Annotated in this window: 84 protein-coding genes, 5 tRNA genes and 3 pseudogenes (1 of these 92 only partly in view); 34 read left to right on the plus strand and 58 right to left on the minus strand. The window is 47.3% G+C overall.

What is annotated here, in order from left to right; all coding sequences use genetic code 11:
- Positions 1-842 carry the beginning of an autotransporter assembly complex protein TamA gene (gene tamA, locus ACRC53_RS09215; RefSeq protein ID WP_438643153.1) on the minus strand. Its footprint begins 886 nt before the window's first position, so 842 of the gene's 1728 nt are visible here — the first part of the coding sequence; it begins with the start codon at positions 840-842; its stop codon lies off the left edge, out of view.
- A 124-nt stretch (positions 843-966) separates the two neighbouring features.
- Here tamA and msrA point away from each other — a divergent pair, with 124 nt between their 5' ends.
- Together msrA and ACRC53_RS09225 are read left to right on the plus strand one after the other, a co-directional pair.
- Positions 967-1608, plus strand: a complete 642-nt coding sequence (msrA, locus tag ACRC53_RS09220; RefSeq protein WP_438643154.1) for a peptide-methionine (S)-S-oxide reductase MsrA — start codon at positions 967-969, stop codon at positions 1606-1608.
- A 207-nt stretch (positions 1609-1815) separates the two neighbouring features.
- Positions 1816-3171: a hemolysin family protein gene (locus ACRC53_RS09225; protein WP_438643155.1), complete on the plus strand. Its 1356-nt coding sequence runs from the start codon at positions 1816-1818 to the stop codon at positions 3169-3171.
- Between the two features lie 211 nt (positions 3172-3382).
- Here ACRC53_RS09225 and ACRC53_RS09230 read toward each other — a convergent pair whose 3' ends face one another.
- Complete coding sequence (locus ACRC53_RS09230) at positions 3383-3589, minus strand: DUF1107 domain-containing protein (protein WP_438643229.1); 207 nt, start codon at positions 3587-3589, stop codon at positions 3383-3385.
- A 526-nt stretch (positions 3590-4115) separates the two neighbouring features.
- Between ACRC53_RS09230 and ACRC53_RS09235 the strand changes: the two genes are divergently transcribed.
- On the plus strand, positions 4116-4688 hold the full coding sequence (locus ACRC53_RS09235; RefSeq protein ID WP_438643156.1) for a YtfJ family protein: 573 nt from the start codon (positions 4116-4118) through the stop codon (positions 4686-4688).
- 116 nt (positions 4689-4804) lie between these two features.
- Here the strand turns inward: ACRC53_RS09235 and ACRC53_RS09240 are convergent, their stop codons facing one another.
- Positions 4805-5425, minus strand: a complete 621-nt coding sequence (locus ACRC53_RS09240; RefSeq protein WP_438643157.1) for an FKBP-type peptidyl-prolyl cis-trans isomerase — start codon at positions 5423-5425, stop codon at positions 4805-4807.
- A 171-nt stretch (positions 5426-5596) separates the two neighbouring features.
- Between ACRC53_RS09240 and ACRC53_RS09245 the strand changes: the two genes are divergently transcribed.
- Positions 5597-6634, plus strand: a complete 1038-nt coding sequence (locus tag ACRC53_RS09245) for a LysM-like peptidoglycan-binding domain-containing protein (protein ID WP_438643158.1) — start codon at positions 5597-5599, stop codon at positions 6632-6634.
- A gap of 138 nt (positions 6635-6772) precedes the next feature.
- On the opposite strand, the gene ACRC53_RS09250 is transcribed toward ACRC53_RS09245, so the two are convergent.
- The gene (locus ACRC53_RS09250) at positions 6773-8758 is read right to left on the minus strand and encodes a bifunctional 2',3'-cyclic-nucleotide 2'-phosphodiesterase/3'-nucleotidase (RefSeq protein ID WP_438643159.1); all 1986 of its coding nucleotides are present in this window, start codon (positions 8756-8758) and stop codon (positions 6773-6775) included.
- A gap of 288 nt (positions 8759-9046) precedes the next feature.
- Here ACRC53_RS09250 and cysG point away from each other — a divergent pair, with 288 nt between their 5' ends.
- Genes cysG through cysQ form a run of 5 tightly spaced genes read left to right on the plus strand, consistent with a single transcriptional unit; the run spans position 9047 to position 14369 of the window.
- Entirely contained in the window at positions 9047-10549 is a 1503-nt protein-coding gene (gene cysG / locus ACRC53_RS09255; RefSeq protein WP_438643160.1) for a siroheme synthase CysG, read from the plus strand.
- Between the two features lie 9 nt (positions 10550-10558).
- On the plus strand, positions 10559-11467 hold the full coding sequence (cysD, locus tag ACRC53_RS09260) for a sulfate adenylyltransferase subunit CysD (protein WP_438643161.1): 909 nt from the start codon (positions 10559-10561) through the stop codon (positions 11465-11467).
- An 11-nt stretch (positions 11468-11478) separates the two neighbouring features.
- Positions 11479-12960: a sulfate adenylyltransferase subunit CysN gene (gene cysN / locus ACRC53_RS09265; RefSeq protein ID WP_438643162.1), complete on the plus strand. Its 1482-nt coding sequence runs from the start codon at positions 11479-11481 to the stop codon at positions 12958-12960.
- Positions 12953-13600, plus strand: coding sequence for an adenylyl-sulfate kinase (cysC, locus tag ACRC53_RS09270; RefSeq protein WP_438643163.1), 648 nt, complete (start codon positions 12953-12955; stop codon positions 13598-13600). Before cysN ends, cysC begins: the two co-directional genes overlap by 8 nt.
- A gap of 13 nt (positions 13601-13613) precedes the next feature.
- Complete coding sequence (gene cysQ / locus ACRC53_RS09275; RefSeq protein WP_438643164.1) at positions 13614-14369, plus strand: 3'(2'),5'-bisphosphate nucleotidase CysQ; 756 nt, start codon at positions 13614-13616, stop codon at positions 14367-14369.
- A 131-nt stretch (positions 14370-14500) separates the two neighbouring features.
- On the opposite strand, the gene ACRC53_RS09280 is transcribed toward cysQ, so the two are convergent.
- The 8 genes from ACRC53_RS09280 to dusA all read right to left on the minus strand — a co-directional run bounded on the left by ACRC53_RS09280 (position 14501) and on the right by dusA (position 23370).
- The gene (locus ACRC53_RS09280; RefSeq protein ID WP_438623441.1) at positions 14501-15430 is read right to left on the minus strand and encodes a TIGR03899 family protein; all 930 of its coding nucleotides are present in this window, start codon (positions 15428-15430) and stop codon (positions 14501-14503) included.
- A gap of 604 nt (positions 15431-16034) precedes the next feature.
- Complete coding sequence (locus ACRC53_RS09285) at positions 16035-16778, minus strand: phosphoadenylyl-sulfate reductase (RefSeq protein WP_438643230.1); 744 nt, start codon at positions 16776-16778, stop codon at positions 16035-16037.
- Positions 16779-16891: 113 nt separating this feature from the next.
- Positions 16892-18577 (minus strand): assimilatory sulfite reductase (NADPH) hemoprotein subunit, encoded by a 1686-nt coding sequence (cysI, locus tag ACRC53_RS09290; protein ID WP_438643165.1) that lies wholly within the window; start codon positions 18575-18577, stop codon positions 16892-16894.
- Positions 18577-20424, minus strand: coding sequence for an NADPH-dependent assimilatory sulfite reductase flavoprotein subunit (gene cysJ, locus ACRC53_RS09295; protein WP_438643231.1), 1848 nt, complete (start codon positions 20422-20424; stop codon positions 18577-18579). The genes cysI and cysJ overlap by 1 nt, the downstream gene beginning before the upstream one ends.
- Positions 20425-20575: 151 nt before the next feature.
- Positions 20576-21193 (minus strand): TIGR04219 family outer membrane beta-barrel protein, encoded by a 618-nt coding sequence (locus tag ACRC53_RS09300; protein WP_438643166.1) that lies wholly within the window; start codon positions 21191-21193, stop codon positions 20576-20578.
- Between the two features lie 119 nt (positions 21194-21312).
- A complete protein-coding gene (locus ACRC53_RS09305) occupies positions 21313-21783 on the minus strand; it encodes a copper chaperone PCu(A)C (RefSeq protein ID WP_438643167.1) in 471 nt (156 codons plus the stop codon).
- 181 nt (positions 21784-21964) lie between these two features.
- Complete coding sequence (pspG, locus tag ACRC53_RS09310; RefSeq protein ID WP_438643232.1) at positions 21965-22186, minus strand: envelope stress response protein PspG; 222 nt, start codon at positions 22184-22186, stop codon at positions 21965-21967.
- Between the two features lie 206 nt (positions 22187-22392).
- A complete protein-coding gene (gene dusA, locus ACRC53_RS09315; RefSeq protein WP_438643168.1) occupies positions 22393-23370 on the minus strand; it encodes a tRNA dihydrouridine(20/20a) synthase DusA in 978 nt (325 codons plus the stop codon).
- Positions 23371-23484: 114 nt separating this feature from the next.
- Here dusA and zur point away from each other — a divergent pair, with 114 nt between their 5' ends.
- Positions 23485-23940 carry a zinc uptake transcriptional repressor Zur gene (gene zur / locus ACRC53_RS09320; protein WP_438643169.1) on the plus strand — a complete coding sequence of 152 codons (456 nt, stop codon included), beginning with the start codon at positions 23485-23487 and terminating at the stop codon, positions 23938-23940.
- 80 nt (positions 23941-24020) lie between these two features.
- Here the strand turns inward: zur and pgi are convergent, their stop codons facing one another.
- The gene (pgi, locus tag ACRC53_RS09325) at positions 24021-25670 is read right to left on the minus strand and encodes a glucose-6-phosphate isomerase (protein WP_438643170.1); all 1650 of its coding nucleotides are present in this window, start codon (positions 25668-25670) and stop codon (positions 24021-24023) included.
- A 228-nt stretch (positions 25671-25898) separates the two neighbouring features.
- Here pgi and ACRC53_RS09330 point away from each other — a divergent pair, with 228 nt between their 5' ends.
- Positions 25899-26591, plus strand: coding sequence for an MOSC domain-containing protein (locus ACRC53_RS09330; RefSeq protein WP_438643171.1), 693 nt, complete (start codon positions 25899-25901; stop codon positions 26589-26591).
- Between the two features lie 184 nt (positions 26592-26775).
- Here the strand turns inward: ACRC53_RS09330 and alr are convergent, their stop codons facing one another.
- The 9 genes and pseudogenes from alr to nsrR all read right to left on the minus strand — a co-directional run bounded on the left by alr (position 26776) and on the right by nsrR (position 34819).
- Complete coding sequence (alr, locus tag ACRC53_RS09335) at positions 26776-27858, minus strand: alanine racemase (protein ID WP_438643172.1); 1083 nt, start codon at positions 27856-27858, stop codon at positions 26776-26778.
- 10 nt (positions 27859-27868) lie between these two features.
- Positions 27869-29269 carry a replicative DNA helicase gene (gene dnaB, locus ACRC53_RS09340; RefSeq protein WP_438643173.1) on the minus strand — a complete coding sequence of 467 codons (1401 nt, stop codon included), beginning with the start codon at positions 29267-29269 and terminating at the stop codon, positions 27869-27871.
- Between the two features lie 193 nt (positions 29270-29462).
- Positions 29463-29915 (minus strand): 50S ribosomal protein L9, encoded by a 453-nt coding sequence (gene rplI / locus ACRC53_RS09345; RefSeq protein ID WP_438643174.1) that lies wholly within the window; start codon positions 29913-29915, stop codon positions 29463-29465.
- A gap of 43 nt (positions 29916-29958) precedes the next feature.
- Positions 29959-30186 carry a 30S ribosomal protein S18 gene (gene rpsR / locus ACRC53_RS09350; protein ID WP_438622148.1) on the minus strand — a complete coding sequence of 76 codons (228 nt, stop codon included), beginning with the start codon at positions 30184-30186 and terminating at the stop codon, positions 29959-29961.
- Positions 30161-30508, minus strand: a complete 348-nt coding sequence (priB, locus tag ACRC53_RS09355; protein WP_438643175.1) for a primosomal replication protein N — start codon at positions 30506-30508, stop codon at positions 30161-30163. The genes rpsR and priB overlap by 26 nt, the downstream gene beginning before the upstream one ends.
- Positions 30509-30516: 8 nt before the next feature.
- The gene (gene rpsF / locus ACRC53_RS09360; RefSeq protein ID WP_438643176.1) at positions 30517-30903 is read right to left on the minus strand and encodes a 30S ribosomal protein S6; all 387 of its coding nucleotides are present in this window, start codon (positions 30901-30903) and stop codon (positions 30517-30519) included.
- Positions 30904-31205: 302 nt separating this feature from the next.
- Positions 31206-31940: a 23S rRNA (guanosine(2251)-2'-O)-methyltransferase RlmB gene (gene rlmB / locus ACRC53_RS09365; RefSeq protein WP_438643177.1), complete on the minus strand. Its 735-nt coding sequence runs from the start codon at positions 31938-31940 to the stop codon at positions 31206-31208.
- A gap of 6 nt (positions 31941-31946) precedes the next feature.
- A pseudogene (gene rnr, locus ACRC53_RS09370) lies at positions 31947-34352 on the minus strand (ribonuclease R); the annotation flags it as partial.
- 38 nt (positions 34353-34390) lie between these two features.
- Positions 34391-34819, minus strand: coding sequence for a nitric oxide-sensing transcriptional repressor NsrR (gene nsrR / locus ACRC53_RS09375; RefSeq protein WP_438643178.1), 429 nt, complete (start codon positions 34817-34819; stop codon positions 34391-34393).
- A 223-nt stretch (positions 34820-35042) separates the two neighbouring features.
- On the opposite strand from nsrR, the gene hmpA reads away from it, so the two are divergent.
- A complete protein-coding gene (gene hmpA / locus ACRC53_RS09380) occupies positions 35043-36236 on the plus strand; it encodes an NO-inducible flavohemoprotein (RefSeq protein ID WP_438643179.1) in 1194 nt (397 codons plus the stop codon).
- Positions 36237-36328: 92 nt separating this feature from the next.
- On the opposite strand, the gene ACRC53_RS09385 is transcribed toward hmpA, so the two are convergent.
- The 9 genes and pseudogenes from ACRC53_RS09385 to tsaE all read right to left on the minus strand — a co-directional run bounded on the left by ACRC53_RS09385 (position 36329) and on the right by tsaE (position 46538).
- Complete coding sequence (locus tag ACRC53_RS09385; RefSeq protein WP_438643180.1) at positions 36329-37021, minus strand: tetratricopeptide repeat protein; 693 nt, start codon at positions 37019-37021, stop codon at positions 36329-36331.
- An 81-nt stretch (positions 37022-37102) separates the two neighbouring features.
- A complete protein-coding gene (hflC, locus tag ACRC53_RS09390; protein WP_438643181.1) occupies positions 37103-38008 on the minus strand; it encodes a protease modulator HflC in 906 nt (301 codons plus the stop codon).
- A gap of 2 nt (positions 38009-38010) precedes the next feature.
- Positions 38011-39204 (minus strand): FtsH protease activity modulator HflK, encoded by a 1194-nt coding sequence (gene hflK, locus ACRC53_RS09395; RefSeq protein WP_438643182.1) that lies wholly within the window; start codon positions 39202-39204, stop codon positions 38011-38013.
- 56 nt (positions 39205-39260) lie between these two features.
- Positions 39261-40544, minus strand: coding sequence for a ribosome rescue GTPase HflX (gene hflX / locus ACRC53_RS09400; protein WP_438643183.1), 1284 nt, complete (start codon positions 40542-40544; stop codon positions 39261-39263).
- Between the two features lie 23 nt (positions 40545-40567).
- A complete protein-coding gene (gene hfq, locus ACRC53_RS09405; protein ID WP_438643184.1) occupies positions 40568-40861 on the minus strand; it encodes an RNA chaperone Hfq in 294 nt (97 codons plus the stop codon).
- Between the two features lie 89 nt (positions 40862-40950).
- Positions 40951-41877 carry a tRNA (adenosine(37)-N6)-dimethylallyltransferase MiaA gene (gene miaA / locus ACRC53_RS09410; protein ID WP_438643185.1) on the minus strand — a complete coding sequence of 309 codons (927 nt, stop codon included), beginning with the start codon at positions 41875-41877 and terminating at the stop codon, positions 40951-40953.
- Positions 41870-43945 (minus strand): DNA mismatch repair endonuclease MutL, encoded by a 2076-nt coding sequence (gene mutL, locus ACRC53_RS09415; protein WP_438643186.1) that lies wholly within the window; start codon positions 43943-43945, stop codon positions 41870-41872. Before mutL ends, miaA begins: the two co-directional genes overlap by 8 nt.
- Positions 43946-44945: 1000 nt before the next feature.
- Positions 44946-46071 (minus strand): annotated as a pseudogene (locus ACRC53_RS09420) (N-acetylmuramoyl-L-alanine amidase); the annotation flags it as partial.
- Between the two features lie 2 nt (positions 46072-46073).
- Positions 46074-46538 (minus strand): tRNA (adenosine(37)-N6)-threonylcarbamoyltransferase complex ATPase subunit type 1 TsaE, encoded by a 465-nt coding sequence (gene tsaE / locus ACRC53_RS09425; RefSeq protein ID WP_438643233.1) that lies wholly within the window; start codon positions 46536-46538, stop codon positions 46074-46076.
- A 250-nt stretch (positions 46539-46788) separates the two neighbouring features.
- Between tsaE and queG the strand changes: the two genes are divergently transcribed.
- Complete coding sequence (gene queG, locus ACRC53_RS09430; RefSeq protein ID WP_438643187.1) at positions 46789-48096, plus strand: tRNA epoxyqueuosine(34) reductase QueG; 1308 nt, start codon at positions 46789-46791, stop codon at positions 48094-48096.
- 521 nt (positions 48097-48617) lie between these two features.
- Here the strand turns inward: queG and ACRC53_RS09435 are convergent.
- The 6 genes from ACRC53_RS09435 to orn form a co-directional block, all read right to left on the minus strand.
- Positions 48618-48693, minus strand: a tRNA-Gly gene (locus ACRC53_RS09435).
- A 37-nt stretch (positions 48694-48730) separates the two neighbouring features.
- A tRNA-Gly gene (locus ACRC53_RS09440) sits at positions 48731-48806 on the minus strand.
- Between the two features lie 61 nt (positions 48807-48867).
- Positions 48868-48943: transfer RNA gene (locus tag ACRC53_RS09445), tRNA-Gly, on the minus strand.
- A gap of 44 nt (positions 48944-48987) precedes the next feature.
- Positions 48988-49063, minus strand: a tRNA-Gly gene (locus ACRC53_RS09450).
- Positions 49064-49100: 37 nt separating this feature from the next.
- Positions 49101-49176, minus strand: a tRNA-Gly gene (locus tag ACRC53_RS09455).
- Between the two features lie 182 nt (positions 49177-49358).
- Positions 49359-49904 (minus strand): oligoribonuclease, encoded by a 546-nt coding sequence (gene orn, locus ACRC53_RS09460; protein ID WP_438643188.1) that lies wholly within the window; start codon positions 49902-49904, stop codon positions 49359-49361.
- An 86-nt stretch (positions 49905-49990) separates the two neighbouring features.
- On the opposite strand from orn, the gene rsgA reads away from it, so the two are divergent.
- The 3 genes from rsgA to mscM all read left to right on the plus strand — a co-directional run bounded on the left by rsgA (position 49991) and on the right by mscM (position 55597).
- Complete coding sequence (gene rsgA, locus ACRC53_RS09465) at positions 49991-51034, plus strand: small ribosomal subunit biogenesis GTPase RsgA (RefSeq protein ID WP_438629968.1); 1044 nt, start codon at positions 49991-49993, stop codon at positions 51032-51034.
- 186 nt (positions 51035-51220) lie between these two features.
- Positions 51221-52174 (plus strand): archaetidylserine decarboxylase, encoded by a 954-nt coding sequence (gene asd, locus ACRC53_RS09470; protein WP_438643189.1) that lies wholly within the window; start codon positions 51221-51223, stop codon positions 52172-52174.
- A 105-nt stretch (positions 52175-52279) separates the two neighbouring features.
- Complete coding sequence (gene mscM, locus ACRC53_RS09475; RefSeq protein WP_438643190.1) at positions 52280-55597, plus strand: miniconductance mechanosensitive channel MscM; 3318 nt, start codon at positions 52280-52282, stop codon at positions 55595-55597.
- 417 nt (positions 55598-56014) lie between these two features.
- Here mscM and epmA read toward each other — a convergent pair whose 3' ends face one another.
- Complete coding sequence (epmA, locus tag ACRC53_RS09480; RefSeq protein WP_438643191.1) at positions 56015-56989, minus strand: elongation factor P--(R)-beta-lysine ligase; 975 nt, start codon at positions 56987-56989, stop codon at positions 56015-56017.
- A 387-nt stretch (positions 56990-57376) separates the two neighbouring features.
- On the opposite strand from epmA, the gene frdA reads away from it, so the two are divergent.
- The 5 genes from frdA (at position 57377) to ACRC53_RS09505 (ending at position 61415) form a co-directional block, all read left to right on the plus strand.
- A complete protein-coding gene (gene frdA, locus ACRC53_RS09485; RefSeq protein WP_438622166.1) occupies positions 57377-59170 on the plus strand; it encodes a fumarate reductase (quinol) flavoprotein subunit in 1794 nt (597 codons plus the stop codon).
- Positions 59170-59904, plus strand: coding sequence for a succinate dehydrogenase/fumarate reductase iron-sulfur subunit (locus tag ACRC53_RS09490; RefSeq protein WP_438622167.1), 735 nt, complete (start codon positions 59170-59172; stop codon positions 59902-59904). Before frdA ends, ACRC53_RS09490 begins: the two co-directional genes overlap by 1 nt.
- A gap of 8 nt (positions 59905-59912) precedes the next feature.
- A complete protein-coding gene (gene frdC, locus ACRC53_RS09495) occupies positions 59913-60311 on the plus strand; it encodes a fumarate reductase subunit FrdC (RefSeq protein WP_438622168.1) in 399 nt (132 codons plus the stop codon).
- Between the two features lie 12 nt (positions 60312-60323).
- On the plus strand, positions 60324-60683 hold the full coding sequence (frdD, locus tag ACRC53_RS09500) for a fumarate reductase subunit FrdD (RefSeq protein WP_438622169.1): 360 nt from the start codon (positions 60324-60326) through the stop codon (positions 60681-60683).
- A gap of 183 nt (positions 60684-60866) precedes the next feature.
- Entirely contained in the window at positions 60867-61415 is a 549-nt protein-coding gene (locus tag ACRC53_RS09505; protein ID WP_438643192.1) for a lipocalin family protein, read from the plus strand.
- Between the two features lie 100 nt (positions 61416-61515).
- On the opposite strand, the gene sugE is transcribed toward ACRC53_RS09505, so the two are convergent.
- Entirely contained in the window at positions 61516-61830 is a 315-nt protein-coding gene (sugE, locus tag ACRC53_RS09510) for a quaternary ammonium compound efflux SMR transporter SugE (protein ID WP_438643234.1), read from the minus strand.
- A 217-nt stretch (positions 61831-62047) separates the two neighbouring features.
- On the opposite strand from sugE, the gene ACRC53_RS09515 reads away from it, so the two are divergent.
- On the plus strand, positions 62048-63091 hold the full coding sequence (locus tag ACRC53_RS09515) for a hypothetical protein (protein WP_438643193.1): 1044 nt from the start codon (positions 62048-62050) through the stop codon (positions 63089-63091).
- A gap of 215 nt (positions 63092-63306) precedes the next feature.
- Here ACRC53_RS09515 and ACRC53_RS09520 read toward each other — a convergent pair whose 3' ends face one another.
- The gene (locus ACRC53_RS09520; RefSeq protein WP_438643194.1) at positions 63307-63588 is read right to left on the minus strand and encodes a pyrimidine/purine nucleoside phosphorylase; all 282 of its coding nucleotides are present in this window, start codon (positions 63586-63588) and stop codon (positions 63307-63309) included.
- A gap of 163 nt (positions 63589-63751) precedes the next feature.
- The gene (locus ACRC53_RS09525) at positions 63752-63883 is read right to left on the minus strand and encodes an entericidin A/B family lipoprotein (RefSeq protein WP_438643195.1); all 132 of its coding nucleotides are present in this window, start codon (positions 63881-63883) and stop codon (positions 63752-63754) included.
- 430 nt (positions 63884-64313) lie between these two features.
- On the opposite strand from ACRC53_RS09525, the gene ACRC53_RS09530 reads away from it, so the two are divergent.
- A complete protein-coding gene (locus tag ACRC53_RS09530) occupies positions 64314-64691 on the plus strand; it encodes a hypothetical protein (protein ID WP_438643196.1) in 378 nt (125 codons plus the stop codon).
- A 230-nt stretch (positions 64692-64921) separates the two neighbouring features.
- On the opposite strand, the gene groL is transcribed toward ACRC53_RS09530, so the two are convergent.
- The 3 genes from groL to ACRC53_RS09545 form a co-directional block, all read right to left on the minus strand.
- Positions 64922-66571, minus strand: a complete 1650-nt coding sequence (gene groL, locus ACRC53_RS09535) for a chaperonin GroEL (RefSeq protein WP_438643197.1) — start codon at positions 66569-66571, stop codon at positions 64922-64924.
- 63 nt (positions 66572-66634) lie between these two features.
- A complete protein-coding gene (locus ACRC53_RS09540) occupies positions 66635-66928 on the minus strand; it encodes a co-chaperone GroES (protein ID WP_438622178.1) in 294 nt (97 codons plus the stop codon).
- Between the two features lie 318 nt (positions 66929-67246).
- A complete protein-coding gene (locus ACRC53_RS09545) occupies positions 67247-67885 on the minus strand; it encodes an FxsA family protein (protein ID WP_438643198.1) in 639 nt (212 codons plus the stop codon).
- 289 nt (positions 67886-68174) lie between these two features.
- Here ACRC53_RS09545 and aspA point away from each other — a divergent pair, with 289 nt between their 5' ends.
- Together aspA and ACRC53_RS09555 are read left to right on the plus strand one after the other, a co-directional pair.
- Positions 68175-69608: an aspartate ammonia-lyase gene (gene aspA, locus ACRC53_RS09550; RefSeq protein ID WP_438643199.1), complete on the plus strand. Its 1434-nt coding sequence runs from the start codon at positions 68175-68177 to the stop codon at positions 69606-69608.
- A gap of 111 nt (positions 69609-69719) precedes the next feature.
- A complete protein-coding gene (locus tag ACRC53_RS09555; RefSeq protein WP_438643200.1) occupies positions 69720-71018 on the plus strand; it encodes an anaerobic C4-dicarboxylate transporter in 1299 nt (432 codons plus the stop codon).
- A gap of 75 nt (positions 71019-71093) precedes the next feature.
- On the opposite strand, the gene ACRC53_RS09560 is transcribed toward ACRC53_RS09555, so the two are convergent.
- The gene (locus tag ACRC53_RS09560; RefSeq protein WP_438643201.1) at positions 71094-72539 is read right to left on the minus strand and encodes a hypothetical protein; all 1446 of its coding nucleotides are present in this window, start codon (positions 72537-72539) and stop codon (positions 71094-71096) included.
- A 395-nt stretch (positions 72540-72934) separates the two neighbouring features.
- Here ACRC53_RS09560 and cutA point away from each other — a divergent pair, with 395 nt between their 5' ends.
- The 8 genes from cutA (at position 72935) to phaC (ending at position 82682) form a co-directional block, all read left to right on the plus strand.
- Entirely contained in the window at positions 72935-73279 is a 345-nt protein-coding gene (cutA, locus tag ACRC53_RS09565) for a divalent-cation tolerance protein CutA (protein ID WP_438643202.1), read from the plus strand.
- Positions 73255-75084 (plus strand): protein-disulfide reductase DsbD, encoded by a 1830-nt coding sequence (locus ACRC53_RS09570; protein ID WP_438643203.1) that lies wholly within the window; start codon positions 73255-73257, stop codon positions 75082-75084. The genes cutA and ACRC53_RS09570 overlap by 25 nt, the downstream gene beginning before the upstream one ends.
- 95 nt (positions 75085-75179) lie before the next feature.
- Entirely contained in the window at positions 75180-75848 is a 669-nt protein-coding gene (locus ACRC53_RS09575; RefSeq protein WP_438643204.1) for a response regulator transcription factor, read from the plus strand.
- A gap of 33 nt (positions 75849-75881) precedes the next feature.
- Positions 75882-76499, plus strand: a complete 618-nt coding sequence (locus ACRC53_RS09580; protein WP_438643205.1) for a MarC family protein — start codon at positions 75882-75884, stop codon at positions 76497-76499.
- A gap of 389 nt (positions 76500-76888) precedes the next feature.
- Entirely contained in the window at positions 76889-78496 is a 1608-nt protein-coding gene (purH, locus tag ACRC53_RS09585; protein WP_438643206.1) for a bifunctional phosphoribosylaminoimidazolecarboxamide formyltransferase/IMP cyclohydrolase, read from the plus strand.
- Positions 78497-78646: 150 nt separating this feature from the next.
- Entirely contained in the window at positions 78647-79975 is a 1329-nt protein-coding gene (gene purD, locus ACRC53_RS09590) for a phosphoribosylamine--glycine ligase (RefSeq protein WP_438643207.1), read from the plus strand.
- A gap of 426 nt (positions 79976-80401) precedes the next feature.
- Positions 80402-80758 (plus strand): phasin family protein, encoded by a 357-nt coding sequence (locus ACRC53_RS09595; protein WP_438622188.1) that lies wholly within the window; start codon positions 80402-80404, stop codon positions 80756-80758.
- A 64-nt stretch (positions 80759-80822) separates the two neighbouring features.
- Complete coding sequence (gene phaC, locus ACRC53_RS09600) at positions 80823-82682, plus strand: class I poly(R)-hydroxyalkanoic acid synthase (protein ID WP_438643208.1); 1860 nt, start codon at positions 80823-80825, stop codon at positions 82680-82682.
- Between the two features lie 107 nt (positions 82683-82789).
- Here phaC and hupA read toward each other — a convergent pair whose 3' ends face one another.
- From hupA to nudC, 4 genes are all read right to left on the minus strand, one after another.
- Positions 82790-83062: a nucleoid-associated protein HU-alpha gene (hupA, locus tag ACRC53_RS09605; protein ID WP_438643209.1), complete on the minus strand. Its 273-nt coding sequence runs from the start codon at positions 83060-83062 to the stop codon at positions 82790-82792.
- A 212-nt stretch (positions 83063-83274) separates the two neighbouring features.
- Complete coding sequence (locus ACRC53_RS09610; RefSeq protein WP_438643210.1) at positions 83275-83880, minus strand: YjaG family protein; 606 nt, start codon at positions 83878-83880, stop codon at positions 83275-83277.
- A gap of 181 nt (positions 83881-84061) precedes the next feature.
- Positions 84062-85126, minus strand: coding sequence for a uroporphyrinogen decarboxylase (gene hemE / locus ACRC53_RS09615; protein WP_438643211.1), 1065 nt, complete (start codon positions 85124-85126; stop codon positions 84062-84064).
- An 81-nt stretch (positions 85127-85207) separates the two neighbouring features.
- The gene (gene nudC / locus ACRC53_RS09620) at positions 85208-86020 is read right to left on the minus strand and encodes an NAD(+) diphosphatase (RefSeq protein ID WP_438643212.1); all 813 of its coding nucleotides are present in this window, start codon (positions 86018-86020) and stop codon (positions 85208-85210) included.
- Positions 86021-86143: 123 nt separating this feature from the next.
- On the opposite strand from nudC, the gene rsd reads away from it, so the two are divergent.
- On the plus strand, positions 86144-86626 hold the full coding sequence (gene rsd / locus ACRC53_RS09625; RefSeq protein ID WP_438643213.1) for a sigma D regulator: 483 nt from the start codon (positions 86144-86146) through the stop codon (positions 86624-86626).
- A gap of 311 nt (positions 86627-86937) precedes the next feature.
- Here rsd and rpoC read toward each other — a convergent pair whose 3' ends face one another.
- From rpoC to tuf, 9 genes and pseudogenes are all read right to left on the minus strand, one after another.
- Entirely contained in the window at positions 86938-91155 is a 4218-nt protein-coding gene (rpoC, locus tag ACRC53_RS09630) for a DNA-directed RNA polymerase subunit beta' (RefSeq protein WP_438643214.1), read from the minus strand.
- A gap of 96 nt (positions 91156-91251) precedes the next feature.
- Complete coding sequence (gene rpoB, locus ACRC53_RS09635) at positions 91252-95280, minus strand: DNA-directed RNA polymerase subunit beta (protein ID WP_438643215.1); 4029 nt, start codon at positions 95278-95280, stop codon at positions 91252-91254.
- A gap of 324 nt (positions 95281-95604) precedes the next feature.
- Positions 95605-95970, minus strand: a complete 366-nt coding sequence (gene rplL, locus ACRC53_RS09640) for a 50S ribosomal protein L7/L12 (protein ID WP_438643216.1) — start codon at positions 95968-95970, stop codon at positions 95605-95607.
- A gap of 63 nt (positions 95971-96033) precedes the next feature.
- A complete protein-coding gene (gene rplJ / locus ACRC53_RS09645) occupies positions 96034-96531 on the minus strand; it encodes a 50S ribosomal protein L10 (RefSeq protein WP_438643217.1) in 498 nt (165 codons plus the stop codon).
- Positions 96532-96793: 262 nt separating this feature from the next.
- On the minus strand, positions 96794-97495 hold the full coding sequence (gene rplA, locus ACRC53_RS09650; protein ID WP_438622199.1) for a 50S ribosomal protein L1: 702 nt from the start codon (positions 97493-97495) through the stop codon (positions 96794-96796).
- A gap of 4 nt (positions 97496-97499) precedes the next feature.
- Complete coding sequence (rplK, locus tag ACRC53_RS09655; protein ID WP_438622200.1) at positions 97500-97928, minus strand: 50S ribosomal protein L11; 429 nt, start codon at positions 97926-97928, stop codon at positions 97500-97502.
- 115 nt (positions 97929-98043) lie between these two features.
- On the minus strand, positions 98044-98589 hold the full coding sequence (gene nusG, locus ACRC53_RS09660; RefSeq protein WP_438622201.1) for a transcription termination/antitermination protein NusG: 546 nt from the start codon (positions 98587-98589) through the stop codon (positions 98044-98046).
- A 1-nt stretch (position 98590) separates the two neighbouring features.
- Positions 98591-98974, minus strand: a complete 384-nt coding sequence (gene secE / locus ACRC53_RS09665; RefSeq protein WP_438643218.1) for a preprotein translocase subunit SecE — start codon at positions 98972-98974, stop codon at positions 98591-98593.
- 196 nt (positions 98975-99170) lie between these two features.
- Positions 99171-99370: pseudogene (gene tuf / locus ACRC53_RS09670) on the minus strand (elongation factor Tu); the annotation flags it as partial.

The raw sequence follows: 99370 nt of genomic DNA on the forward strand, positions 1-99370 counted from the left end.
GTTCTTGGCCCAACATCTGTAGCATACCCTAAACTAAACTCCACTTTATTAGGCGCACGTGGAGCAACAGTAACCTGTAGGGGGACTTCAATACTCTCAGATGTTTTACTAAACAGTGGGTCAATAACAACATTACGAAACCAGTTAGTATCAGAGAGGTTTTGGTTCAATTTTGCCAATGTAGCAGCCAGATAATAATCACCTGGTTTAAAAGGAATGAGTGATGTTAGCCGCGACTCTAAAATTTGTGAGCCACTAAATGTAACCTGACCAAACCGATAACGACGACCACTATTCAGGGTAATAACCCAAAAAGCCTCGTGTAATTCAGGCGCAACTTCTAATTTACTGTTGGATACCTGAGCTTTGAAATACCCACGCTCTAATGCTAATGAAGTTAGCTGCTTACGGAAAGAGTCAAAATCACTCTGATTTAAAACAGACCCAATTTTAGGTGTCTTTTTCAATAATGCTTGAAATGCAGGGTCATTCTGCGCATCCCCTAACAACTCAATGGTGATTTTCTTAATTTTAACAGGTTCGCCTGGATTAACTTTCACCACCAACAACGGTTTTGCTGGCGGTTCACGGCGGACTAAATCAAACTGAATTTCAGGATTGAAATAGCCAAGTGCTTTTAATCCATCTTCAATACCGGTCTTAACCCGCCGTTTAAAACGTGGGCTGGCAGAAACTTCATCGTCTGTGATCGTTGAAAGGTGTGCACGCACATTACGTTGCAATTCACCACTTAAGCCATTTATTTGTAGTTTTACCGAGGCTTGTAATGGTAATGATGCAAATAGTAATGTGAGTAATAAATATACAGCTCTTTTTTGCACAAGCACCTCAACGGAGATCGCGTTGATTAAATTCAAGAAACATGTTCTTGTTCTATAATAACAGTGATCATAACTATCCATTTAACAGGAATATACAGCGTTGCACAAAAATACAGAGGATTTTATGATAAATTCAGATAAATCTACTCAAGTTAATATCAGCAATGCATTAAAAGGGCGTGCAACCCCTATTCACCTTAACATACCCCATGCACTATTTGGCATATCAATGCATTCGGCACCCCCACCTCATACACACACTATTATTATGGCCATGGGCTGCTTTTGGGGAGTAGAGCGCCTATTTTGGCAACAAAAAGGGGTGTGTTATACCGCTGTTGGGTATACCGCTGGCTACACGAAAAACCCACATTATGATGAAGTTTGTTCTGGCTTAACGGGCCACACAGAAGCTGTGCTGATCTACTATCAACCTGAACACATCCCGTTTGACCGCTTATTACAGCTTTTTTGGGAACACCACGATCCCGCACAAGGTATGCGACAAGGCCATGATCACGGAACACAATACCGCTCTGGCATCTACACCTTTACCGAAGAACAGACCAAACTTGCAATTTGTAGCCAATATGCTTACCAACATGCTCTGCATCAGAGCGGTGACTTACGCCCAATTACAACCGAGATTTTACCTGCACAGCCATTTTATTTTGCCGAAGAGTACCATCAGCAATATTTGTTTAAAAATCCGCAGGGATACTGCGGGTTAGCAGGAACAGGAGTCTGTTTCCCCACGCAAGGTTAACAACGACACCTAGCTTCTCAATCAACAGGCAGCTATACTGCTTAAGTTATTTAAGTTGGTTACTTAATCTACAACACGCAACTGTTGCGCTGCGATCTTATCGTCAGACATCTTCTTGCCGCTATGATCGTAGCGCGTGTAACTTTAATATCGATAACAAAACGCTCTACAATTTGACACCATAATTACTATTAAGGTCTCGTGATAATGCTGGAAAATATACTGGCCATTGTTCTGCTGATCGCGGGAAGTGCTTTCTTTTCCATTTCAGAAATCTCTCTCGCAGCGTCTCGTAAAATTAAACTTAAGGTGATGGCCGATGAAGGCAATGTTGGGGCAGCGCGTGTTATTGCTCTGCAAGAACAGCCAGGCAACTTTTTTACTGTTGTACAAATTGGGTTAAATGCTGTTGCAATTTTAGGCGGTATTATTGGTGATACGGCGTTTTCACCCTACTTTGAGAGCCTATTAATCCACTGGGTTTCACCAGAAATGGCCAGTAAAATTGGCTTTTTACTCTCATTCTCTATTGTTACAGGTGGTTTTATTTTATTTGCAGACCTGATGCCAAAACGCATTGGTATGGCAGAGCCAGAATCCATCTCAACGCGTATTGTCACACCTATGCAATTTTGCATCACGGTATTCAAACCTTTGGTCTGGTTTTTCAATGGAATCGCAAACACACTGTTTAAACTATTTAATATTCCCACCATTCGGAAAGAAGATATCACCTCTGATGATATCTATACGGTGTTTGAGCAAGGTGCATTAGCGGGGGTTTTGGGCAAACAAGAGCATCATCTGATTGAGAATGTGTTTGAGCTTGAATCACGCACCGTGCCCTCTTCAATGACACCGCGTGAAGATGTGATCTATTTTGACATTCGCGAAAGTGAGCAGAGTATCCGTGAAAAAATATCTGCACACCCACACTCTAAGTTCTTAGTGTGTGATAACAATATTGACAGCGTGGTCGGTTATGTCGATTCAAAAGATATGCTGATGCGAATTTTAAACGGAAAAAGCATTGCACTGCATGAGGGTTTACCCATGCACAACCCGCTGTTTGTACCTGACTCACTCACTTTGTCTGAAACACTAGAGAGTTTTAAAGGTAGCAGCGAAGACTTTGCTGTGATCCTCAATGAATATGCTCTGGTTGTCGGTATTATTACGCTGAATGATGTGATGAGTACACTGATGGGCGATTTGGTTAATCAAAATCAAGAAGAGTTGATTGTCCAGCGTGATGAAAATACGTGGCTGATTGAGGGAAGCACACCTATTGATGATGTTATGCGTGCATTAGATATTGATGAGTTCCCTGATTCAGATAATTATGAAACCATTGGTGGTTTTATGATGTTTATGCTGCGTAAGATCCCCAAACGGACTGATTATACAATCTTTGATAAATATAAGTTTGAAGTTGTCGATATTGATAACTTTAAAATTGATCAATTGCTTATTACACGTATTTCACATGAAAGTGTTAATAAAGGAAAAACGGAATCAACTACACCTGATAATAGTGAAAAAACACCTGAAGAGATGGAATAAAAAGCAGAATACATCAAGCAGTAACCGGTAACTGACGTTGTTATGCGTGCGGTATAAAAATAGATTAAGAAAATAGAGTACGCTGTTTAGCTCTTTTTATTTTTCTCATCACTAAAAAAGCCATCACTGTGTGATGGCTTTTTATATTGGCAATCTCTTTAACTTGCATACATCAGATTAACACCTGATTTCATTTCAACAACGTGAATGTTTAGGCTATCTCAGTATGAAGCTCGCTAATATGGCGATTAATCTCACTCATCACGCTGTAATGCTGTTTATCTTTTGTTTTAGGTAGCAAGATTTTACCTTGATCAAATTCAAAAGCACCGATGCCCTTAATATAGACACGGCCACGAAAAAACCCTTTTACGTAGCGCGCAATCACAGGGGGGTTGTAACGTTGAAAAATACGCATCATTGGTTTGACCTCCATTCAAGTCCACTTGTCTGCTCTCTCGGTGTTTGAATATTCCTTGTCAACCAAGTACAACATAATATTAACACAAGTGAGAAAAATCGTCATCATGACCATGTCATCATAGTCATAATGTCATGTTAGGTCGTTGATGATAGTCGGAAAATATTGCTGAAATTTGTCAGTAAAACGATATTTTGTGACGATTAACCCATTATCCTGCAATAGGATATATCTTCGCATAGACGATATTCCATGATCACTCCAGTGAGGACTCGATTCGCAAATCGCTAACTGTCTCTTTTTAAGCAACCCCTCACACAGAAAAAAACAACGTCTTTGTAACCTTTACCTGACAAATACCATCAGGCCAATTATGATAACAACAGGCCACATTTTCGCCACATCACGCGTTAGTCGCCACACAGCTTATTTCAACAAAATTGCCATCGCCATCAGGGAGATGACAACCATAACCATTGAGAACAATGATCAGTTTTCTCTTATTGATTAAGGATCAATACACATGAAAAAAATAACCTTGATAGTGGTATTAAGCATACTGTTTCCGACTTGGGGATTTGCAGCACTTATCCAGCAAGATAAACCGTTACCCCAAGCTACGGTAATTGATAAAGGTGAGATCGTATTGCAAAAAACTGAAAAATCAGATGACAATATGGTGTATATGCCTTGGAGTACACGGCAATTAAGTGGAAAAGTTCGGGTTATCCACGCTATTGCTGGCCGTTCATCGGCAAAAGAGATGAATGCACCTTTTATTGAAGCAATTAAAGCGGCTAAATTTCCACGAGAACGCTACCAAACTACCACCATTATCAATGCGAATGATGCAATAATCGGTACTCGTACTTTTGTACGTAGCCGCCTTAAAGAGAGTAAGCGTGAATTTCCGTGGTCACAATTTATTTATGACGAAAACGGGGTCGTACAACATGCATGGCAATTAAAACCAGAAAGTTCAGCCATTATTATATTAAATTCAAAAGGCACGGTATTGTTTGCTAAAGAGGGTGCATTAACTGCTCGTGAAATAGAGAAAGCGATCACTTTAATTAAGACAACACTCAGCCAATAAACTTATAACTCAATGCATGCTAACGGGTTTGGATTTATCTCTTCATCAGATCACCATAAGCGATTATCAACCAGAGCTTATGGTGATCATGTCAGAGCGAATGCAGACGCAGATGATTACAGAATGTCTAACAATTCAACATCAAACTGCAACATACTGCAAGGCGGAATAGATTGGCCAGCGCCACGCTCACCATATGCTAATGCATGTGGAATGTATAAGCGCCATTTAGAACCTACTGGCATCATCGTCAGAGCTTCTGTCCAACCGGCAATTACACCGTTGACTGGAAACTCTGCTGGTTGGCCACGCTGTACTGAGCTGTCAAAAACAGTGCCATTTAATAAGCTACCCGTATAGTGTACCTTTACACGGTCAGTACGTGCAGGAATTGGGCCTGTACCTTGTTCGAGGACTTCAAATTGCAAACCTGAGCCTGTGTTATTCACACCTTCACGGCTAGCATTTTGTTGTAAGAAGGCTTCACCTTCAGCAGCAACTTCTTGGAATTGAGCCTGACGCGCTGTTTCCGCGCGGGTGTGCATTTCACGCAGAGCACGGTGAACAACGTCAACCGGAATGGCAGGTGCATGGCCTTCGAGTGCATCACGCAAGCCTGCAGATAAGGCATCAAGTGCTAAGTCGGTCATACCGCTATCAGCGAGTTGTTGACCAATTTGCAAGCCAATACCATAGCTTGCTTGTGCTTCTAACGTTTCAAGAGCTGGAGTTGTCATCTATTTTCCTTACCAATACATCACTTACTAAACCGCGAGCATAGCAGTCTCTGTTCTTTCCGGCAAAAACTGGGAAGAGAAATCCGCGTTTTCAATCTAAATACCGTGACATTTGCCGTCGAAAAGGAAAAAATAAACTTATCGCGGCACGTCTAGATACATGGAGCACAAGTGGACCTGCGAACAGATAATGGGCCTGTGGGAAGAGCAGGCCAAAAACGTCAAACAAAACCGGTTAAAAAAACCCAGAATGGTCGTATACGGCGTTTACAGCGTTGGTTTCGTCGCCTTGAGTTACCTCAGTGGCAATTACCAACGCTTAATGTCTCACTGCCATCGGCAGAACTAGGGCTATCGGGCGTATTACGGGCTGCGTTAGTGGCGTTATGGCATATTCCTGACCGATTTACATGGTTCGGTCCCGTCTCGCCCTTTCATCGCCGTTGGATAACCGTGAGTATCTTGGTTGTATTGCTCGGTGTAATACTGCCATCTGGTGATTCACCTTCTTCGCTTTCATCAACAATACCGGTAGATGAAAATAGGGTGCTCGCTGATGATGCCCAAAGCAACAGCAGTCAACCGATAACGCTTACCCCAGAAGTGCTTTCGGCCCGCGAACCTGATCGCCGTATTCCACAAGAGATGCCTGAAGATCAAGAACAACAAGTTGAAGCCCAGCCGGTTGTTCCAACAACACGCGCTTCTGACAATAATACAGTAGTACGTCATTCACCAAGTACTGAGCGGCCTGCTATTGAACAGCCAAAAAGAGTGAGCACACCACCCGTACATCACACCAGTAACGAAAGACCACTGCCGACACGCCCATCAGCAGAAAGAGCAACTTCTGTAGTAAAATCCCCCGTGAAAGAGACACTGAAAAAAGAAACGGTGAGAGAAGCGGTTACAACTCCGCCACCTTCTACAGTATTAAACAGCACCGCCGGTTGGCGAAGCTACTCTGTTGGTAAAGGTGTGACGTTAGCGCAAGTGTTCCGTTCAGCAAATTTACCCTTACCTGATCTTATGGCGATGACGCGTGCACAAGCAGCAAATAAACCATTGAGTAATGTGAAAGCTGGCCAGACTGTACGTGTCAAAGTCGATGCTCAAGGCAGAGTAGATGCTCTGCATATCGATGCATTTCCAGGCGAAAAACCGGTTGTTTTTGTGCGTACAGCAACAGGGTTTGTACAATCACAATAATGGCTACCGTGTAAACTCTCACGCAAATAAAATAAAAGGCCCTTTGATCTTCAAAGGGCCTTTTATTTTCACTTTTATTGCATCTAAAAATAAAACGAATTGTTTTGTTTTTTAGCTATGCAGTTGTTTTTAATCTCTTTACGGATTTGTTTTTGTTGTTGTGGGCGCAAGATCAACACGGTATACGGCAAAACCATTGTCATCTTTCCCCACTTGCGTCATCGGATATTGCGCATGCTCATTAATAAACTGTGTTGCTTTCGCTGATGGTGAGGTTTCCATCCGAATATCGAGTGGTGTTTTGCTGTTAATCGGGGCTAATCGCCAGTTGTTATCCGCTGTCGGTACAACTTGACCCTGTTTCTTGCTCTGTTGAGTGATGTAAGAGGCCAAGACTTGACGATTTTCATCCGGTGAAGCAAACGCAATAAACTGGCTACCCGTACCGGCAAATTTCTCACCATAAGCACGGTAGTTATTGGTAACAACAATAAAGGCAGCTTTAGGATCAACCGGTTTACCGTTAAAGCTCAGCCCCTGAATACGCTCAGAAGTGGGGTTAATGAGCTGACATTCACCGTCAAAACGTGCCGGTTTTGTCACATCAATCTGATACTTCACACCGTCAATAACATCAAAATTATAGGTACGGAAACCATCCCAGTTAATCAGTGATTGCGGCGCACTGCTGTTCACATCAATCTGGTTAAACTGACCGGCAGAGCACTCCAGCCAATCTTTAAGCTGTGCACCATTGAGTTTTACCGCCACCAGCGTATTGGGGTACAAATACAGATCAGCGGCATTGCGGAAGGTCAACTGACCTTTTTCCACCTCAACATAACTGGTTGGGTCATTTTTCCGGCCCCCCACTTTAAATGGCGCGGCAGCAGAGAGCACCGGAATACCGTCTAAATCCGGATCGCCCTGAATAAAGTGCTCGGCATACGCTTTTTGTGCATTATTGACAATCTGTACTGTCGGATCATCTTGGATCAGCGCCAAAAAGCTGTACATATTGTCTGAAGCTTTACCAATTGGCTGGCTAACAAACTCGCGTGTACCAGCATGATCTGCTTTCAACGCCGCCGTCAGTTTGGGATCAGCCTCAACCAGCGGCTTGTTAGCAGCCTTATCAAAAATGGGGCGCGCATGTGCAGAGGCATCGGCAACCTGCCATTTACCGCTATCATTGTTGAGCACAAAATCCACCACACCCAGATGATCACCCCACTGCCCCGGCATCACGGCTGCCACACCGTTTAGCGTGCCTTTTTCAAGGTTCACTCCAGGCAGTGCTACAAACTCTTTACTTGGGAAAATACCGTGCGAGTGACCAAACATAATCGCATCAATGCCCTTTACCTCAGAGAGGTAATAAACTGAGTTTTCAGCCATCGCTTTATACGGGTCTGACGATACACCTGAATGTGGTATAGCAATGACCAAATCTGCGCCTTCAGCACGCATTTTTGGCACGAGTTCTTCGGCAGTCTGCTTAATGTCTTTTACCGTGACTTTACCGTCGAGATTAGCTTTATCCCAAATTAAAATCTGTGGCGGCACAAAACCGATATAGCCGATTTTCAACGTCTGCTTATTGCCCGCATTATCCACCACCTCTGTCTCTTTAATCAGATACTGCTGCAACAACGGTTTTCCGGTTTTTGCATCAAAAACATTGGCGTTAATGTACGGGAATGCTGCACCTTCTAGCGCATTTTTTAGGTAGTCCAACCCATAATTAAACTCATGATTACCTAGATTTCCTACCTGATAATCAAGCAAATTCATAGCCTTGTAGACAGGATGTACCTCGCCTTTTTTTAGCCCTTTTGCCGCCTGATAATCCCCCATCGGGCTGCCTTGAATCAGATCGCCGTTATCCACCAGCACGCTATTTTTCGCTTCTTTGCGTGCCGCATCAATCAGGGTTGCCGTACGGGTTAAACCAAACTTTTCGGTAGCATGATCTTTGTAATAGTCATAATCCATCATGTTACTGTGCAAATCGGTGGTTTCCAGCACGCGCAGGGAAACGGTTGCGGCACTTGCCACTCCGGAGCAGAGCAAGCTTGCGGCAATCGCCAATGCCAATGGAGTACGGGATAACGACATAACCATTCCTCAAACAAACAATAAGAGTGCGAAATTCCCGATAAGAGTAGCAAATCTGTATGTATGACGAACTTTTTACTCAGTACTCTGTGAACATCATCCCGTTTAATTGACAGGCTCTTCCTCTTTCATCGCTTTGTTATTTAGGGCTCTTATCACTTTTTAAAAGGAGACAGCTAAAAAAGCCGATGGATTAGAACAAAACGGAATTTGAAATGCTAATTCAGCATTTATGCGTCTCTCAATAACGCTCTATAGTGCTTGCCAGAAAGGGAATTACTGCTGAGGGTTGTTATGGAATACTTACCTCTGTTTGCCCAGATTAAAGGGCGTTCGGTTTTGGTTGTCGGTGGCGGCAGCGTAGCTGAACGCAAAATTGCCTTACTACTCAGTGCACACGCTAATATTAAGATTGTCAGTGCCAGCTTAACGGCCACACTACAACAGTGTATTGAACAGCAACAGCTACAATGGCTGAGTACCACCTTTAACCCCGCCCAGCTCGATGGCCAGTTTTTGGTGATTGCCGCAACAGATGACAACAGCCTTAACGCTGAAGTGAGCGCGGCTGCAGAGGCGCGCGGTATTTTTGTGAATGTGGTGGATAACAAAGCCCTGTGCTCATTTATTGTACCCGCCATTATTGACCGTTCACCGATTGTGGTAGCGGTCTCTTCCGGCGGAGCGGCCCCCGTACTGGTTCGGCTCATTCGCGAAAAACTCGAAGCAACCCTGCCAACACACCTTGGTGCAATGGCAACATTGGCTGACAAATGGCGTGGCAAAGTCAAAGCTGCACTGCCCTCGGTAACGGCCCGTCGGCGTTTTTGGGAGGCCCTGTTTGGTGGCCGCTTCTCTAGCTTGGTACAAAATGGGCAACAAGCGCAGGCGGAGATCACCCTTGAGCAGGCTTTGGCTACGGTAATTAATCAAACTACCGCCGAGCCACAAATACCTAAACAATCTGCTCACCAACAGCCCGTGCATCAACACAGTGCAAATGATGACAATGCTACCGTGACCGCAGGCGAGGTTTTTCTGGTCGGTGCCGGCCCCGGTGATCCCGGTTTGCTGACACTGCGGGCATTGCAGGTTTTGCAACAGGCTGATGTTGTGCTGTACGACTATCTTGTTTCAGATGCCATTTTAGAGCTGATTCGGCGGGATGCAGAGCGTCTGTGTGTCGGTAAAAAAGCGGGTTTTCACTCTGTTCCACAAGATGAGATCAATGCCACCTTGCTGGCACTGGCACAGGCCGGAAAACGGGTTGTACGGCTCAAAGGCGGAGACCCGTTTATTTTTGGACGTGGGGCGGAAGAGTTAGAAGCCCTGATCCCCGCCGGTATTCCGTTTCAAGTTGTGCCAGGGATCACTGCCGCTGCAGGCGCAACCGCCTATGCCGGAATTCCGCTGACACACCGAGATTATGCGCAAACGGCTATGTTCATCACCGGACACTGCCGGCCTGATGGCGATCAGCTCGACTGGTCAACACTGGCCCGTGGCCGCCAGACACTGGCGATTTATATGGGCACGGTTAAAGCGGCCGAGATCCAGCAGCAACTGATCGCGCATGGGCGGGCAGCCTCTACTCCGGTGGCCATTATCGCCAAAGGAACACGCCCTGATCAGCAAGTGCTACGCGGTGAACTGCAACAGCTTTCGACACTCGCCCAGCACGCTGACTCTCCGGCACTGATTATTGTCGGGGAAGTTGCTGCACTGGCCGACTCTCTGCACTGGTTTGGTGAACGGCCACACAGCCCACTTTGGCCTTCTGTTGTAAATTTGGTTTAAGGATATCCCATGGACGTAAAACAACTGACCCATTTACAGCAACTTGAAGCCGAAAGTATCCATATTCTTCGGGAAGTTGCCGCTGAATTTACCAATCCGGTGATGATGTACTCGATTGGTAAAGACTCCTCCGTCATGCTGCATCTGGCCCGTAAAGCCTTCTATCCGGGAAAAATTCCCTTCCCGTTGCTGCATGTTGATACCGGTTGGAAATTCCGTGAAATGTATGAGTTTCGTGATCGTACAGCCAAAGAGTATGGCTTTGAGCTGCTGGTTCACCGCAATCCTGACGGGCTGGCGATGAACATCAACCCGTTTGTACACGGCAGTGCTAAACATACCGATATCATGAAAACCGAAGGGCTTAAGCAAGCACTCAACCACTACAAATTTGATGCCGCCTTTGGTGGTGCACGCCGTGATGAAGAGAAATCGCGCGCTAAAGAGCGGATCTACTCATTTCGGGATCAAGCACACCGCTGGGATCCGAAAAATCAGCGTCCTGAGCTGTGGCACAACTATAACGGCCAGATCAACAAAGGTGAGAGTATCCGCGTCTTTCCTCTGTCAAACTGGACCGAGCTGGATATCTGGCAATACATCTTTCTCGAAGGGATCAACATCGTCCCACTGTATCTGGCCAAAGAGCGCCCTGTATTAGAGCGCGATGGCATGCTGCTGATGGTTGATGATGACCGCATCGAACTGCAGCCTAACGAGCGCATTGAGCAGCGTAAAGTTCGTTTTCGTACACTCGGTTGCTGGCCACTGACCGGTGCAATTGAATCTGATGCTGACAGTCTGACTGCCATCATTGAAGAGATGTTGTTATCAAGCAGCAGCGAACGGCAAGGGCGGCTGATCGATAAAGATCAGGCCGGATCAATGGAGATGAAAAAGCGTCAGGGATACTTCTAAGGAGCGGCATCATGAATAACTATATTGCACAACAAATTGCCGAACAGGGCGTGGAAGCCTACCTGCTGGCGCAACAACATAAAGGATTGCTGCGTTTCTTAACCTGTGGAAGTGTTGATGACGGTAAAAGCACCTTAATTGGGCGATTACTGCATGATACCCGCCAGATTTATGAAGATCAGCTCAGTTCACTGCACGCAGACAGCCGCCGGATAGGTACTGCTGGTGAGAAACTCGATCTGGCCCTATTGGTTGACGGGCTGCAAGCCGAGCGTGAGCAAGGCATCACCATTGATGTGGCTTACCGCTATTTTTCAACTGATAAACGTAAATTTATCATTGCCGATACCCCCGGCCATGAGCAGTACACCCGTAATATGGCCACCGGCGCATCTACCTGTGATGTGGCAATTTTACTGATTGATGCCCGCAAAGGCATGCTTAGTCAAACCCGTCGTCACAGCTTTATCGCCAACTTGCTCGGTATCCGCCACTTTGTAGTCGCAGTCAATAAAATGGATCTGGTCGGTTACAGTGCTGAGATTTTTGCGCAAATCAAACAAGATTATCTGGCATTTGCTGACCGTTTAAACCCTGAGTTACAAATCACGATTTTGCCGCTATCAGCCCTTGATGGTGATAACGTGGTACAGCGTACTGAAAACCTCAACTGGTATCAGGGGCCAGCACTGTTGCAGGTGCTCGAAGAGATTGATGTTGTGCAATCGCGTACCGAGCAGGCGTTACGCTTCCCAGTACAATATGTTAGCCGCCCAGATCGTGATTTTCGCGGTTACGCCGGAACACTGGCCTCAGGCACTGTCGCGGTCGGGCAAAAACTCAAAGTACTGCCTTCAGGATTGGAAACTCATGTCAGCCGTATAGTGACCTTTGATGGCGATCTGCCCGTTGCCGTACCAGGGCAGGCGATTACACTGGTTCTGGCCGATGAGATTGATATCAGCCGTGGCGACCTGCTGATTGCCGCAGACGATCCGTTGCAAACCACCTCGCGCATTCTGGCCGATGTGGTGTGGATGACAGAACAGCCCTTACAGGTGGGAAAAACCTACGATATCAAGCTGGCCGGAAAGAAAACACAAGCCCGTATCAGCGCGATACTGCACCAAACCGATGTAAACAGCCACGCGCAGCATGAAACTGACGCACTGCCGCTCAACGGCATCGGGCGTGTCGAGATTGAATTTACCGAACCTCTGGCGCTCGATACCTATCGGCAAAGTGCTGAATGTGGCAGTTTTATCTTTATTGACCGCTTGAGCAATGTCACCGTCGGCGCTGGACTTATCCACCAGCGTTTATCCACGCGCGATACCACCGACGCTGCACAACAAGCAGGTGCAGCACCAAGTCAACCCTACAGCGCCTTTGAACGTGAGCTCAATGCTCTGATCCGCAAACAGTATCCACACTGGGGCGCACGTGATATCAGCACGGATATTTTTGATGATACGAGTCTTTCTTATGAATAGATCAGATATCAATCAAGCAAGCATCTGTCAATCGGGCATTGATAAGCCCGATAACATCGTCTGGCATGCTCACCCAGTTAAACAGGCTGCCCGCGAGCAACTTCATCAGCACCGCGCCGCGGTGCTCTGGTTTACCGGATTATCCGGTGCAGGAAAATCAACACTGGCCGGTGCGCTCGAACACGCCCTGTTCCAACGCGGGATCCACACCTACCTGCTCGATGGGGATAACGTCCGCCATGGCTTATGCCGCGACCTCAGTTTTAGTGCGGCAGACCGTCGCGAAAACATTCGGCGGGTGGGTGAAGTCAGTAAACTGATGGTGGATGCGGGGCTGGTGGTGCTCACCGCATTTATCTCACCGCACCGCGATGAGCGCCGTTTAGTGCGGGAATTAGTCGAGCCAGATCAATTTATTGAGGTGTATGTCGATACGCCGCTCACGGAATGTGAACGCCGCGACGTAAAAGGGCTGTACAAAAAGGCGCGCGCGGGTGAAATTCAAGACTTTACGGGCATCGATGCCGTGTACGAAGCCCCACAACATCCGGAAGTGCATCTTCACAGCGATCAGCACTCTGTCAGTGAACTGGTCGATACATTACTGGAGGCGCTGAAAACACGTGGCATCATTAGGTAAGAGAGGTACACCTATGTTGCAGGCGTTAGAGAAGATCGCACGCGAAGCGGGAGCCGCCATTATGTCGGCCTATCAACGTGAAGTGACTATCGTGCATAAAGCCGATGCGTCGCCGTTGACCGAAGCCGATCTGGCTGCACATCACATTATTGTGAACGGGCTGACATCACTCACCGCAGGGATCCCCGTGCTCTCGGAAGAGGCTACCGTATTACCGTGGGAAACCCGCCGCCACTGGACACGATTCTGGCTGGTTGACCCGCTTGATGGTACCAAAGAGTTTATCAAGCGTAACGGTGAGTTTACCGTCAACATTGCGCTGATTGAGCACGGTGTTCCTATCATGGCAGTGGTATATGCCCCAGCTCAAGATAAGCTCTATTTAGCTGAAGGCGGTAAGGCATGGCGCATTCATAATGGTCAGCGTGATAGCCTGCAAGTGCAGCAAGCAATGCCTCCGGTCGTCATTGCCAGCCGTTCGCATCAAGACCCGCAGCTTAATCGCTATCTCAATGAACTTGGGCCGCACACCTTGATGGCGGTAGGCTCATCACTCAAATTCTGTTTAGTGGCCGAGGGCAGCGCCCAGCTCTACCCGCGCTTTGGCCGTACAATGGCGTGGGATACCGCAGCCGGACACTGTATCGCACAAGCGGCTGGCGCAGTTATTGAAACGCTCGATAACCAACCGCTGCGTTATAACCAGCGCGAAGATCTGGCCAACCCTGCCTTTATGGTTCGCGTACCTTGGCAACGGGGCTGCTGCTAACAACGCAAACGTTGCAAGACACATCAGCAACACAAGCGGCCATGCACATACAAAGGCGCAAATATAGCCTCAATCAAATATAGCCATACAAACTCCGCACCCTGTTGCGGAGTTTTTTTATCGCATTGCCCCTACAATACGCCAGCAGATGCAGTAACCGTGGTCTGACGTACAGATACCGCAACATGCGCACCAAACAACGTACTGAGCAACTGCACATATTCGGGCAACACATTACCGGTAAGCAGTTGCGACAACTCCTCACCCACCGGACTAAATCGGTAGTAGGTTAAACGGTGTCCGGCCTCTGCAGCAGTCAAGCTAAGATCGCTACCGGAAAAATGCAGGTGAAACGGTTTTCCGGCGATTAAACTTCCCGACTCCAGCTCGCCACCCAACAACAAACCCAGCTCTTGCAGTAACAGTAACGCACTGTAAGGCAGTTTGAATGTCCCCAGATTGAGCTGCTCAGGCAACGCCGCCCGAAAGAGTGCCTTCAGCCCACTTTTCGCCGGCCGTAAACCGGTGATGATTCGCTTAGAGGCACTGTCACTGCTAAAACTGCATGACACCGCACACGCACGCTGAAACAGCCGCGCTTCACGCTGCGTCATATCACGCAGGGTACGCAGCGCCTTAATTGAAAAGCTGCCCGGCTGCACAATTTCCTGTGCCAAAATTCGGCCCCATAAACGCTGCATGGCACTGCCACGCGTCTCTTGTGCCAACTGTAAAAAACTGCTGATCCAATCAGGATCAGCCTCCACCGCCAGCGTATCTTGACACAAGCTTGCACCAATTCGCATGATGCTCTCTAAGTTGGCTTGCCGATCACGCTGCTCTTGCTGCAAGCGCTGCTGTAATCGCTGAGTCAGTGTTAGCGTCTGTTGCGGGTAGATTTTCCCGTCAATATGTCGCGCAGTGGCAATATCAATGGCACGTTTACGCGCACTAATCAGGCGCGGGTTGGTACTGTGCATCTCTTCTGTTGTTTTCGCATCAAACGGTATATTTCCGCCATCAGTATCATCACTGTCTGTTTTTCGATCTGCCTGCGGCATTCCCTGCACTCCTTAAAAAAGCAATCGTGGAGAGGATTGCAAAACTGATAAATTAAACATATTGTTAACCTTGCAGCTACATTGCGGAGATTAAAATATGCATACAATCATCAAAAAGCATATATGGGATTTTTTTATCGCCATTGGCTATATATGCTCACTGCTCTTTTTAGCGCAATATCTGGCAAGATAGCGACTAACATCACTGCTCTGCCTGTTTGCTATATCGGCTGCAATCTATTTTTGTAGACTGACAAACATATCTCTACTACTAAACCGTGCAAGACATAAACATCCCTATAAAAAACAAACTCATTAAACGTAAACCAGCCACACACAAAATAAAAATAGAGAATAAAAATAAGAAAGAAAAATAGAGCAGAGCACCAGAATAAAAGGGAAAGGGAAAGAGAAAGAGAAAGAGAAAGAGAAAGAGAAAGAGAAACCTAGTGTATGAATAGAAAAAATCCACAGTAAATAAAAAAATATAAAAAATAGCCACGAGGAAAAAGCACACTCACGGTGCGCTCTTCTCCCTGTGAATGTGGCTATTCAATAGGGCTTAAAACAACGTTTAATCCGCAATTAACCCTCTCTGCATTCATTAAATTCCCGATCCCTGATTCTCAGGCTCTTCATGCAACCCACATTCGCGCTTCAAACCAAAAAAGCGAGTCTGCTCTTCACTCATGCCTGGCTCCCATTTCTGGGTAGTGTGGGTATCGCCCACCGATAAATACCCCTGTTCACGCAGTGGGTGATAAGGCAGTTGATGCTCGGTAAGGTACTGGTAAATCTGGCGATCACTCCAATCAACAATTGGTAAAAACTTAAATGCCCCACGTTGTATCGCCAATATCGGCAGAGCCGCTCGACTGTCTGACTGGCTATGACGTAAACCAGAAAACCACGTTTGCGCGCCTAAACTTTGTAATGCCCGCTGCATCGGTTCAACTTTATTGAGCTGATTATATTGGGTGATCCCCTCTACTCCTTGCTCCCACAACCTGCCATAACGCGCCTCTTGCCACGCCGGTGAGTGCTCGGCACGAAAAATGTGTAGGTTAAGCTGTAAACGCTCGGTCAGCTCATCAATAAAACGGTAAGTTTCTGCAAATAGATAACCGGTATCTGTCAGGATAACGGGGATCTGCGGTTGCTGAACACTGAGTAAATGCAGGCAGACGGCGGCCTGAATACCAAAGCTTGATGAGAGCACATGCTGCGCCGGAAGCTGAGTTAATGCCCACGCGACCCGCTGTTCAGCCGTCAGGGTTAGCAACAACTGGTTAATCGGGGCTAATTGCTGTTGCTGTGCTGCTTTATCCAACAGCAATAGCTCTGCCAGCGCAGGTACGTGCAGCGCTGTGGCTGCCCGTGGCAACGACAAGGAATCCGATGATAGAGAGACCATAATAACCTCAAAGGATACCGCCAACAGGCGATATCCGGTAGTCAGACTCAGTGGTAAAAATCACGTGCCGGATCAGTCACCGCACGAACAATGCCACTACGCAGGGTAAAATCACCAAACGGTTCATTATCAAGGCGTTCAGCTGACCAGCGGCCAATTAGCTGATCCAGCTCATTGAGGATCTCCGCTTCGCTGATGTTTTCACGATATAGCCGCGGAATACGCTCACCCGTCAGGCTACCGCCCAGATGCAGGTTATAACGGCCCAGTGCTTTGCCCACCAGCCCAACCTCTGCCAACATGGCACGGCCACACCCATTCGGACAACCTGTTACACGTAAAATCAGATGCTCATGTGCCAACTGATGCTTTTGTAATAACTGTTCAACATCCGTCACCAAACCGGGCAGATAACGCTCCGCTTCGGCCATGGCCAGCGGGCAGGTTGGCAGTGAAACACACGCCATGGCGTTTTGCCGCAGGGCGCTGACACCCTCGGTCAGCAAACCGTGCTGACGCGCCAGCTTTTCAATCTGGGCTTTTTGCTCTAGCGGGACACCGGCAATGATCAAGTTTTGGTTGGCGGTTAAGCGAAAATCACCGCTGTGCTGTTGGGCGATTTCCCGTAAGCCCGTTTTCAGTGTCTGCTCGGCCGTATCAATGATGCGCCCGTTCTCAATAAATAAGGTGAGATGCCATTTACCGTCAATACCTTCTACCCAGCCAAATCTGTCACCTCGGCCGGTAAAGGCATACGGGCGGATCGGGGCAAACGTAACATCCGAACGGCGCTCGACTTCGGCTTTGAAGGTATCGACCCCGATACGCTCTAAAGTATATTTGGTTTTTGAGGTACGCCGGTTACTCCTGTCACCAAAATCGCGCTGTGTCGTCACCACTGCTTCAGCAATTTTTATGGCATCTTCTTTTGCGATATAACCAAATTCCGTGGCCGTACGCGGGAAGGTGGCCTGATCGCCATGCGTCATGCCCAAACCACCGCCAATCAGTACGTTAAAGCCCACTAACTGGCCTTGCTCTGCTATCGCAACAAAGTTCAGGTCATTAGCATGCAAATCAACATCATTTTGTGGCGGGATCACAACAGTCATTTTGAACTTGCGTGGCAGATAGGTTGCGCCATAAATCGGCTCTTGCTCACCGCCGGCTACTTTTTCTTCATCCAGCCAGATCTCAGCATAGCCTTTGGCGTTGGGCATAAAGTGATCTGAGAGCGTTTTGGCATACTCATACGCCTGTGCATGCAACACCGACTCTGCGGGGTTAGAGGTACACATTACATTGCGGTTAACATCACCGGCAGTAAAAATAGAGTCAATCCCGACTTTATCGAGCCCCTGAAAGACCGATTTCAGGTTAGGTTTGAGAATGCCGTGATACTGAAATGTCTGCCGTGTGGTCAGGCGGATACTGCCATACAGTGTCAGATCACTGGCATACTGATCAATGGCCAACCACTGCGTAGGTGAGACCACACCTCCGGCGATACGGGCGCGAAACAAAAAGTGGTGGCGCGGCTCTAATTTTTGCTCGGCACGCTCGGCACGAATATCACGATCATCTTGCTGATACAGGCCGTGAAATTTAATCAGTTGAATACTGTCGGCAGAAAAGCCCCCCGTTAGGCCGTCGTTAATCTCTTCTGCAATGTTGCCGCGTAAAAAGTTGCTCTGACTTTTGATACGCTCATTATCCGATAATTTCTGGCTCATCAATACACATCCCTTTGATAGCGTTTCGTTTGGCGCAGCTCGCTAAGGTACTCTTCAGCCTGTTCAGCAGAGTAGTGGCCATGCTGGGCAATAACCTCAAGTAGGGCACGTTGTACATCGTGTGCCATGTGATTGGCATCACCACAGACATACAGGTGTGCGCCCTGCTGTAACCACTGCCAGAGCTGTCCGCCCTGCTCACGAATTTTATCCTGCACATACACTTTGTGCGCCTGATCGCGCGACCATGCCAGCGATATCTGCGTCACTAATCCTGATTTCACCCATTTTTGCCACTCCACCTGATACAAAAAGTCATCGGTAAAGTGTGGGTTGCCAAAAAATAACCAGTTTTTCCCTTCCGCACCAGAGGCCTCACGTTGTTGCATAAAAGCACGGAACGGGGCAATGCCGGTTCCCGGACCAATCATCACGACCGGTGTTTGAGGATCATTGGGCAGGCGGAAGTTATCATTGGGCTCGACAAACACCCGCAGCGCATCACCGGTTTGCAACCGATCGGCTAGAAAACCAGATGCTCCGCCGCTACGAATTTGTGCATGCTCTTCATAACGCACCACGCCAACGGTCAGGTGCACTTCATCTCCCACCTCTTCTTGTGCTGAGGCAATGGAGTACAGGCGTGGGGTTAAACGGCGCAACATACCAAGCAGTTGTTCAGCACTTAGCGGGCTTGGGGCCTGTTGTAGCATGGCAATCAGTGAGTGCTGTTGGGCATAGTGACGCAGTGCGGCTTTATCCCCCGTTAAGATCTGTAGGTGCTCTGCACCGCTAAAACCGGCATAAGCGTCAACCACTGAAGGGGCGTTTTGGGTGATCTCATAGTGATGAATCAGTGCTTCACGCAGTGATAAATCTAAATGGGTATCAACACTGACCGTTTCACTGCCCTGTAAACTGACATAACCGAGCAACTCATCCACCAGCAGAGGATCATTGCTAAACCAGACACCGAGCGCATCACCGGCCTGATAAGTTAAGCCACTCTCAGCCAGATCAATTTCAATGTGACGAACGTCTTTTTCAGAGAAACGGCCGGTAATTTTTTGCTGGGCAGCAAGTTGCACAGTGCAGGGTGCATATTTGCTGTAGTGCTGCTGTTTGTTAGGGGATACGGGTACATGCGCGGTTTCAGCCACAGAGGTGGAGATGATTGAAGATGCTACCGCTAACTGCGGGGCTAGTTCAGCCACTAACGCGGCAGACCATGGGCCAACGGCAATTTGATAATCCACATCGGCATCAACCCGTGCCAGTAAACGCCGGGCGCCCAACTCGGCAAGACGAGAGTCAAAATCTTTACCGGTTTGGCAAAACTTTTCGTAGGAGGAGTCTCCTAAGCCAAATACGGCAAACTGAGCGGCAGAGAGATCAGGGGCTTTTTTGCCGTACAGGAATTTATGCAGCTCAACGGCCTCTTCCGGCGGCTCACCTTCACCATAGGTGGCGGCAATGACAATCAGGATTTGAACTTGAGCCAGACTTTTTAATTTTACATCAGCCGCTTTCAGGTAGTTCACCTGCCAGCCTTCGGTTTGCAGCGCATCACGCAGGCCTTCTGCAACCCGTTTGGCATTGCCGGTTTGTGAGGCTGAAATCAGGGTGATGACGGATGTCGGAGTCTGCGTGGCCGTGCTGATAGCGGGTGCCTGGCTGCCAAGAGGGGTGGCCAGTGTTGCTGTACTGGCCTGATGGCTCAGTGCCCAAAAATAGCCGGATAACCATGCCAGTTGTTGTACGGAGGGGTCACCTAGAGTTTGCTGTAAACCGCTTAGCTGCGCGGCACTGATTGGCACGGAGGCTGCCAGTAAATCCTTGGCACTCATCATCACGACATTCCTTATGCTAGAGATGTGGCTAGATTACCTACAGTTCCAAATCAAGCTAAAGAATGGATAGCAATGTTTAATAACCGAAAGAAATAAGAACGGACACCGCAGTGCCCGTTAACGTGTGTGATGAGTTTCACTCACATATTTAGAAGCCGAATGACAAACCGCCATACCAGCCATTGGTATCCATATTGCTTGCATTGCTGTGTTCATCGAAGTCCATTTTCGTCCACTGATAACCGGCTTTGAGGCTCAGTGCGCCAGCATTCCATGCTAACCCTAATTGGCCATCATAACCCCATGTGCTGTCATAGAATGGCATATTCAGTTCCGCGGTCACTGACAGTGGTGTGCTTGGAATCGTTAACTCACCAGCTGAATAAGCTAAAAACATGCCTTTTTCAACGTGGTGGTTACTGACTGTATTGGTCTGCTGCCGCCAGCCGGCCCCGATATCAATGTTAATTAGGCCATTATCCAATAACTGGTAATAACCGATCATATCCCACTTTTCTTGCTCGATAACCTGACCGTTAGAGCTACCATCCAGGTTTTGATAACGGATCATGGCATTGGGGAGCAGTGGAATTGGGTGTTCAAGTTGCAAACCTATACGATAACCGCTGGCACTGCTATCACGATAGCCGCCCCCCGCATCTAGGGTTGTACCTGCTAGAAACTCTGTACTTCCTTTAATGGATAACGCATCGGCCATCGCCGGAGAAGCAGCAAACAATGTTAACAGAGCTAAACTCTTTTTCATTATTAATATCCTTTACACTATTACCAAGTAACGCAATCACCGATCCCACTTTGAAAGAAAAAACACAGCAAATGCTGTGTGGATATGCATATAGCCTAAGTGGGAGTACATCTAAAAAATTAATGTTGATGCTGTTTTATCGAAGGTTTTACCGCTTTTACAACGGCTTCAACCTGAGCCTGCTGGCCATTATCAAATGTTAATATCAACGGCACTGTTGTGCCCTCAGGCAGTGCCTGATGTAAATTCAGTAGCATAATATGCAGGCCACCGGGTTGTAAGATCACCGTACCTTTAGCAGGAAGGGTTATCTGCTCAACAGCCTGCATACTCATCACCCCTTGTGCATTCGTCGTGCTTTGGTGCATTTCTGCTTTCTGTGCAAACGGGGTGCTGATTGCAACCAGTTTTCGCGTATCACTTTCTGGATTAAACAGGGTCAAAAAAACCGCAGAAACATTTGCATTGGCAACCGTTGCCCGTGCGTAAGGCTGTGCAATTGACACATTTGCAAATACAGCTCCGCTAAATAACATGCAGCTTAACCATAAATGACTTAGCCATAACAGGGAGAAACGCCCTTTTTGCATGATGATATCCTTATCAATAACAGCTGCATTTGTGAATTATGTGGTAACAATACCGATAAACCACTTAATCTTCTAGTAAATAAACGGGATAAACACATAACATAAATTGAATAAACTTCACATAAAAGTGCACCTATTACAACCGATAACCGGTACGTTAATCGGTTAAAAGAGGCTATTATTAACGAAGATAACGCCGACCATATTGGGTTTTTGTACGAATAAACCAGACGACAATAACGGCAACAATGAGCCACGGTAGTACGTTAAAAGCAACAGCCAGCATACCGGCCAGCAGCATAACCACAAAACCAGCAACCAGTGCGGCAATTGCGCCAAGGAGTGACAAACCGGTCATCAATAGCACGGCAAAAAAGCCTAAAACAAAAAACAGTTCCAACATCACTGCATTTCCTTTCGTAACAGGCAAATTGCCTGCAAGTTTGGTCAGCATCATCGCTGGCATTGTCCGCAAAAATCGCGGTTACATTACGTAAGCGTTATCATAAGCCAATCACCGTATAGGTTCATGCTGCTTTTTACTGAGTTACCATTATCTAGACTCAATGGCATCAACCCCGCTACCTGAGCCTAGTTACGTAAACTACCTTACCCGCGTTGGACCATCTTCAGTGCAGCTTGTAAGACATCAATGCCCGCACCGGCTTTATGGGCATTTTCACTCAGATGTCTCCGCCATTGGCGTGCACCCGGAATACCCTGAAAAATACCCAGCATGTGTCGGGTAATGTGGCCAAGGTATGTTCCCTGACTGAGTTCGCGCTCGATATACGGGTACATAGCCTCAACAGCCGTAATACCATCAACCACCGGTGCACTTGGATCAAACAGTTGTTGATCGACTTGTGTCAGCAGGGTTGGGTTTTGGTAGGCTTCACGCCCGACCATTACGCCATCAAGATGTGCAAGGTGGATTTTTGCCTCATCGAGCGTTTTAATTCCGCCATTAATGGCAATAGTCAGGTGCGGAAAATCGCGCTTGAGTTGATAGACTCGCTCATAATCAAGCGGTGGGATCTCCCGGTTCTCTTTCGGGCTTAGGCCCGACAACCAAGCTTTACGGGCATGCACAATAAAGGTGTCACACTCGCCTTTTTCAGCCACGGTCTGAATGAAATCGACCAAAAACGGGTAGCTATCTTGATCATCAATCCCAATACGGGTTTTCACGGTGACGGGAATGGAAACGACATCGCGCATCGCTTTGATGCTGTCGGCAACCAGTGCAGCATTCCCCATCAGGCACGCACCAAACATACCGTTTTGTACGCGATCTGACGGGCAACCTACATTGAGGTTGATCTCATCATAACCGCGCTGTTCGGCCAGTTTTGCGCACTGTGCCAAATCAGCCGGGTTACTGCCGCCCAGTTGGAGTGCCAGCGGATGCTCTTCCTCGTTATAGGCCAGATAATCGCCTTTTCCGTGAATGATCGCACCAGTCGTGACCATTTCAGTGTACAGCAGGGTTTGCTGTGTCAGTTGGCGGTGGAAATGGCGACAGTGGCGGTCGGTCCAGTCGAGCATCGGGGCTACAGAAAAACGTTGGCTTGGGTATTGGGTCATGCAGATCTCCTCATCGGGCGCGCATTCTAACAAACCCGCACCACTTTTCGCTATTTTTTGAGCGCCCATGCTAAACTTGCTCTCTAAAAAGCTTTTATCTCATAGAATGTTGGCATGAACCCACAAGCACTCAAGCGGTTACTTCAAAAAGCACAAATGTTATGCGAGCAACGCGGTGTCCGCCTGACAACGCAACGTCAACAGGTGTTATGTTTACTTGCAGAACACACAGGTGCAATTAGCGCCTATGATTTGCTTGATAAATTACGGCAAAGTGAACCTCAAGCAAAACCCCCAACCGTATATCGGGCACTCGATTTTCTGTTAGAGCAGGGTTTTGTACATAAGGTGGAGTCGGTCAATAGTTTTGTTTTGTGCAGCGGTTTTGAAGAGCACGAGCACCATACCCAACTTTTTATTTGTGATCAGTGTGGTTGTATTAATGAGTGCCGCAGTGAGGCCATAGATCACACGTTGACCGCTACAGCAACAGATCTTGGTTTTACAATTAAACACCGTATTGTTGAATTGCATGGCACTTGTGCGTTGTGCTCGGCATCCTCTGAATAGTCGTGTTTCAAAAATCGGGGCATTATCTACGCCCCGAGGTCTGTGTCGAGCGGCTTTAATCTGCTGACGGTAAACAGTTCTTATTTACGCCACTGTTTAAAGCTGTTGATTAAGCCATTCGTTGAACTGTCATGGCTTTGCACTGCGAGACTATCGTGCAGCTCAGGCAAAATGCGGTTAGCCAGTTGTTTACCCAGTTCAACGCCCCATTGGTCAAAACTAAAAATATTCAGTATTGCGCCCTGTGCAAAAATTTTGTGCTCATATAAAGCAATCAGTGCCCCTAAGCTATACGGGGTGATTTCACGCAGCAAGATAGAGTTAGTGGGGCGATTGCCCTCAAACGCTTTGAACGGAACGATATGCTCAACCTCTGCGGCAGTTTTACCGGCCAAAACAAACTCCTCTTCCACTTCAGCGGCAGTTTTACCAAATGCTAAGGCTTCGGTTTGAGCAAAGAAGTTTGACATCAATTTAATATGATGATCACCCAGTGGATTATGGCTGTTCGCCGGGGCAATAAAATCGCACGGGATCAGTTTTGTGCCCTGATGGATTAGCTGATAAAACGCGTGCTGACCGTTGGTGCCTGGCTCACCCCAGATAATCGGGCCAGTCTGGTAATTTACCGGTTTACCGTTGCGATCGACCGATTTACCGTTTGATTCCATATTTCCCTGCTGGAAATAGGCGGCAAAACGGTGCATGTATTGGTCATACGGTAAAATGGCTTCAGTTTCAGCACCAAAGAAATTGTTGTACCACAGGCCAATCAGCGCCAGCAAAACCGGTAGGTTGTGCGACAGTTCGGTTTCAGCAAAATGGCGGTCCATCGCGTGAGCACCAGACAGCAGTTGCTCGAAATTATCAAAGCCAATTGACAGTGCAATTGACAAACCAATGGCTGACCAGAGTGAATAGCGCCCACCAACCCAATCCCAAAACTCAAACATATTGGCTGTATCAATACCAAATGCTGCCACTGCGCTGGCATTGGTTGATAACGCAGCAAAGTGTTTGGCGACATGCGCTTGATCTTCTGCTGCCGCCAAGAACCATGCACGTGCAGAGAGTGCATTGGTCATGGTTTCCTGCGTGGTAAAGGTTTTTGAGGCCACCAAAAAGAGTGTGGTTTCAGGGTTGAGAGTTTTCAGCGTTTCGGCAATGTGTGTGCCATCAACGTTAGAGACAAAGTGCATATTCAGGTGGTTTTTATACGCTTTCAGTGCTTCAGTGACCATATAAGGGCCAAGATCTGAGCCGCCGATCCCAATATTCACCACATCAGTAATGGCTTTACCGGTATAGCCTTTCCACTCACCGCCAATCACGCGATTGCAAAATACCTGCATTTTGGCAAGTACCGCATTAATTTGAGGCATTACATCATAGCCATCGACCATAATCGGGGTGTTACTGCGGTTACGCAGTGCAATATGGAGTACTGCGCGATCTTCGGTGCGGTTAATTTTCTCACCACCAAACATTGATTTAATCGATGCGGGCAAATCAGTTTGCTCTGCTAACGCAAACAGATGCGCCATAGTGGATTGATTAATCAAGTTTTTCGAATAATCTAACAAAATTTGATCTTCAAATTCGGCAGAATACGCGGTAAAACGATCGGCTTGATCGGCAAAAAGATCACGCAAATGAGTATGACGCATTGTTTGATAATGCTGCTCAAGGTGTTGCCATGCTGCCGTTTGAGTCGGATTAATATTTTTCATTCTTCTGTGTTCCTATACATTGATCTGTGTTTAAAACGCAGTATTTAATTGAATCACGTAAATCAAAGAACAGATTAGAGCTTTCAAGTACCCAATGGGTGTTAAGAAATGTTGTTTTACGGAAGTTTACTCCTCTGAGCATAATCAATAACGACTATGCCGCTATAGAGAGATTAAGATCACAGTTTTAATGCGCTCTTCTTTTTAAATCAAGTAGTCGAGAAAACCATGAATAGCAGCGATATGCGCATTTTCCACGGAGTATGTAGTACACAATTGCATGGCATTCACAGTGCCATCTACAAAAATGAGAGTACCAGTGCACTTTTTTTAAGTGAGCTCGGTTTTGAAGGCGATCAGCAAGCGGATACTCGCCATCATGGTGGCGTTGATCGTGCGTTGCATTACTATCCTGCCGAACACTATGAGCATTGGGCTGATGTATATGCTGGAAACCCCAATTTTATCCGCGGGGCATTGGGTGAAAATCTCTCTGGATTTGGGCTAACCGAAGAAAATTGCCATGTAGGGGATGTGTTTCAATTAGGGGAGGCCGTTGTACAAATTAGCCAACCTCGTTCACCTTGTTATAAACTCAATTTACGCTTTGAGGTTGAAAATCTTGCTATGGCAATGCAAAGCAGTGGCCGTACAGGTTGGTTATTGCGCGTATTGCAGCCGGGTATTGTGCAACCTAAAGATACTCTCAAATTGCTCACACAAGGTAGCTCTCCGCTTTCGGTCTACCATATGAACCATATTTTTTACACTGAGCCACTCAACCATGTTGGGCTTGTGGCCATGAATGATTGTGAACAACTTGCTGTGAGTTGGAAAGGTAAAGTTCAAGCACGTTTACAAACAGGGATGGTAGAAGATTGGAATGCGCGTTTATATGGTAAGGCGCTGTGGGCCAAATAACTGCAAAATAACAGTAAGTGCAGTTAAATATCCTGCAAACAGGCAACCATCACCCCAAATGAGGGTGCTGATTGCCTGTTAAGTTTGCAGAAGTGAATATTGTATCGGTAGGTTATTGATACAAAAATAGGTCAAAAGCCGTACGCAACCTTATTGATGCAAAAACGGTTAACGTAACAACCGATTAATCACCAATATACTGCATTTGCACCCTAGGAGTCAGTTTAGTCACCAGTTCATAGGCGATAGTACCCGTGTATTGGGCAACATGTTCGCACGGTAAGCCCTCACCCCATAAGATCACTTCATCGCCCACTTTATCTTGCGTTGCTGGCCCTAAATCTACCGTGACCATATCCATCGAGACTCGCCCCACTAACGGCACAATACGGCCATTTACCCGTACGGGTGTACCAGTTGCAGCATCACGCGGATAACCATCACCATAACCAATTGCCACCACACCTAAATAGGTATCACGTTCACTCACCCAGCAACCACCATAACCTACCGCTTCTCCGGCTTTATGTTCGCGTACCGCAATCAGGCTTGATTTGAGCGTCATCGCAGGGCGCAAGCCATAACAATCGGCAAATGAATCACTCAACGGAGAAATACCGTACAAAATAATCCCTGGGCGTACCCAGTCACGGTGTGATTGTGGCCATAACAAAATTCCCCCTGAAGCCGCAATGGATTGTGCCCCTTGTTTATTAGCAACAATGGCATCAAAACAGGCCAGTTGATCAGCGGTAGTGCTCACTTCAGGCTCATCAGCACGGCTAAAATGGCTAATAAAGCGTACTGGCTGCACGACATTCGTGCAGTGTTGCAAACGCTGATAAAACGCCTCAGCATGCTCTGGACGTACACCCAAACGGTGCATACCGGTATCAAGCTTCATCCAAACGGTAATAGGGCGTTCTAACACTGCATGCTCTAATGCTTCTAATTGCTCAACACTGTGTACGACTGTATCAATATTATTAGCAACCAATACTGGCAGATCTTCGGCAGAGAAAAACCCTTCCAGCATAAGAATCGGTTTTACAATACCACCAGAGCGTAAGGCCAGTGCCTCTTCGATCCGAGCGACCCCAAAGCAATCGGCTTGCTCTTTGAGTGTATGCGCAACATCCATCAAACCATGACCGTAGCCATTAGCTTTAACGACAACAATAATCCGACTATCAGGGGCAAAATCTTTCACCCGTTGCAGATTATGTCGCAATGCGAGGCGATCAATCACGGCAGTTGCTGCTTTCACGTATTTGTCCTTAATACTCATCGTTATACGCAGGGCCAGCATAGTTATCAAACCGAGACCACTGTCCTTGGAACGCTAAGCGTACCGAGCCTATCGGGCCGTTACGCTGTTTACCGATAATGATCTCGGCCACGCCTTTTTGATCACTATTCTCGTGATAGACCTCATCACGATAAATAAACATAATCAAGTCAGCATCTTGCTCGATAGAGCCTGATTCACGCAGATCGGAGTTCACCGGCCGCTTATCGGCACGTTGCTCCAGACTTCGGTTCAACTGTGACAGCGCGACCACCGGTACTTGCAGCTCTTTAGCCAGCGCTTTGAGTGAACGGGAAATTTCAGCAATTTCCAGTGTCCGGTTGTCAGAAAGCGCCGGAACGCGCATCAGTTGCAGATAATCGACCATGATCATGCTCAAACCACCATGCTCACGGAAAATCCGCCGTGCACGAGCACGCAATTCAGTTGGGGTTAGTGCAGATGAGTCATCAATGTACATGTTGCGTTTTTCCAGCAACAAGCCCATGGTACTTGAGATCCGCGCCCAATCCTCGTCGTCGAGCTGACCGGTACGAATGCGAGTTTGATCAACGCGGGAAAGTGAAGCCAGAATACGCATCATGATCTGTTCAGCTGGCATCTCAAGGCTGAAAATCAGTACCGGTTTATCCTGCATCATCGCCGCATTTTCACACAGGTTCATCGCGAACGTGGTTTTACCCATTGAAGGTCGTGCGGCCACGATAATCAGATCAGAAGATTGCAAGCCAGCCGTTTTTTTATCCAAATCACCAAAACCGGTCGAGACACCGGTAACGCCGTCGTGCGGCCGCTGGTACAACTGCTCAATACGCGAAACAGTATCTTCCAAAATGCTCTCGATACTTTTCGGGCCTTCATCTTTGCTGACCCGATTTTCAGCAATCTGGAAGACTTTAGACTCAGCCAGATCGAGCAAATCTTCACTGTTGCGGCCCTGCGGATCGTAACCGGCATCGGCAATTTCATGTGCCACCGAAATCATGTCGCGCACCACCGCACGCTCACGCACTATCTCGGCATAGGCAGAGATATTGGCCGCACTGGGGGTATTTTTCGATAATTCAGCTAAATAGGCAAAGCCACCGACATCATCTAAAATCCCTTTTACTTCAAGGGATTCAGAGAGCGTAATCAGGTCAATGGGCTTACTGCGCTCTAATAAGCGGTGCATCTCTTCAAAAATCAGACGGTGCGGACGGCTGTAAAAATCACGGGCCACTACTTTTTCAGCCACGTTATCCCAGCGTTCGTTATCCAGCATTAAGCCGCCGAGAACAGATTGTTCAGCTTCTAATGAGTGTGGCGGCAGTTTAATGCCGTCAACCTGCGCATCTCTGCGTGTGGGTTTGGTTTGTTTAACCGCCATAGACATTCACTGCACTTGAGAGTATCACCCTAACGGATGATAGAAATGAGACTAAGCCGCTAAGTATACCTTGTGGCTACACGAGAGAGAATGCGTAATATCGGTTGTTTTGGCTGAAGTTGATTGAAGGTTGTGCCGAAACAAAAAACGCCGACAAATGTCGGCGTTCTTCTTAAGCAAGAAAGTGAAGCAATTATGCTTCAGCTTCTACGCTGATAACTACAGTGGCGAAAACTTCGCCGTGCAGTTGGAAGCGAATTTCGTGCTCGCCAGTAGTGCGCAGAGCACCATTGTCCAGACGAACTTCGCTCTTACAAACTTCAACGCCTGCTGCGGTTACGGCATCAGCGATATCGCGAGTACCGATAGAACCGAACAGCTTGCCACCATCACCCGCTTTAGAGGTAATAGTTACGCGCGCCAGTGCAGTCAATGATTCTGCACGTGCTGAGGCTGCAACAAGAGTTTCAGCCAGTTTAGCTTCTAGTTCAGCGCGACGAGCTTCGAAGAACTCGATGTTCTTCTTAGTTGCCATCACTGCTTTAGCCTGAGGCACCAGGTAGTTACGTGCGTAACCAGCCTTTACGTTTACCTTGTCACCAAGGCTGCCCAGGTTTGCAATTTTATCAAGCAGAATAACTTCCATTACCGTGTCCTCTTTAGAGTCTTAAAATACAGACAGCAGCCTATTACTGATGACCATCAGTATACGGCAGCAGAGCTAGGTAACGTGAACGCTTGATAGCGCGTGCCAGCTGGCGCTGGTACTTAGCACGAGTACCTGTGATACGGCTAGGAACAATCTTGCCGCTTTCGGTAATGTAGTTCTTCAGAGTGAAGGTATCTTTGTAGTCGATCTCTTGAACGCCTTCCGCTGTGAAACGGCAGAACTTACGACGACGGAAATAACGTGCCATGTGGCTTGTCTCCTGAATCTATAAATTCGATCTGCTCGGCATGCAACACTAATTGATTTAGTCCGTTGCGGGTCTGATGTTGGGTAATAAAACCGGTAACCATCAGGTTGCTGCCAACCGCTAATCTGTGAGTATTGGCTTGTGACGCTTGCCCACTGACAACCACGACCATACGGCACCAGGCTTGTCTGGAAAAACCGGCTTCCTGTTGTTCTGAGCGATGCTCAAGCACAAACTGGCAGTGCGGTATTCCGGCGGGGCTGACTGACCGCTTGGGTATCTTGCACACTGTGCCCGATAACACCAGACGATTAGCTGTCATAGCGATAATTACTCAGCAGCTTCCTCTGCGCTATCGTCTGCACCAGCGAATTCGTCACGACGATCACGACGTTCTTCACGCGCTTTAGCCATTGGCGACACTTCGGTGACTGCATGCTTAGTACGCATAACCAGGTTACGGATTACAGCGTCGTTGTAGCGGAAGTTAGTTTCCAGCTCGTCAATCACTTCTTGCGTAGCTTCAACGTTCATCAGAACGTAGTGAGCTTTGTGCAGTTTGTTGATTGGGTAAGCCAGTTGACGGCGGCCCCAGTCTTCCAGACGGTGGATTGTGCCACCTACAGCTTGGATTGAGCCAGTGTAACGCTCGATCATGCCTGGAACCTGTTCGCTTTGGTCAGGATGAACCATAAATACGATTTCGTAATGACGCATCAATTGCTCCTTACGGATTATTCAGCCTCCGATCCGGGTCAGTCGTCAGCCCGCGGAAGCAAGGAACGATTTCAAAGTACGACTGAATTTAAGCCGCCGAAGTGTACTTAACCCCAGCAGGGAATACAAGAATATTCGCGTAAATCGCTGAATTAGACGGCGGCTGATCAGGCGTGTGGAGCGGGAAAAGTGTAAAGAAACGGCTAATAGTGGCGGTAATAGTTTACACCAAGAGATTGACACCCACGGTCAGCCGTATTCGGTGTTACCGGCCAGCAAGGGCCGGTAACCATGAAGCTCTGTTACGCTTTACGCTGACGCACGGCTTCAAACAGGCAGATACCGGTTGCAACCGAAACGTTCAGTGAAGAGACGGTACCGGCCATCGGGATGCTAATGAGCTCATCACAATGCTCACGCGTTAGGCGGCGCATACCTTCGCCTTCGGCACCCATCACCAAAGCCATTGGGCCGTTAAGCTTGCTCTGGTACAGGTCATGGGTCGCTTCACCGGCCGTTCCTACCAGCCAGATACCACGATCTTGCAACGCACGCATTGTACGCGCCAGATTAGTGACACTGATCAGCGGCACATGTTCGGCAGCACCACAGGCCACTTTCCGAGCAATCGAGTTTAGCTTGGCAGAACGATCTCTCGGGGCAATCACTGCGTGCACACCCGCAGCATCGGCACTGCGCAAGCATGCACCGAGGTTATGCGGATCAGTAATGCCATCGAGGATCAGTAAAAACGGAGTATCGACTTTATCTAGCAGATCGTTTAAGTCGTGCTCATCGTACTGCTTACCTTCAGTAACGCGTGCCACAATACCTTGATGTACTGCGCCTTCAGATTTTGTATCAAGCACCTGACGATTCGCTAACTGAATGCTCACGCCAAGACGACGCAGCTCATTAAGCAGCGGACGCATGCGTTCATCTTCACGACCTTTGAGGATAAATACATCAATAAATCGCTCTGGATCTGACTCCAGCAACGATTTGACGGCATGAATGCCGAAAATCACATCACTCATGGATTAGGGTTTCTTCTTTCGGTTCGGTTTTTTAGAATCACCTGTTTTAGGTTTGTCAGAACGGGTGACTTTGGCTTTTTTTGGGCCACGGCTCTCTGCCTCTTTCGGCAGATTAAACACGGGTTTCCCTGCATTTGAGTGCCCTGATTTTTTATTACTGCGACGCTTTTCTGTGCCTTTTTTCAGTGCATTACGGGCTGTTTTTCCTGCCCCCCGTGGCTGACGATCGGTAGTCAGTAACTCAAAATCGATTTTACGCTCATCTAAGTGTACAGCACTGACTTTGACTTTTACCCCATCGCCTAAACGATAGATATTGCCCAGGTTCTCACCAATTAGGCGCTGACCGACTGCATCAAACTGGTAGTAATCGTTTGCCAGTGAAGAGACATGCACTAAGCCATCAATGAACAGCTCATCAAGCCGGACAAAGAAGCCAAAGCCGGTCACAGCCGCTATTACACCATGGAACTCTTCACCGACATGGTCTTGCATGTACTCACACTTGAGCCAGTCAGAGACATCACGCGTTGCATCATCGGCGCGGCGCTCACACATCGAACAGTGCTCACCGAGCTGGTCCATATCGCTGTCGAGATAGTGCCAGCCGCCGCTATTTGTCCAACGCTCTTTCGCTTCACCAGCTTGCTTGGCTAACAGATATTTAATGCCACGATGCAGTGACAGATCTGGATAGCGGCGAATCGGTGAAGTAAAGTGTGAGTAAGCTTCTAGCGCCAGACCAAAGTGACCACGGTTTTCCGGATCATAAATAGCTTGCTTCATTGAGCGCAGCAGCATCGTTTGGATCAGCTCGCGATCGGTACGCTCACTGATGTCATCCATCAGTTTAGCGTAATCGGCGGGTTCTGGTTTTAATCCCCCAGTCAGGCTCAAACCTAATTCGCCCAAGAAGCTACGAAAACCGGTTAGACGCTCTTCACCCGGTAGATCGTGCACGCGGTAAAGCGCCGGCTCTTGGTATTTTTCCATGAAACGGGCTGAAGAGATATTCGCTAAGATCATACACTCTTCGATGATCTTGTGCGCATCATTGCGAATAAGCGGCACAATACGCTCAATACGGCGATCAGCATTGAAGATAAATTTGGTTTCTTGAGTTTCAAAATCAATTGCGCCGCGCTGTTCACGGTTTTTACGCAACATTTTGTACAAGCCATACAGCTCTTCAAGATGCGGCACTAGCGGCGCGTAGTGTTCACGCAGCTCTTCATCACCTTCAAGCATACGCCAGACTTTGTTGTAAGTCAGACGGGCATGGGAGTTCATGACCGCTTCATAGAAGGTGTAGGATGAGAGCTTCCCGCGTGGCGAGATGGTCATTTCGCAGACCATGCATAGGCGATCAACTTGTGGATTAAGTGAACACAATCCGTTTGATAGGACTTCCGGTAGCATCGGGATCACTTGTGACGGGAAGTAGACCGATGTACCTCGATTCCGCGCTTCAGTATCTAACGCTGTTTTCGGGCGAACATAGTAACTCACATCAGCGATAGCAACCCACAGTCGCCATCCACCAGAGGCTATTTTTTCACAGTAAACGGCATCGTCAAAATCACGAGCATCTTCGCCGTCAATCGTTACCAGCGGCAGATCACGCAGGTCAATTCGACCACGCTTGGCCTCTTCGGGCACCTCTTCTTTTAACTTGCTGACTTGCTTTTCAACGGCCTCTGGCCAAGTATGCGGAATATCATGGTTACGCAGGGCAATTTGGATCTCCATGCCCGGAGCCATGTTTTCACCCAGTACTTCAACCACACGGCCGACAGCATTGATCCGCTTGCCTGGGCGCTGAGTCAGCTCCACTACCACCACATGGCCCATGCGTGCGCCATTGCTGTCGTCTGGCGGGATCATGATATCTTGGCTAATACGGTTATCATCGGGGACAACAAAGCCAAGCCCCTGATCCATAAAATAGCGGCCAACAATTTGTGCTTTACGCGGTTCAACAACACGCACAATACGCGCTTCACGGCGACCTCGGCGATCGAGCCCCATTGGTTGGGCTAAGATCACATCACCATGTAAAACTTGGCGCATTTGATCGTTGGGCAAAAACAGATCATCTTTTTGCCCTTCAACACGTAAAAAACCGTAACCATCGCGATGCCCGACTACAGTGCCGCGCACCATATCAAGGCGCTCAGGCAGGGCGTAACACTGGCGACGAGTAAAAACCAGTTGACCATCACGCTCCATAGCGCGCAAGCGACGGCGCAAGCCTTCTAGTGATTCATCATCTGTCAAACCCAGTTCGCGGCTTAACTCATCACGATTGGCTGGAGCATGACGCTCGGTAAGGTGAGCGAGTATAAACTCTCGGCTTGGGATCGGATGCTCGTATTTCTCGGCTTCTCTTTCCAGGTAGGGATCCTGCGACATAATAGCGGTCCGGTTAGGAGGGTTATATCGAGTATACCCTATTCCGGCAAGTGTAACAGCTGACGTAACGGCAAGTTTTGGCTGATTAAATCGGCCAGTGTGTACTTATCTAACTCAGCCAAAAATGCAGAAACTGCATCTGCTAAAATCTGTTTTAATCGGCAAGCGGGGGTAATATGGCAAAATTCATGGCTACAATTCACCAATTGCATAGGCTCTAGGCCACGTACCACATCTCCTACACAGATTTGTGCAGCAGGCCTGCCAAGCCGAATGCCACCCTTTTTACCCCGTACGGCCTCAACCACGCCCATGTGACTCAGTTGATTAATTATTTTTACCATGTGATTGCGTGAGACACCGTATACTTGGGTAACTTCACTGATGTTTGTCAGTTGTCCCTCTGGAAGTAAAGCCATATAAATCAGTGCTCTGAGGCCATAATCAGTAAAACTTGTTAATTGCACTCAAGGTTCTCCTCCACAAAAGATACGGGGTGATATCGATAATCAGGTAATGCATTACGTTATGCTTGATAACTGAGCACTGTATTCATTTTGTACTGTGACACAAATAAGATTGTCGGGTCACACTTATTTTTAACATTTTTGGGTTGACTATAAAGATGCATTTAATATACAACTTATAGCGAAAAAATAATAACCCAAAATTGAAGAGTGACAACAAACTATGTTAGATACCCAAACCATCGCTATTGTAAAAGCAACAGCACCATTGCTGGCAGAAACGGGCCCAAAACTGACTGCACATTTTTATGATCGGATGTTTTCACATCACCCTGAACTGCAAGATATTTTTAATATGACGCATCAAGCAAGTGGTCGTCAGCGTGAAGCGTTATTTAATGCGATTGTTGCATATGCCAATAATATCGAAAATTTAGCGGCATTGTTGCCTGCGGTAGAAAAAATTGCACAAAAACATGCCAGTTTTAATATCCAACCTGCACAATATCAGATTGTGGGTGAGCATTTACTGGCCACTATTCGCGAGCTGTTTAACCCAGGTCAAGAAGTGCTGGATGCTTGGGGAAAAGCGTATCAGGTTTTAGCTGATGTCTTTATCGGGCGTGAAGCGGCGATTTACCAAGCGCGTTCAACGCAAAATGGTGGCTGGTTAGGCACGCGTGCTTTTACTCTGGTTGAAAAAAACCAAGAGAGTGATGTGATCACCAGTTTTGTTTTTGCGCCAGTTGACGGCCAGCCTGTTGCCGATTATTTACCGGGCCAATATCTGGCCGTATACCTGCGTCCGGCCTCTTTTGAGTACCGTGAAATTCGCCAGTACTCGTTGTCTGACGCACCAAACGGCAAAACCTACCGCATTGCAGTAAAACGTGAAGAAGGCGGCAAAGTTTCGCCATATCTGCATAATGAAGCACAAGTGGGTGATGTGGTTGAACTGGCTATGCCATACGGTGATTTCTTCCTGCAAACCGACACGCATATCCCAATCGCACTGATCTCCGGTGGCGTAGGTTTAACCCCAATGCTGAGTATGTTTAATACACTGGTTCAGCAACAGCATAGTGGTGATATTCACTGGATTCATGCAGCTGAAAATGGCCAACACCATGCGTTTGCCGCAGACATTAATGCGCAAGCTGCACAGCATAGCAATATCAGCCGCCATGTTTGGTACAACCAACCTACCGCACAAGATCTGCCGGGTGAAGATTATCACTATCAGGGTTTCGTTGATCTGCAAACACTGCGCAGCACACTAGATACACCAGATATGCAGTACTACTTCTGTGGTCCGCTTGGTTTTATGCAGCATATTGGTCAAACATTGCAGGGCTGGGGGGTAGATGCTGATCGCATTCATTATGAGTGTTTTGGTCCGCACCAAGTTTTACAATAATTAAGTACTGTAATGGCACAATCAGGGCACTTTTTGAGCGCCCTGATTTTATCAATAGTAACCCATCTGTAACCTACAGCCGCCTTCTCGTATCACCAAAATCCACGTGATTTAGTCGCGCGCTGAATAACATTCTCAGGCATTTTAGCCGCGAGCTTTTTTCGTAATGTATTGATTAACTGATGCTGAGTGGTATCAGCAGTGATACTTTCAGATAACCAGCGATAGCTCGCCTCATAATCAAGCGGGCTTCCTTGATTGGCCACCAGCATTTGTGCTAACGCTATCTGGCTTGATAAATTACCCAAACTTGCCCCTTCACGCAGATAACGTATTGCCCGCTCACTGTCTTGTTGTACAAATTGCCCCTGCCGATAAAATTGCCCTAAACGTAAAAAAGCGGCAGGCAGTGCTTGCTCGGCAGATTTTTGCAGGTAATAGAGCCCCAACTCAGGATTTTGTGGCACACATACCCCTTGAGAAAGCATATCCCCCCATAAAAACTGATATGCGGGATATTCAGCCTGACGAGCACGCAATTCAATGTCTTCTACCAACTGACACTGATCGGCCTGAACCTGTTGTAAATGTTGTTCGCTGACAATTTGTCGCAGCAATTTTTCTTGCTCATACACTTCAACAGGTGGGCCACCATCGGCCTGCACACGGCAAGCACTGAATAACAATACGAGTGGGAATACTAGGTTTGGCAAAAATGACACACAAGACCACTGCACAGTGAGCCCCTTATCTCCTTGGCTATGCTCTTGTATCGGCGGTAGCACAATGATCTTTACCCATAAAAAAAGACTCCGAAGAGCCTTTTTATATTAAGGATACACACCTATAAGAGTGTAATTATCATGCTATTTTTGTGCCTGAGGCTGCGCAGTTGGCGTTTTCATATATTTGAAGAAATCGCTGTCTGGCTTTAACACCAGCATATCTTGCTTACCGCGGAAGCTGTTTTCATACGCTTTAAGGCTACGCATAAAGGCATAAAATTCAGGATCTTTGCTATAAGCATCTGCGTAGATCTTCGCTGCCGTTGCATCGCCTTCACCACGCATGCTGCGAGCTTTACTCTCTGCTTCTGCCTGCATCACTGTTACGCGGCGATCCACATCTGCTTTGATGATCTCCGCTTGCTCACGGCCTTGGGAACGATGCTCACGTGCCACGGCATTACGTTCTGCACGCATCCGCTGGTAGATAGAGCTTGAGACTTCTGCCGGCAAGTTAATCTGCTTAACCCGTACATCGACCACCTCAATCCCTAAATCAGAAGCACTATCAGCTCCAGTATTGAGTGAGTTACGCGCATCATCCATTAGCTCACCACGTGATCCGGAGACAATGTCTTTGATCGTGCGGCTACCAATTTCAGATCGTAGGCGATCGCTGATTTTCCGCTTCAACAAGGCCTCGGCTTGTTGCATGTTGCCGCCACCGGTTGAGAGGTAATAACGGCCAAAATCTTGAATTTTCCACTTCACGTAAGAGTCAACAATCAGATCTTTTTTCTCTGCAGTGACAAAACGATCGGCTTGATCGTCCATGGTCTGTACACGGGCATCAAGCATCTTTACGCTGTCAAAAAAGGGCGCTTTTAGGTGTAAGCCAGGGCCATAAACCTGAACGACGTCTTGACTATCACGCTTAACTTTACCAAAACGCAGCATAATACCGCGCTCACCCTCTTGCACAACAAACAGTGATGAAGAACCAATCAATGCCGCGACAATCACCGCAGGGATCACAAACTTATTCATGCTTAGAATCTCCCCTGACGATCAAGTCCGTTATCTACACGGCTATTCTGGCCATCTGTACTGGTCTGGTAATTGCCTGAGTTACGGCCAACATCATTAACAGACGGCAGGGTTGTAACTGCAGCGGCAGCAGCAGACGTTGCTGCCGCTGTGTTCGCTTTTTGCATCTGATCAGTAGGCAGCATCAACACATTATTTCCGTTGGTATCGACCAGAATCTTATTGCTGTTACCCAATACTTTTTCCATGGTGTCAAGGTACATACGCTCACGGGTCACTTGTGGCGCGGCTTGATACTCTGGTAACAGTTTATTAAAGCGGGCAGCATCACCTTCTGATTCTAAGATCACACGCTGCTTATACGCTTGCGACTCTTCTTCAACCCGCTTCACGTTACCACGTGCTTTTGGTTCTACCTCACGCGCATAAGCCTCTGCTTCGCGGATAAAACGTTGCTCATCTTCCTGTGCCGCAATCGCATCATCAAAGGCTTCTTTTACCTCTTCTGGTGGGCGTGCTGACTGGAAGTTAACATCCATAATTTGTAGGCCCATATTGTAAGGCGCAACAATTTGATCCAGTAAAACCCAAGTATCTTGACGCACTTTGGCACGCCCTTTGGTCAGCACATCATCCATCTTGGTGTGACCAATCACATAACGTAACGCACTGTCAGTGGCTTGACGCAAGCTGTCATCAGGATTACGAACATTAAACAAATATTGCGCAGGATCAGAGACTTTATATTGCACATTCATTTCAACGCGTACGACATTTTCATCTTGCGTCAACATAAAACCTGTAGCGGGAAGCTCGCGAACTGCACCGATATTGACCGGTGTGACCGATTCAATAAACGTAGGCTTCCAGTTTAAACCCGGTTGCACCACACGGTTCAATTTACCTAAACGGGTAACCACACCACGTTCAGCTTCTTTGATTGTATAGAACCCACTTATCCCCCAGACAACGACAGCAGCAGCGACAGCAAAGCCAATCAAACGCGGTGTAAAAGTCACCCGATGATTGTCACTGTTATTATTTTGACCATCGCTACCTTTTTTTCCGCCACCGAACTTTTTGCCCAGTTTACGAAAAACATCGTCGAGGTCAGGTGGCCCTTGGTCGCGCCCGCCACTGCGGTTACTCCAAGGGTCGCGGTCCTGACCGTTATTACCGGGCTGATTCCACGCCATTATCTACTCCATTAACAAAAAACGTGCCATAGGCACAACAATTCAGGCTAGCACAATCACTGAATACTGCTTTCGAGTTCAGCTTCTTGTTTACATAATCGATGCCAATCTACCGCTGGCATTCGAACTGTTAACCACAAGCTACCATCTTGCTCATCGACACGCTCATCTGTTAACGCATCCATTTGGTAAAAACGGCTACGTAATCGCCATAAGCGCGGAGGTAGATGCAGTTGATGCTGCACAATATCCTGTGCTAAACGCTCGCTAATCGCCTGAAAAACTAACTCCATACCCGCACCGGTTTGTGCCGAAACCCATACATGGGTCGGAACACCTTCATCGTTGCGGGCAATGCGTGGAGCAACATCCTCAAGCTGATCAATTTTATTCATGATCAGCAATACGGGGATTTCACCTGCATCAATATCATGCAGTACTTGATTTACCGCATGAATATTCTCATCGATGCGCGGATCTGCTGCATCGATCACATGTAGCAACAAGGTTGCCTCTTGTGTCTCTTGCAGTGTTGCTTTAAATGCAGATACCAAATCGTGTGGTAAATGGCGAATAAAACCAACGGTATCTGCCAGTACTACCGCGCCTACGTCGGTAACATCAACCCGACGTAATGTTGGATCAAGTGTCGCAAACAGTTGATCGGCTGCATACACACCTGCAGACGTGATGGTATTAAACAGGCTCGATTTTCCGGCATTGGTGTAACCGACCAGTGATACGGTTGGAATCTCAGCACGGTTACGCGCACGCCGACCTTGTTGACGCTGTTTAGCGACTTTATCTAATCGGCTGATAATCAAACGGATCCGGTCTTTAATCAGACGACGATCTGTTTCGAGCTGCGTTTCACCTGGCCCTCGCAGGCCAATTCCGCCTTTTTGCCGCTCAAGGTGTGTCCACCCTCGAACCAAACGTGTGGCAAGATGGCGTAACTGCGCCAATTCAACTTGCAGTTTACCTTCGTGTGTACGCGCTCGTTGGGCAAAAATATCGAGAATAAGGCCTGTACGATCAATAACTCGACATTGACAAAGACGCTCAAGATTACGCTCTTGGGCTGAGGATAGGGTATGGTTAAACAGGATAACCGACGCACCCGTTGCGGCAACGGCCGCGGCAATCTCTTCGGCTTTACCTTCACCGACGAAATATTTAGAGTGCGGCGTACGGCGGCTACCGGTAATGACCTGCATCGCCGTAACACCCGCAGAGGATACCAGGTTTTCAAACTCCCGGAGATCCTCTACATCCCGCTCTTGCGGGAAATTGATGTGCACCAATATTGCCTGTTCACCAGCTTCATAACGATCAAACAAGCTAATGGCTCCTAAAGCTGAAGTTACTCAGCGTCAGTGGTATCTTGCTGAGTAGGGGTTGCGCCTGACTGGCCGTGTGGTGCGCCAGTATGCCCGCTGTTGCTATGATGTGAAACTGGGCGAGCAGGAACAACAGTAGAAATTGCGTGCTTATACACCATCTGGCTGACTGTATTTTTCAGTAAGATCACAAATTGATCAAATGACTCAATTTGACCTTGTAATTTAATTCCGTTCACCAAATAGATAGAAACAGGAACGCGCTCGCGACGCAGTGCGTTCAAGAACGGGTCTTGCAGTGATTGCCCCTTAGCCATTTTTTCTTTCCTTATTTGTTTGTTGTTGCAATTATTGATTTAATTAATAGTGCACATGGGAGCATAGAGGATTGTACACAAACCATCAGTTAACCTCTAATAGCTTTGATGATGATTTGTAACGCATCTTCCGGTTTATCACTGTTGAGCCAAGTTATATCATCCCAACTACGCAACCATGTCATTTGCCGTTTCGCCAGTTGGCGAGTGGCACAAATAGCCCGGAATGCCATCTCTTGTGCATCATAATCACCGCGTAGATATTCCCACATTTGGCGATAACCGACACAACGGATTGAAGGCAAATCAGGGTTAAGATCGCCGCGCTTGAACAGCTTCCCTACTTCTTGTTCAAACCCAGCTTCCAGCATGAGCTGAAAGCGTGTGGCAATTTTTTCATGCAGTTGCTCACGCGTTGGCGGGGCAATTGCAAACTGCTGCACCTGATACGGAAGTGTCTCTCCTTGGATCTGTGTCAGCTCTGTTAACGTTTTACCTGAAATTGCAAAAACTTCCAATGCCCGACTCAAACGTTGTGGATCATTGGGGTGGATTCGCGCTGCGGCAACCGGATCGATACGTTGTAAATCGGCATGTAATGCTTGCCAACCACGTGTTTGTGCCGCCTGTTCTATTTCTGCCCGTACATTAGCATCTGCGGAAGGCAAAGGAGATAGCCCCTCAAGCAGAGCTTTAAAATATAACATCGTACCGCCAACGAGTAATGGGATCTTACCTGCAGCGGTAATCTCAGCCATTTCACGTAGTGCATCTGCCCGAAAATCGGCAGCGGAGTATGCTTGTGATGGATCACGGATATCAATCAGTCGATGCGGCGCACATATTAACTCTGCCACAGAGGGTTTTGCCGTACCAATATCCATACCAGTATAGATCAAGGCAGAATCTACACTGATCACTTCAACAGGTAAATGTTGGCGTAACCGAATGGCTAAATCAGTTTTACCTGATGCCGTAGGCCCCATTAAAAAGAGTGCTAGTGGTAATTTAGTCATGCTGCAATGCGGTAATGGCCGCCTCAAGTTCCACAGGTTTAATTAATAACGCGCTCTGTTGTCGCAATTTATCTGGGCATAGCAGCTCTAAATCAGCCAGTAATGTGACTGCTTGCGACAGTGTCCAGCGTGTCTGCTCTTCCTTGAGTTGGCCAACTAACCACGCGATCAATAATGGCATGGTTAATGTTGGGTCAGCGTGTAATTTATTCAATAGTAACGGAATAATTTGTTGTAGGTTGTGATGCCGTAGCGGTAATGGTACAGCCAGTATCGTGATTTTCTTACGCTCATGAATCTGTAAATCAATACCAAACTGCTGTAATAAAGGCTGTTGTTGCTGCGCAACCTGCCATTGTGTGCTGTCTACTTTCATCATTAATGGAATCAGCAGTGGTTGCGCTTTTAAAGGTTGGCCTTGTGGTAATAGCTGTGCCTGTTTACGCCATGCGGCGGCTCGATTCAGTGATAACAACCCAATACCTTGTGTGCGCTCAACCAGTAAATATTGCTCGGCGACAATCGCTAACGCACGCCCAAGCGAACTTGGCGGAGCACTGTATTGTGCGATGCCCGATGTGTTATCGAGTAATCCCTGCTCTGTGAGTGTACCTGTCGCAATTTGTGGTGCAAAAGCTGCGGTAGGTATATGTGCTGAAGGCGGTAAATCAGTCTGCAATAAGCGAGCATATACCGTTGTCTCACGCTGCAATGTCTCTGTATTGGGTGGCGAGTTTAGGTGTTTGCTAAGATCACGGTGAGTTGGCTGACGACTAAACAGACGCTCAACAGCAGGGTTAACCACTTGGTAATCTGCTGTCGATTCTTGTAGTTGCCAAGCCTTTTGCGCTTGGGTTTGGTCAGCGGCGATAGGGTGTGTTTGAGCCTCGTCTATCTTCTTTGTAGGAATTACCGATGCAAATTGGCTACTACCTGCTGCAATTCGTGGAGTTGCTAACGTCAGTGATGAATTTACTGAGGGTGTTGTTATCACAGTATGATGAGGTAATGAATCTGTATCAAATACCTGCTCTTTAAGAGAGGAATTAAGTGCCGAATCAGCATTATCAACGGTATGTTGCAGCGCAGTCAGTACAGCTTGATAGATAAAATCATGCACTAAACGAGCTTGATGAAAACGGACTTCATGCTTGGCTGGGTGAACATTCACATCAACATGGTTTGGTGCAAGTGTCAGATAAAGCACAAAAGCCGGATGTTCGGCTTCTTGCAGCAATGTTTGATAAGCCTGGCGGATAGCATGATTAATCAACTTATCGCGCATCATCCGGCCATTAACATAGCTGTAAGCCATATCATTTTGCTGCCTTGATCCCTGTGCAGAGCAGACCCACCCTGAGAGGCTCAACTCGGCATGTTGCCACTCAATCGCCACCGCATGTTGTAAAAAGGCAGGCCCACAAATCCCCGCTAAACGCCGCTCTTTTTGCTCTTGTGTTACAGCAGCACGGTACTGACGTACTGTTTTACCGTTATGACGCAAAGTAAAACTCACATCAAAGCGAGCTAATGCAATACGCCGTACGACTTCATCAATATGGGTAAATTCCGTTTTTTCGGTACGCAAAAATTTACGGCGAGCAGGGGTATTATAAAATAGATCTCGCACTTCAAGGGTAGTGCCAACAGGGTGTGCAGCCGGTTTGACCGTGACTTGCATATCACGCCCTTCGGCATAGGCTTGCCAGGCCTCAGGCTGTTCGGCTGTGCGTGAAGTCATCAGCAAACGTGATACGGAACTGATACTGGCTAACGCTTCCCCCCGAAAACCAAGGCTGACAATTGCGTCGAGATCATCGAGTGAGCTAATTTTGCTGGTCGCATGGCGTGCCAGTGCCAATGTCAAATCGGCTTTGTTAACACCACAGCCATTATCGCGAATACAAATAAGCTGTGATCCCCCTTTATCAATATCAATATCAATACGAGTTGCACCAGCATCCAGACTGTTCTCAACTAACTCTTTGACGACCGACGAAGGACGCTCAACCACTTCGCCTGCGGCGATCTGATTTGCCAGTTGTGCGGGTAAAATCTGAATTGCCATGGCTAACCTCGTTTTTACTGCTGCGGAATTCTCAACGTTTGCCCGATCATCACTTGATCTGATTTTAGTCGGTTAAATTGACGTAACCGAGACAATCCGACACCGTATTTTTCCGCAATCATGGAAAGAGACTCACCTGATTTTACTTTATGCTGCGTTGGCCGCGTTGCTGAGGTATTTGCTAACGCCTCTTTCACTGCAGTTGTATCGTTAAGGGGGATCTTGATTTTCTGGCCTACTTGCACCTGATGGTTATGTAAGTTATTTGCAAATGTCAATGCATCAATAGACACTGAATAACGTGTGGCTATTTTCCCTAGAGAATCACCGCGCTGCACAGTATAGGTCTCAACTGCACTTTTCTTTCCTGAACTGCTGCTCTTTACTGTACCTGTATTATTTGTACTTTTTGCCACTTCTGGTGAATCAGCAAGTGCAGGTACAATCAGTTTTTGCCCCACATTGACTTGATCACGCTTTAACGCATTTAGCTCTCGCAGCGTTTGCATTGTGGTGTGGTAACGCTCGGAAATACGCAGCAAATTCTCACCCCGTTTCACTTCATGCACCTGTGTTTGCCCTTTTGTGGTGGCCGTTGGCTTTTCAACCACAGGAGCTGGCTGATTGGTTGCTGGCGGTAACGACTGACTATTTTGGCTCTTGCGAGTTACCGGTACTTTTAGTTTTTGGCCAACTTGAACCTCACCAGAGCGCAAACGGTTTAATGTTTTCATCTCGGCCACTGAACTGCCATATAAAGTAGCAATCCGCGTTAAGGTTTCACCCCGCTTTACAATGTGTGTTTGGGTGCTTGCAGAGGTGTTTTGGCGATCATTAATAACGGGTGCAGGATCAACAACGGGCCCAGGTTGAGCAGGCACGTGCTCTGTTTTTGTCGGTTTCGCTGGAGTCTTATTGGTTGTATTTTTGGCGTTAGACACACTAACAACCGAGTTAGTGTTGCTTGCTCGTGTTGTAGGATGCTGACGATAATAGGTTTTAATCCCACGATAAATCGCGGTAGCCACTTTGGTTTGATGTGCGCTACTGCCAAGCAAACGCTCTTCTGACAAATTAGAGATAAACCCTGTTTCAACCAACAGTGAAGGAATATCCGGTGAGCGTAATACACCTAGACTAGCATGCTCAGGTCGGCGCTTATGCAATGGCGAGATTTGCCCCATCTCACGTAGCACCTTAGAGGCCACATCGTATCCCACCTTTTGTGAGTGGCCAAATTGCAAATCAAGTACCGTTTGACTCAGATAACGATCGCTATTATTACCCGACAGCACTTCACCTGCACCGCCAAGTAATTCAGATTGCTTTTCATGATCTTCTAACCAACGGCCCATTTCAGAGTTCGCACGGCGATTTGACAACACCCAAACTGATGCCCCTTTTGCACTGCGATTCGGCGCTGCATCAGCATGGATGGAAATTAATAATTGTGCATTTTTATCACGGGCAATATCAGAACGGCCACTGACTGAAATAAAACGATCACGCTCGCGTGTCATAACAGCTTTAAAGCCACTATCGTTATTCAGCATGTCACGCAGTTTTTGTGCAATAGCCAACGTGACTTGTTTTTCACGTAAGCCATTTTTACCAATTGCACCAGGATCTTGCCCACCGTGACCTGGATCAATAGCGATCACAACCCGCTCATTACTGCGCGTATTATTCGCAGTTGATGTCACTTGTGTACTGCTTGATACTGTTGTTCCCCCACCAATAGGGATCAACGACAGTACAACTTGATAGCCACTTCCACGCTTTTCAGTAACCGCTTTTGTATTAACGCGTTGTGATACATCTAACACTAATCGCAGCGTACCACGCTGTGGCGCACTGCTTGTACGTACGCTATTAACTAATTTTCCACGATAACGCTTGGGCAAATTAGCTCTTTGCGTCGTATCAGATAAATCAACCACGACACGGTTAGGCCCACTTAAGTTAAAATAACTGTACGATGGTTTTCCGCTAAAACTCAAGACCAGCTCATTTTTTGAGCCCGTATCACGCAAGCTGACATCAGTCAGCGTTGCTGCAAAGACCGGTAACCCACAACACCACAACAGCACACCCAACAGCAGTTGCCCACGAGATTTAATCCACATCCCTATTCGCCACTCATTTGTGCCAGTAATTGTTGCCCAATTAACGTATTCGCCTGTAAAACTGCACGACGAGTTTCCCCTTCATACTGCAGAGTTACACTTAGATCGGCTGGCGGTAAAAACCCCTCTCCACGCTGTGGCCACTCAACAAGGCACAGTGAACGCTCTCCGAAGTAATCTCGAATTCCCATAAATTCAAGCTCTTCAGGATCAGCTAAGCGGTAGAGATCAAAATGGCAAACAGTCCAATTTGGTAACTGATAGGGCTCAACCAATGTATAAGTTGGGCTTTTCACATTTCCAGCATGCCCTAATGCTTGCACAAATCCACGGCACAAGGTTGTTTTCCCCGCCCCTAAATCACCATGCAAATAGATCACCGTGGCACTGACGCACCCTTGTGCCAAATATGTTCCTAATGCCACTGTTGCGGCTTCATCAGCCAAATGTAACGTTACAGATTTCACCATGATTCATTATTCGTTCTAATTAGAATGACTTAACGGCTGATTAATGGGCAAATAATAGCACTGCAGACAGTGAATATTGAAGTTACACCAGTAATTACCCGCAATAGCCTCACTTTCCGCTAAAATAACTGAAATAGATGCAGTTAAATACCCACTATGTACAAGAAATTTACACACTTATAGGTAATAGCAACAATTGCATCACGTAAACAACCATTCACTGCCAACCCTAAACACTGATATCCATATGATACCACCGACCGAGCAACCTATTGCACAACATCCACCTGTAGCACTTTCTCAACATGCACTGGCAGAGTTAGCTTTGCTCATTAAACAATGGGGCGTTTCGCTTGGTTTTCAGCAAGTGGGAATTTGCGATATTGATCTGCATAAACATGAACCCCTTTTACAACACTGGCTTGATAACCATTATCACGGAGAAATGGGGTGGATGGCCAACCACGGTATGATGCGAGCTCGCCCTGCCGAATTACACCCTGGTACATTGCGAGTGATTAGTGTGCGCATGAACTATTTACCAACACACGCCTCTTTTGCTCGCGTACTCAAAAACCCTACTCTTGGTTATATTAGCCGCTATGCACTGGGGCGCGATTATCACAAACTGCTACGCCAGCGTTTAAAACAGCTAGGGGATAACATACAACAGCATGTTGGCGTATGTGGTTTTCGCCCATTTGTTGATTCAGCTCCGCTACTTGAGCGCCCATTGGCAGAAAAAGCGGGGATCGGCTGGGTTGGTAAGCATTCACTTATTTTAAGCCGTGAGGCCGGTTCTTGGTTCTTCCTTGGTGAACTGTTAGTGGATTTAGCCCTGCCTGTTGATCAGCCCATTACGGCAGAATGTGGCCGTTGTGTTGCCTGCATTACCACCTGCCCAACAGGTGCAATTGTTGAACCTTATGTAGTAGATGCGCGCCGTTGTATCTCCTATTTGACCATTGAAGCAGAAGGTGAAATTCCTCTAGCATTGCGGCCTGCTATTGGCAACCGTATTTATGGGTGTGATGACTGTCAGTTAATTTGCCCCTGGAATCGCTTTTCATCGTTAACGCAAGAGCCAGACTTTAGCCCACGCACCCACCTGCATGCGCCACAGTTATTAACTCTCTTCGCGTGGGATGAGGCAATGTTTTTAAAGCAAACCGAAGGCTCGGCAATTCGTCGGATTGGGCATCGGCGCTGGTTACGTAATATTGCAGTAGCACTCGGTAATGCTCCTTATCAAGCCGACATCTTGCTCGCACTGCAACAACGTTTGGGGGATGATGAACTGGTTAATGAGCATATTCACTGGGCAATAAGTCAACAACAACACAAACTAGCGGCGCTGCAAACTTTTCGTGCCAACACTCACCTTATTCCTCTCCAGCAGAGTGATAATAAACACTGCGGCCCAGATTCAGCTACATGCGCTCAAGTACACTCTACTCTTACTGCAAGATCGTCAGAGTCATCAGGATCTGCACTCACCTCTCAGCAGCGTAGGCTTGTGCGGGCCATTGAAAAAGGGCTTCCACGTGATGCATAACATAACGTCATAGCATCAATATCGATGATGGCAACGTGAAAATACACAAGATGGTCTATTCTCTACGCAATCAATCCGCGAAATAGATCACTATTTTTGTCAACCACAGTTGACGACTGGCATAACGACTGTTCTTACACTGGGGATATGTGGATAACAATTAGCAGATACCCGAAATTAAGCACAAGTCGGCATAAGAGAGTGCACAACAAGAGCTCAAAAAAAGTCTGGGAAGCCCGTATATTCAGGGGTGTTAACCATAATCAGAGCATAAATCACTGTATTTTCTGCTGTATTAACAGGTTAACTATCTGTGGATAACTCTGTTTACAAGGTAAGCAAAGCCATATAAATAGCGTGCTGCAAGAGAGAGATTAACTTACGCATCAAGAGAATAAATGCAGCAGAATATAAATATACTGTGAACAGTAACGACAAAAAAAGCCCGCACTGGGCTCAATGTTCTGTTTAGATAAATAAAACAGAATATTCGCATTGAAAGGGTTTATGTTAAGTTAGTTTGGAGCGGGAAACGAGACTCGAACTCGCGACCCCGACCTTGGCAAGGTCGTGCTCTACCAACTGAGCTATTCCCGCATAACTAAAACATAAACACTGCTGTAATACGTAGAATTGGAGCGGGAAACGAGACTCGAACTCGCGACCCCGACCTTGGCAAGGTCGTGCTCTACCAACTGAGCTATTCCCGCTTGTATTACGGCAGCGGTGCATTCTACATCAGCAACACATGGTTGGATAGACATGTGCATTTGGAGCGGGAAACGAGACTCGAACTCGCGACCCCGACCTTGGCAAGGTCGTGCTCTACCAACTGAGCTATTCCCGCATACCTGTAGCATGCTGTTTAACGTCGTGAATATGCGCTGTACTTGGAGCGGGAAACGAGACTCGAACTCGCGACCCCGACCTTGGCAAGGTCGTGCTCTACCAACTGAGCTATTCCCGCATCGCGGTAAGCATCATATATCAAGACGGTGTAAATTTGGAGCGGGAAACGAGACTCGAACTCGCGACCCCGACCTTGGCAAGGTCGTGCTCTACCAACTGAGCTATTCCCGCATCACATCCCCTAAAGGGGCTTACACACATAGCAGCGAAAACCTCACTGCTACGGGCTGCGAATTATACGGAGATTCGCTTTTGGTGCAAGTCTAAAACGAAAAAAACTTGCACGAATGTGTTGAAGTGCTGACAAAGCATTCAGTTTGTTTACTTTGCCAGCAAGCAAGGAAAACCGTCAATTAAGGCTGAATAAAGTGCTCACGGTAGTAGCGTAACTCAGCAATAGACTCTCGAATATCATCAAGGGCTAAATGTGCACCTTGCTTTTGAAAACCGGCCAGAATTTCTGGTTTCCAGCGGCGAGCCAGCTCTTTAAGTGTGCTAACATCAAGATAGCGGTAGTGAAAATACTGCTCTAACTCTGGCATATGGCGATATAAAAATCGGCGATCTTGACCAATACTGTTGCCACAAATAGGCGAACAACCCGCAGGTACCCACTTAGCTAAAAATGCCAATGTTTGTGCCTGTGCTTGTTCTTCGGTACATGTGCTGCTGCGTACGCGATCAACCAATCCGCTTGCCGTATGGGTTCGGGTACACCACTCATCCATCTTTGCTAACACATCGTCAGATTGATGAATAGCCAGTACCGGCCCTTCAGCAAGAAGGTTGAGATCTTTATCAGTGACAATGGTAGCAATTTCCAGCACCTTATCGGTATCTGGCTCTAGCCCTGTCATCTCCATATCAATCCAGATTAGATGTTCTTTATTGTTTGTCATCACCACTCCTGCGTTTTTTCTCGCAAACTGCGTGTATGATACAGGGTTTAAACCCTCTGCGTGTAATTACCAACGGGCAAATTACTTTGAGTAAGAAAAAGCTAACTCTCGGCCAACAGCGCCGTGTCAATGCAAACCAGCAACGTCGGCTCAAGCAAAAAGATCGCACTGTCGAGTGGGATGATGCTCTGCTTGGCGAGGCGCAAGAGGGCCTCGTGATCAGCCGTTTCGGTATGCATGCCGATATTGAATCTACCGATGGCAGCTTACACCGTTGTAATTTGCGCCGCGCCATCAAAAGCCTCGTTGCCGGTGATCAAGTGGTCTGGCGGCCAGGTAAAGAGCACCTGCAAGGCATCAGCGGTGTGGTTGAAGCGGTACACGAGCGCCACTCTGTGCTGACTCGCCCCGATTTTTACGACGGAGTAAAAGCAGTAGCCGCCAATATTGATCAAATCATTATTGTTTCATCCGTACTGCCGGAGCTCTCTACCGATATTATCGACCGCTATTTAGTGGCCTGTGAACAGGTCAACATCACACCTATTATAGTGCTAAATAAAGTCGATCTGCTCAGTGATGAAGACCGTATTTGGGTGAACGAAACCCTGCAACAGTATCAGGACATTGGCTACAAAATTTTGTGGGTCTCTTCCCATACCGGTGAGGGGATGGAGCTGCTCAATGCGCAGCTAAGCGAACAGATCAATATTTTTGTTGGCCAGTCAGGGGTGGGCAAATCAAGCCTGATTAACTTCCTGCTACCAGAGGCCAATGCCAGTACGGGTTTAGTTTCCGATAACTCAGGATTAGGTCAACACACCACCACCGCAGCCCGTTTATATCATCTGTCGCAAGGCGGCAATCTGATTGATTCACCAGGTATTCGTGAATTTGGTCTGTGGCACTTAGATTCCGAGCAAGTAACCGAGTCATTTATTGAATTTCGTGACTATTTAGGCTCATGTAAATTCCGAGACTGTAAACATGATAACGACCCCGGCTGTGCGATTCGTGCCGCGGTTGATGCGGGAAAAATCAGCACCACGCGCTATGACAGTTATCACCGGATTTTGGAAAGCATGCTGTTAGCCCGTGCTCGCCGCCACTTTCCACAACGTGAAAGCTAAATACATCACCAAAAAGTACAAGCCTGCTATCAACGCGGGCTGACTGACAAACCCGACGATTACAGGTAAAATGCGCGCCTTTTCTATGCCGTCACCGGCACGGTATTGTGGTTAAGGCGCGGTACGCATGGGTGTCAGGCACAATTTACAGACTCCGGCGTTAAAGGCGCATCAGAGAGGCATAACGTGTTAAACAGAATTAAAATTGCACTACAATATCTGCTGCCAAAACAGTTGCTCACTCAGTGTGCCGGTTGGGCCGCAGAAAAGCAGGCCGGCGTGATTACACGTACCGCCATCAGTTTGTTTGCCCGCCATTACAATGTGAATATGCAAGAAGCGGTGAACAGCGATCTGGCTTCTTATCCCACATTTAATGCTTTTTTTACCCGCCCGCTCAAACAAAGCGCGCGCCCGATTAATTTTGAGCACAACAATCTCTGCCTGCCGGCTGACGGTATGATTAGCCAGCTTGGTGCGCTGCGTGATGACCTGCTGCTGCAAGCAAAAGGCCACTACTACACGTTAGATGCACTGCTGGGCGGAGAAACAGCACTAGCCAAACAGTTCCGCCACGGCGCATTTGCTACCACTTATCTTTCCCCGCGCGATTATCACCGTGTACACATGCCGTGCGATGGTGTGTTGCGTGAGATGATCTACGTGCCCGGTGAGCTATTTTCAGTTAACCCACTGACTGCCGAAAATATTCCTAGCCTGTTTGCTCGTAATGAACGGGTAATTTGTGTGTTTGATACCGTATTTGGCTCGATGGCACAAATTCTGGTAGGTGCAACGATTGTTGGCAGCATGGAAACGGTATGGGAAGGGACAATCACCCCACCGCGCAAAGGTGAGTTGATGCGCTGGAGCTACCCTGCACGCGGTGAAACCGGTGCCATTGAGCTGAGCAAAGGGGCTGAAATGGGCCGCTTTAAACTTGGTTCAACCGTCATCAACCTCTTTCCACAAGATAGCATTATCTTCGATAACGGATTAGAGCATGGTACAGTAACTCGCATGGGGGAGCACTTTGCTCAACTTATGCACCCATCTACATGCACGGTTGCGGTTACTCCAAGTGAAAAAGAACCAGAATTAAATGTTATTAGTCAAGATGATACAACAACAGCCGTATAGATTTTACGGTGTTTTATTGCCTAGACAGTAACCGGCAATACGTGAATAAATCGTGAATACTCAGACCGTCATTTACGGCGGTCTTTTGTTCGAATGAGGTCGCGCATGTCACGACAACCCCTTACTCGCCTACCCTTTTTTTTGTTCCTCTCTCTTTGCTTTTCTGTGGTTATGCCACACACCGCATTTGCTGATGTGTTGCAAACTGCTGATAAGTTACAACAGTCTGTTACGGCTGTTGAGGCTGGGAATTTGCCGGATAAAAAATTACTGATTGATAATCTACAAACCGCGCTAACATGGTTAAAAACCCGTGATGATGCACAAAAACGCCGTAACGATTATCAGTCTGCAATCGATAACTATCCAGAAATGACAGCCGAATTACGGCAAAAATTGTTAGCATTACAGCAAAGCAAGCCCCCTGTAGTGCGTGCTGCTACTTCAGCAGAATTAGAACAACACCTATTACAAACTAACAGTAAATTGCTTTCAGCAACGCGTAATTTGCAACAAGAAAGTGAACAAATTCAATCTATTATTGACTCTCTTAATGATATCCCCGCACGGCAAAGTGAAGCGCGTAATGCACTTGCCCAAGCTGAACAGCGTGTACAAACTCTGCCACAAAGCAGTACTCCAGCGGCACAATCTCAAGAGCAGGCTTTACGTGCAGAAGTTGCTGCACGTAAAGCACAAGTTGATACCCTTGAGCTTGAGCAACTTTCTGCGAATAACCGTTTAGAATTAGCGCGACTAGCACAAGAAATTTCACGTATTGAACGTGATAGACTCGACGCTCAACAACAAACTTTACGGGCTGATTTTAATGAAATGCGCCAAAAAGAGGCGCGCCAAGCCCTCGCGCAAAGCAATGAGTTAATTGAAAAAAGTGCTGACTTACCCCCTTTTTTAACTGCTCTGATTAACCAAAACCAACAACTCTCACAAGAGCTCAACCAACAAGCCCTTTTTTTAGAAAAAACCGCAGAAGCACAACGTGCAGCACAAGCAAATACTAATCAGGTTAAATTGGCGTTGAGTAGCATTCGCGAGCAAGCACAATGGTTATCTGTTTCTAATGCATTAGGCGAAAGTTTACGTTCACAAATTGCCAAGTTGCCTAAAATGCCAAAACCACAGCAGCTTGATCGCGAAATGGCCGATATCCGTGCCAAACGCATTCAATTTGATGAGATGCAAACCACCACACTGACCGATGATCAAAAAGAGAACATCGCCACATTACCTAAAGAGCAACGCCGTATTTGGGATAGCCAATACCAAATTCAGCATGATCTGCTTACCTCACTGATTACCGGCACAGATACCAGTATCTTAGAGCTTGCTAAACTCAAAGTAGCCACTAATCAACAAATTGATGCGCTCAAAGAGATCAAAGTGGCCACGAACCGCTATCTATTCTGGTTGCCTGATCTCAATCCCATTAACTTCAGCTTTCCATTGGCAGTACTGCATGATGTTCATCAGATTGTCTCTATGGATATTGCAGGGCAAATCGCACAGGGTTTTATTGAAAGTGTGCAAAGTGAAAGCGTAATCTGGATGATTGCCGCACTGTGTTTGGTTATCGCTGCACGCTATAGCCGCAACCGCTATTTGGGCTTTCTTGATATAGCTTCTAGCCGTGTAGGTAAAGTAACACTTGATACCTTTGGGCTGACTCTACGTACCTTAATATGGTCTATCTGGTATGCTTTACCTGTTCCGATTTTATTGGCCGCAGTGGGTAATGGGTTGCTCAATGCTTGGGCATATCCCGCCGCAATTGCATTTGGCGAAAGTTTGCTCAGTCTTGTTCCAGTGATCAGTCTATTTGTACTCACCGCCAATTTTGCCCGCGCAAAGGGGCTGTTTATCATCCATTTCGGTTGGAACAGCCAGCAAGTTAGCCGTGCAATGCGTTATTACGCCGTATCACTGACCAGCTTTGTACCGTTATGGTGTATCTCTGATGCGCTGAGTTCACTTAACGATCGTCAGTTTAATGATACCTTGGTCAGGCTTGCATTTATCGGCTTGTGTATTGTGTTGATGGTACTGACTGCCAGCCTAAAACGCGCCAAAGTTCCGCTATACCTAAACGCACAAGGCTCTGGCCAAAACATGATTAACTACCTGTTGTGGGGAGTCGTGCTGGCTACTCCACCGCTGGCTATTTTATTCACCTGCTTAGGTTATCTTTCCACTTCACGGGCACTGCTGGCACGGGTAGAAGTTTCCTTAGTGGTTTGGCTCTTTTTGCTGCTGGTATACTACCTCACTCGCCGCTGGATGTTGATCCAACGTCGTCGAATTGCCTTTGAACGTGCAAAACATCGCCGCTCTGAGATCCTCGCCCAACGTGCACGTAGCGATGACGACAATAACAGCAGTAATGATGCAGCACTTGATATGATAGAAGAGCCCGTCATTGATCTGGATGTGATCAGTGCCAAATCACTGCAATTGATTCGCTCTGTGATCTCATTGGCAGCATTAGGTTCACTGGTATTGATCTGGTCAGAACTGCATTCGGCATTTGCATTTTTAGATAATGTGAATTTGTGGAATGTGATGGATATCAGCAACGGGGTTGAGAGTATCCAACCTATCACCCTCGGTTCGCTGCTGTTTGCCGGCCTTTCGCTGATGATCACCGCCAAGATTATCCGCAATTTACCAGCACTGATGGAGCTTGCTCTGCTGCAACATTTAGACCTGACTCCGGGCACCGGTTATGCCATCACCACACTCACCAAATACTCGATTATTATTCTGGGGATCATGATCACAGCGTCAATGATCGGCGTTGATTGGGGAAAATTACAGTGGTTAGTTGCCGCATTAGGTGTCGGGCTGGGGTTTGGTTTGCAAGAGATCTTTGCCAACTTTATCTCCGGCCTGATCATCTTGTTTGAAAAACCGATTCGGATTGGTGATACCGTCACAATCCGTGATCTCACTGGCACGATCACCAAAATTAATACCCGCGCCACCACCATTGTGGATTGGGATAGAAAAGAGATCATTGTGCCGAACAAGGCCTTTATTACCGAGCAGTTTATCAACTGGTCACTCTCAGATCCGATCACCCGGATTGTACTGCGCATTCCCGCACCGCCTGATGCAGACAGTGAACTGGTTAGCCGCCTGATTGAACAAGCGGCACGGCACACCACCAATGCGCTAGAAACACCGGCACCGGAAGTCTATTTAGTGGATTTACAGCAAGGTATTCCTTTATATGAAATTCGTCTGTATGCCGCCGAGATGGGACATCGGATGCCTATTCGCAACGATCTACATAAAAATGTGCTGGCACTGTTCCGTGCACATCAGCTTGAACTGCCCTATCCACCTAGTCAGATTCGGGTTGAAACCATGAAGGCTGCACAAGTGTTCAAAACAGGTGGGTTATAGTGTGAATCGCAGTGTATCACTGGCAATATTTGCACGCCGGCACGCGATATCACATTGTGATACACAGTTTACACATAACTCATGATCATACAGCACCAAATGAGAATGATAACCTATTGCATTTGAGTGTATTCTACTCTATGGTAGATAAAAAAGAGTCTGTGTAAAGCAGTCAGCATTATTTCCAAACCGGTTTCAGCAAAACGGCCTCCTGTGTAGGTGGCCGTTATCGGTAAAGTTATCAATACGACCACTCTACATACCTATAATACATCTAAGTCGATGATTTTATAGATATTGCTTCGCACATCACCTCATCGCACAAACAGTAGCGATTAGGTGTATATATTGTATATGTCATGCACAACACACTATTTTGTACAGAGAATTACGCAAATTAAACGGATAAGACCGTATTTAAGCAACATCAATTGGAAATGCAATCACTTCACTAATATGCTCTGCATCTACTGCAATCATTAATAATCGCTCAACACCTAACGCAACCCCTGAGCAATCAGGGATCCCGGCGGCTACTGCTGCCATAAAACGCTCATCAATTGGATAAGTTGCCAACCCACGTGCTGCTCGCTTAAGATTTTCTTGCTCTAAACGCTTACGTAGCTCATCAAGATCAGTCAGTTCATGAAAACCATCTGCCAGCTCTAATCCCTTAAAATAGAGCTGAAAACGCTCTGCCACTCGGTGATCTTCAGAGCTGATTTGTGCTAACTCTGCCTGATTTGCGGGAAAGTGATACACAAATGCAGGTTTCTCTGCACCTAAATGGGGCACTACAGCGTGTTGAAACAGCACATGCAATAGACAATCACGATCTTCACAATCAATCTCCTCCGCAAGCCCCTGCTGTTGCAACAAATCTAACAGCGTTGCTTTATCGGCTGAGAGTGGGTCAATATTTAAGTGGCGTAGAAAAGCCTGCTGATAAGTCAAACTCTCTGCTGCTTCACAATCTAGCACCTGCTGCACCAGATCATCCACTTCATTGATCAAACGATACATGTCAAAACAGGGGCGATACCACTCTAAAATCGTAAATTCAGGATTATGCTGATGATCAGCATCTTTGTTGCGGAAAGATTTGGCTAACTGAAAGATCGGCCCACTGCCGGCCGCTAGCAAGCGTTTCATATGATATTCAGGGTTGGTAGTCAGATAGAGTTTCTGACTCTCACAGGTATCACAACCCTGATAATCCAGTTGAAAGGGGAATTGATAGACATCCGCCAGCGTGGTTTGGCTCATCGAGGGGGTTTCAACTTCCAACACACCACGATCAGCAAAAAAACGACGAACATCTGCCAGCATCGCCGCGCGTTTGAGCAAGTTACTCATTGGTGCGGTGGGTTGCCAGCTTACCGATTCACTCATGATTTCCTCTGATTTACCAATTCAATTGTGCCGCAGTCTACGCGTGCTTGCTCTAACACACAAATCTGACACTTTATCCCTTTTTTAACCCTGATCTGAAAATGTAAAAAGAAGATAAAAACAACACCGTTACGTTAATTTATCGAAGAAAAGTGTAAATCAAGTGATGTTATTCCTAATTTTGTGACTTTGTGAGATTTTTTGCGCTTGATCACGAATTTAGATCTTACTACCTCTTAACGGTGAGGAAACTCTCAAAAGAGATGACTACATCAAGTTTTGTTGCAAAGCGCAGTTCTACAATAGCGTTGCTGAAACCAAAGATTTTCTCTTGAGTTCTTTTTATTAATCCCGATGACTATTTTGTCAACATTTCGGAGGAATGCTGTGCAGACCTTTACCGCAGACATCGCCATCATTGGTGCAGGTGGCGCGGGCTTGCGTGCCGCTATTGCCGCAGCTGAAGCGAACCCTAACCTGAAGATAGCGTTAGTATCCAAGGTATACCCTATGCGCAGTCACACTGTTGCGGCCGAAGGTGGCTCTGCAGCAGTAGCACTGGATCATGATAGCTACGATAACCACTTCAACGATACTGTATCGGGAGGAGATTGGTTATGTGAGCAAGACGTAGTTGAATACTTCGTTAAGAACTCCCCAAATGAGATGACCCAACTCGAACAGTGGGGTTGTCCGTGGAGCCGTCGTCCGGACGGTTCAGTCAACGTGCGCCGTTTTGGTGGCATGAAGATCGAGCGTACTTGGTTTGCCGCGGATAAATCCGGCTTCCACATGCTGCATACGCTGTTCCAAACCTCAATCAAATATCCGCAAATCCAGCGTTTTGACGAGCACTTCGTTCTCGACCTGCTGGTCGACAACGGCGAAGCCCGTGGTCTGGTTGCCATGAATATGATGGAAGGCACACTGGTTCAGATCCGCGCCAACAGCGTGATCCTCGCTACCGGTGGTGCTGGCCGTGTTTACCGTTACAACACCAATGGTGGCATCGTGACCGGTGATGGTATGGCAATGGCCTACCGTCATGGCGTACCACTGCGTGACATGGAGTTCGTCCAGTATCACCCAACAGGTCTGCCTGGCTCAGGTATCCTGATGACCGAAGGCTGCCGTGGTGAAGGCGGTATTCTGGTGAACAAAGATGGCTACCGCTATCTGCAAGACTACGGTATGGGCCCAGAAACACCGGTTGGCCAGCCGAAGAACAAATACATGGAGCTGGGCCCGCGTGACAAGGTTTCACAGGCATTCTGGCACGAGTGGCGCGCAGGCCGCACTATCTCTACCCCACTGGGCGATGCAGTACATCTTGACCTGCGTCATCTGGGCGAGAAGTACCTGAACGAGCGTCTGCCGTTTATCTGTGAGCTGTCCAAGGCTTACGTGGGTGTTGACCCAGTGAAAGAGCCGATTCCGGTTCGTCCAGCAGTGCACTACACCATGGGTGGTATTGAAACCGACAACCAGTGTGAAACCCGTATCAAGGGTCTGTTCGCAGTGGGTGAGTGTTCATCTGTGGGTCTGCACGGTGCGAACCGTCTGGGTTCTAACTCACTGGCTGAAATCGTGGTATTTGGCCGTTTGGCCGGTGAAAACGCCGTTGCGCGTGCCGCCGAAATGGGCGAAGCCAACGATGCAGCACTGAATGCACAAGTGAAAGACATTGAAAACCGTCTGCACACTGTTCTGAACCAAGAAGGCAATGAGTCTTGGTCGAAGATCCGTGACGAGATGGGTCAATCAATGGAAGAAGGCTGCGGTATTTACCGTACCGAAGATCTGATGCAAGCCACCGTTGATAAGCTGGCCGAACTCAAAGAGCGTATTAAGAAAGTCTCCATCAAAGACCGTTCAAGCGTGTTTAACACCGATCTGCTGTACGCGATTGAAGTGGGTTACAGCCTTGAAGTGGCCGATGCCATGGCAAACTCTGCGCTGGCGCGTAAAGAGTCTCGTGGTGCACACCAGCGTCTGGATGAAGGCTACACCGAGCGTGATGATGTGAACTTCTTGAAGCACACATTGGCATTCCGCAGTGAAGATGGCGGCGCGCCACGCTTGGAATACAGCGATGTCTGCATCACAACCTCTCAGCCTGCCAAACGTGTATATGGCGCTGAAGCTGAAGACCAAGAAAAGCTGAAGAAGGAGCAGGCATAATGGCAAGCCGTACGCTAAAGATGGATGTAATGCGCTACAATCCTGAGCAGGATAACGAGCCATACTTCCAGACTTTTGATGTGCCTTACGACAACGCCACCTCGTTGCTTGATGCGTTAGGCTACATCAAAGACAACTTAGACAGCGACCTGTCTTACCGCTGGTCTTGCCGAATGGCGATTTGCGGCTCATGCGGCATGATGGTTAACAATGTGCCAAAGCTGGCCTGTAAGACCTTCTTGCGTGACTACACCGAAGAGGGCATGCGTATTGAAGCGCTGGCCAACTTCCCAGTAGAGCGTGATTTAGTGGTCGATATGACTCACTTTATCGAAAGCCTTGAGTCTATCAAACCGTATGTGATCGGTAACGATCGCAAGGTTTCAGAAGGCCCGAACATCCAGACTCCGGCACAAATGGAGAAATACAGTCAATTCTCTATGTGCATCAACTGTGGCCTGTGCTACGCAGCCTGCCCGCAGTTTGGTCTAAACCCTGAGTTTGTAGGTCCAGGCGTACTGGCACTGGCACAGCGTTACAACACCGATAGCCGTGACCACGGTCAGGCCGAGCGTATGCCGGTACTGAACGGTAAAAACGGCGTGTGGAGCTGTACGTTTGTTGGATACTGTTCTGAAGTCTGTCCGAAGCACGTTGATCCTGCCGCTGCTATCCAGCAGGGCAAGGTAGAAAGTGCGAAAGACTTCATGATCGCCATGCTGAAGCCACAGTGAGGAATAAAATGAGCACTATGTCGAAGCGTAAACCTTATGTTCGTGGGATGAAAGCGAACTGGTGGCAGAAACTGGGCTTTTACAAGTTCTACATGATCCGTGAAGGCAGCGCTATCCCTACCGTCTGGTTTGGTCTGGTACTGTTATACGGCATGTTCGCCCTGCGTAGCGGTGCAGAAAGCTGGGGAACGTTTGTTGGTTTCCTACAAAACCCTATCGTACTGTTGCTGAACTTGATTGCTCTGGCCATGACCTTGCTGCACACCGCAACGTGGTTCAATCTGGCACCAAAAGCACAGATAATCATCATTAACGGTGAAAAGCTGGCCGAGTCAAAGATTGTTAAAGCACTGTGGGCAGTGATGGTAGCATTCACTGTATTTGCCTTAGCTATCGTACTGATTTAAGGAAGGAATACGATGAAATCATCCATCCCTCAGCGTTCTGACGAACCGATCTTCTGGGGTCTGTTTGGTGCAGGCGGTATGTGGAGTGCTATTGTTTCTCCGGTCATTATTCTGCTGGTTGGCGTTCTGCTGCCACTGGGTATTTTACCGGCAGATGCCATGAGCTATGAGCGCGTACTGAGCTTTGCACAAAGCATCATTGGTCGCCTGTTCATGCTAGGTATGCTGATCCTGCCTATCTGGTGTGGCATGCACCGTATTCACCACGCGATGCACGATCTGAAAGTGCATGTGCCTGCTGGAAAGCTGGTGTTCTACGGCCTGTCTGCAATCTTCAGCCTGTTGGCACTGATTGTAGTTTTCACGCTGTAATCCAGTATACCGCTCACTTAAGTGAGCCACTCTTTTGAGTGATATGAAGCCCTGAGAACCCCTCAGGGCTTTTTTTATCCCTTAAAAATCAGCCCTATTCATAAAATATAATGCCGCAGTCGGCAGAAATAGACGTAGACTTACCGTTATCTGTCATATTTTAAGCATTACAAGGATGATCTCATGCGAATGACACTGTTACTGGCGGCATTCACCACGCTGCTGCTCGGCGGCTGCACGCAAGCGCCCAAGGGCGTCACACCGATAACCGATTTCCAAACCCAACAATATCTTGGCACTTGGTATGAAATAGCACGGCTAGACCACAGTTTTGAGCGCGGCTTAAGCCACGTAACCGCCAACTATTCACCGCGGGATGACGGGGGAATCAAGGTGATTAACCGCGGCTATGATGCGCAAAAACAGCGCTGGAAAGAGGCTGAAGGCAAGGCATATTTGCTGGATAAAGCCAATGTTGGCTCGTTGAAAGTCTCTTTTTTTGGCCCATTTTATGGCGGATACCATATCATGGCGCTGGATAAAGATTACCAATATGCGCTGATCAGTGGCCCAAATTTCGACTATTTGTGGATCTTATCCCGCACCCCCACATTAAGCCAACCCACGCTCAATATGCTGATTAAAACCGCGCAGCAAGCCGGATTTAATACGCAAAAGCTGATCTTCCCTCTTCAGCAAAATCGCCCGCAAGAAACACGCCACACGCAATAACATGATGGTGTGCGTATGCCATGTTTTCTTGCTCAAGACAGGGCAGTCAATACTGCCCTATGAATTGACTTACAACGCTGCAATAGATTATATACGCGGGTTAACTTGAGAGTTTTAGCCCCAAAATACCAAGCACAATTAGCACTAAACTCACTATCCGCAACACAGATGCTGACTCCCCTAGCAGCACGATACCAACAATGGCTGTGCCCACTGCGCCAATACCTGTCCAAATAGCATAAGCACTGCCAACCGGCAGATGCCGCATTGCCAAAGCCAGTAACGCCATACTACCAAGAATAGTAATCGCAAAAATAACTGTTGGTAATGGTTTAGAAAAACCGACACTGGCTTTTAATGCTAATGCCCAACACACTTCTAATAACCCTGCAATCGTAAGGTATACCCACGCCATACCCATAACCTCAATGGCTAATGGGGTCGTCCCCACAAATAAGATGCATTAATCAGGTCGTCCTGATTATGTGAGGTGGTATTTATCCTAACTCACGCGATATCATTTAATATCAGCTGATTGTATCTCTTCTTTTAGATGCTTGCACCGTTGAGCTGAACAGTATGCTAACGTGATACTTTATTTATCATCAAAACCATTGTGATAGGGTATCTCTATGGCAAGCTCACACGACCACGAAGAGCTGATTGTCACGCCTTCGCTATTACAACAAGCTGTCACTGAGGGTTTGCTCACTGATCCTCAACGCACGGCACTATGGCACTACTTAGGCCAACATGCTGCATCTACTAGCCGATTTACCTTTTCACAGGTGCTATATGTGCTAGGTGGGTTGCTGGCTATTGGCGCGATGACTCTTTTTATGCGCCTGAGCTGGAGTTACTATGGCCCGCTGACATTTAGCAGTTTATCTGCCCTTTATGTTGTGATTGCAGCCTTGCTGACAGAACATTTACATCGCCGTTGCATTACCATTCCTGCAGCACTCTGTGCAATATTGGTTATCGTGACTGTGCCTATTGTGCTATACGGTGTTCAAGTTCATTTCGGCTGGTGGCATCAACGCACTGCGTTGCCTTTTTTGATGATAGGCCGTATTGATCAACGCTGGCTCAGTCTAGAGTTGAGCATGGTGTTCACGAGTGCACTGTTGTTGTGGCGCTATCGATATCCGGTATTAATGTTGCCATTGAGTCTTGCTATTGGAGGTCTGCTGCTCGATAGTGCACTTCATCTGCTTGATGGCTGGCAAACTTACCTCCCTCGTCAATACACGGTGTCACTTATTATTGGGCTAGGTATGTTACTCGTGGCATTTTGGCTCGATTTTCGTTACCGCCGTACTCCTGATTATGCTGAATGGTGGTATATCACAGGTACAACCATAAGCTGGATTAGCCTAACTTTACTTGATAACAACAATGAACTAGGCCGTTTTCTTTATTTTCTTATCAATGTAACCATTATGTTCACCGGTTCATGGTTAAACCGTCGTGTTTTTACACTGTTTGGTATGTTGGGTGTGACCATTTATATCGGTTATCTGGCTTGGTCGTTATTTGCAGGTAGCATGGCATTCCCTTTTATTTTATGTGGAATAGGTCTGCTGGTCATTATGCTTGGGGTAAAATGGCAACGCCATGAAGCAAGGATTGCTGACTGGCTACAACAACATTTACCCGCACACTGGCGGCCATAAGCACTGTAGTGAGACTTACATCTCTTTGTCATAACAATGCTAACGTTACTTGCAGTACTGGCGAAAAGCGTCATACGCATGAGTAAATGATACGGTATGACGCCCCATTATAGGGCCTCATACTGTCTACACTAAGATGGGAACATATTTATCGGTATCACCGAGATTGCCAGAGAAGCTGCCGATCTCGGTACAAAAAGGGCGCAATATCAATATCAACCAAATAAACACAAATAAGCAGAGTCTTGCTCAACAAGCAGATCAAATGCGCTGTTTCCTGCAACAGCAAATTGCTCACCTGCAGTAAAAGTCGTCCACTGAGTTTCACCGTCTACACGCACGGTCAATGCTCCGCGCACAACCTGCATAATCTCAGGCGTACCTGTTGTAAAACGGTACTCGCCGGGGCGCATTACTCCTACTGTTGCAGTTGATTCTCCATCAGCAAAACCAATTGATTTTACATTGCCGGAAAAATACTCATTAACCTTTAGCATTAACACTCTCCTTGTGCTGATTTCCTTTATCGTTACTTCACGTATTAGCCGCAGTAATACATCTGCTGCACAACAATATTATGCCAATATGTTTTCTGCATATTAGATTAAATGAGCATACCATGTGTCATAATTGTGTGGCCAGAATGAAACCACTTTATGGTTAATCAACTGCACGCTGAATAGAGCCACCGAGTTTTTGTACATCACGGCCAAAACCTTTGGTTGTTTCACAACCACTGGTTAACAGTATGGCTAACACGGGCAACAATACCCATAATCCACGTAACTTCATCGACTTTCCTCTTCTTACTGCTGGGCGATACATCACTTTTTATTATCGTACAGTAGCCTTTTTTTTGCTGTTATCTGTCTAAAAACAACAGCCAATCTCATCGGTAGTGCACTCTGTTGCCGCAATTTATCCACTAAAGCCAATCAGTATCAAGTGGTTTGCGTATGACACATTGTGAACGATGTAACACTCATACTGATTTTCAATACTGCACATTTGCAATCAATTTACGGTTATGACACCTTATATCAATCTCTAAAATTACTGGATATATATCGCAAAAAATAACTACCAATATGCTATTTGTGCACTACGCTAAAACAGGTGCTTACGCACTTGATGGCGTATTACTATCATGTGTTGACTGACACATAGCAAGCCATACTCGTATGTTCACGATGAACAACAGCGAAAGACAAGGATGCTTTATATGCTCGATAACCCCGATATGATCCTGCAACAAATCCAACATCATCTTTGGCAAACGCTCAATCAGGCCACTACGGTTGATGATTTTACACTGCGAAAGCCACGCCATCAGCGCGAAAAACTGCGCCCACGCTTTAGCCTGCCGCAAGGGTTTAACAGCCGCAGCCAGCATTTTCGCCCGTATGTTGAAGAGCTATTGTACGAAGTTGACTCTCTGCACATGCAGTCAGACAGCCCGCTGATTGATGTCAAAATCTCAGCGTTAGCGCATAAAGTTGAGCTCATTCGAAAAGAGATTCGCAGCCAGTTGCGTGCAGTAATGGCCGCAACTACGCCAGCTACCGAGATTAGCCATTCATCCTCTGCCACCTCACCATAATTACGACAACGTATACCGTGCGTGATAGCTCTCTAATATTCCCATTTTTGCCGATTTTTTTGCAAGAAATAGACAATAAAAAAACCCCGCATTGCGGGGTTTTCACTCTTTTGGTGTTCTCTATTTTTGTATTACCGGTTAGGTATTACTCAGAGACAGAACGATAACGTAACTTGTCACAGCACTGCTGTATGGCTGAAAAGCCCCAGTTCAGTGCAGTAAACAAAGAATTACATCATACCGCCCATTCCACCCATACCGCCCATGCCACCCATACCGGCACCCATGTCAGCTTTGTCATCTTTTGCCAGATCAGTCACCATGCACTCGGTAGTGATCATCAGACCTGCCACAGAGGCAGCGTACTGCAGCGCAGAACGGGTTACTTTAGTTGGGTCAAGGATACCCATCTCCAGCATATCGCCATACTCTTCAGTAGAGGCGTTATAACCGTAGTTACCTTCGCCGTTCTTCACGTTGTTCGCAATAACAGAACCTTCTTCACCGGCGTTAATCACGATCTGGCGCAAAGGCGCTTCCATCGCACGCAGAGCAACGCGGATACCCACGTTCTGGTCTTCGTTCTGGCCACGCAATGCGGTAATTTTGCTGGCAACACGTACCAGAGCAACACCACCACCGGCAACAACGCCCTCTTCAACTGCAGCGCGCGTTGCATGCAGAGCATCTTCAACACGGGCTTTCTTCTCTTTCATTTCAACTTCAGTTGCTGCGCCAACTTTAATCACAGCAACACCGCCAGCGAGTTTTGCTACGCGCTCTTGCAGTTTTTCACGATCATAGTCAGAGGTAGCATCTTCAATTTGCTGACGAATTTGTGCAACACGACCCTGAATAGCAGCTTCATCACCCACACCATCAATAATGGTAGTGTTGTCTTTGGTGATAACAACACGCTTAGCTTGGCCTAAGTCTTCAAGTGTTGCTTTTTCCAGCTCCATGCCGATCTCTTCAGAGATTACAGTAGCGTGAGTCAGGGTTGCGATATCCTGCAGCATCGCTTTACGGCGATCACCAAAACCTGGTGCTTTGACTGCTGCAACTTTCACGATGCCACGCATGGTGTTAACCACCAGTGTTGCCAGTGCTTCGCCTTCAACATCTTCAGCAATGATCATCAGTGGCTTGCCAGATTTAGCAACCGCTTCCAACACTGGCAGCAGCTCACGGATGTTAGAGATTTTCTTATCAACCAACAAAATGAATGGGCTGTCTAGCTCAACTGAACCTGTTTCTGGCTTGTTGATGAAGTACGGAGACAGGTAGCCACGATCAAACTGCATACCTTCAACCACATCCAGCTCATCTTGCAGGCCAGTGCCGTCTTCTACTGTGATCACGCCCTCTTTACCTACGCGCTCCATCGCTTCTGCGATCAGCGTACCCACTGTTTCATCAGAGTTGGCAGAAATAGTACCAACCTGTGCAATAGCTTTGGTATCGGCGCAAGGTACAGACAGCTTTTTCAGCTCTTCTACCGCTGCAATCACAGCCTTATCAATACCGCGCTTCAGATCCATCGGATTCATGCCCGCAGCAACAGCTTTCAGGCCTTCGTTAACGATAGATTGTGCCAGTACGGTTGCGGTGGTTGTGCCGTCGCCTGCTGCGTCATTCGCTTTAGAGGCCACTTCTTTCACCATTTGCGCACCCATGTTCTCGAACTTGTCTTCCAGTTCGATTTCACGTGCCACAGAAACACCATCTTTAGTAATGGTCGGTGCGCCGAATGATTTATCCAGTACTACGTTACGGCCTTTTGGACCCAGTGTAACTTTTACTGCATCAGCCAGAACGTTAACACCGCGCAGCATTTTTACGCGCGCATCATTACCAAATTTAACTTCTTTTGCTGCCATGACTCATTATTCCTTTAGATTTTAAAAATAGGGTGAAATTCTACGCAGAGCCGTAAACGGCAATTACGCTTCAACAATCGCCAGAATGTCACTTTCGGACATGATCAGCACTTCTTCGCCGTCAATTTTCTCGCTCTTCACGCCGTAACCATCGTTGAAAATAACGATATCACCTACTTTTACATCCAGCGGCTTCACTTCGCCGTTCTCAAGGATCCGGCCATGACCTACGGCTAAAATTTCGCCGCGAGTCGATTTTCCTGCCGCAGATCCGGTCAATACGATGCCACCTGCAGACTTAGACTCAACTTCTTTACGTTTAATAATTACACGATCATGCAATGGACGAATTTTCATCGAGCGACTCTCCAAATAACAAGCTTACAGCAGGTATTCCATACCCACTCTAGGTTGGTCAATAGTAAAGGTGGTGACAGCTTAACGCTGTCACACTGTGTAATAAGAGATGGGGGTCAGTTAGTCAGCTTCAAGGGGAAAACTAAAATTTTTTTTATCGTACACACAGTGATGGCCAGAAAAATGATCGACATCACACATTTTAGGGTTATTACTGATAGCTACATTCATAATGAGCTGCTTATATACGATAGCCATGTTTAGCAAACTTCCCACTCACTCACTGCTCACTGACTGCTCATCATCCACGAATATGCCTTAGTGATTTTGTGGCCCTTTTGTATTGGTACTCTCACTATCAGGCGAGTCACTGTGTACATGACTCTGCGTATTTGCCTGATCTACCCTATTTTTTATCTCATCATCCTGAGGTAGCGTTTCAGAGGTTAGCACGCGGTGCTCAATTTCAATGGTTGCAGAAGCTGTTGTTTTTGCTGGCTTGTCTGCCGATTCAAACTCACCTTCAAAGGTGCGGTGATCGTTACTCTGTGTACCAAAACCAAACGGGTTAAAGCCTTGTGTACGGTTTGCCGCAGCAGAAAATACTTGTATACGGGATAATAGCAGTAAACCAATGCCCTTTTGTACCCAAGGTAAAAGTAAAATAAGTGCAACAAAATCAGTGAAAAACCCAGGAATAATTAACAAAATACCGGAAATCACTAACAAGCAACCTTGTAGCAGCTCTTGCGCGGGCATTTCACCTTGAGCAAGTTTACGTTGTACATGTTGTAAGGTTTGCACCCCTTTACTGCGGATCAGTGAAATACCTAATACAGAGGTCAATAGTGCTAACGCTAATGTTGCCCAACCGCCAATTTGATCAGCTACCTGTATAAACAGTGTGATCTCAATAAACGGTAAGAATAAAAATAAAAACAGAAAGAAAAGACGCACTATGGTGCTCCTTTTGGAATAAATATCATCAATAAAGATGGGGATGAGTGATGCTTATTTCAAGATAGAGGATTTTCACCCCCTATTACACGTGAGTCAGATCACATTTATTAACTCTAATTAGGTAACATGCAACAAATAGTGATCTAGGTAAATTTTTTCCCTGCGTATAACAATAAGATCGTCGGCACTTTCAGGAAAGAACAGTAATTTTCTCTGCCGTTTTAGATAAAAACGACATACTCTATTTTAACAATCTCATTACCCATACATTCAAGGCTTACCTATTATGGCTAACAACATTCGTATCGAAGAAGACCTGCTGGGTACCCGCGAAGTTTCTGCTGATGCTTACTATGGCATCCATACTCTGCGCGCTATCGAAAACTTCAACATCTCTAACACCACTATCTCTGATGTTCCAGAGTTTGTTCGCGGCATGGTGATGGTGAAAAAAGCAACTGCACTGGCAAACCAAGAGCTGGGCGCAATTCCTGCTGATGTCGGTGATATGATTGTTAAAGCGTGCGATCTGATCCTGACTACCGGTAAGTGCATGGATCAGTTCCCAACTGACGTGTACCAAGGCGGTGCAGGTACTTCTGTCAACATGAACACCAACGAAGTGGTTGCAAACGTTGCACTTGAGCTGATGGGTCTGGAAAAAGGCCGTTATGATGTGATCAACCCTTGTGATCATGTGAATGCCAGCCAGTCAACCAACGATGCCTACCCAACCGGTTTCCGTATTGCTGTCTACAACAGTGTTATGCAACTGATTGAAAAAATCGAGTACCTGAAGGCAGGTTTCGATAACAAAGCGACTGAATTTGCTAAAGTGCTGAAAATGGGCCGTACTCAGCTGCAAGATGCTGTGCCGATGACCCTTGGCCAAGAGTTCCGTGCATTCTCTGTGTTAATGCAAGAAGAAGTGCGCAACCTCAAGCGTACCGCTGAACTGCTGCTGGAAGTTAACCTAGGCGCTACCGCAATCGGTACAGGCGTAAATACGCCGGAAGGTTACTCTGCAAGCATCATTGGTCACCTAACTGCAGTAACCGGTTTACCATGCCTGATCTCTGAAGATCTGATTGAAGCCACTTCTGATTGTGGTGCTTACGTGATGATGCACGGTGCGCTCAAGCGTACTGCGGTGAAGATGTCTAAGATCTGTAATGACTTGCGTCTGCTCTCTTCTGGCCCACGTGCAGCAATTAAAGAGATCAATCTGCCAGAGCTACAAGCTGGCTCTTCTATCATGCCAGCAAAAGTAAACCCAGTAATCCCAGAAGTGGTAAACCAAGTTTGCTTTAAAGTGATTGGTAACGACACCACCGTCACTTTTGCCGCCGAAGCCGGTCAGCTACAGTTGAACGTGATGGAGCCGGTCATTGGCCAAGCGATGTTTGAGTCAATCTCTATTCTGGCAAACGCCTGTGTAAACCTGCGTGATTTCTGTGTAGATGGCATCACTGCCAACCCTGAGCAGTGTGCCGCTTACGTATTCAACTCTATCGGTATCGTCACGTATCTGAACCCGTTCATTGGCCACCACAACGGTGACATCGTCGGTAAGATCTGTGCTGAAACCGGTAAAGGTGTACGCGAAGTGGTTCTTGAGCGTGGTCTGCTGACTGAAGCTCAACTTGATGACATTTTGTCTGTCGAGAACTTGATGAACCCGCAATACAAAGCGAAACGCTTCACGGAAGAAAACGCGTAATCAACTCGAACATTGACTAAAGCCGGCTTCTGCCGGCTTTTTCTAGTTCAGTTGGTGTCGTGTTTACATGGAAGGATTTTTTGTTAACGACACCCCTTGGAGAAAAATAACATGATGTGGATGGAACTTGCCGTTGTCCTTATCGGCATATTTATTGGTGCACGAATTGGTGGTATTGGGATCGGTTTTGCCGGTGGTTTAGGTGTTATCGCGCTGGCACTAATGGGCGTAAAACCCGGCAATATCCCGTGGGATGTGATCCTGATTATTATGGCCGTTATTTCGGCTATCGCAGCAATGCAAGTTGCTGGCGGTATGGATTATCTGGTCAGTGAAGCAGAAAAAATTCTGCGCAAACACCCAAAGCAAATTACGTTTCTCGCACCACTCGTCACCTATTTTATGACGCTGTTGGCAGGTACTGGCCATACTGCGTTTTCTACCCTGCCGGTTATCGCTGAAGTCGCGAAAGAGCAAGGTATTCGCCCGTCTCGTCCACTCTCTATCGCAGTGGTCTCATCACAAATTGCGATTACCGCCTCCCCCGTTTCTGCTGCTGTGGTCTTTTTCTCCGGCATCATGGAGCCTTTGGGTGTTAGCTATCTGCAAATTCTGGGTATTTGTATCTCAACCACTCTGCTGGCGGTGATCTTAACCTCATTTGTAACGAACTTCCTCGGCTGTGAACTGAAAGATGATCCGGTTTATCAAGAGCGTTTAGCAAAAGGCCAGATTAAACTGCGTGGCTCACAAGCCATCACACTGCTGCCAGGTGCTAAACTTTCTGTGGGTCTGTTCCTGCTGGCGATCATTGCGGTTATGGCTTATGCCACTGCGATTTCACCGACCGTGGGTCTGATTGAAAATCCGGTCATGCCGCGTAACGATGCGATCATTGCCTTTATGCTGACCGCCGCAACAGCCATTACTGTACTGTGCAAAATTGACTCAAGCAAAATTGTGAATGCTGCAACCTTCAAATCTGGCATGTCTGCTTGTATCTGTGTGATGGGTGTTGCGTGGCTCGGTGATACGTTTGTCTCAGCGCACATTGAAGGCATCAAAGAGACCGCAAGCTCAATTCTGGCACAATACCCATGGATGCTCGCTGTTGTGCTGTTCTTTGCTGCAATGCTGCTATATTCACAAGCGGCCACAGCCAAAGCACTGATCCCCGCGGCATTGATGTTAGGTGTTAGCCCAGTGACTGCAATTGCCTCTTTTGCTGCAGTATCAGCACTGTTTGTATTGCCAACCTATCCAACTCTATTGGCTGCCGTTGAGATGGATGACACTGGCTCTACCCGTATTGGTAAAGCTGTCTTTAACCATCCATTTATGATCCCAGGCGTGCTGTGTATTAGTCTATCAGTGATGTTTGGTTTTATTATTGGTGGTATGGTTCTGTAATTTCAAAATACATCTCTAAAATAACAGCCTACTGTTATCACTATTAAGCACTCGCAAGGGTGCTTTTTTATTATTTTAACTTAATTGACGCATTGTCTCTCGAAGCATGACGCATAAGCCTTGGTGATTTTCGACCATTTTTTTTATTTTTAATGGTAAAGCACAACATTTTCCTTTCTTCAAGAAAAAATCACTCTTCTTTTTATATTGCTCTTTATAATTATTAATATCACTCTGTAATGGCTTTATACTCTCATGCAGAGCCTCAAAGTCTGATTTAAAACCTGCTATCAACGATGCAAATATGTAACAGCTTTTATCTTCATCACACTGGAAAAGCTTAACTAATGCTGGATAAAAATGCTTTTCGACCCAATCAACTTGTTCATCGAGTTTTTCAGCTAAGACAGTTAAGGTTTTTATATCCACATACTCATTAGTGATATATTGATAGTGTTTAATTTTTTCATCAGAAAAATAGTGGAAAACACCATTTGAATTTTCCATCAAGCTATTTACGTTATCATCAATAAACTCAGTCATTGCTTTATGCAAGCTTTTTATATTAGCGTAAACATACGAAGAGATACCAGACGAATTAATATTTTTTAATTGATCTTTTGTATTATAAACAAACTCGTCAACATCTAACCAATCACTCAACTCTACAATAAAAACTCTACTACCCTGATGGTACATTACCTGACACTGTCGAATAAATTCATTTTTTATAATGTCAAATACACTGCTGCATATTCGTTTTATTTTACCGTATACCACATCACCATTAATCAATAATTCAGCACGATAAACTTTAGGAATAAATTCATACTTAACCAAGGAATAATCACTACCGCGCTCAAATCTTAGCTGATAAAGTTCATTACGTTTACTCTCATTTTCCAGATCAAGTAAGAGAGAACATATTTCATTTAATGGTTCGATATCTGTATTAACTGAGCAATGACTAACCTCTCCATTATTACATCGTGAGGTATACTCTGCATCATTATTTCTATTATTTACTTCATCTAAAAGAAAACGATTAATCAGCACCTTTATTTTACTGGAAAACTCACACAACTCCTGCTTTCGAAGCACTCCATTATAACAAAAAAGCTCTCTTATTTTTTCATATACAATAGACTCATCTTTAACTGCCATCGTAAACAATGGGTGATTTTGATAACGAAAGCAAACATCTACCAAATCATCAGCTCTTCTAGTATAAACAAGATTATAGTTTTCAACACACTCATATTTCGTCAACTGCATTAATGTAAGATAATTATCTAGTTTCTCTAACTGTGTGATATCGCTGTCATCCTCTATATGAACATTTATTTTATGATAGAGCACCTTTAGCTCACTGAGCGTGCTTTTTTTATTTAGAAAAAGGCTAAAAAATGACAAGAACCACTCAAGCCACGACTGTTCTAATTGTAGCTTCTCTCCATTTAATATACTACTTACATGCTCTAATGGTAATTTAACACCTGATTGTGCGATTATCACTGCCATGGTATTACCCACAAAATATCTATATACTCAAATAAGACCACGTTCTATGAATATAAGATAACCTCAAAAAACATACTACCCGTAAAAATACTTAGCTTTTAATCTCACCAAATAAATAATCCTCTGATAAATTGTATTGAGTGAATGATTTTTCTTAACTACTACTTACTGCTCCCTTGCTCTGTCATTTACACACTCTACTGACTGAATACTGAATTAGTATTGCCTGTGGTATCTTACCGTTTTTCTTAAATCAACACCTACAGTACAATCAGCCCGTCGCAAAAAATTGTGTTCATGGTAAAAACACATACCCCATATCGCAATTTGCTTAACGTAATGATACTCATAACTACAACACCGCGCTTATTCGCCATTTTGAAGGGAAGTAAAGCATGACAACCACAGCCAAAATAGTGCTCTGCACTGTTCCCAATAATCTGGACGCTGATAATCAAGAGCAACAGACTGCGCGCGATATCGCACAAACACTGGTCAGCGAACGTTGGGCGGCCTGTGTTAATCTGCTGCCTACCATGCAATCAGTGTATCGTTGGCAAGAAAAGATCGAAGAGAGCAGCGAAGTTCAGCTGCTGATAAAAACCGATCAACCCCATCTCGATGGCCTGATGCAACGCCTTCGTGAACTGCACCCCTACCAAACACCAGAAATACTGGTTATCGATATCGCACACGGTGACAAGGAGTACCTGACATGGCTCAGCGCCTGTTTACATTGATTTTACTGCTGTCACTTTGCAGCACCGCCAATGCAATCAATCTGTTTGCACCAAAAAGTCAGGGGTTTGTACCGGTAGACAGCGCCTTCCCGTTTGATTTTAGCCAGAAAGGGGATCAACTCTCGCTCAACTGGCAGGTTAAAGAGGGCTACTATCTCTACCGTCATCAATTTAAAGTCACCGCGCACAATGCAACCTTAGGCGAATTTACCCTGCCAGCAGGTAAAGCACACCGCGATGAATTTTTTGGTGAAGTGCAGATATTCACTCAACCGCTGCAATTAACCCTACCCATTTTGCAGGCAGACAGTAACGCCACACTTGATGTCAGCTACCAAGGGTGTGCCAGTGCCGGATTTTGCTATCCACCAGAAACACGCAGCATCCCACTACAACTTGTACAGGCTGCATCAGCAGAAATACCACCACAAGCCCCCCGTACTGCAGCGCCAGTCTCTGATGTTGATACATCAACCGCCTTTGCAACTCCCGATCAAACCACAGTATCAACCTCTGTTGAACAACCCGAACAAGAGCGTTTAGCCGACCAACTGGCAGCAAACCGCTGGACACCGCTGCTGTTTTTTATCCTCGGTATCGGTATGGCCTTTACGCCCTGCGTACTGCCAATGTTCCCCCTGCTCTCAAGCGTGGTACTTGGCGGAGGCCAGCGGCATTCGCACCGTCGGGCCTTTATTCTTGCCATGGCATACGTACAGGGCATGGCCCTGACCTACACCCTGCTCGGGCTGGTGGTTGCCGCAGCCGGATTACAATTTCAGGCCGCGCTGCAACACCCGTACGTACTGATTGGCTTATCCATACTGTTTGGCTTACTGGCCCTTTCAATGTTTGGCCTGTTTAGTCTGCAACTGCCAAGCAGCCTGCAAACTCGCCTCACACTACTCAGTGGTCAACAACAAGGTGGCAATATTCCGGGTGTATTTCTGATGGGTGCGATTGCCGGGCTCATCTGCTCCCCCTGCACCACCGCACCACTGTCTGGCGCGCTACTGTATGTCGCCAACAGCGGCGATCTGCTGACCGGTGCCGTCACCCTCTACCTGCTAGCATTCGGTATGGGCCTACCGCTGATCGGCATCGCCTTATTCGGCAACCGCCTGCTACCGAAAAATGGCGCATGGATGACCCATGTCAAAACTGGATTTGGCTTCCTACTGCTCGCCATGCCGATTGTCCTGCTCTCACGCTTACTGCCTGAACTCTGGGTTGCCCGCCTGTGGAGCATACTGGCTGTCAGCGGTGGCGGCTGGCTGCTATTTATCATCCCTGCCCAGCGCACCGTACAAATATTACTCAAAGCGGCCGTGCTGTTGGCCGTCATTATCGGCGCAAAACCGTTACAAGAGTGGGTTTATGCCCCGTTGCAAACGACAGCATCACTGGCATCAGAGACCTCTTCGGTACAAGCCATACCGCCAACCAAACCCTTTATTTTGGTGGATAGCCTACCGGCACTCCAACAGGCCCTGGCCGAGGCCAAAGGTAAACCGGTCATGCTCGATTTTTACGCCGACTGGTGCGTTGCCTGCAAAGAGTTCAGCAAATACACCTTCAGTGATAGGCAAGTACAACAACAGTTTAAGGATATGGTGCTGTTAAAAGCCGATGTCACCGCCAACAATCAGGCTGATAAACAGTTGCTGGAAAACCTGCGGGTCATGGGGCTGCCCACACTGCTGTTTTTTGATCGCAACGGAAATGAAATTCCACAAAGTCGCGTCACCGGCTTCATGCCCGCCGCGCCATTTTTATCGCATCTGCAAAACATCACCTCACAGTAACTTTTTTGTCGCGTGCCGCACATTTAGGCACGCGACAATTTGCACTGCAGCATGCGCATTTGCTAACGTAAAAAAAACGTTAATAGAATGATGTTATGGATAACGACTGCACGCTAATAATTGCCGACGACCACCCACTTTTTCGCGCAGCATTACAGCAAGCCTTAACCTACGGTATACCGCAGGCCACGCTGCATGAAGCTGACTCGTTGGCGGCACTGCTTAATGTGCTGGAAAATAGCGCCGATCCTGACTTATTACTGCTTGATCTCAAAATGCCGGGCAGTAACGGTTTTCACGGCCTACAAACACTACGACAACGCTATCCACTGCTGCCCATTGTCGTTATCTCTGCCAGCGATGACCCCTGTATCATTCAGCAAATTCGCCACTACGGTGCGCTCGGGTTTATCCCCAAATCAGCACAACTGCCAGTCTTGGTGCATGATATTGAGCGCGCATTGGCCGGAGACAGCATCTTCCCGCCAGATCTGGCTACTGATAACAGCACATGGCAACAACACGAACTGCACGCCAATAATCTGCAAACTCGGCTCGGTAGCCTCACCGCACAACAGCACCGTGTACTGGATATGCTTAATGAAGGTTTACTCAATAAGCAAATTGCCTATGACCTCAATGTGTCAGAAGCCACTATCAAAGCACACATGACGGCAATATTTCGTAAACTTGGCGTAAAAAATCGCACCCAAGCAGTAATCTTATTGCAACAAATCGAACTGAAATCACAAACAGAGTTATAATGGCCTCTTAAATCAGTAAACAAGGGAGCCTGTATGTTTGAATCACTGATTGTACAATTTGTTGTATTGTGGGCCGTCATTGACCCTATTGGTTCAATCCCCGTCTATTTATCAAAAACTGCCGCACTGTCAGCACAAGATCGCCGTAAAGTGGCCAGTAAAGCCATCTTAGTCTCTACCGGCATCCTGCTATTTTTTCTGATTGCAGGCCAATTTTTACTCGAAGCGATGCAAATCCCACTCAGCGCCTTTCAAACGGCCGGCGGCTTAGTATTACTGCTGTTTGCACTGACCATGATTTTTGGTGAGGGAAAACCCGATCAAGAGATGCGAATGGATTATGATATCAATGATTTAGCCGTATTCCCGATTGCCGTACCCTCAATCGCCTCACCTGGCGCTATGATGGCCGTTGTCATGCTCACCGATAATCATCGCTATGCTATTGGTGAACAGGCTCTAACTGCACTAGTAATGCTTACCGTTCTGATTATCACCTATCTGCTGCTACGCAGTGCATCTAGCATCCAAAAAGTAATAGGCCGTACGGGTGCCTCTGTTATTAGCCGTGTTATGGGGTTGATACTTGCTGCTGTTGCTGTCAATAACTTACTCATTGGGCTGCGTGACTTTTTCTCTCCACTAAGCTAATCCCAATAATACCCCACGTATTTGGGCTACTTGATATCAGTAGCCCCTATTTTCGACTTATCAGCTCTCTTTTTATATCTGACATCATCCTAACCCCCCAGCATTCTTTGCTCTATTTCCTAACCAAGCCACACTCCACGTTGTATTACCGCGATTTCACTGCCAGAACAAAAATGGTTTTGGGATAAAAAAAGATACCCACCACGCAAACGTTTTCGTTAGAATGACACCACCTTAAAAATAGAATCACCAAAAACAATTATCACGCTGATATAAAACGAACAAGTAACAAACCTCATCGAAATGAGTGCAGGCCGCTTACGCAAACCCACCACACACACGGTTTGCGTAAGCTACTTTCTGCTCACTCGAAGGGGATCTCATCAATCATGGAACAGCACCGTCCTGTACGCCGAGCACTACTCAGCGTTTCTGATAAAACGGGCATTGTAGAATTTGCTCGTGCTTTAACAGCTCGCCACATTGAACTGCTGTCAACCGGCGGAACCGCCCGCTTACTCAGTGATGCCGGATTACCGGTTACCGAAGTCTCTGATTACACCGGTTTTCCTGAAATGATGGACGGTCGAGTCAAAACACTACACCCTAAAATTCACGGTGGCATTTTAGGCCGCCGCGACCAAGACAACGCCATCATGCAGCAGCACGATATCGCCCCGATAGACATGGTCGTCGTCAACCTCTATCCGTTCGCCCAAACCACTGCCCGCAAAAACTGCACACTGGCCGATGCCATCGAAAATATCGATATCGGTGGCCCAACAATGGTGCGATCAGCCGCAAAAAACCATAATGATGTCGCCATCATCGTCAACAGCCACGATTATGATCGCGTCCTCACCGAAATGGATGCTCAAGATGGCTCACTCAGCCAAGCCACCCGTTTTGACTTAGCCATCGCCGCATTTGAACACACCGCCGCCTACGACAGCATGATTGCTAACTATTTCGGCACATTAGTTCCAGCTTATCACCACGCTTTCGGCGAAGAGAAACAACAAGCCGAACCCGCTGGCCGTTTCCCGCGCACCCTCAACCTCAATTTCACCAAAAAGCAAGACATGCGCTACGGTGAAAACAGCCATCAAGGTGCTGCGTTTTATATTGAGAATACCGTGCCACAAGGCTCAGTTGCTGCGGCAACTCAACTGCAAGGCAAAGCCCTCTCTTACAACAATATCGCCGATACTGATGCTGCACTCGAATGCGTTAAAGAGTTTGATGCCCCAGCCTGCGTGATTGTCAAACACGCCAACCCCTGTGGCGTAGCACTGGGTAGTAACCTGCTAGAAGCCTATAACCGCGCGTTTCGTACTGACCCGACTTCCGCATTTGGCGGTATTATCGCCTTCAACCGCGAGCTCGATGCCGATACCGCACAAGCCATTATCGAACGCCAGTTTGTTGAAGTGATCATCGCCCCAAGCCTTACTGCACAGGCTGCCGTGATCCTCTCAAGCAAACAAAATGTGCGCGTACTCGTCTGCGGCGAATGGGAGACACGTCAGCATGATCTCGACATGAAACGCATCAACGGCGGCCTGCTGGTACAAGATCGCGACAATGGCAGCGTCACCGCCGCCGATCTCAGCATTGTCAGTACCCGTCAGCCCACCGCTGAAGAGCTACGTGATGCCCTGTTTTGCTGGAAAGTGGCTAAATATGTCAAATCCAACGCCATTGTCTACGCCAAAGGCGACATGACCATCGGCGTTGGTGCCGGACAAATGAGCCGCGTCTACTCAGCCAAAATCGCTGGCATTAAAGCCGCTGATGAAGGTCTAGAAGTGCAAGGCTGCGTCATGGCATCCGATGCCTTCTTCCCGTTCCGCGATGGTATCGATGCCGCAGCGCAAGCCGGCGTCACTTGCGTGATCCAACCGGGTGGTTCTATTCGTGATGATGAAGTCATTCAGGCTGCCAACGAGCACGGCATGGCCATGATCTTCACCCACATGCGCCACTTCCGCCACTGATCCACCACCGTCTCTATTTCCTTTTCGGGGAGCACTTACTCCCCGAAAAACGGGTACACAACCCATACAACACCCGCGCCGTCAGATCCTCGCAATACGGCTGATCGCGCGTAATACCCAATTTATCACCCATACGCTGGAGTCTCCCGCATGCAGATCCTGATTATCGGTAACGGTGGCCGTGAACATGCACTGGCATGGAAAGCCGTACAATCCCCCCTTGTTACCCGCGTATTTGTTGCACCCGGCAATGCCGGCACTGCCCTTGAACCGGGCGTAGAGAATATCGCCATCTCCGCTACCGACATTCATGCACTGGCCGAGTTTGCGCAGCAACAGCAAATTGCACTGACCATTGTCGGCCCCGAAGCCCCACTGGTTAAAGGAGTGGTCGATCACTTCCGCGCCCATGACCTTCCTATTTTTGGCCCGACACAAGCCGCCGCACAGCTTGAAGGCTCCAAAGCCTTCACCAAAGATTTTCTCGCCCGTCATCAGATCCCAACCGCCGAATACCAAAACTTCACTGAATTAGCGCCAGCACTGGCCTATATCCGTGAAAAAGGTGCGCCGATTGTCATCAAAGCCGACGGGCTAGCTGCCGGTAAAGGGGTCATTGTCGCCATGACACTCGCCGAAGCGGAAGCTGCCGCACAAGATATGCTAGCCGGCAATGCCTTTGGTGATGCTGGGCATCGCATCGTTGTCGAAGAGTTTTTAGATGGTGAAGAAGCCAGCTTTATTGTCATGGTTGATGGCCAGCATGTATTGCCAATGGCCACCAGCCAAGATCATAAACGTATCGGGGATAACGACTCAGGGCCAAATACCGGCGGAATGGGAGCGTACTCACCCGCACCAGTGGTTACTGATGCCATTCACCAGCGCGTCATGGAAGAGGTTATTTGGCCAACTGTACGCGGCATGGCCGCCGAAGGTAACATCTACACCGGTTTTCTGTATGCCGGCCTAATGATCATGGCCGATGGCACACCGAAAGTGATTGAGTACAACTGCCGCTTTGGTGATCCTGAAACACAACCGATTATGATGCGCCTGCAATCTGATCTGGTTGCACTCTGTCTGGCCGCCGTCAACGGGCAACTCGACCAATGCCACTCCAAATGGGATCCTCGTCCAGCACTCGGCGTAGTATTAGCCGCCGGTGGCTATCCGAATGATTACCGTCAGGGCGATCTGATCAGTGGTCTCTCTGCCCCTCACTCGGCTGACAGCAAAGTTTTTCATGCCGGCACCACGCTAGACCAGCACAGCCAACCTGCAACCGTGCATACCCAAGGTGGGCGCGTACTGTGTGTTACGGCACTTGGCCACAGCGTCGCACAAGCACAACAGTGTGCTTATCAGCATATTCAGCACATTAGCTGGCCGGATATGTACTACCGCCATGACATCGGCTACCGCGCCATTGCCCGTGAACAGCAGGGCGAGTCTGCAAAAAGTTGCTGTTCAAAATGATACAATAAAAAAATGTGTTTTTAGATCGTATCAGCATATGGTTTTATCGCTGTAATAAAAAATACGTTAACGTAAGCGTAAACATTGTCATATTTAAACACAGTGGTCACTAAATAATCTCCGTTTGTCACACACTGAAGATTAATCACACCCGATAAAACCCCGTGACACCGGAATAACAACCGGTGTCACATCAAGCCTAAAAACTCACTGCACAATCTTAATTTGTATCACCAAAGCAGCCACAAAAAAATACAACCATTACGTCAACGTAAAGCTTAAAAAACGCCTAATCTCTGCCATTATTTTTCAATAAAAGCTTCGTTACTCTGAAATAGAATGCACATATAAATCGAATTACTGTGTGATGCGAAGTGATTTTCACATCATGAACAGAAGTGCGTTATTCACAAGGAGCTGAGAAATATGAGTACGGAAATTTTTAAAACTTTTGCCGATCAAGCACAGAACTTTTATGCACCGGTATACAAATACAACCAACTGTTCACCAGCAGCCTAGAGCAAATCAACAAGCTGCAACTGGCTGCAGCGAAAACCTACTCAGAGCTGAGCCTTGAGCAGATCAAAGCTGTTAGCGATATCAAAGACCCACAATCTCTGGTTGCGTTTGGCAACAAACAACTGGAAATGGTGAACAAACTGTCTAAACAAATGCTCGATGACACCCAAAAGCTGACCTCAATGAGTGAAGGCTTCAAAAAAGAGCTGGAAACCCTGAGCAAAGATAACTTGGCTAACCTGCAAGTTAACAACGCAAAATAAACCGGCAACCCGACACGCCTACGGGCGTGTCATTCTTTGATGATGGTGTTACAGGGAGAAAGCCATGGCTTCTGCAAATCAGTTCAACGACGCGCTGGATGCGCTGGCTGATCTGAACCGTAAGCTGGTTGAGCTGTACCTGTCGCGTTCCACGGCTCAAGGTCCGCTCAATCAGGTATTGATGCAGACCAACATGAACGATGCAAATCGCTTCTTTGAGCATGCACTTGAACAGCCTAACTCGCTTTTAGAGCAGCAAATCAAGTGGTGGCAGCAACAACTTCAACTTTCACAACATGCCGTATTACGCATGTTCGGTCAGCCAAGTGAACCTGTGATTACTCCCGATCGGAGTGATCGCCGCTTTACCTCCGATGAATGGCAGCAAAACGTGATGTTTGATTACCTCAAACAATCCTACCTGCTGACCACTAAAAATATTCTCGATAGCATCAATCAGCTTGAAACGCTTGATGAAGAGACCCGTAAACGGCTTGAGTTTTTCACTCGCCAATACTTATCGGCGGCCTCACCAAGCAACTATTTACTGAGTAATCCTGAGCTATTAAAAGCCACCATTGACGATAACGGCCAAAATCTGGTCAAAGGGATGACCCTGTTCGTTGAGGATATGGAAAAAAGCGCAGACACACTCAATATTCGAATGACCGATCAAAGCTCATTCCGACCGGGCGAAAACATTGCCGTTACCCCAGGTAAAGTTATTTTCCGCAACGCCCTGTTTGAGCTGATTCAATACACCCCAACCACCAGCGAGGTTCTGCAAAGACCGCTGCTGATTGTGCCGCCGTTTATCAATAAATACTATATTCTGGATCTGCAAGCCCAGAACTCATTTGTACGCTGGGCCGTTGCACAGGGCCACACCGTATTTATGATGTCATGGGTTAACGCGACCCCTGAACATAACCAAATTAACTTTGAAGATTATGTTGTCGATGGCGTACTAGCTGCACTTGATGCCATTGAAATCGCTACCGGTGAAAAAGAGGTCAACGGGATAGGTTACTGCATCGGCGGAACGCTGCTCAGTATCACCATGGCCTATCTAGCAACCCGTCGGATGAAGCAACGTATCCGAACCGGTACGCTGTTTACTACACTGCTTGATTTTGCCAAACCCGGTGATATCGGTGTATTCATCAATGAAGAGTCTGTCTCTGCATTGGAAACACAAAACCAAATCAAAGGCTATATGGATGGCCGCCAAATTGCTGCCTCTTTTAGCTTGCTGCGTGAAAATTCCCTGTACTGGAACTACTTTGTCGACAATTACCTAAAAGGTAAAAGTCCGATGGCGTTTGATCTTCTGTACTGGAATTGTGATAGCACTAACGTTCCGGGTGCCTGCCACAGCTTCCTGCTGCGTGAATGCTACCTTGAGAACAAACTGATCACCCCAGGTGGGATCTCTATCAGAGGCACAGCCATTGATTTGAATAAAATCAAGTTGCCGCTGTATTTCCTTTCCGCTGCCGAAGATCATATCGCTTTGTGGGATGCGACCTACGATGGCGCGAAAACTATCGGCAAAGATAATAACCACGTGACCTTTGTGCTGGGTGAATCCGGCCATATTGCCGGTGTTGTCAATCCACCGGAAAAAGGGAAATATGGTTATTGGGTCAACAGTGATACCAGCTTCTTCCCAAGTGAACATCAAGCCTGGCTCAATGCGGCTGAACACCACAAAGGATCATGGTGGACACATTGGCAGCAATGGATTGTCAGCCATATTCCGGAAGGCTCAAAATCGGTGGCAGCACGTGAACCTGTCGCACGTGATAACCAACCACTGCTAGGTGATGCTCCTGGGGAATATGTCAAAGTGCGGATCAGTGATATTGACTTGCTCTGGAAAGAGGTTATTGACCCGACCCCAGCAGACATTCATGTAGCATAAGCGTTTCTCTTGGTTTGCACACTACACCGTTCATTGCGTTGATGGGCAACACGACAAAAAAACGGGGTGTCATTTGACACCCCGTTTTTTATTACTACGGTCACTCATTATTTCACAGAGTCTTTCAGTGCTTTACCTGCAACAAACGCGGGTACATTAGCCTCTGCAATTTGGATCTCTTTACCCGTTTGTGGGTTACGGCCTGTACGCGCTGCACGGTGGTTCACTTTAAACGTACCGAAACCGACCAGCTGCACTGGATCACCCTCTTTTAGTGATTCAGTAATTGCAGTCAGCGTAGATTCTAGTGCTGCTTTCGCCTGTGCTTTAGACAGATCCGCTTTCTCTGCAATAGCATCGATCAGTTGAGTCTTGTTCATAGGTTGTCCTTACGTTTTATTTATCACGTTATGAGTAGTCATATAGGTTTCTTTAACCCATCTTGATTACTTCGTTATGACAAGGCAGACAGACACGACCACCTCATCAACACTCTCTCGCCCCAGTATCCATCAGGCTGATGCAAACCCATCCAACTGTAGAACAATTCCACACAGATAGGGAAGCGACAAACTTGAAATCCGGCGGTAAATCACGCTTCTCGCGTATTGCTTACCACTTCCAAACCGATATTACTCACTCCGGCCTCACGCAAGTCTGCGCGTAGCCCTTTAATCAGCTCAATATCGCGCTCTTCACACTCAAGTAGCAGACGATAAATTTCCCATTGCACATCCAATTCAGTCTGAATACTTGGTAGCTCTTTTAGCTCATCTTCCGACATATCACGGTCAGCATCATTCATCGCTAACATCGCCACGGTATTGATCGAAATCTGGCTAATGCTCAACGTGAACTCCAGCTCATCACCGCTCAATGCCGAGTGCAATAGATCACTCAGTGCCACACAAGCATCAATGGCTGGGTATACACCATACATGTCAAAATCATCAGCAACGGGGATCTGCTCTTCAAATTTCTCAAGCTGATTCTCAAAATTAACTTTTGCCCCTTTGACGGTCAGCAGTTCCCATGACAAGTCTAAAATCGTGCGATAAAGATGGGGTTGACCAAATCCGGTCGCCAGCGAGAAAGCTTGGTAGTTGGGATACATCCGCTCACACAGGCATACCATAAAAGTCTGTAGCTGCCACGGTGCAAACCGTTCTAGTCGTTTATGAATTGGATTACGTAACATACCCATACCTCTTGCTGCGTCTGCCGTGGAGTGTAACTGATCTTAGGGAATAACCAATAGGTATAAGCTAAAATCACCCTACAGATTGCTCTGATTTCCAACAATTTAGGTAATTTATCGCGTTCAATTGTGTAAACCCACCAGAGAGCAGCATACCGGTCTTTGACTCTGTTTTGGTCGTTTATCGATGGTATGCACCTGATAACTCATGCACCGCCTCAACAAACACACCCGCATGCTCAGGATCAACATCAGGATGAATACCGTGGCCTAAGTTGAACACGTGGCCATGACCTTGCCCATACCCTTGTAAAATAGTGGCGACCTCTTCACGAATACGAGCCGCTGGCGCATATAACATTGATGGGTCCATATTGCCTTGCAGCGCAACACGCTGACCAATTCGCGCACGAGCATCGGCAATATCGGTCGTCCAATCGATGCCCACGGCATCACAACCCGTATCGGAAATCGCCTCCAACCATTGGCCACCACCTTTGGTAAAGAGCGTTACTGGAACACGGCGGCCTTCATTTTCACGAATCAAACCATCCACAATTTTATGCATATACTGTAACGAAAAATCGCGATAATCACGGCCCGTCAGCGCACCACCCCAAGTATCAAATACCATTACAGATTGTGCGCCCGCGCGAATTTGGGCATTCAGATAATTGATCACGCTGTCTGCCAACTTATCCAGCAGCAAATGCAGGGTCTGCGGCTCGGCATACATCATTTTCTTAATTTTGGTAAATGCCTTGCTGCTACCACCTTCAACCATGTACGTCGCCAGTGTCCATGGGCTGCCGGAAAAACCGATCAGAGGAACTGCCCCCTCTAAGCCTTTACGGATGGTACGCACAGCATCCATCACATACCCAAGTTCCATTTCCGGATCAGGGTTCCCTATCTTCTCAACATCAGCCCGACAACGGATCGGATGATGAAAACGTGGGCCTTCGCCGGTTTCAAAATGCAGACCTAAGCCCATCGCATCGGGAATGGTCAGAATATCAGAGAACAAAATCGCCGCATCCAGTGCAAAACGGCGCAGCGGTTGCAAAGTCACCTCGCACGCTAATTCCGGATTTTTGCACAGTGACATAAAATCACCGGCCTCAGCGCGGGTTGCACGATACTCAGGAAGATAACGTCCGGCCTGACGCATCATCCATACTGGTGTGACATCGACCGGCTGACGCAGCAACGCACGTAAATAGCGATCATTTTTTAACTCGGTCATGCAGTGATCCTCGGTTCATCCGCCAAGTAGAAGTGCCCGATTGTACCACCTCCCCCAGTAGGAACGATTCCCTCATAAGGTTTAATCTTGTGCCGAATTCGGCTCTACAGCGTGATCTGCCGCACATAATAATAACGTTTGATCGATCAGCTCACGGGCCACCGTCCCTGCTGGTGGCAATAGTGGAAGTTGTTCAGCACTGAACCAGCTCGCATCAACCAGCTCAGTCGAATCAATGCACAGCTCTCCATCAGCGTAATCAGCAAAAAATGCCATCATCAGTGAATGGGGAAATGGCCACGGCTGTGACTTCACATAACGAATATGGCTAATTGCAATGCCGACCTCTTCGCGCACCTCCCGCTCAACAGCTTGCTCAAGAGTCTCCCCGACTTCGACAAAACCCGCTAACACGGTGTACATCCTATTTTGATGGCGCAAATGCTGTGCCAATAAAATCTGTTGATCTTTACGCACCGCCATAATGACACAAGGTGCAATCACTGGATAATCGCACTGCTGACAACCTGTACAACGCACCGACCACTCATCCGTTGTTTTAATCATTGGCTGACCGCACTGGCCGCAAAAACGGTGAGTATACAAAAAGTGCGTCAGTTGTACCGCACGCCCAGCCAGTTGAAACAGTTCAACCGGATTATCCAGTAGGCTACGCACGGAATGCCACTCGTCAGTAGGTTTCTCTACCCCAATTACCAGCCAAACCGGGCTCCCTTGCCATGTGCCCAGCCGGTAGTGCTGACCAGAGAGTAAGGCTAAATCCTCTGTCGTACCGTGCGGAATCTGCCCTTCAGGTAGCCATAATTGGCCGTTAAAACAGAGTAGCCACCAACTGGCAACTGAATTTGACCTTATTTCTCGTTCATTACACATAAATTGTTCTATTGCACTCCTTGCAGCTACGCTAATTTACTGGCATCTTTTATAACAAGCCTGTCACAATTTCATTCTAGACAGGTACACATGCAACTTTAAAAGTATCTGCGGAGAAAGACCATGCTCACCCCTCTAGAGAGCCACCCTGCGCCTGTCAGGGTTAATACAAAAATTATCGATCTTTGGTTGGCAGAACGTAAAGCCTTATTGATTGACTACTGCCGTCTTGCAGGTTTGCCACCGTTTCAACACGAAAAGCAGTATTTACCGACTGCCGCATCAATCTCTTTATTTTGTGCACGTTTAGTCGATTATCTCTCAGCTGGGCATTTTGAAATTTATGATCGCATCATGTCAGAAGCTGAAACCCTACCACACAGCAACATCAGCCACTTACACAGTAAAATTCACCCGTTACTGACTGAAAATACCCAAAGTATTCTTCATTTTAATGATCAATATGCAGAAATTAGTGAAGATGCAGAGTGCTTATTGGCCATAGATCAGTATCTCTCTCTTTTAGGTGAACAGCTTGAAGCCCGTTTTGCACTTGAAGATAAACTGATTAAAAGTGTCGTACTCAGTACCGGGCAAAGTTTTTAATGCCTCTTTTTGTGTAAAAATAGTGTATTGATTTTAAAAAATAATAATTCAAAACAGATCATGAATAGGAAAGTAACAAGTAAGGTATTGGTAGGCGGGCAGGAGAAGGAGTGCCTGAGTGAGCATACGCAGACGTGTTGTAACAAAATTCGTTATCAGATTACCTATAAAAAGGGCATCTTAAAAGATACCCTTTTTGTTACTGCAATGTTCATCACCGCAATACTGACCAGATTGCTGGCCACAGTAAGTTATTCGGTATGAAATACCGTATCAGCGTATTGGCTAATACGGCAGTTCATTAGCAATGATTACTCTTCGCTGCTACCGAAAGCACTCAGCAGACCGGCCAAATTAGCCGATGCTTCTTCTGCACTCACTTGTGGAGCAACCGGTGCATCACCTTTCTGGCGACGACGGGTGCGATCCTGATGGTACGCATAACCGGTACCTGCAGGGATCAGACGACCGACGATCACGTTCTCTTTCAGACCGCGCAACTCATCACGCTTACCTGCTACTGCCGCTTCGGTCAGTACGCGGGTAGTTTCCTGGAAGGAAGCCGCAGAGATGAATGACTCGGTTGCCAGAGACGCTTTGGTGATACCTAACAGTTCGCGTTCAAACGTTACTGGCTCTTTGCCTTGTGCTTCACGCTCACGGTTAGTGATCTTCACGCGAGCCACTTCAGCTTGCTCGCCTTCCAAGAACTCAGAATCGTAAGCCTGAGAAATTGTACCCTTACGCAGCATCTGACGGATGATAACTTCGATATGTTTATCGTTAATCTTAACGCCTTGCAGACGGTAAACGTCTTGCACTTCGTTAACGATATAGTTAGTTACCGCATGCACACCACGCAGACGCAAGATGTCGTGTGGTGTTTCTGGACCATCAGAGATCACATCGCCACGCTGTACCAATTCGCCTTCAAATACGTTGAGCTGACGCCACTTAGGAATCATCTCTTCGTAGTTATCCGCACCATCGGTTGGAGTAATCACCAGACGACGCTTACCTTTGGTCTCTTTACCAAACGAAACGATACCGGTAATTTCAGCCAGGATCGCAGGTTCTTTTGGCTTACGGGCTTCGAACAAGTCAGCAACACGTGGCAGACCACCGGTGATATCTTTAGTACCGCCAGACTCTTGTGGAATACGTGCTAACGCATCACCGGTACCAACCTGAGTGCCATCGTCCAACTGAACGATCGCTTTACCTGGCAGGAAGTACTGCGCAGGCATATCAGTGCCAGGAACCAGAATGTCGTTACCGTTCGCATCAACCAGCTTCAGCGCAGGACGCAGATCTTTACCACCGGTTGTACGCTCTGCAGCGTCCAGAACCACGATGGAAGATAGACCGGTCAGCTCATCGGTCTGACGAGTGACTGTCAGGCCATCAAGCATATCAACAAACTTGATATAACCGCCCACTTCGGTAATAACCGGCATGGTGTGCGGATCCCAGTTTGCAACCGTCTCGCCTGCGTTCACATCCATGCCGTCACCTTTGGCCATCGTCGCACCGTAAGGTACTTTATAGCTCTCTTTGGTGCGACCGAACTCGTCGATCACGGTCATTTCAGTGTTACGTGAAGTGATAACCAGTTTCTTATCTGCATTGATAACGAATTTCGCGTTATGCAGCTTCAGGCTACCCTTGTTCTTCACTTGGATGCTGTTCTCGGCTGCCGCACGCGATGCCGCACCACCAATGTGGAACGTACGCATGGTCAACTGAGTACCTGGCTCACCGATGGACTGTGCAGCGATAACACCGACAGCTTCACCTTTGTTGATCAGGTGTCCACGTGCCAGATCACGGCCGTAACAGTTCGCACACACACCGAAATCGGTGTTACAGGTAACCACTGAACGCACCAGAATCGTATCAACCGATTTCTCTTCGATCAGATCACAGAGCTTTTCATCCAGCAGAGTGTTACGCGGGATCAAAATATCTGCAGTACCTGGGATCAAAATATCTTCAGCTGCAACACGGCCCAACACACGCTCACGCAGTGGTTCTTTAACATCACCACCTTCGATCAACGGCGTCATGACCACGCCTTCTAACGTGCCGCAGTCATCTTCAGTGATCACCAAATCTTGCGCTACGTCTACCAGACGACGAGTCAGGTAACCGGAGTTCGCTGTCTTCAGTGCGGTATCCGCTAGACCTTTACGCGCACCGTGAGTTGAAATGAAGTACTGGAGTACGTTCAGACCTTCACGGAAGTTCGCAGTAATTGGGGTTTCGATGATCGAGCCATCAGGCTTGGCCATCAGACCACGCATACCGGCCAGCTGACGCATCTGCGCAGCAGAACCACGCGCACCGGAGTCGGCCATCATAAATACGCTGTTGAAGGAAGATTGTTTCTCTTCTTCGCCGTTACGATTAATCACGGTTTCAGTTGAGAGGTTTTCCATCATGGCTTTCGAGACTTTATCGTTCGCCACAGCCCAGATATCGATAACTTTGTTGTAACGTTCGCCGGCGGTTACCAGACCAGACTGGAACTGCTCTTGAATGTCAGCCACTTCAGACTCGGCATCGGCCAGGATCTTCGCTTTCGCTTCCGGGATAACCATGTCGTCGATACCAACGGACACGCCAGAACGTGCTGCATACGCAAAACCGGTGTACATAATTTGGTCAGCAAACACGACGGTCGACTTCAGACCCAGTACACGGTAGCAGGTGTTCAGCATGCGAGAGATCGCTTTTTTACCCAACGCTTGGTTAACGATAGAGTAAGGCAGACCTTTTGGTACGATCATCCACAAAATAGCACGGCCAACCGTAGTATCGATCAGACGAGTAGACACCTCGATCTCACCGGTATCGGTTTTCACATGTTCCGTGATACGTACTTTTACGCGCGCATGCAGTTCAGCCTGACCTGAGCGATACAAACGTTCCGCTTCTTTCGGGCCAGTCAACACCATGCCTTCGCCTTGGGCGTTGATCTTGTCGCGGGTCATGTAGTACAGACCCAACACTACGTCTTGAGAAGGCACGATGATAGGATCACCAGAGGCCGGAGACAGAATGTTGTTGGTCGACATCATCAACGCACGCGCTTCCAACTGCGCTTCAAGCGTCAGTGGAACGTGAACCGCCATCTGGTCACCATCGAAGTCGGCGTTATATGCCGCACACACCAGTGGATGTAACTGCAGTGCTTTACCTTCGATCAGTACCGGTTCAAAAGCCTGAATACCCAGACGGTGCAACGTTGGTGCACGGTTGAGCAGAATTGGATGTTCACGGATGACTTCATCTAGAATATCCCAAACGACTGCCTCTTCACGCTCGACCATTTTCTTGGCCGCTTTGATCGTAGTCGCCAGACCACGAGCTTCGAGTTTGCCGTAGATGAATGGCTTGAATAGCTCCAAACCCATCTTCTTCGGCAGACCGCACTGGTGCAGACGCAGGTATGGACCTACGGTGATTACAGAACGACCAGAGTAGTCAACACGCTTACCGAGCAAGTTCTGACGGAAACGACCCTGCTTACCTTTGATCATATCGGCCAAAGATTTCAGTGGGCGCTTGTTAGAACCGGTGATCGCACGACCGCGACGGCCGTTATCCAGCAATGCATCAACCGCTTCTTGCAACATACGCTTTTCGTTACGTACGATGATATCTGGCGCAGCCAGATCCAACAAACGCTTCAAACGATTGTTACGGTTGATCACACGACGGTACAGATCATTCAGGTCAGACGTTGCAAAACGGCCACCATCAAGCGGTACTAACGGACGCAGATCTGGCGGTAGAACTGGCAGCACAGTCAGGATCATCCACTCTGGCTTATTCCCAGACTGAATAAAGGCTTCGAGTAACTTGATGCGCTTAGTGATCTTTTTACGTTTTGTTTCTGAGTTAGTCACACCCAGCTCTTCACGCAACTGCTCACACTCAGCCGGTAGATCCATGGCACGCAGCAGTGCTTGTACTGCTTCTGCACCCATTTTGGCATCAAACTCATCACCAAACTCTTCCAGTGCATCTAAATACTGCTCTTCTGTCAGCATTTGACCACGGTCAAGATTGGTCATACCGCCTTCAACAACCACATAAGATTCGAAGTACAGTACGCGCTCAATATCACGCAATGGCATATCTAATAATAGACCAATACGCGATGGCAGTGATTTCAAAAACCAGATATGCGCAGTCGGGCAAGCCAGTTCGATATGACCCATACGGTCACGACGAACTTTAGTCTGGGTCACTTCGACACCACACTTCTCACAAATTACGCCACGATGCTTCAGGCGCTTGTACTTGCCACACAGACACTCGTAATCCTTCACTGGGCCAAAGATACGGGCACAAAACAGGCCATCGCGCTCAGGCTTGAAGGTACGGTAGTTAATGGTTTCCGGCTTTTTTACTTCGCCGAAAGACCAAGAACGGATCATGTCTGGAGACGCAAGACCGATTTTGATGGCATCAAACTCTTCGGTCTTAGTTTGCGCTTTCAGAAACTTTAGTAAGTCTTTCACGGATTGGCTCCCGTCGGAGTTAAACCAGTGGAGCGCGGCGACGCCACGCTCCTATTTCCTGCTGCGATCTAATGTGAACCGCTATCGATACAAAGACTATTCGTCTTCCAATTCGATATTGATACCCAGAGAGCGGATCTCTTTCAACAATACGTTGAACGACTCTGGCATACCTGGTTCCATACGATGATCACCATCCACGATGTTCTTATACATCTTGGTACGGCCATTCACGTCATCAGACTTAACAGTGAGCATTTCTTGCAGTGTATACGCAGCACCGTATGCTTCTAGCGCCCACACTTCCATCTCACCGAAACGCTGACCACCGAACTGAGCCTTACCACCCAGCGGCTGCTGAGTAACCAAGCTGTACGAACCGGTAGAACGCGCATGCATTTTGTCATCGACTAAGTGGTTCAGTTTTAGCATATACATGTAACCTACGGTTACTGGACGCTCAAACTTCTCACCGGTACGGCCATCAAACAGTGTAATTTGACCAGAGCGTGGTAAACCACCTAACTCCAACAAGTCTTTAATTTCAGACTCTTTTGCACCGTCAAAGACTGGTGTTGCCAATGGCATACCTTTGCGCAGGTTCTCAGCTAAACGTAAGACTTCGTCATCACTGAAAGTACTCATATCGACTTTCTGACGAATATCGCTGCCCAGATCATACGCTTTTTGGATGAACTCACGCAGTTTAGCAACTTCTTGCTGCTGCTTGATCATCGCGTTGATCTTCTCGCCAATGCCCTTCGCAGCCATGCCCAGATGTGTTTCCAGAATCTGGCCAATGTTCATACGCGATGGAACACCCAGCGGGTTCAGTACGATATCAACCGGTACACCGTTTTCATCGTGTGGCATGTCTTCAATAGGGTTAATCTTAGAGATAACACCCTTGTTACCGTGACGACCTGCCATCTTATCACCCGGTTGGATTTGACGTTTAACCGCCAAATACACTTTCACGATCTTCAGCACGCCTGGTGCTAAATCATCGCCTTGGGTGATTTTACGACGCTTGCCTTCCAGCTTCTTCTCGAACTCAGCCTTGAGCTCATCGTATTGTTCACTTAACTGCTCAAGTTGATTCTGTTTGTCTTCGTCATCTAGAGCAAGATCCAACCACTTGTCGCGAGACAATTTAGCCAGCTTCTCCGCTTCCAGACCACCGCCAACCAGCAGATCGTGGATACGCGCAAACAAACCTGCTTCGAGGATTTTCAGCTCTTCAGTCAGGTCTTTTTTAACCTGCTTAAGCTGCATCTCTTCGATTTCTAATGCACGCTTGTCTTTATCCACTCCATCACGGGTGAAGACTTGAACATCGATAATAGTACCAGATGTTCCGTTAGGTACGCGCAGCGAGGAGTCTTTAACATCCGACGCTTTTTCACCGAAGATTGCACGCAACAGCTTCTCTTCCGGTGTCAGTTGAGTTTCACCTTTTGGTGTTACTTTACCGACCAGAATGTCTCCACCTTTGACTTCAGCACCGATATACACGATACCTGACTCATCGAGCTTAGACAGTGCTGCTTCACCCACGTTAGGGATATCTGCAGTGATCTCTTCAGATCCTAATTTTGTATCACGCGCTACACATGCTAGTTCTTGGATGTGAATCGTTGTGAAACGGTCTTCTTGAACAACACGCTCGGAAACCAAGATGGAGTCTTCGAAGTTGTAACCGTTCCATGGCATAAATGCCACGCGCATATTCTGACCCAGTGCCAGCTCGCCTAAATCAGTAGACGGACCGTCAGCCAGTACATCACCGCGGTTCACCGGCTCGCCCAGCGCCACACATGGGATCTGGTTGATACAGGTGTTCTGGTTAGAACGGGTGTACTTGGTCAGGTTGTAGATATCAATGCCTGCTTCACCTGGGATGGTCTCGTCTTCGTTAACTTTGATAACGATACGAGAAGCATCAGCGTACTGAATCAGACCGCCACGCTTGGCCACTACGGTCACACCGGAGTCAACCGCTACAGCGCGTTCCATACCGGTACCCACTAGCGGCTTATCAGCACGCAAAGTAGGAACGGCTTGACGTTGCATGTTCGCACCCATCAGGGCACGGTTAGCATCATCATGCTCAAGGAATGGGATCAATGACGCACCGACAGAAACAACCTGTTGGGTCGAAACGTCCATGTAGTCAACTTGATCTTTGCTGAACAAGCTAGATTCGCCTTTACTACGGCAAGTAACCAGTTCTTCTTCAAAACGGCCGTCTTCATCCAGGTTTGAGTTAGCCTGAGCGATAACGTAATTACCCTCTTCAATTGCAGAGAGGTAATGAATTTCGTCGGTAACCACACCCTCTTTTACGCGACGATATGGAGTCTCAAGGAAACCATATTCGTTAGTCTGTGCGTAAACAGACAGGGAGTTAATCAGACCGATGTTTGGACCTTCTGGCGTTTCGATTGGACATACGCGACCATAATGGGTCGGGTGTACGTCTCGAACTTCGAAGCCTGCACGCTCACGTGTCAGACCACCTGGGCCCAGTGCAGAAATACGACGCTTATGCGTGATCTCTGACAATGGGTTGTTCTGATCCATAAACTGAGACAATTGAGAAGAGCCAAAAAACTCTTTCACTGCCGCAGAAATTGGTTTGGCGTTAATCAGATCCTGTGGCATCAGGGTATCAAGATCGCCTAAAGACAGACGCTCTTTCACCGCACGCTCAACACGGACTAAACCAACACGGAATTGGTTTTCAGCCATTTCACCAACAGAACGGATACGACGGTTGCCCAGGTGATCGATATCATCGACTTCACCTTTACCGTTACGAATATCAATGAGTTTTTTCATCACTTCAATGATATCGTCGTTGCTCAGGGTACCGGCACCTTCGATCTCGTCACGCAGCAGAGAACGGTTAAACTTCATCCGGCCTACCGCAGACAAGTCATAGCGGTCAGCAGAGAAGAATAGGTTCTCGAACAACGCTTCGGCAGCATCACGCGTTGGCGGCTCACCAGGGCGCATCATGCGGTAGATTTCAACCAACGCACTCAGACGATCTGTGGTGGAATCGACACGTAATGTCTCAGACATGTACGGACCGTGGTCGAGATCGTTGGTAAACAGAACCTCGATACGCTTATGTCCACCTTGGCTCAGTTTCGCCAACGTTTCCAGTGACAACTCCATGTTCGCGCCGCAAATCAGCTCGCCCGTAGAGGTATCAACATAATCTTTTGCAGAAACTTTACCGACAATGTACTCAATAGGTACATCGATACAAGTAATGTCATCTTTTTCTAGCTGACGAATATGGCGAGCCGTGATACGGCGGCCTTTTTCGACATAAACCTTGCCATTTGCTTCGATATCAAAGGTCGCAGTTTCACCACGCAGACGCTCTGGAACTAGCGTCATCTCTAGCTTGCCGTGACGAACTTCAAATACGATCTTCTCAAAGAACAGATCAAGGATCTGCTCAGTCGTATAGCGCAGCGCACGCAAAATAATGGTCGCTGGCAGTTTACGACGACGGTCGATACGAACAAATAAGTTATCTTTCGGGTCAAACTCGAAATCCAACCAAGAACCACGGTAAGGAATAATACGTGCGTTATACAGCACCTTACCAGAGGAGTGGGTTTTACCCTTATCGCTGTCAAAGAACACGCCTGGGCTACGATGTAGCTGGGATACGATAACCCGCTCGGTACCGTTGATCACGAAAGTGCCGTTTTCGGTCATGAGCGGAATTTCGCCCATGTAAACTTCTTGCTCTTTAATGTCTTTGACCGTACCTTCCGGTGCGTCTTTTTCGTACAGCGTCATCCGCAGCTTGACACGCAAAGGTGCAGAATAAGTTACGCCACGGATTTGGCACTCTTTCACATCAAAGACTGGCTCACCGAGACGATAGCTAACATATTGCAGCTCTGAATTGCCGCTGTAGCTCTGAATCGGGAAAACGGAACGGAACGCAGCTTCCAGACCGTACTGCCCTTCCGGATCTTGCTCGATAAACTTCTGAAACGAGTCAAGCTGGATAGAGAGTAAGTAAGGCACATCCAACACTTGGGGACGTTTGCCAAAATCCTTACGAATGCGTTTTTTCTCGGTATAGGAGTAAACCATAGGGTTCCTCAGCTCGCTGAATAGTCGACCCATTCTGTCCGTCCTGCTAGGACAGTTCGTGCAACACTATTTTTTTGTGGACGAAGAGCGATTGACCCTTCGCAATACTTGTTTCTATCACGCTTAAATCATTTCATTGTGCTTTACACAGAGCAGCGACTCTGGCGCAGTATATTAAGTCGTCAATAGAAAAAGCATTGAGGATCACTTATGGCCAAACAGTGTGAAACACCACAAGCATCCTTTACAGCGCAAAAAGGCTGGTGACTAAAAAGTCACCAGCCATTAGCCTTTGGAAATCAGGCTACGAACTGGAAAGTTCGATTACTTGATTTCAACAGAAGCACCTGCTTCTTCCAGTTCTTTCTTCAGAGCGTCAGCTTCTGCTTTGCTGATACCTTCTTTCAGGTTAGCTGGAGCAGATTCTACCAGGTCTTTAGCTTCTTTCAGGCCCAGACCAGTTGCGCCACGTACTGCTTTGATTACAGCAACTTTGTTTGCGCCGATAGCAGACAGAACTACGTCGAATTCAGTCTTCTCTTCAGCAGCTTCAGCTGGACCTGCAGCAACAGCTACAGCTGCAGCAGCAGAAACGCCAAACTTCTCTTCCATAGCAGAGATCAGTTCAACAACTTCCATTACAGACATTGCTGCAACTGCATCAATGATTTGGTCTTTAGTGATAGACATAACAATTATTTCCTAAAATAAGAAGATGGTTATCTTGCAAACGAAAAGCGAAAGAGGATGCTATTAAGCCGCTTCTTTTGCATCGCGAATAGCCGCGATAGTGCGAACCAGTTTGCCTGCAGAGGCTTCTTTCATGGTCGCCATCAAGCGTGCAATCGCTTCGTCGTAAGTTGGCAGAGTTGCCAAACGGTCAATTTGAGCCGCTTGAATGAACTCGCCTTCAAAGGCTGCGCCTTTAACTTCGAATTTAGCATTATCTTTAGCAAATGCTTTGAACAGACGAGCTGCAGCGCCCGGATGTTCGTTAGAGAATGCAACCAAAGTTGGACCAACAAACGCATCAGCCATACACTCATAAGAGGTACCAGCTACAGCACGACGCAGCAGAGTGTTACGTACTACACGTACGTACACGCCAGCTTCACGGCTGATTTTGCGCAGTTCAGTCATTTTTGCTACAGAAACGCCACGTGCATCAGCGATTACTGCAGACAGCGCACCTTTGGCCACTTCGTTGACTTCAGCAACAATCGCTTGTTTGTCTTGAAGATTCAGTGCCATTGGCTTTTGCTCCTGGATTAGCCAAGCATAATTGCTTGGAACTCACACCACCCAACATAATTGGGCGTAATACACGGCGAGCAGAATCCAGTCAGAAAAAATTCTTTCGGTTCTCTCACCGTCTACGCAGGTTGATCAGATTAAGTGCTTTTCAGCACACCTGCGGTCTTGGACGGAGGCTTGGAAAAGGCCAAGCTCCAACCATAATCAAAGGCGTTAAATTGTATAGAAATCCAACGCCCTTGTAAAGCAGTGCTATTTATTAAACAGCAGCACTCAGGGTATTCTGATCAAGAGCTACACCTGCACCCATAGTGGTAGAGATGCTAACTTTCTTGATGAATACGCCTTTTGCAGAAGAAGGCTTAGCTTTCTTCAGTGCAACCAGCAGAGCTTCCAAGTTTTCTTTCAGTTGCTCAGTGGTGAAGTCTACCTTACCGATAGTAGAATGGATGATACCATTCTTGTCGTTACGGTAACGAACCTGACCTGCTTTAGCGTTGTTCACAGCTTCAGCAACGTTAGGAGTTACAGTACCTACTTTCGGGTTAGGCATCAGACCACGTGGGCCCAGGATTTGGCCCAGTTGACCTACAACGCGCATTGCATCAGGAGATGCGATAACTACGTCGAAGTTCATTTCGCCTTTCTTGATCTGGTCAGCCAGATCTTCCATACCTACTAGGTCTGCACCGGCTGCTTTAGCGGCTTCTGCGTTTGCACCTTGGGTGAACACAGCAACGCGAACAGTACGGCCAGTACCGTGTGGCAGTACAGTAGCGCCACGAACGTTTTGGTCTGATTTACGAGCGTCGATACCCAGATTTACTGCAACATCAACACTTTCTACAAATTTAGCAGTTGCCAGCTCTTTCAGTAGAGCAACGGCTTCGTTGATTTCGTACTGTTTAGTAGCATCAACTTTGTCACGGATCACGCGCATGCGCTTGGTCAGCTTAGCCATTGTCTTAGTCCTCTACAACCAGGCCCATGGAACGTGCAGTACCTTCAATGGAGCGCATCATCGCTTCCACATCAGCACCAGTCATGTCCGCCGCTTTAGTTTCGGCGATTTCGCGAACTTGAGCACGTGCAACTTTACCGCACTTCTCTTTGTTCGGCTTGCCAGAACCTGACTTGATACCAGCCGCTTTCTTCAGCAGAACTGCTGCTGGAGGCGTTTTGGTAACGAAAGTGAAAGAACGGTCAGCGTAAACAGTGATAACCACTGGAATCGGCAGGCCTTTTTCCATGCTCTCAGTACGAGCATTGAATGCCTTACAGAATTCCATGATGTTAACACCTTGTTGACCCAGTGCTGGACCAACTGGTGGAGACGGGTTAGCCATACCAGCTGCAACTTGCAGCTTAACGTAGGCTTGTACTTTCTTAGCCATTGATATTTCCTCAGTTTGGGTTCGAGCGCCTCAGAATTAAGGCTCCCCGATAACAAAAAGGCGCGAAATTGTAGGTCAATTTCACGCCTTTTACAAGCATCAGATTAAAATATGATCACGCTTTTTCGACTTGGCTGAAGTCTAATTCAACCGGTGTTGCACGACCAAAAATCGATACAGAAACTTTTAAGCGGCTCTTTTCATAATCCACTTCTTCAACCACACCGTTGAAGTCAGCAAATGGGCCGTCGCTAACGCGAACCATTTCACCGGGTTCAAACAAGGTTTTCGGACGTGGCTTATCACCTACTTGCTGTAGACGATTCAAAATGGCATCCGCTTCTTTATCACTGATAGGCGCTGGGCGATCAGATGTACCACCGATAAAACCCATCACGCGTGGGATGCTACGCACTAAGTGCCAGCTTGCATCATCCATCACCATTTGTACTAATACATAGCCAGGGAAGAATTTACGCTCGCTTTTGCGGCGTTGTCCACCACGCATTTCAACGACTTCTTCGGTAGGCACAAGCACTTCACCGAACAGCTCTTCCATGTTATGCAGCTTGATGTGCTCACGCAGCGATTGGGCTACGCGGCCCTCAAAACCAGAAAACGCTTGTACAACGTACCAACGTTTTTTAGGAGCTTCAGTCATGTTAGAACCTCAAGCCTGTAATAAATGACACTACGTTGACTAAAATCGTATCTAGCCCCCACAGTGCTAATGACATAACGACAGTAACAGCCGCCACAATCAGGGTTGTATGCAAGGTCTCTTGGCGGGTTGGCCACACGACTTTACGGACTTCCATACGGGATTCGCGGGCGAATTCCAAGAATGTCTTACCCTGGCGAGTAAAGGCAGCAATACCTAATGCCGCCGCTACCATCAAAATAATCACCAAAGCACGGAGCACGACGGCAACATCATTAAATACAGCATTACCAACTACGGCGGCTGCTAAGATGACAAAAATGCCAGCCCATTTAACGATGTTCAAGCTGCTTCCATTGCCTTGGGTTTCGGTATTCGCGTTCATACAACCCACCTGTTACTCTCGAACGAATAAAAATAAATTAGATAAAAACAATTCAACCTCGCATTGCGAGGTCTACAGTAAAAGGTATATTACCCTATATGCCCTTATCAACCGAGACTTATTATAGCCTCTGTTTGATAAGCGTAGAAAAAAGGCATCATTAAAGATGCCCTTTTTCGGTCTTGAAGATCAAGACTTAAGCGATGATTTTAGCAACCACGCCTGCACCTACTGTACGGCCACCTTCACGGATAGCAAAGCGCAAGCCTTCGTCCATCGCGATTGGGGCAATCAGGTTTACAACCATTTGAATGTTGTCACCTGGCATGACCATCTCTACGCCTTCTGGCAGTTCGATGGTACCGGTCACGTCAGTTGTACGGAAGTAGAACTGTG

Origin of the sequence: Plesiomonas sp. (genome assembly GCF_051652165.1) — a bacterium.
Lineage (GTDB): Bacteria > Pseudomonadota > Gammaproteobacteria > Enterobacterales > CAMTGL01 > Plesiomonas.

Coding starts and splice junctions, on each gene's coding strand:
- frdC (WP_438622168.1), top strand. CDS start 59,913: ATGAGCACTATGTCGAAGCGTAAACCTTATGTTCGTGGGATGAAAGCG.
- rplK (WP_438622200.1), bottom strand. CDS start 97,928: ATGGCTAAGAAAGTACAAGCCTACGTTAAGCTGCAAGTTGCAGCTGGT.
- rlmB (WP_438643177.1), bottom strand. CDS start 31,940: ATGAGTGATGTGATTTTCGGCATTCATGCCGTCAAATCGTTGCTGGAG.
- cysC (WP_438643163.1), top strand. CDS start 12,953: ATGAATAGATCAGATATCAATCAAGCAAGCATCTGTCAATCGGGCATT.
- ACRC53_RS09520 (WP_438643194.1), bottom strand. CDS start 63,588: ATGCTAAAGGTTAATGAGTATTTTTCCGGCAATGTAAAATCAATTGGT.
- ACRC53_RS09230 (WP_438643229.1), bottom strand. CDS start 3,589: ATGCGTATTTTTCAACGTTACAACCCCCCTGTGATTGCGCGCTACGTA.
- cysI (WP_438643165.1), bottom strand. CDS start 18,577: ATGAGCCAGAAATTATCGGATAATGAGCGTATCAAAAGTCAGAGCAAC.
- aspA (WP_438643199.1), top strand. CDS start 68,175: ATGGCTAACAACATTCGTATCGAAGAAGACCTGCTGGGTACCCGCGAA.
- dnaB (WP_438643173.1), bottom strand. CDS start 29,269: ATGGCGGTTAAACAAACCAAACCCACACGCAGAGATGCGCAGGTTGAC.
- ACRC53_RS09300 (WP_438643166.1), bottom strand. CDS start 21,193: ATGAAAAAGAGTTTAGCTCTGTTAACATTGTTTGCTGCTTCTCCGGCG.
- ACRC53_RS09595 (WP_438622188.1), top strand. CDS start 80,402: ATGAGTACGGAAATTTTTAAAACTTTTGCCGATCAAGCACAGAACTTT.
- hmpA (WP_438643179.1), top strand. CDS start 35,043: ATGTTAGATACCCAAACCATCGCTATTGTAAAAGCAACAGCACCATTG.
- epmA (WP_438643191.1), bottom strand. CDS start 56,989: ATGAGTGAATCGGTAAGCTGGCAACCCACCGCACCAATGAGTAACTTG.
- ACRC53_RS09580 (WP_438643205.1), top strand. CDS start 75,882: ATGTTTGAATCACTGATTGTACAATTTGTTGTATTGTGGGCCGTCATT.
- ACRC53_RS09225 (WP_438643155.1), top strand. CDS start 1,816: ATGCTGGAAAATATACTGGCCATTGTTCTGCTGATCGCGGGAAGTGCT.
- cysD (WP_438643161.1), top strand. CDS start 10,559: ATGGACGTAAAACAACTGACCCATTTACAGCAACTTGAAGCCGAAAGT.
- purH (WP_438643206.1), top strand. CDS start 76,889: ATGGAACAGCACCGTCCTGTACGCCGAGCACTACTCAGCGTTTCTGAT.
- hflC (WP_438643181.1), bottom strand. CDS start 38,008: ATGAATAAGTTTGTGATCCCTGCGGTGATTGTCGCGGCATTGATTGGT.
- ACRC53_RS09525 (WP_438643195.1), bottom strand. CDS start 63,883: ATGAAGTTACGTGGATTATGGGTATTGTTGCCCGTGTTAGCCATACTG.
- miaA (WP_438643185.1), bottom strand. CDS start 41,877: ATGACTAAATTACCACTAGCACTCTTTTTAATGGGGCCTACGGCATCA.
- hflK (WP_438643182.1), bottom strand. CDS start 39,204: ATGGCGTGGAATCAGCCCGGTAATAACGGTCAGGACCGCGACCCTTGG.
- ACRC53_RS09305 (WP_438643167.1), bottom strand. CDS start 21,783: ATGCAAAAAGGGCGTTTCTCCCTGTTATGGCTAAGTCATTTATGGTTA.
- mscM (WP_438643190.1), top strand. CDS start 52,280: ATGTCACGACAACCCCTTACTCGCCTACCCTTTTTTTTGTTCCTCTCT.
- cutA (WP_438643202.1), top strand. CDS start 72,935: ATGACAACCACAGCCAAAATAGTGCTCTGCACTGTTCCCAATAATCTG.
- ACRC53_RS09540 (WP_438622178.1), bottom strand. CDS start 66,928: ATGAAAATTCGTCCATTGCATGATCGTGTAATTATTAAACGTAAAGAA.
- rplJ (WP_438643217.1), bottom strand. CDS start 96,531: ATGGCACTGAATCTTCAAGACAAACAAGCGATTGTTGCTGAAGTCAAC.
- pgi (WP_438643170.1), bottom strand. CDS start 25,670: ATGAAAAATATTAATCCGACTCAAACGGCAGCATGGCAACACCTTGAG.
- cysJ (WP_438643231.1), bottom strand. CDS start 20,424: ATGAGTGCCAAGGATTTACTGGCAGCCTCCGTGCCAATCAGTGCCGCG.
- nusG (WP_438622201.1), bottom strand. CDS start 98,589: ATGACTGAAGCTCCTAAAAAACGTTGGTACGTTGTACAAGCGTTTTCT.
- rplL (WP_438643216.1), bottom strand. CDS start 95,970: ATGTCTATCACTAAAGACCAAATCATTGATGCAGTTGCAGCAATGTCT.
- queG (WP_438643187.1), top strand. CDS start 46,789: ATGATACCACCGACCGAGCAACCTATTGCACAACATCCACCTGTAGCA.
- ACRC53_RS09575 (WP_438643204.1), top strand. CDS start 75,180: ATGGATAACGACTGCACGCTAATAATTGCCGACGACCACCCACTTTTT.
- nudC (WP_438643212.1), bottom strand. CDS start 86,020: ATGTGTAATGAACGAGAAATAAGGTCAAATTCAGTTGCCAGTTGGTGG.
- ACRC53_RS09280 (WP_438623441.1), bottom strand. CDS start 15,430: ATGCCGCAGGCAGATCGAAAAACAGACAGTGATGATACTGATGGCGGA.
- groL (WP_438643197.1), bottom strand. CDS start 66,571: ATGGCAGCAAAAGAAGTTAAATTTGGTAATGATGCGCGCGTAAAAATG.
- rplI (WP_438643174.1), bottom strand. CDS start 29,915: ATGGAAGTTATTCTGCTTGATAAAATTGCAAACCTGGGCAGCCTTGGT.
- ACRC53_RS09530 (WP_438643196.1), top strand. CDS start 64,314: ATGCTCGATAACCCCGATATGATCCTGCAACAAATCCAACATCATCTT.
- ACRC53_RS09240 (WP_438643157.1), bottom strand. CDS start 5,425: ATGACAACTCCAGCTCTTGAAACGTTAGAAGCACAAGCAAGCTATGGT.
- ACRC53_RS09330 (WP_438643171.1), top strand. CDS start 25,899: ATGAATAGCAGCGATATGCGCATTTTCCACGGAGTATGTAGTACACAA.
- rsd (WP_438643213.1), top strand. CDS start 86,144: ATGCTCACCCCTCTAGAGAGCCACCCTGCGCCTGTCAGGGTTAATACA.
- rpsR (WP_438622148.1), bottom strand. CDS start 30,186: ATGGCACGTTATTTCCGTCGTCGTAAGTTCTGCCGTTTCACAGCGGAA.
- dusA (WP_438643168.1), bottom strand. CDS start 23,370: ATGACCCAATACCCAAGCCAACGTTTTTCTGTAGCCCCGATGCTCGAC.
- rpoB (WP_438643215.1), bottom strand. CDS start 95,280: ATGGTTTACTCCTATACCGAGAAAAAACGCATTCGTAAGGATTTTGGC.
- priB (WP_438643175.1), bottom strand. CDS start 30,508: ATGACAGCTAATCGTCTGGTGTTATCGGGCACAGTGTGCAAGATACCC.
- orn (WP_438643188.1), bottom strand. CDS start 49,904: ATGACAAACAATAAAGAACATCTAATCTGGATTGATATGGAGATGACA.
- rplA (WP_438622199.1), bottom strand. CDS start 97,495: ATGGCTAAGCTGACCAAGCGCATGCGCGTGATCCGTGACAAAGTTGAT.
- ACRC53_RS09505 (WP_438643192.1), top strand. CDS start 60,867: ATGCGAATGACACTGTTACTGGCGGCATTCACCACGCTGCTGCTCGGC.
- ACRC53_RS09570 (WP_438643203.1), top strand. CDS start 73,255: ATGGCTCAGCGCCTGTTTACATTGATTTTACTGCTGTCACTTTGCAGC.
- ACRC53_RS09560 (WP_438643201.1), bottom strand. CDS start 72,539: ATGGCAGTGATAATCGCACAATCAGGTGTTAAATTACCATTAGAGCAT.
- hupA (WP_438643209.1), bottom strand. CDS start 83,062: ATGAACAAGACTCAACTGATCGATGCTATTGCAGAGAAAGCGGATCTG.
- ACRC53_RS09515 (WP_438643193.1), top strand. CDS start 62,048: ATGGCAAGCTCACACGACCACGAAGAGCTGATTGTCACGCCTTCGCTA.
- ACRC53_RS09555 (WP_438643200.1), top strand. CDS start 69,720: ATGATGTGGATGGAACTTGCCGTTGTCCTTATCGGCATATTTATTGGT.
- hfq (WP_438643184.1), bottom strand. CDS start 40,861: ATGGCTAAGGGGCAATCACTGCAAGACCCGTTCTTGAACGCACTGCGT.
- purD (WP_438643207.1), top strand. CDS start 78,647: ATGCAGATCCTGATTATCGGTAACGGTGGCCGTGAACATGCACTGGCA.
- zur (WP_438643169.1), top strand. CDS start 23,485: ATGAACCCACAAGCACTCAAGCGGTTACTTCAAAAAGCACAAATGTTA.
- cysN (WP_438643162.1), top strand. CDS start 11,479: ATGAATAACTATATTGCACAACAAATTGCCGAACAGGGCGTGGAAGCC.
- ACRC53_RS09490 (WP_438622167.1), top strand. CDS start 59,170: ATGGCAAGCCGTACGCTAAAGATGGATGTAATGCGCTACAATCCTGAG.
- ACRC53_RS09250 (WP_438643159.1), bottom strand. CDS start 8,758: ATGGTTATGTCGTTATCCCGTACTCCATTGGCATTGGCGATTGCCGCA.
- cysG (WP_438643160.1), top strand. CDS start 9,047: ATGGAATACTTACCTCTGTTTGCCCAGATTAAAGGGCGTTCGGTTTTG.
- msrA (WP_438643154.1), top strand. CDS start 967: ATGATAAATTCAGATAAATCTACTCAAGTTAATATCAGCAATGCATTA.
- ACRC53_RS09610 (WP_438643210.1), bottom strand. CDS start 83,880: ATGTTACGTAATCCAATTCATAAACGACTAGAACGGTTTGCACCGTGG.
- pspG (WP_438643232.1), bottom strand. CDS start 22,186: ATGTTGGAACTGTTTTTTGTTTTAGGCTTTTTTGCCGTGCTATTGATG.
- cysQ (WP_438643164.1), top strand. CDS start 13,614: ATGTTGCAGGCGTTAGAGAAGATCGCACGCGAAGCGGGAGCCGCCATT.
- ACRC53_RS09235 (WP_438643156.1), top strand. CDS start 4,116: ATGAAAAAAATAACCTTGATAGTGGTATTAAGCATACTGTTTCCGACT.
- hemE (WP_438643211.1), bottom strand. CDS start 85,126: ATGACCGAGTTAAAAAATGATCGCTATTTACGTGCGTTGCTGCGTCAG.
- rpsF (WP_438643176.1), bottom strand. CDS start 30,903: ATGCGTCATTACGAAATCGTATTTATGGTTCATCCTGACCAAAGCGAA.
- phaC (WP_438643208.1), top strand. CDS start 80,823: ATGGCTTCTGCAAATCAGTTCAACGACGCGCTGGATGCGCTGGCTGAT.
- frdD (WP_438622169.1), top strand. CDS start 60,324: ATGAAATCATCCATCCCTCAGCGTTCTGACGAACCGATCTTCTGGGGT.
- secE (WP_438643218.1), bottom strand. CDS start 98,974: ATGAACGCGAATACCGAAACCCAAGGCAATGGAAGCAGCTTGAACATC.
- mutL (WP_438643186.1), bottom strand. CDS start 43,945: ATGGCAATTCAGATTTTACCCGCACAACTGGCAAATCAGATCGCCGCA.
- sugE (WP_438643234.1), bottom strand. CDS start 61,830: ATGGCGTGGGTATACCTTACGATTGCAGGGTTATTAGAAGTGTGTTGG.